100 protein-coding genes, 1 tRNA gene, 2 riboswitches and 1 other annotated feature are annotated in these 89,877 nt (G+C 42.3%); of the genes, 61 read left to right on the top strand and 40 right to left on the bottom strand.

Annotation, left to right across the window (positions count from 1 at the left end; all coding sequences use genetic code 11):
- A partial coding sequence (locus tag Q7P33_RS14895) for a hypothetical protein (RefSeq protein WP_303871517.1) occupies positions 1-389 on the top strand: 389 nt, incomplete at its 5' end.
- Between the two features lie 160 nt (positions 390-549).
- Here the strand turns inward: Q7P33_RS14895 and Q7P33_RS14890 are convergent.
- The 3 genes from Q7P33_RS14890 to Q7P33_RS14880 all read right to left on the bottom strand — a co-directional run bounded on the left by Q7P33_RS14890 (position 550) and on the right by Q7P33_RS14880 (position 3,718).
- Positions 550-1,119 carry a biotin transporter BioY gene (locus Q7P33_RS14890; protein WP_303871516.1) on the bottom strand — a complete coding sequence of 190 codons (570 nt, stop codon included), beginning with the start codon at positions 1,117-1,119 and terminating at the stop codon, positions 550-552.
- Between the two features lie 9 nt (positions 1,120-1,128).
- On the bottom strand, positions 1,129-2,109 hold the full coding sequence (locus Q7P33_RS14885) for a biotin--[acetyl-CoA-carboxylase] ligase (protein ID WP_303871514.1): 981 nt from the start codon (positions 2,107-2,109) through the stop codon (positions 1,129-1,131).
- A gap of 100 nt (positions 2,110-2,209) precedes the next feature.
- The gene (locus Q7P33_RS14880; protein ID WP_303871512.1) at positions 2,210-3,718 is read right to left on the bottom strand and encodes a Sapep family Mn(2+)-dependent dipeptidase; all 1,509 of its coding nucleotides are present in this window, start codon (positions 3,716-3,718) and stop codon (positions 2,210-2,212) included.
- A gap of 109 nt (positions 3,719-3,827) precedes the next feature.
- Here Q7P33_RS14880 and Q7P33_RS14875 point away from each other — a divergent pair, with 109 nt between their 5' ends.
- Positions 3,828-4,457, top strand: a complete 630-nt coding sequence (locus Q7P33_RS14875) for a DUF975 family protein (RefSeq protein WP_303871511.1) — start codon at positions 3,828-3,830, stop codon at positions 4,455-4,457.
- Positions 4,458-4,503: 46 nt separating this feature from the next.
- Here the strand turns inward: Q7P33_RS14875 and ribE are convergent, their stop codons facing one another.
- The 4 genes from ribE to ribD form a co-directional block, all read right to left on the bottom strand.
- The gene (gene ribE, locus Q7P33_RS14870; protein WP_303871509.1) at positions 4,504-4,971 is read right to left on the bottom strand and encodes a 6,7-dimethyl-8-ribityllumazine synthase; all 468 of its coding nucleotides are present in this window, start codon (positions 4,969-4,971) and stop codon (positions 4,504-4,506) included.
- 119 nt (positions 4,972-5,090) lie between these two features.
- Entirely contained in the window at positions 5,091-6,293 is a 1,203-nt protein-coding gene (locus Q7P33_RS14865) for a bifunctional 3,4-dihydroxy-2-butanone-4-phosphate synthase/GTP cyclohydrolase II (protein ID WP_303871508.1), read from the bottom strand.
- A gap of 28 nt (positions 6,294-6,321) precedes the next feature.
- Positions 6,322-6,984 (bottom strand): riboflavin synthase, encoded by a 663-nt coding sequence (locus Q7P33_RS14860; RefSeq protein WP_303871506.1) that lies wholly within the window; start codon positions 6,982-6,984, stop codon positions 6,322-6,324.
- A gap of 3 nt (positions 6,985-6,987) precedes the next feature.
- Positions 6,988-8,076: a bifunctional diaminohydroxyphosphoribosylaminopyrimidine deaminase/5-amino-6-(5-phosphoribosylamino)uracil reductase RibD gene (ribD, locus tag Q7P33_RS14855; RefSeq protein WP_303871504.1), complete on the bottom strand. Its 1,089-nt coding sequence runs from the start codon at positions 8,074-8,076 to the stop codon at positions 6,988-6,990.
- 140 nt (positions 8,077-8,216) lie between these two features.
- Positions 8,217-8,332, bottom strand: a riboswitch (FMN riboswitch).
- Positions 8,333-8,497: 165 nt separating this feature from the next.
- On the opposite strand from ribD, the gene Q7P33_RS14850 reads away from it, so the two are divergent.
- Complete coding sequence (locus Q7P33_RS14850; protein ID WP_303871502.1) at positions 8,498-11,335, top strand: EAL domain-containing protein; 2,838 nt, start codon at positions 8,498-8,500, stop codon at positions 11,333-11,335.
- Positions 11,336-11,402: 67 nt separating this feature from the next.
- Here the strand turns inward: Q7P33_RS14850 and Q7P33_RS14845 are convergent, their stop codons facing one another.
- The 5 genes from Q7P33_RS14845 to Q7P33_RS14825 all read right to left on the bottom strand — a co-directional run bounded on the left by Q7P33_RS14845 (position 11,403) and on the right by Q7P33_RS14825 (position 14,703).
- A complete protein-coding gene (locus Q7P33_RS14845) occupies positions 11,403-11,987 on the bottom strand; it encodes a thiamine phosphate synthase (RefSeq protein ID WP_303871501.1) in 585 nt (194 codons plus the stop codon).
- A gap of 74 nt (positions 11,988-12,061) precedes the next feature.
- A complete protein-coding gene (gene thiH, locus Q7P33_RS14840) occupies positions 12,062-13,216 on the bottom strand; it encodes a 2-iminoacetate synthase ThiH (RefSeq protein ID WP_303871500.1) in 1,155 nt (384 codons plus the stop codon).
- 1 nt (position 13,217) lies between these two features.
- Positions 13,218-13,982: a thiazole synthase gene (locus Q7P33_RS14835; protein ID WP_303871498.1), complete on the bottom strand. Its 765-nt coding sequence runs from the start codon at positions 13,980-13,982 to the stop codon at positions 13,218-13,220.
- Between the two features lie 81 nt (positions 13,983-14,063).
- Positions 14,064-14,258 carry a sulfur carrier protein ThiS gene (thiS, locus tag Q7P33_RS14830; protein WP_303871497.1) on the bottom strand — a complete coding sequence of 65 codons (195 nt, stop codon included), beginning with the start codon at positions 14,256-14,258 and terminating at the stop codon, positions 14,064-14,066.
- A 160-nt stretch (positions 14,259-14,418) separates the two neighbouring features.
- Entirely contained in the window at positions 14,419-14,703 is a 285-nt protein-coding gene (locus tag Q7P33_RS14825) for a hypothetical protein (protein ID WP_303871495.1), read from the bottom strand.
- A 230-nt stretch (positions 14,704-14,933) separates the two neighbouring features.
- Here Q7P33_RS14825 and Q7P33_RS14820 point away from each other — a divergent pair, with 230 nt between their 5' ends.
- Positions 14,934-15,737 carry an HAD-IIA family hydrolase gene (locus Q7P33_RS14820; protein WP_303871493.1) on the top strand — a complete coding sequence of 268 codons (804 nt, stop codon included), beginning with the start codon at positions 14,934-14,936 and terminating at the stop codon, positions 15,735-15,737.
- Between the two features lie 96 nt (positions 15,738-15,833).
- Here Q7P33_RS14820 and Q7P33_RS14815 read toward each other — a convergent pair whose 3' ends face one another.
- The 21 genes from Q7P33_RS14815 to dnaA form a co-directional block, all read right to left on the bottom strand.
- Complete coding sequence (locus Q7P33_RS14815; protein ID WP_303871491.1) at positions 15,834-16,586, bottom strand: TMEM165/GDT1 family protein; 753 nt, start codon at positions 16,584-16,586, stop codon at positions 15,834-15,836.
- A gap of 341 nt (positions 16,587-16,927) precedes the next feature.
- Positions 16,928-17,248: an ATP-binding cassette domain-containing protein gene (locus Q7P33_RS14810; RefSeq protein WP_303871490.1), complete on the bottom strand. Its 321-nt coding sequence runs from the start codon at positions 17,246-17,248 to the stop codon at positions 16,928-16,930.
- Between the two features lie 6 nt (positions 17,249-17,254).
- A riboswitch (cobalamin riboswitch) is annotated at positions 17,255-17,396 on the bottom strand.
- Between the two features lie 187 nt (positions 17,397-17,583).
- Positions 17,584-17,922, bottom strand: a complete 339-nt coding sequence (locus Q7P33_RS14805; RefSeq protein WP_303871488.1) for a metal-sensing transcriptional repressor — start codon at positions 17,920-17,922, stop codon at positions 17,584-17,586.
- A gap of 90 nt (positions 17,923-18,012) precedes the next feature.
- A complete protein-coding gene (locus Q7P33_RS14800; RefSeq protein WP_303871487.1) occupies positions 18,013-18,768 on the bottom strand; it encodes an ABC transporter ATP-binding protein in 756 nt (251 codons plus the stop codon).
- 3 nt (positions 18,769-18,771) lie between these two features.
- Positions 18,772-19,554 carry an ABC transporter ATP-binding protein gene (locus tag Q7P33_RS14795; protein ID WP_303871486.1) on the bottom strand — a complete coding sequence of 261 codons (783 nt, stop codon included), beginning with the start codon at positions 19,552-19,554 and terminating at the stop codon, positions 18,772-18,774.
- Positions 19,555-19,580: 26 nt separating this feature from the next.
- Complete coding sequence (locus tag Q7P33_RS14790) at positions 19,581-21,137, bottom strand: ABC transporter substrate-binding protein (RefSeq protein WP_303871485.1); 1,557 nt, start codon at positions 21,135-21,137, stop codon at positions 19,581-19,583.
- A complete protein-coding gene (gene nikC, locus Q7P33_RS14785; RefSeq protein ID WP_303871484.1) occupies positions 21,134-22,015 on the bottom strand; it encodes a nickel transporter permease in 882 nt (293 codons plus the stop codon). The genes Q7P33_RS14790 and nikC overlap by 4 nt, the downstream gene beginning before the upstream one ends.
- Entirely contained in the window at positions 22,015-22,953 is a 939-nt protein-coding gene (gene nikB, locus Q7P33_RS14780) for a nickel ABC transporter permease (RefSeq protein ID WP_303871483.1), read from the bottom strand. The genes nikC and nikB overlap by 1 nt, the downstream gene beginning before the upstream one ends.
- A gap of 114 nt (positions 22,954-23,067) precedes the next feature.
- The gene (locus tag Q7P33_RS14775; RefSeq protein ID WP_303871482.1) at positions 23,068-24,009 is read right to left on the bottom strand and encodes a LysR family transcriptional regulator; all 942 of its coding nucleotides are present in this window, start codon (positions 24,007-24,009) and stop codon (positions 23,068-23,070) included.
- A gap of 82 nt (positions 24,010-24,091) precedes the next feature.
- Positions 24,092-25,072 (bottom strand): M14 family metallopeptidase, encoded by a 981-nt coding sequence (locus tag Q7P33_RS14770; protein WP_303871481.1) that lies wholly within the window; start codon positions 25,070-25,072, stop codon positions 24,092-24,094.
- A gap of 126 nt (positions 25,073-25,198) precedes the next feature.
- On the bottom strand, positions 25,199-25,960 hold the full coding sequence (locus Q7P33_RS14765) for a class I SAM-dependent methyltransferase (protein ID WP_369693319.1): 762 nt from the start codon (positions 25,958-25,960) through the stop codon (positions 25,199-25,201).
- A 310-nt stretch (positions 25,961-26,270) separates the two neighbouring features.
- Positions 26,271-26,555 (bottom strand): PTS sugar transporter subunit IIB, encoded by a 285-nt coding sequence (locus tag Q7P33_RS14760; RefSeq protein WP_070370641.1) that lies wholly within the window; start codon positions 26,553-26,555, stop codon positions 26,271-26,273.
- A 27-nt stretch (positions 26,556-26,582) separates the two neighbouring features.
- The gene (rpe, locus tag Q7P33_RS14755; protein ID WP_303871468.1) at positions 26,583-27,233 is read right to left on the bottom strand and encodes a ribulose-phosphate 3-epimerase; all 651 of its coding nucleotides are present in this window, start codon (positions 27,231-27,233) and stop codon (positions 26,583-26,585) included.
- 57 nt (positions 27,234-27,290) lie between these two features.
- Positions 27,291-27,743, bottom strand: a complete 453-nt coding sequence (locus tag Q7P33_RS14750) for a PTS sugar transporter subunit IIA (RefSeq protein WP_303871467.1) — start codon at positions 27,741-27,743, stop codon at positions 27,291-27,293.
- Positions 27,743-27,886, bottom strand: a complete 144-nt coding sequence (locus tag Q7P33_RS14745; RefSeq protein ID WP_303871466.1) for a hypothetical protein — start codon at positions 27,884-27,886, stop codon at positions 27,743-27,745. The genes Q7P33_RS14750 and Q7P33_RS14745 overlap by 1 nt, the downstream gene beginning before the upstream one ends.
- Positions 27,887-27,962: 76 nt before the next feature.
- A complete protein-coding gene (gene gyrA / locus Q7P33_RS14740) occupies positions 27,963-30,464 on the bottom strand; it encodes a DNA gyrase subunit A (RefSeq protein WP_303871465.1) in 2,502 nt (833 codons plus the stop codon).
- Positions 30,465-30,484: 20 nt separating this feature from the next.
- Entirely contained in the window at positions 30,485-32,401 is a 1,917-nt protein-coding gene (gyrB, locus tag Q7P33_RS14735) for a DNA topoisomerase (ATP-hydrolyzing) subunit B (protein WP_303871463.1), read from the bottom strand.
- Positions 32,402-32,417: 16 nt separating this feature from the next.
- Entirely contained in the window at positions 32,418-33,539 is a 1,122-nt protein-coding gene (recF, locus tag Q7P33_RS14730; RefSeq protein ID WP_303871461.1) for a DNA replication/repair protein RecF, read from the bottom strand.
- On the bottom strand, positions 33,521-33,760 hold the full coding sequence (locus Q7P33_RS14725) for an RNA-binding S4 domain-containing protein (RefSeq protein ID WP_303871459.1): 240 nt from the start codon (positions 33,758-33,760) through the stop codon (positions 33,521-33,523). Before Q7P33_RS14725 ends, recF begins: the two co-directional genes overlap by 19 nt.
- Positions 33,761-33,981: 221 nt before the next feature.
- On the bottom strand, positions 33,982-35,094 hold the full coding sequence (gene dnaN, locus Q7P33_RS14720; protein WP_303871458.1) for a DNA polymerase III subunit beta: 1,113 nt from the start codon (positions 35,092-35,094) through the stop codon (positions 33,982-33,984).
- Between the two features lie 194 nt (positions 35,095-35,288).
- Positions 35,289-36,644 (bottom strand): chromosomal replication initiator protein DnaA, encoded by a 1,356-nt coding sequence (dnaA, locus tag Q7P33_RS14715; protein ID WP_303871457.1) that lies wholly within the window; start codon positions 36,642-36,644, stop codon positions 35,289-35,291.
- A 463-nt stretch (positions 36,645-37,107) separates the two neighbouring features.
- On the opposite strand from dnaA, the gene rpmH reads away from it, so the two are divergent.
- From rpmH to metG, 25 genes are all read left to right on the top strand, one after another.
- Positions 37,108-37,242: a 50S ribosomal protein L34 gene (gene rpmH, locus Q7P33_RS14710; protein ID WP_041669680.1), complete on the top strand. Its 135-nt coding sequence runs from the start codon at positions 37,108-37,110 to the stop codon at positions 37,240-37,242.
- Between the two features lie 61 nt (positions 37,243-37,303).
- Positions 37,304-37,645 (top strand): ribonuclease P protein component, encoded by a 342-nt coding sequence (gene rnpA, locus Q7P33_RS14705; protein WP_303871454.1) that lies wholly within the window; start codon positions 37,304-37,306, stop codon positions 37,643-37,645.
- A gap of 1 nt (position 37,646) precedes the next feature.
- Positions 37,647-37,859, top strand: coding sequence for a membrane protein insertion efficiency factor YidD (gene yidD / locus Q7P33_RS14700; protein ID WP_303871452.1), 213 nt, complete (start codon positions 37,647-37,649; stop codon positions 37,857-37,859).
- Between the two features lie 33 nt (positions 37,860-37,892).
- Complete coding sequence (locus Q7P33_RS14695) at positions 37,893-38,855, top strand: YidC/Oxa1 family membrane protein insertase (RefSeq protein WP_303871450.1); 963 nt, start codon at positions 37,893-37,895, stop codon at positions 38,853-38,855.
- A 32-nt stretch (positions 38,856-38,887) separates the two neighbouring features.
- Complete coding sequence (gene jag, locus Q7P33_RS14690; protein WP_303871449.1) at positions 38,888-39,517, top strand: RNA-binding cell elongation regulator Jag/EloR; 630 nt, start codon at positions 38,888-38,890, stop codon at positions 39,515-39,517.
- A 131-nt stretch (positions 39,518-39,648) separates the two neighbouring features.
- Entirely contained in the window at positions 39,649-41,028 is a 1,380-nt protein-coding gene (gene mnmE / locus Q7P33_RS14685; RefSeq protein WP_303871447.1) for a tRNA uridine-5-carboxymethylaminomethyl(34) synthesis GTPase MnmE, read from the top strand.
- A gap of 9 nt (positions 41,029-41,037) precedes the next feature.
- Entirely contained in the window at positions 41,038-42,939 is a 1,902-nt protein-coding gene (mnmG, locus tag Q7P33_RS14680; protein ID WP_303871445.1) for a tRNA uridine-5-carboxymethylaminomethyl(34) synthesis enzyme MnmG, read from the top strand.
- Positions 42,932-43,660 carry a 16S rRNA (guanine(527)-N(7))-methyltransferase RsmG gene (rsmG, locus tag Q7P33_RS14675; protein ID WP_303871443.1) on the top strand — a complete coding sequence of 243 codons (729 nt, stop codon included), beginning with the start codon at positions 42,932-42,934 and terminating at the stop codon, positions 43,658-43,660. Before mnmG ends, rsmG begins: the two co-directional genes overlap by 8 nt.
- 222 nt (positions 43,661-43,882) lie before the next feature.
- Positions 43,883-44,647, top strand: coding sequence for a ParA family protein (locus Q7P33_RS14670; protein ID WP_303871441.1), 765 nt, complete (start codon positions 43,883-43,885; stop codon positions 44,645-44,647).
- Positions 44,648-44,649: 2 nt separating this feature from the next.
- Positions 44,650-45,546: a ParB/RepB/Spo0J family partition protein gene (locus Q7P33_RS14665; RefSeq protein ID WP_303871440.1), complete on the top strand. Its 897-nt coding sequence runs from the start codon at positions 44,650-44,652 to the stop codon at positions 45,544-45,546.
- Positions 45,547-45,590: 44 nt separating this feature from the next.
- A complete protein-coding gene (locus Q7P33_RS14660; protein ID WP_303871438.1) occupies positions 45,591-46,667 on the top strand; it encodes a hypothetical protein in 1,077 nt (358 codons plus the stop codon).
- Positions 46,664-47,317 carry a CvpA family protein gene (locus Q7P33_RS14655; protein WP_303871436.1) on the top strand — a complete coding sequence of 218 codons (654 nt, stop codon included), beginning with the start codon at positions 46,664-46,666 and terminating at the stop codon, positions 47,315-47,317. Before Q7P33_RS14660 ends, Q7P33_RS14655 begins: the two co-directional genes overlap by 4 nt.
- 9 nt (positions 47,318-47,326) lie before the next feature.
- Positions 47,327-48,223, top strand: coding sequence for a mechanosensitive ion channel family protein (locus Q7P33_RS14650; RefSeq protein ID WP_303871435.1), 897 nt, complete (start codon positions 47,327-47,329; stop codon positions 48,221-48,223).
- The gene (locus Q7P33_RS14645) at positions 48,213-48,419 is read left to right on the top strand and encodes a DUF951 domain-containing protein (protein WP_070370660.1); all 207 of its coding nucleotides are present in this window, start codon (positions 48,213-48,215) and stop codon (positions 48,417-48,419) included. The genes Q7P33_RS14650 and Q7P33_RS14645 overlap by 11 nt, the downstream gene beginning before the upstream one ends.
- Positions 48,416-49,048, top strand: coding sequence for a stage II sporulation protein M (locus Q7P33_RS14640; RefSeq protein WP_303871434.1), 633 nt, complete (start codon positions 48,416-48,418; stop codon positions 49,046-49,048). Before Q7P33_RS14645 ends, Q7P33_RS14640 begins: the two co-directional genes overlap by 4 nt.
- A 113-nt stretch (positions 49,049-49,161) precedes the next feature.
- The gene (gene rpsF / locus Q7P33_RS14635) at positions 49,162-49,449 is read left to right on the top strand and encodes a 30S ribosomal protein S6 (protein ID WP_070370662.1); all 288 of its coding nucleotides are present in this window, start codon (positions 49,162-49,164) and stop codon (positions 49,447-49,449) included.
- 11 nt (positions 49,450-49,460) lie between these two features.
- A complete protein-coding gene (locus Q7P33_RS14630) occupies positions 49,461-49,898 on the top strand; it encodes a single-stranded DNA-binding protein (protein ID WP_303871433.1) in 438 nt (145 codons plus the stop codon).
- Between the two features lie 18 nt (positions 49,899-49,916).
- Positions 49,917-50,144, top strand: coding sequence for a 30S ribosomal protein S18 (gene rpsR / locus Q7P33_RS14625; RefSeq protein ID WP_070370664.1), 228 nt, complete (start codon positions 49,917-49,919; stop codon positions 50,142-50,144).
- 270 nt (positions 50,145-50,414) lie between these two features.
- On the top strand, positions 50,415-51,368 hold the full coding sequence (locus Q7P33_RS14620) for a YybS family protein (protein ID WP_303871432.1): 954 nt from the start codon (positions 50,415-50,417) through the stop codon (positions 51,366-51,368).
- Positions 51,365-53,338: a DHH family phosphoesterase gene (locus Q7P33_RS14615; RefSeq protein WP_303871430.1), complete on the top strand. Its 1,974-nt coding sequence runs from the start codon at positions 51,365-51,367 to the stop codon at positions 53,336-53,338. The genes Q7P33_RS14620 and Q7P33_RS14615 overlap by 4 nt, the downstream gene beginning before the upstream one ends.
- Positions 53,335-53,784, top strand: a complete 450-nt coding sequence (gene rplI, locus Q7P33_RS14610) for a 50S ribosomal protein L9 (RefSeq protein WP_303871428.1) — start codon at positions 53,335-53,337, stop codon at positions 53,782-53,784. The genes Q7P33_RS14615 and rplI overlap by 4 nt, the downstream gene beginning before the upstream one ends.
- 14 nt (positions 53,785-53,798) lie before the next feature.
- Entirely contained in the window at positions 53,799-55,154 is a 1,356-nt protein-coding gene (dnaB, locus tag Q7P33_RS14605; RefSeq protein ID WP_303871426.1) for a replicative DNA helicase, read from the top strand.
- Positions 55,155-55,166: 12 nt separating this feature from the next.
- Positions 55,167-56,555, top strand: a complete 1,389-nt coding sequence (locus Q7P33_RS14600) for an NAD(P)/FAD-dependent oxidoreductase (protein ID WP_303871425.1) — start codon at positions 55,167-55,169, stop codon at positions 56,553-56,555.
- Complete coding sequence (gene rsmI / locus Q7P33_RS14595; protein ID WP_303871424.1) at positions 56,556-57,398, top strand: 16S rRNA (cytidine(1402)-2'-O)-methyltransferase; 843 nt, start codon at positions 56,556-56,558, stop codon at positions 57,396-57,398.
- 55 nt (positions 57,399-57,453) lie between these two features.
- Positions 57,454-57,681: a binding site (T-box leader), on the top strand.
- A gap of 65 nt (positions 57,682-57,746) precedes the next feature.
- Positions 57,747-59,690 (top strand): methionine--tRNA ligase, encoded by a 1,944-nt coding sequence (metG, locus tag Q7P33_RS14590; protein ID WP_303871422.1) that lies wholly within the window; start codon positions 57,747-57,749, stop codon positions 59,688-59,690.
- Positions 59,691-59,977: 287 nt separating this feature from the next.
- On the opposite strand, the gene trxA (Q7P33_RS14585) is transcribed toward metG, so the two are convergent.
- Positions 59,978-60,304, bottom strand: coding sequence for a thioredoxin (trxA, locus tag Q7P33_RS14585; RefSeq protein ID WP_070370672.1), 327 nt, complete (start codon positions 60,302-60,304; stop codon positions 59,978-59,980).
- 128 nt (positions 60,305-60,432) lie between these two features.
- On the opposite strand from trxA (Q7P33_RS14585), the gene Q7P33_RS18070 reads away from it, so the two are divergent.
- From Q7P33_RS18070 to Q7P33_RS14515, 13 genes are all read left to right on the top strand, one after another.
- Positions 60,433-62,571, top strand: a complete 2,139-nt coding sequence (locus Q7P33_RS18070) for an aminotransferase class V-fold PLP-dependent enzyme (RefSeq protein ID WP_369693318.1) — start codon at positions 60,433-60,435, stop codon at positions 62,569-62,571.
- A complete protein-coding gene (locus Q7P33_RS14570) occupies positions 62,564-62,875 on the top strand; it encodes a hypothetical protein (RefSeq protein WP_303871421.1) in 312 nt (103 codons plus the stop codon). Before Q7P33_RS18070 ends, Q7P33_RS14570 begins: the two co-directional genes overlap by 8 nt.
- A gap of 23 nt (positions 62,876-62,898) precedes the next feature.
- Positions 62,899-63,885 carry a DNA polymerase III subunit delta' gene (gene holB, locus Q7P33_RS14565; protein ID WP_303871419.1) on the top strand — a complete coding sequence of 329 codons (987 nt, stop codon included), beginning with the start codon at positions 62,899-62,901 and terminating at the stop codon, positions 63,883-63,885.
- Positions 63,886-63,889: 4 nt separating this feature from the next.
- Positions 63,890-64,729 (top strand): stage 0 sporulation family protein, encoded by an 840-nt coding sequence (locus tag Q7P33_RS14560; RefSeq protein ID WP_303871417.1) that lies wholly within the window; start codon positions 63,890-63,892, stop codon positions 64,727-64,729.
- A 69-nt stretch (positions 64,730-64,798) separates the two neighbouring features.
- Positions 64,799-64,966: a 4Fe-4S binding protein gene (locus Q7P33_RS14555; RefSeq protein ID WP_148636984.1), complete on the top strand. Its 168-nt coding sequence runs from the start codon at positions 64,799-64,801 to the stop codon at positions 64,964-64,966.
- A gap of 193 nt (positions 64,967-65,159) precedes the next feature.
- Positions 65,160-65,321 (top strand): rubredoxin, encoded by a 162-nt coding sequence (rd, locus tag Q7P33_RS14550; protein WP_070370677.1) that lies wholly within the window; start codon positions 65,160-65,162, stop codon positions 65,319-65,321.
- An 88-nt stretch (positions 65,322-65,409) separates the two neighbouring features.
- Positions 65,410-65,901, top strand: a complete 492-nt coding sequence (locus Q7P33_RS14545) for a hypothetical protein (protein ID WP_303871415.1) — start codon at positions 65,410-65,412, stop codon at positions 65,899-65,901.
- A gap of 239 nt (positions 65,902-66,140) precedes the next feature.
- A complete protein-coding gene (locus Q7P33_RS14540) occupies positions 66,141-66,701 on the top strand; it encodes a flavodoxin family protein (RefSeq protein WP_303871414.1) in 561 nt (186 codons plus the stop codon).
- 33 nt (positions 66,702-66,734) lie between these two features.
- Complete coding sequence (trxA, locus tag Q7P33_RS14535; RefSeq protein WP_303871413.1) at positions 66,735-67,055, top strand: thioredoxin; 321 nt, start codon at positions 66,735-66,737, stop codon at positions 67,053-67,055.
- A 207-nt stretch (positions 67,056-67,262) separates the two neighbouring features.
- Positions 67,263-69,374, top strand: coding sequence for a YhgE/Pip domain-containing protein (locus Q7P33_RS14530; protein WP_303871411.1), 2,112 nt, complete (start codon positions 67,263-67,265; stop codon positions 69,372-69,374).
- Positions 69,375-69,502: 128 nt separating this feature from the next.
- On the top strand, positions 69,503-70,102 hold the full coding sequence (locus tag Q7P33_RS14525; protein ID WP_303871409.1) for a TetR/AcrR family transcriptional regulator C-terminal domain-containing protein: 600 nt from the start codon (positions 69,503-69,505) through the stop codon (positions 70,100-70,102).
- 57 nt (positions 70,103-70,159) lie between these two features.
- Positions 70,160-71,512 carry a 23S rRNA (uracil(1939)-C(5))-methyltransferase RlmD gene (gene rlmD / locus Q7P33_RS14520; protein ID WP_303871407.1) on the top strand — a complete coding sequence of 451 codons (1,353 nt, stop codon included), beginning with the start codon at positions 70,160-70,162 and terminating at the stop codon, positions 71,510-71,512.
- 2 nt (positions 71,513-71,514) lie between these two features.
- The gene (locus Q7P33_RS14515) at positions 71,515-72,069 is read left to right on the top strand and encodes a hypothetical protein (protein ID WP_303871405.1); all 555 of its coding nucleotides are present in this window, start codon (positions 71,515-71,517) and stop codon (positions 72,067-72,069) included.
- 427 nt (positions 72,070-72,496) lie between these two features.
- Here Q7P33_RS14515 and Q7P33_RS14510 read toward each other — a convergent pair whose 3' ends face one another.
- Positions 72,497-72,694 carry a hypothetical protein gene (locus tag Q7P33_RS14510; protein WP_303871404.1) on the bottom strand — a complete coding sequence of 66 codons (198 nt, stop codon included), beginning with the start codon at positions 72,692-72,694 and terminating at the stop codon, positions 72,497-72,499.
- A gap of 36 nt (positions 72,695-72,730) precedes the next feature.
- Between Q7P33_RS14510 and Q7P33_RS14505 the strand changes: the two genes are divergently transcribed.
- The 3 genes from Q7P33_RS14505 (at position 72,731) to Q7P33_RS14495 (ending at position 74,756) form a co-directional block, all read left to right on the top strand.
- Positions 72,731-73,513, top strand: a complete 783-nt coding sequence (locus Q7P33_RS14505) for a hypothetical protein (protein ID WP_303871403.1) — start codon at positions 72,731-72,733, stop codon at positions 73,511-73,513.
- 276 nt (positions 73,514-73,789) lie between these two features.
- Positions 73,790-73,881, top strand: a tRNA-OTHER gene (locus Q7P33_RS14500).
- A gap of 14 nt (positions 73,882-73,895) precedes the next feature.
- Entirely contained in the window at positions 73,896-74,756 is an 861-nt protein-coding gene (locus Q7P33_RS14495) for a hypothetical protein (RefSeq protein ID WP_303871402.1), read from the top strand.
- 136 nt (positions 74,757-74,892) lie between these two features.
- Here the strand turns inward: Q7P33_RS14495 and Q7P33_RS14490 are convergent, their stop codons facing one another.
- Positions 74,893-75,279 (bottom strand): hypothetical protein, encoded by a 387-nt coding sequence (locus Q7P33_RS14490; protein WP_303871401.1) that lies wholly within the window; start codon positions 75,277-75,279, stop codon positions 74,893-74,895.
- A gap of 109 nt (positions 75,280-75,388) precedes the next feature.
- Here Q7P33_RS14490 and Q7P33_RS14485 point away from each other — a divergent pair, with 109 nt between their 5' ends.
- The 11 genes from Q7P33_RS14485 to Q7P33_RS14435 all read left to right on the top strand — a co-directional run bounded on the left by Q7P33_RS14485 (position 75,389) and on the right by Q7P33_RS14435 (position 83,109).
- Positions 75,389-75,823, top strand: a complete 435-nt coding sequence (locus Q7P33_RS14485) for an HD domain-containing protein (protein WP_070370391.1) — start codon at positions 75,389-75,391, stop codon at positions 75,821-75,823.
- Between the two features lie 269 nt (positions 75,824-76,092).
- The gene (locus tag Q7P33_RS14480; protein WP_303871397.1) at positions 76,093-76,749 is read left to right on the top strand and encodes a Crp/Fnr family transcriptional regulator; all 657 of its coding nucleotides are present in this window, start codon (positions 76,093-76,095) and stop codon (positions 76,747-76,749) included.
- A 197-nt stretch (positions 76,750-76,946) separates the two neighbouring features.
- Positions 76,947-78,101 (top strand): uroporphyrinogen decarboxylase, encoded by a 1,155-nt coding sequence (locus Q7P33_RS14475; RefSeq protein ID WP_369693317.1) that lies wholly within the window; start codon positions 76,947-76,949, stop codon positions 78,099-78,101.
- A gap of 11 nt (positions 78,102-78,112) precedes the next feature.
- Positions 78,113-78,265: a hypothetical protein gene (locus Q7P33_RS14470; RefSeq protein ID WP_303871396.1), complete on the top strand. Its 153-nt coding sequence runs from the start codon at positions 78,113-78,115 to the stop codon at positions 78,263-78,265.
- Positions 78,266-78,337: 72 nt separating this feature from the next.
- A complete protein-coding gene (locus Q7P33_RS14465) occupies positions 78,338-78,967 on the top strand; it encodes a B12-binding domain-containing protein (RefSeq protein ID WP_303871395.1) in 630 nt (209 codons plus the stop codon).
- 9 nt (positions 78,968-78,976) lie between these two features.
- The gene (locus tag Q7P33_RS14460) at positions 78,977-79,783 is read left to right on the top strand and encodes a methyltetrahydrofolate cobalamin methyltransferase (protein ID WP_303871394.1); all 807 of its coding nucleotides are present in this window, start codon (positions 78,977-78,979) and stop codon (positions 79,781-79,783) included.
- 301 nt (positions 79,784-80,084) lie between these two features.
- The gene (locus Q7P33_RS14455; RefSeq protein ID WP_303871392.1) at positions 80,085-80,579 is read left to right on the top strand and encodes a GyrI-like domain-containing protein; all 495 of its coding nucleotides are present in this window, start codon (positions 80,085-80,087) and stop codon (positions 80,577-80,579) included.
- Between the two features lie 187 nt (positions 80,580-80,766).
- A complete protein-coding gene (locus Q7P33_RS14450) occupies positions 80,767-81,084 on the top strand; it encodes a hypothetical protein (RefSeq protein WP_303871390.1) in 318 nt (105 codons plus the stop codon).
- A 407-nt stretch (positions 81,085-81,491) separates the two neighbouring features.
- On the top strand, positions 81,492-81,896 hold the full coding sequence (locus tag Q7P33_RS14445) for a GFA family protein (protein WP_303871387.1): 405 nt from the start codon (positions 81,492-81,494) through the stop codon (positions 81,894-81,896).
- Between the two features lie 99 nt (positions 81,897-81,995).
- Positions 81,996-82,355 carry an N-acetyltransferase gene (locus tag Q7P33_RS14440; RefSeq protein WP_303871386.1) on the top strand — a complete coding sequence of 120 codons (360 nt, stop codon included), beginning with the start codon at positions 81,996-81,998 and terminating at the stop codon, positions 82,353-82,355.
- Positions 82,356-82,491: 136 nt separating this feature from the next.
- Positions 82,492-83,109: a lactate utilization protein gene (locus Q7P33_RS14435; protein ID WP_303871518.1), complete on the top strand. Its 618-nt coding sequence runs from the start codon at positions 82,492-82,494 to the stop codon at positions 83,107-83,109.
- Positions 83,110-83,309: 200 nt separating this feature from the next.
- On the opposite strand, the gene Q7P33_RS14430 is transcribed toward Q7P33_RS14435, so the two are convergent.
- Positions 83,310-83,906 (bottom strand): TetR/AcrR family transcriptional regulator, encoded by a 597-nt coding sequence (locus Q7P33_RS14430; protein WP_303871384.1) that lies wholly within the window; start codon positions 83,904-83,906, stop codon positions 83,310-83,312.
- A gap of 246 nt (positions 83,907-84,152) precedes the next feature.
- On the opposite strand from Q7P33_RS14430, the gene Q7P33_RS14425 reads away from it, so the two are divergent.
- The 4 genes from Q7P33_RS14425 to Q7P33_RS14405 all read left to right on the top strand — a co-directional run bounded on the left by Q7P33_RS14425 (position 84,153) and on the right by Q7P33_RS14405 (position 87,592).
- Complete coding sequence (locus Q7P33_RS14425; RefSeq protein ID WP_303871382.1) at positions 84,153-84,800, top strand: nitroreductase family protein; 648 nt, start codon at positions 84,153-84,155, stop codon at positions 84,798-84,800.
- A 207-nt stretch (positions 84,801-85,007) separates the two neighbouring features.
- The gene (locus tag Q7P33_RS14420; protein WP_303871380.1) at positions 85,008-85,913 is read left to right on the top strand and encodes a GNAT family N-acetyltransferase; all 906 of its coding nucleotides are present in this window, start codon (positions 85,008-85,010) and stop codon (positions 85,911-85,913) included.
- A gap of 740 nt (positions 85,914-86,653) precedes the next feature.
- Positions 86,654-87,127: a GyrI-like domain-containing protein gene (locus Q7P33_RS14410; protein WP_303871379.1), complete on the top strand. Its 474-nt coding sequence runs from the start codon at positions 86,654-86,656 to the stop codon at positions 87,125-87,127.
- 231 nt (positions 87,128-87,358) lie between these two features.
- Positions 87,359-87,592 (top strand): hypothetical protein, encoded by a 234-nt coding sequence (locus Q7P33_RS14405; RefSeq protein WP_303871377.1) that lies wholly within the window; start codon positions 87,359-87,361, stop codon positions 87,590-87,592.
- Positions 87,593-87,606: 14 nt separating this feature from the next.
- Here the strand turns inward: Q7P33_RS14405 and Q7P33_RS14400 are convergent, their stop codons facing one another.
- Positions 87,607-88,203 carry a uracil-DNA glycosylase family protein gene (locus Q7P33_RS14400; RefSeq protein ID WP_303871375.1) on the bottom strand — a complete coding sequence of 199 codons (597 nt, stop codon included), beginning with the start codon at positions 88,201-88,203 and terminating at the stop codon, positions 87,607-87,609.
- A gap of 91 nt (positions 88,204-88,294) precedes the next feature.
- The gene (locus Q7P33_RS14395; RefSeq protein WP_303871373.1) at positions 88,295-89,230 is read right to left on the bottom strand and encodes an alpha/beta fold hydrolase; all 936 of its coding nucleotides are present in this window, start codon (positions 89,228-89,230) and stop codon (positions 88,295-88,297) included.
- A gap of 136 nt (positions 89,231-89,366) precedes the next feature.
- Here Q7P33_RS14395 and Q7P33_RS14390 point away from each other — a divergent pair, with 136 nt between their 5' ends.
- Positions 89,367-89,492 carry a hypothetical protein gene (locus Q7P33_RS14390; protein ID WP_303871371.1) on the top strand — a complete coding sequence of 42 codons (126 nt, stop codon included), beginning with the start codon at positions 89,367-89,369 and terminating at the stop codon, positions 89,490-89,492.
- A gap of 39 nt (positions 89,493-89,531) precedes the next feature.
- Here the strand turns inward: Q7P33_RS14390 and Q7P33_RS14385 are convergent.
- On the bottom strand, positions 89,532-89,877 hold a 346-nt coding region (locus Q7P33_RS14385; protein WP_303871369.1), incomplete at its 5' end, for an HD-GYP domain-containing protein.

The raw sequence follows: 89,877 nt of genomic DNA, 5'->3' as shown, positions 1-89,877 counted from the left end.
GCCGGTTCTTTTTTATTTTTTGTGGCACCTTGTATTTAAGCGCTTACGTTGTAATTACCAATTTGATTGAATATATGATAGATGAATGTGATCGTATGGAAATCAAGTTAAATAATTTAGTTGAAGATGATAAAATAAATAACTCACTTGAGTTATTTCAAATTGAGCAAAGATACCAGTGTTTTGAGCCACTTGCAAGGGAATTATTAAATAAAGTAATAATGTATAATGAATTATATCAAACGGAATTAAGTTCATTACTGGAAAATCCTACATCTATAGATATTAGGACATTAATATTTGGAAAGAAACTTACAGAAGAAGAAATTATTAATGAATCACTAGGAAAATTTAGAATGGATTTACTCGAAGATTTAGGAGTTTTTTAATAAAAATAGTATCACTTTGATTTTTATGATTTTAGTATTTAACGCAACTTTCCCAACCTAATTGAATGAAGTGATTAATTAGGCTGGGATGTTAGAAACTGCTATCTGTTGTAAGTTGTTGTATTCAAAAAACGATCGTACGGATTCCGGAATAAAAATATTATTTTGTGGGCATCCCTCGCCCGATCACTGGTACCAATCGCTTGGCCAACAGCACACTAATGGCAATCTTGATCAGATCGCCTGGCAGGGTCATCACAAAGCCGGTCATCATCAGGGTGGCTGCACCCACTGGGGTGTTGAGGTAGTAATTAGCAATGATATAATACCAGGTTAGCCCTAGCACGTAGATCACAGCAGTTCCGGCCAACGCAGCGATGACCATCGGCAGGGTTTCGTTCGTGGTGTTCTTTTCAGCCAACCAGCCGGTGACAAAGGCCCCCAGGGCAAAGCCGACAATATAGCCAAAGCTTGGTTTTAAGACATACATCAGCCCGCCGCCACCGGAAAATACCGGCAGACCAGCCAGACCGAGAAAAATATATACCAGCACCGCAATCAGCCCACCCCGGGAGCCCAGCAGCAAGCCGGCCAGAATCACAAACAGGGTCTGCAGCGTGAAGGGTATTCCCGGTAAGGGCACTTTAATCATCGCCCCGACCACGATCAAGGCAGAAAACAATCCGCAGAGTACTAACATTCTTATATTAAGGTTGTTTTTTTTAATCATTTTTCCATCCTATTCTAATTTTCTAATACTGATTTCCCCAGAGTTCAGGGTTTCGATCTGTCCAGATTGATTTCTGATTATTAATCCACCTTCGTCACTGATGTCCAAAGCGGTGGCCACTTCCCACTCATTGTTCCGGAAAACCTTAATCTGTTTTCCCAAAACCATCGAGAGATTTTTGTATTCCTCTAAAAAATCCCGATTAGTCAGATCGTCACAGATCGTTAAGACCTCGTTGATAATTTCTGCCGCCAACCGATTACGGGTCAGGGCATCCGGTTTTTCATCAAATAGCGTCCCGACAATGTCTTCCAACTCTTTAGGCAGGGCCGCTTCCGGCTGCTTGAAATTAAGGCCAATGCCGATGATCACAAACTCGAACTGTCCGTTCTCAAAGTTGGTCACCGCCTCGGTAAGAATCCCCACAATTTTCCGGTCGCCCCGGTAAATATCATTGACCCACTTGATCTGGGTATCAATACCCGTCACTTTTTTGATGGCCCGGCATACCCCCACCGATACCCCGGTGGTTAGCAGCACCGCATCCCGGGCAGCAACGTCGGGACGCAACACCAGGCTTAAATAAACCCCGCTTTTGGGCGGTGAATAAAAGGATCGGCCCATCCGGCCCCGCCCCTGGGTTTGCTCTTCAGCGATAATCACCGTTCCCGTTTTTGCCCCTTCCAGTGCCAATTTCTTGGCTTCCTGATTCGTAGAGCCAACGGTTTGATAGACAATCAGTTCAAGCGCCTGATTGGTCGGGGACAGCCAGGGGTGTATCCCTTCTGCTGACATCAGATCCGATTCGCTTTTTAACCGGTAGCCCTTGTTGGTGGTGGATTCAATCGCGTAGCCTTCTTCTTTTAACGCTTTAATGGCCTTCCAGATGGCCGACCGGGAGACGTTCATGGTGCTGGCCAGCACTTCTCCAGATAAATAGTTTTCTCTATTTTCTTCCAAGGTTTTTAATAATTTTTGTTTTGTCGACATTTCTTCACCTCCGCGATTATTCTAAACAATAAAAGAGCTATTGTCAACCATTTTTAAATGAGTGGTTGACAATAGCTCTTGCCGTTGCTGTTTTGCTTATTTACTGAGCCAATACTGCCAGAGCCTTCACAATAATCTCAAAGTTCTTTTCCAGACTCTCAATGCTCCAGAACTCATCGGTTTGATGGCAGGTGTTGACCTCCCCAGGAAAGCCTCCGCCAAATGCCACGGAGTTTTCAAAGGCCCGGGCATAGGTACCGCCGCCAGAGACCATCGGTTCAGCCATATCCCCGGTGCAGTCCTGATAAACTTGCTGCAGGGTGGTTACCAGAAAGCTGTCCTTATCAACATGGAGTGGTTTGACATCATGATCCATTTCCAAACAAAAGCCCAGATCCGCCGTCGCTTTTTTTATCGCCGCAACAATGTCACTGCTTTTTAACGTCACCGGATAGCGAATATCGCAGCGTAGCACCGCCTTACTTTCGTCCACTTGAACAATGGCCGGGTTTAAGGTCAGCGATCCCGATACCGAATCCGATCGATCAATCCCAAACCCGGTTGTGGTAGCCCGCTCCAAGAGCGTAAGGATTGGATGGGTAATCCCTTCTGCAGTCAGTATTGCTGCCAGTTTCAGGATGGCATTGTCCCCTTTTTCCGGCTCCATGGCATGGGCAGATTTTCCTTTGGCTTCAAAGGTCTGACCATTAAAAACCGCTTGGGCCGCATCCGGCACCGAATTGATCTGGCTGCCGCCACTAAAGACAAGCGCTGGGGTCTGGTGATCCAGTTCTTTTTCCAGAATAATATTCATGATGCCTTTTTCGGCAAAGATTACCGGATAACCGGAATCCGGTGAAAATGAATAGGCCGGAACCTCTTCAGTTTGTTTATAGCGGTTCATACACGCCCAATTGCCGCCTTCTTCGTCGCCGCCAATAATCAGCCGTACCCGTTTACCCAGTGGCAAATTAGCCTCTTTCAAGGCTTTCAGGGCATAGAGCGAAACCATCGTCAGACCCTTGTCATCCAGAACCCCCCGGCCATAAATGGTATCGCCGTCAATGGTCAAGTCAAAGGGGGGAACGGTCCAGTCATCCCCTACCGCCACCGTATCGATGTGGGTGGTCACGGCTACCAGTTCCGGCCCTTCACCAAATTCCACATAACCGCAGTAGCCATCGCAGTTTTTAGTACGCATGCCAAAACTTTGTCCCCGTCCAAGGACAAAGTTCAGCGCTTCGTTGATGCCAGATCCCAAGGGGGCTTCGTCGGTTATTTTTCCGGCATCGCCGTTGACCGTCTTAATTTGAAGCAGTGTTTTTAGATCCTGCAATAAGGCCACTGTATCCAATTGTGTTCCTGTTACCACTTTTTTATCAGCCAGATATTCAAAGCGCCTGACGATTTTTCCATCCTTTTCCAGGATTTCATTCCACATTGCTGCCGGACGCACCCACAGAGCACCTTCACCATATAATGGCCGGTAAACCACCATGGCTTCTTGCGTTTCGCTGTGGGTAGCCAGACCAATAACCTCATATTGATTGCCCTTATAATGCCGATAACGACCCAAAAGGATCTTTTTTTCTATCATATCTTTACTCATTTTTTTCTTCCTTCTTTTCATCAGTCATGCTATTATATACAAGGAATCTTAAAAATTTGATATTTTTCTTAAGATTTCTTTCCGAATTATAATCGAAAAGGAGATTATTATGAAAACGAGACAGGAAATTAAAGCCATCGCCAAGCAGAGCTTTTCCGAAAACTACTGGATCTGTGTCGGTGCAACCGTATTGGCTTTTGTCGTGATCGGTGCTGCTTCCGGGGTCACTTCCTTTGTTGGCGGCTTGGGTGGTCTGATTGTCTGGGGACCGATGATGGTTGGTCTGCAATTTTTTTCACTTTGGATTTACCGTGGTGAACTCCCCACACCGACCATTGAAGACATGTTTAAAACCGGCTTTTCGGATTTTGGTCGAAAACTGGGGGGCATGCTATGGATGGAATTATTTATTTTTCTCTGGTCCCTGCTTTTTGTTATCCCTGGCATTATTAAGTCCCTCGCTTATTGTTTTACCCCCTACATTCTAGCAGAATATCCCAACGTTCCCGCCACCGAAGCCGTTAAAATTTCGATGCGGATGACCCAAGGCCACAAAGGCGAAATTTTTATGATGTCCTTAAGCTTTTTTGGCTGGTTTTTACTAAACGGCTTTACCTTTGGTATTCTTGGTATCTTTTATGTTAACCCCTACTTCTTTACCAGCATGGCTGGACAATATGAAGATCTCAAGGAACTGGCGCTTCAAAACGGCGTGGTCAGCCTTGATGAATTAGCTTAATTTTTATTAAAAAACAGGGAGCCCCAAAATCAGCTCCCTGTTTTTTTTAGTTTGTTATTTCGTTAATCAGATTGACCATTTCAATCGCTGTCAGGGCGCAGTCATAGCCTTTATTGCCGGCCTTGGTGCCAGCCCGTTCGATGGCCTGTTCAATGTTTTCGGTGGTCAGCACCCCAAAGATCACCGGTATTTCTGACTGCAGAGAGACATGAGCCACTCCCTTTGACACCTCGCTGCAGACATAATCGTAATGGGTGGTGGCCCCCCGGATCACAGCCCCCAAACAAATGATGGCATCATACTTTCCCAGCTTGGCCATTTTGGCAGCAATCAACGGAATCTCAAAGGCCCCTGGTACCCAGGCCACATCAATGTCTTCTTCCTTCACATCGTGACGCTTCAAGCCATCAATGGCTCCGCCCAGCAGCTTTGATCCAATAAATTCATTGAACCGCGCCACTACTATCCCCACTTTAGTTCCCTTTGATACTAATTTTCCTTCATATACATTCATTTTTTATTCTCCTCTATAAAAATTTTTTTCTGACTTTCAAACCGATAACTTCGTACCGGCAATTTCTGCAGAAGACTACTGATTGACACATACTCGTTACGGTCACTTAACAATACCTTTTAGTTGTAATTAAACAGATGACCCATTTTTTCCTGCTTGGTTTTTAGATAAAACAGATCCTGGCTACAGGCTTCCATTTGAATCGGCACTCGCTCTACCATTTCCAGTCCAAACTCTGACAAACCTTCCATTTTGAGCGGATTGTTGGTCAATAGTCTTAGCTGACTGATCCCCAGATCCCTTAAAATCTGAGCCCCGATGTAGTATTCCCGCAGGTCTTCCGGAAAGCCCAGTTCAATATTGGCCTGAACCGTATCCATCCCCATGTCCTGCAATGCATAGGCTTTTAATTTATTGATCAGCCCGATCCCCCGGCCTTCCTGACGCATGTAGAGCAATACCCCTCGACCTTCTTTTTCGATGGCGGTCATCGCCGCCCCAAACTGATCGCCACAATCACAGCGGATCGAACCAAAGGCGTCGCCGGTTAAACATTCCGAATGAACCCGACACAGCACCGGGCTGTCACCACTTAAATCCCCCTTAACCAGCGCCACATGATGCTCCCCATTTAACCGGTTGACATAACCATAGGCCATAAACTCACCGTATTTGGTAGGCATTTTGGTGATTGTCACACACTCCACTAGTTTTTCGTTTTGTTTGCGGTAGTTTTGCAGATCTTTGATGGTGATAAATTTCAGTTGATGGGTCTGGGCCAATTCGATCAGTTCCGGGGTTCGCATCATCGTGCCATCTTCTTGCATAATTTCGCAGCATAGACCGCATTCTTTCAACCCGGCCAGTTTAACCAGATCGACGGTGGCCTCGGTGTGACCGTTTCGTTCCAATACCCCATTTTCCTTAGCGACCAACGGAAACATATGGCCGGGCCGCCGAAAATCTTCTGGCCGGGCATTCTCGTCGACGCACTTAATGGCAGTAACCGAACGTTCTGCCGCCGAAATGCCAGTCGTGGTATCGACATGGTCGATGGACACAGTAAAGGCGGTGCAATGATTATCAGTATTATCTGCAACCATTTGGGGAATGGCCAATTTTTTAACCAGCTTTTCGCTCATCGGCATACAGATCAGCCCTTTGCCATAGATGGCCATAAAGTTGACGTTTTCGGTGGTGGCAAACTCAGCCGCACAAACAAAGTCTCCCTCGTTTTCCCGATCATCATCATCGGTCACGATAATGATCTTGCCTGCCCGTAAATCATCCAGTGCTTCTTCAATGGTATTAAATTTGAACATAGTAACCTCTCTTAATTTCTTATTATTTCTAAAACCCGGCATCCCTCAGAAAATCGATGGTTAAGCCACTGTTATTTTCTGTACCGGCATCCGTTTCGGACAATGAACGTACTAGCAGTTTTTCGATGTACTTGCCCACCAGATCATTTTCCAAATTGACCGGATCGCCAGGTTTCTTGATACCCAGGATCGTCTGCTTCACCGTATGGGGAATGATGGACACTTTAAAACTGGCAGCGGTCATCCCGACAACCGTTAAACTGATGCCATCAATGGCAATAGACCCTTTTTCGATAATGTAATGGAGTATTTTGGGCGGTGCACCAATCTCAAAGATCACTGCATTATCATCTTTGGTGATTTGCACAATGTGACCGGTTCCATCAATATGACCGGCCACGATATGTCCTCCGAAACGGCCATTGGCGGGCATTGCCCGTTCCAAATTGACGGCTGATCCACCTTTTAGATCGCCCAGATTGCTGCGGTTCAGCGTTTCACTCATGACATCGGCCATCCATTTATTTCCGCTTAACTGGGATACCGTCAGGCACACTCCATTCACCGCCACGCTGTCGCCCAGTTTTAAATCATCCATCGTGACCGCACCCTGAACCCACAGCTGGGAAGATCGTTGTCCCTTAATGACCGCAGTGATTTTGCCAACTTCTTCGATAATGCCTGTAAACATGTCTTACCTCTTCGTGTATTCGAGGCAGATATCGTCCCCGAATATTTTTATTTTTCGGTCCGTGAACTGGAAGGCCTCCGCTGGATCTGCCAGCCCCGGACCTTCCACCGGAGTTTTGGCGGCCGCACCACCAAATATTTTGGGGGCCAGATAAACCTGGAGCTTACTCACAATACCGCTTTTTAAAGCGCTGAAATTCAGAGTGCCGCCCCCTTCCAGCAAAATACTGTCAATCCCTTCCTGCCCTATTTGCACCATCAGATCCCGGAGATCGAGATGCTCCCCGTCTTTTGCTATTTGTAAAACGCTGCAGCCCATAATTTCAAACCGTTTTATTTTTTGCCGATCCTGAGAGCAGGTCGCCAGATAGGTCGGTATTCTCCGGGCCGATGCCACCACCTGCGCCGTCAGCGGGGTGCGCAATTGGGTGTCGCATATTATCCGGCTGGGGTTTCTGCCACCTTCTATCCGGCAGGTCAGTTGCGGATCATCCTGTAAAATGGTGTTGACGCCTACCATGATTCCCATCACTTCATTGCGGGTCTGATGCACCGCCTTCCGGGCCGACTCCCCGGTAATCCATCGGGATTTCCCTGTAGCAGTGGCAATTTTACCATCCAGGGTCATGGCATATTTCATCAGCACATAAGGGGTTTGATTTTTGATGTAGTGAAAAAACATGGCATTTAGCTCCTGACAATCTGCTTCCCGAACTCCGGTTATAACCGTGATGCCATGTTGTCTCAACATTTTGATTCCCTGACCTCCGACTAATGGATTGGGGTCGATGGCGCCGATGACTACCTTACTAATCCCGCTTTCGATAATGGCCTCCGTACAGGGCGGAGTTTTGCCATGATGACAGCAGGGTTCCAGATTCACATAAAGGGTTGCCCCAACCGGTGACGCATTGCAGGTCATCAAGGCATTACGTTCAGCATGAAGCCCACCATATTTTTCGTGATAGCCGCTGCCAATAATCACATCATCTTTAACAATCACTGCGCCCACCAGAGGATTGGGATTCACCCGACCCCGACCTTTTTTAGCCAGGTCGATGGCTATTTCCATATAGTGTTCCTGTTTTTTCACCTGTATTCCTCCCTCAAAACAAAAATGCCCTGAATAAATATCCAGGGCATTTTTGTTCACAGCTTTACTGATTCTCGTATAAAAAAGCTCTGAAATGATTACCATTTCAGAGCTAAATTAACAAAGCAATTATAAAACTTCATTATCTTCTTTCATCCAGACTTTAACTGTCGGCCTCGGAATTTCACCGAATCATACCTTGCGGCTCGTGGGCTATACCACCGGTAGGGAAACTATCCCTGCCCTGAAGACTTCGTATTTAATTGATTAAACTTTAACATAATTGCGATATTTCTGTCAATAGATTAAAATTTATTTTTCTTTCCATCCGTTTTCGTTTATAATAGGAGCATGAAAAAGCATGATAAAACTAACATATTAATGATATTGACTGACCCTTCAGAGAAAGGATGGCCCCATTGTGCACTGGTTTAAAAAAAGCCTGATCAGACGGGTAGGAACCATTGTTATTGGATTTATTTTTGTTGCCTTTGCAGTTTATGGTATTATTTCCATCCAAATGTTAAGTGGTTTTTTTGAAACCAACAGTAAGGAACAGATTTCCAAGGACGCCCAACAAATTGCCACTGAAATTGACAAATTTATCGAGAAGAATATTATTATTGTCGAACAGATGAAAACCAATCAGGATTATCAGGCCATCACAGAAGCGCTCAACACCCGGGAGGAAAAACGTCAGCATCCGCTGTTTAATGTGATAACCCAGGAACTCCAGGCCATTAAGGCTTCCGATCCCAATATTTCGCTGGCTTATATCGGCGTGACCAAGTCCAACGATGTGATTTCTTCAACCCCCGAATTTGATCCCAAACCAGACTATGATTTGAATAAACGACTCTGGTACATGGAAACCTTACAATCCCGGGGAATTACGGTAACTAGTCCCTATATTGACATTGTTACCGAAAAAATGGTGGTTTCCATCACGACCCCGATCCTAAAAAACAATAATGTGATTGGCGCCATGGGCATTGACCTGCAGGTGACAGATATTTCTAAGCTGATGAGTACCTACCAAGTCGGCGAAAACGGTTATACCCTATTAATCAATAAAGACGGCAGTATTTTTTATCATCCTGATGATCCTGAAGTTTTTGCTGCTGGCGGGGCTAATCCCTTTTCCTATCTTGACCTCTATATGAGCCAAATCACCTCCGGCAACAGTGGTGTCATCGAATACCAGCTGGGAAATAATGCCAAATACATCGCCTATGTGCCCACCCAGTCATCCAACTGGATCGTGGTCACGGTCATCCCCCGGTCAGAAGTTTTGGCTCCACTGAACCAGTTTATTTTTAGTCTGATCTTTGTTTCCCTGGTATTGCTGTTTATGATTGCGCTTTTTATCCGGCGGATGACCCGACTCATTTCTGAACCAATTATAACCATTTCCGATGCAGTCAAAACCTTCAGCCAGGGTGATCAGGAAATCAATCTACCAAGTACCCTTTACGACCGGGAAGATGAGCTTGGTATTTTATCCCGGGGGCTCAAGATGATGAGCCACCGGATCATCCAATACATCGAAGAAATTCAAACCAACAATCAGGCGCTAAATCAGGAAATTGACAAACGCCAGGCAGTTCAATCCCAACTGGAAATGATCTTGGAGCTTTTATCCGGTACCGATGAAGGTATTTTTATTTTAAATGAAACATTTTTCTGTATTTATCAAAATACTGCCTTTTCCCGAATAATTGGGATTCCTGAAGCTGAAATCCCGATGTTGAACCTATCTGAAAACAATATCCTGATCAATCAGCCCTTGATTGACAGCCTGGAAATGAATCCGGTCTGGTCTGGCGAAATTGAATATGCTCAAAATTCCACCGAAACGCTGTTTCTGTTTTTGCGGATCAGTAAGGTGAAAAACGGCGGAGCTGATTATTATATCGGCAATATCACCAATCTCACGGCCCATAAGCAAATTGAAAAAGATATTTATTATCTGAAGTATTTTGACCATCTGACCAAGCTTAACAATAAGGTCTTTCTCGATGAATCGGGAATGGAACTGATCAGCGGGGACAGCACCACTGTCGGGAACCATGCCCTGATTTTAATTAATATCGATGATTTCCGAATTATCAATGAGGCCAAAGGTTTTGATTTTGGCAACAAGGTATTAATTGCTCTGGCCAATCGCCTAAAGACTCTGGTCAACGATCAGGATGTGCTGGCTCGTCTGGGGAATGACGAGTTTGGTATTCTAAAAACGCATGTTTCTTCCAATGAAGATTTATATGAATACATCATGGATTTAAGCAAAGAACTGGAAAAACAGATTTCCATTCATGATGAAGAATTGATTGTTGATGTCAGTATCGGAATCAGTCTCTACCCCAACGATGCCAACCACTATGGCAAGCTTCTAAAGACTGCCGCTTCTGCCCTGAATAATGTCAAAGCCAACAAGGGGCGGCGCTTTGAGTTCTACGATAAGGACATCAACAGCCTGTCGATTCAAAAATACGAAATGCAGAACAAACTGCGCAATGCGCTAAGCAATCAGGAATTTGTTCTTTACTACCAACCCCAGGTGGATATGTCCACCAATCAGATTCTCGGCCTGGAGGCTTTAATTCGCTGGAACAGCTCCAATGGGATGGTTCCTCCGGGGATTTTTATTCCCATTGCTGAAGAATCAAATCTGATTATTCCACTGGGTGAATGGGTGCTGGAAACTGCCTGCGAGTTCGGAAAAAAACTCCAATCACTGGGTTATCAAATCCCGATCGCAGTTAATCTTTCGATGCTTCAGTTTAAGGCCCCTTATATCGGGGAACTGATCCAATCCATTTTGACCCGCACCCAGTTACCACCAGAACTGCTGGAACTGGAAATCACCGAGGGTATTCTGATGGATAATGAAGATGAATGTGAAGCCATCCTGAGCGAATTCCATCGGATGGGGATCCAGGTTTCCATCGATGATTTTGGCACCGGTTACTCTTCTCTGAGTTATCTCAAGAAATTTGCCGTGGATAAAATCAAAATCGACCGTTCCTTTATTAAAGGGATTCCCCATTACGATAATGGCACCATTGCTAAAGTAATCATAGAACTGGCCTCAAATTTTAATCTCCAGGTCATTGCCGAAGGAGTGGAAACCCCCGAACAGATTGACTTTCTACTGAAAAATAATTGTCATATTGCTCAGGGCTTTTACTATGCCAAACCGCTTGACGAGGACGGACTACTGACTTTTATGGAAAAAACAAAAAGGGATATGGCTTAGCCTTATCCCTTTTTTTATTTATCTTCGATCCGCTTCAATTGTTGTGGTACTATAAATGAACCACTCATTAAACGATAAATCGTTGCGCCAGGGTTTCGGGATGATCGGTGGTCATCGCTTCACTCATGATACAGACCCCTTTGGCGCCGGCCATCAAGGTAATTTTATAATTGACTTCGCTGATCCCGCCGATGGCAAAAACCGGGATTGCGACAGCATTACAGACCTCTTTAAGAAAAATTAGCCCTCGGGCCGGTAGGCCTTTTTTGCAATCAGTGGGAAAAATATGACCAGCGATTAAATAATCGGCCCCCCAGACTTCGGCTTCCCGGGCCTGTTCCACCGAGTGAACCGAGACCCCGACCTGCTTAAAGTTCCGGATCGCTTCACACTCTCTCCGGATGTCATGAATCGACACCTGTACCGCTTCTACCTTCAATTCCTCAGCAATCTCTAAATTATGATTAATAATCAGTCTAACCCGGTACCGATCACAAATTTCTTTTACGTTGATGGCTAGCTCCCGATAGTCTGGCTCGCTGAGGTCTTTTTCCCGCAGCATAATGGCATGAGGTTGCCCCTTAGCGATTTCTTCAATTCGACTGAGAAAATCATCCTGGCACAGTTTCTGGTTCGTTATACAAATCAGCATACTTGGCTCCTTTATTTTTCTTGTCTATAGTCTATCATATCCCAGCTAAAAAATACCACCCATTTTATGAAGGTTTATACCCGGATATAGTCGCAATAAACCGGCTGGAGGCCACGATTTAAAATCATTTGATGTACCTCGGGAACGCTGCGGGGATCGGATATCTCAAATTGTTCATCGCCCTTTTCCTGCTGCTCATGTCCACCAACCCCGACACTGACACCGGCAGAAATTTTTGTCGCCACCATCCCAACGACATGATCCCGAAAGCCAGGCCGCTCCCGGGTGGAAATGGTGATCCCGGCAAAAGGCATCAGCAGCCGGTAGGCCAGCATCACCTGAAGCAACTGTTTCTCATGAACGTCGTTGGGGTTGTTATCGGCTTTGTTAATAAAGGGGCGGAGCCGGGGTGTGGAAAAGCCGATTTCAGCATGGGGGTATTTTTGCTGAATAAAGTAGGCGTGGACTCCAGTGGCAAAGGCATCCTTCCGGAAGTTACCTAACCCCAGCAAGGCTCCGAAAGAAACACCCCGCATGCCTCCCAGTAAGGCCCGCTCCTGGGCTTCAAAACGATAGGGAAAAACCCGTTTGGGCCCACTTAAATGAACTTGTTCATATCTGCTTAAATCATAGGTTTCCTGATAAACCGAAACAAAATCGGCTCCACAGCTGCGTAGATATGCATATTCATTGGCATTTAGCGGGTAGATTTCAATCCCCACGGTGGTAAAATATTCCGCCGCCAGTTTAACCCCAGCCCCGATATACTCCACCCCGGACTGATGCCGGGATTCGCCGGTTAAGATCAGGATCTCTTTTAATCCGGTTTTGGCGATCGCCTTTAATTCCATCTCCATTTCCGCCAGACTAAGCTTACCCCGGCGGATTTTATTTTTACAATTAAATCCACAGTATACACAATTATTTTCACAATAATTGGCAATGTAAAGCGGGGTAAACAGGCAGATATTGGTACCAAAGTGTTTCTTTGTTTCGATCATCGCTTTTTTGGCCATTTCTTCTAAATATGGCGTCGCTGCCGGTGATAATAAGGCTCCATAATCGGTTATGGACAATCGCTCTTTTTTCAGGGCTTCTTCCACATCGCTGGCGGTAATTTTCTGATCATCATACTTATCCACATTTTTTAAGACTTTATCCCGAATATCGGAGTCTATTTTCTCCATCCCTGGTTGATAGACCATTGGATCAGTGCGTTTTTTTATCATTCTAATCCTCCAAAAATCCCGTTAAGGGGCTGGACGCTTCGCCATGGGTTAAGACCCGGCCGAGACCTGCCAGATAGGCATTTCGGCCCGACGCTATCGCCTGACCAAAGGCTTTGGCCATCAGCGGAATGTTTTTAGCTGTAGCTACCGCAGTATTGCACATCACCGCTGCCACGCCCATTTCCATCGCCTCACAGGCCTGGGACGGCCGTCCGATGCCAGCATCGACAATAATCGGAACGGGGATTTCACTAACTAGTATCTCAATAAAGTCCCGGGTACAAAGCCCCTTGTTGCTGCCAATCGGCGATGCCAGGGGCATCACTGCCGCCGCCCCGGCACTGACTAAATCCCGGGCCACATTTAAGTCCGGATACATATAGGGCATCACCACAAAACCATCTTTGGCCAGAATCTCGGTAGCCTTAATGGTTTCATAATTATCGGGAAACAGATATTTGGAATCCTTGATGACTTCCACCTTGACAAAATTCCCGCAATTGATCTCCCGGGCCAACCGGGCGATTTGGACCGCTTCCTCGGCCGTTCTTGCACCAGAAGTATTGGGTAGCAGCGTAATATCGTTGGGGATATAATCCAGAATATTCTCTTCCCCACCGAGATTCGCCCGCCGCAGGGCCAGTGTCACAATTTCTGCCCCGCCGTTTTCGACTACCGCCTTGACAATTTCCAGTGAAAACTTTCCGGATCCCAGGATAAACCGGGAATTAAATGTGTGTCCGCCAATTATTAATTGATCTGTCATCTTTTCTCCTTTTAATTCTACTTTCAGATTGTAAATCTTTATTTGTTCACGGCTATCTTATCTTTAGTCGGTTCCTTACCATCACCCGCCACCGACGAAACGTACCACTTCCAGGGTATCCGTTTCGCAAAGCAGTACTGCATCATAGCTCGATTTTGGAACGATTTCACCATTTCGGGCGACAGCCAGGGTGGCCACATCAAAACCATTGGTTTCTAAAAACTGTAGCAGACTCTGATTGTTAACCAGGGGCACTTCTTTTCCGTTGATACGCATCTCACTTTTCTCCTTTGCTGTTGCAGACGCAAAAAAAGCACAAAATACGATTACACCCTTTCGGTGGTGTACCCCATTTTGTGCTTCAATTTACTTTTTCTGTTTTGATTTTATTACATCAGCCCACTAAAGTCAAGATCTGTTTTTGAACAGCTTCTGTCTAACGACGGGTATAGGCGTTGTAGGCCGCCATTTTACTCTTATCTTCTTCAATTTCCTGAATTTCTTTTTTTAAGGCTTCCAGCCGAACTGTTAACTCCGCCACTTCCTCTTCATCAACCGGACGATTGGTCACTTCTTTCTTAATACCCAGGGCTAACAGCTGATCATCTTTTTCCTCATACTCTTTACGGAGTAGTTCCAGGTTTGACTCACAACTGATCAGCTGTTTTTTAATCATCCGCATCACCCGCATATCATCATAATTATTTAAGATTGTCTCCATTTTATATCCCTTCGCTTTCCTGGTATCGTATTTTTCTGTTATTTCAGTTTATCACAGCGGATCGTGCAAATACCTATGCGAAGACGAAAAATTTTTGCCATGCTTGTTTTTAATGATCTTTTTACATTTATTTTCAGTTTTTTACATAAAATTGCCAAATTTTTAAGACGAACCCTGTTTTATTGGGGTATAATACTGTAAATAATTGAAAATCAATCGGAGGTAACAAAATGAATGAAGAGTTATTAGCATTAATTAAAGATAAAAAAGGCTTTATTTGCGATATGGATGGTGTCATCTACCATGGTAACAGACTGTTGCCGGGAGTAAAGGAGTTTGTCAACTGGCTTTATGCTGAAGATAAAAACTTCCTCTTTTTAACCAATTCCAGCGAACGTTCACCCATTGAACTAAAAGAAAAACTGGCCCGACTGGGTCTGGAAATTGATGAAAGCCATTTTTATACCAGTGCCCTGGCCACTGCCAAATTCCTTAAGGATCAGTCCCCTGGTTGTTCGGCCTATGTCATTGGTGAACCAGGTCTGGTCAATGCCCTTTATGACGTTGAGATTACCATGAATGACGTTGATCCGGACTATGTCGTTTTTGGCGAAACCCGCTCATATAATTATGACTCCGTGCTGCGGGCAGTCAAATTGATTCAGAAAGGCGCCAAACTGATCGCCACCAATCCAGACTTAACCGGCCCCACCGAAGAAGGCATTGTCCCGGCCTGTCGGGCCCTGGTGGCACCGATTGAACTGGCCACCGGAAAAGAAGCCTATTACGTTGGTAAACCCAATCCCCTGATGATGCGCACCGGGATTAAACGACTGGGGGTGCACAGCGATGATGCCCTGATTATTGGTGACCGCATGGATACCGATATCATCGCCGGGATTGAATCGGGTTTGACGACCTTTCTGGTCCTCAGCGGGGTATCAACCCGGGAAACGGTTAAGCAATTCCCCTACCGTCCCAATTATATCCTCACTGGTATTGATGAGATTGTCGCCGGACTGGGACTTCAGTAAAAATAATCGCGAGTCAGCTTTCGCTCCCGGTATTTGACCTTACGTCATCTAAAAATCAAAAAAGCAGGTAAGACTGCTACCAGTCTTACCTGTTTTTTATTTGTCTTCTTGTTGTTTTTTTATCTGATCCTCTGGACATGGACATGATGGATACGTATCCGAATGCCCTGCTTCCTTTTCCTTTTTAATTAGATAATAGGATGCCCCGGCTGTTAGAATAAGCAAGACCAACATCAAGAGTAGCACTGTTGTCATCCCTAGCTGCAACTGCTGGGTGGCTACCTGATAGGTACCAATAAAACCGAACAGCATAAAAGCTCCGGCGGATACCAGCTTGACCGTCCGCTCGGGTATTTTTTTACAGAGAACCACCCCGATGATAATCCCAATGGCATCGGCAATCAGCATCCCGGTGGTGGTTCCGATCAACACACCAACGGCATTTTCGGGAAATTTGGTGGCCAGAGCAATGGTCGCCAGTTGGGTTTTATCTCCCATTTCGGCAATAAAAAAGGCCACCGCCACGGTAATCACCGGACCAAAGCGGGTGGTTCGATTTTCTTCGCCATCCAGCTTATCCCCCCGAATCGTCCAGAGTCCAAAAAAGATAAAGGACAGTGAGGCTATTCCCTGAATCCAGATCTGGGCGCCATCAAAGCGGGTAATATAATTTCCCACTGCTACCGCCAGGGCGTGGTTGAAGACCGTGGCAATAAAGACCCCCAACATTACCTTTCCGGCCTGATACTTGGTAGCAAAGGCCATCGCCAATAGCTGGGTTTTATCTCCCATTTCGGCCAGTACCACGGCTCCCACCGCTACTAAAAAAGCAATAAATCCTGTGTACATTTGTATTCCTTCCTGTTTTTTAATTTGAAAGCATCCCAAAATAAAAAGACTCCTAGCATAACCCACCACAAAATGGACTATGCTAAAAGTCTCGTTACCGGAAACGGCTACAAAGCCAGGTGACCATCGTCACCAGTATGTTGACTTTGTATAACAACTACTCCCTTTTAACAGTATTATTCTACAACATTACCCTTGCTTTTGTCAATATAAAAACCGGAAAGCCTCTTTACTCCTTCTTTATTACAGACTTTCCGGTTTTCGCTAAACTTCAAACGGAATAACTGATGCCAGCAAAGCTCTGGCATAGTGATTGTTGACCTGGGCCAATTTGCCACTTTCTATTTCTTCAACAATTTGCCCTTGATACAAAAAAAAACAATCTTATCACAAAGATGGGCCACCACCTGAAGATCGTGGGCTACAAAGAGATAGGTGATGTTCATCTCTACCCGCAGTTGATGAAGTAGCTTTAAGATCTGGGCCTGAACCGATACATCCAGTGAACTGATGGCTTCATCTAGCACAATAAAACGAGGCTTTGTGGCAATGGCCCGGACTATACAAACCCGCTGCAGCTGCCCACCGCTGAGTTCATGGGGGTAACGGTTTTTGACCTCCGGCTCCAAGGCCACTTTGATCAGCAGTTGCTCAAGCGTCAACGTTACTCCTACCTTCCCATTTCTGGTAGCATTCCTGGAGGAACTCTTCTTTTACAGCGGCGGGACCGCGGGGGACTTTCACCCCGCTTCCCTTTTCACCGGCCTGTAACCCTTCGTTACTGCCGGCACCTGTTTTATTAATATTTTATTCGTGTCGGTGTTTTAAAAACACTAAAAAACAGAAACAATGCCACAAGCACGTGTCTTTCATTGTTTCTGCTTGCCATTCTAACATGCTTAAATCGCTTGCGCAAGTCTATTTTTGAGAAGTGATATTCTGTTTTGGAATGTCTTTCCATGCCAGTTCCGCTTTACACGGTATCAAACTACAGCCTTTATTTCATAAAGCGGTCAATCGCTTTTCTGAGTTCTTCCAAAGCCTTCTCGTCGTTATTCTCCACCGCATCAACGATGCAATGCTCAATATGATCCTGTAAAATTATTTTGCCGACGTTATTAATCGCTGACTTAACCGCTGAAAGCTGGATCAGCACCTCGGTACAGTCTCTTCCCGATTCGACCATTTTTTTCACCGATTCAAGATGACCCGCAGCTCGGGAAAGGCGATTCAACACTGATTTGGTCTGGGTATGTTCATGATGATGGTGGTGATGATCTCCGCTGTGGCCCGCATCATGTCCGGCATCTTCCCATTCTTCCTGATTTTCATGCATCTCCATTCACCTCATTTTCTATATCTGTTTAATCCATTATAACAGATATAGAAAAAGGACACCAGCCAAGGAAAGATGCCCTTTTATATCTTACAGAATCGAATCGATCAGTTTTTTTGTATATGCTTCCCGGGGACTTGAAATTACCTCGTCCGGGGTACCGGTTTCCACTACCCGACCCTGATGCATCACCAGCACCCGGTCACAGCATTGCTGCACCAAAGCCAGATCATGACAGATCATCAATTGCGACATCCCCTGATCTTCTCGTAATTGTGATAGGAGTGTCATAATCTGAGCCTGGACGGTGACATCCAGAGCGCTGGTAGCTTCATCACAGATGAGCAGTTGGGGTTTTCGGGCAATTGCCCGGGCAATCGAGGCCCGCTGACATTCGCCACCGCTGACCTCACTGGGATAGCGACTGGCAAATTCCGGACCGAGGCCGCAGATTTCCAGATAGTCAATGGCTTTATGCTTCGCCTCCTGACGCCCCATACCCTGATTGATCAGCCCTTCCATGACACTTTCCCCCAGACGAATCCGGGGATTAAAGGAATCCACCGGCATCTGAAAGACCATCTGAACGAGTTGGTAAACCCGTTTGAGTTCTTTTCGCCCGGGGTTTTTAATCACTTTTCCATCCAGAATAATATCACCACCATCCAACGATTCCAGTCCGGTGATCAGCTTGGCGACTGTACTTTTACCACTGCCGCTCTCGCCCACCAGCGCCAGACATTCGCCTTTATCCACATGGAAGCTGATCTCATCAACCGCACAAATGGTGGTTTTTCCTTTGGTATAGGTTTTTTTTAAATTGCTGACTGCTAAAATCCTGTTCATGTCTCACCTTTTTATCCGGGGCATGGCCGCAATCAGCTGGCGGGTGTAATCCTGCTGGGGATGCTCAATCACCTCCCGGGCCTTGCCATATTCAACCAGCTGACCCTTGCACATCACCGCCACGGTATCGGCCATAAATGACACCACCCCAATATTATGGGTCACCACCACAATTCCGGTTCCAAATGCTTCCCGCATTGCCATCATTTCCCGGACCACCTGAGCCTGGACGGTGACGTCCAGCGCCGAGGTCGGTTCATCGGCAAAAAGCAACTCGGGTTCCAACAGCATCGCCATGACAATGCCGACCCGCTGATTCATTCCTCCGGATAATTCAAAGGGATAACTCTTTAAAATCCGCTCCGCGTCGCTTAAATGAACCTTCTCAAACAAAGCTGTGGCTTTTTCCTGAACCAGCTGGCGGTCACAAAGGCCATGCTCGGCCATGGTTTCATAAAGTTGCTCACCAATAGTTCTTATAGGGCACAGGGCACTGCCACAGTTCTGAAAAATCATCCCCATTTCCGGCCCCCGCAGCATCCGCAAGGCTTCGTCTTCAAGATCAAGAACCGGTTGGCCCTTGTAGCGGATCTCGCCCCGATTGACTAAACCATCCGGGCCCAGTAGACCCATAGCGGCCCTGATCAGGGTGCTTTTGCCACTGCCGGACTCGCCGACAATCCCGAGGATCTCACCTGGTTGCATGGTTAAGTTGATCCCCCGAACCATCGGCTCGCCGTTGTAGGATATTTCGACATTTTGAAATTCCAGTAATGGTTGTTGCATAAACCCTTCCTTCTGATCGGGACGATTTATTCGTTGATATCCAGATCGGCTGTGATTTCATAATAATCCGATGGATGCGCAGTAAAGCCAGTAACACTCTTTTTCATCACAAAGGACATTTTTAAATGCGAGGCATAGATATAGGCATTGTCGTCAAGAACTTGCTGCGCAATTGAAACCGCCAGATCACTCCGTTTTTCGGTGTCAAATTCACTTCGCAGTTGCGCAACCAGGGCTTCTACCTTGTCGCTATGGTAGTGTCCGCGGTTGTAGTCAGAATTATCAACCACATGGGTGGTGAAATAATATTGGGGATCTCCGGTGGGCGCAGTTACAAAGGCGTTGGCAAAGACATCGTAGTCACCGGCTTTCAGGAAATCCTTGTAGGAATCGGTGGCATTGACCTGTACATCAATCCCGGCTTGTTTATAGGTCGCCTGAACTGATTCGGCCAGCAACGGCAGCTCCTGACGGGAAGTGTAGGTCAACCATTTGATCGATAATTTCTGACCATCTTTTTCGCGGATACCATCGCCATCAGAATCAACCCAACCTGCTGCTTCCAGCACTTTTTTGGCGCCGTCAATGTCATAAGCGGTATCTTTAACCGCGTCGCCGCCAAATGTAAAGTTAGCTGGGAAAGGACCGTCCGCCGGCGTTCCGTTGCCCTTTAACAGCACCGTGGTAAACCCATCCTTATCCATACTCATGGCCATGGCTTTACGAACAGCATCGTCTTTAATCACCGCTGAATTATAGTTTAAAGCAGCCTGATAAACCCGGGAAGTATTGGTAGAGCTGATGGTGTAGTCATCATTGTTTTGAAACAGTTCCAGACTGGCATAGGGCAGACCCTGAGCCGCATCAATTTCGCCACTTTGCAGGGCCATGGTTAAGGTATCACCATCAACAATACTCTTGATATTTACCTTCCCAACCTTTGGTTTTCCACCCCAATAGTCATTGTTTGCTTCCAGATTGATTTCGGTCTCAGTGATATTTTTGGCTACATAAGGCCCTGTTCCAACGACATTTTTATCAGCGGTTACCCCAGCCTCCATATCGATGATGCAGCCATACGGGTCACAGAGGTAATTTACCAATGCTGGCACCTTATTATCTGATACGATCGTGATGCTTTGTCCATCAGCGGTGATTGACTTAATCTGCAAGTCTTTTGGGGCCCGATCATGAACCGCAATCAGGTTATCAAAACACTCTTTAACGGCTTCCCCGGTCATTTTCTTGCCATTGGAGAAGGTAACGTCATCCCGTAAATTGATTTTAACGGTATAGTCATCAATCTGTTCATAATCTTTGGCCAGCCAGGGCTCCAGCTCCATCTTTTCATTAAATTTAAAGAGCGTCTCACCGACCCCATAACGAAGGGTTGACCAACCGATGTAGGATTCATGAGGATTCATTCCCACATTTGAATTGCCGACACTATAGGCTACGGTTCCATAATTAAATACCTTTTCTTCTGCACTTTTGGTGCTGGTTGAACTGGCACAGCCGGTTAGCATCCCGCCGATCAATGTGGTGGTCAACAACACTGCCAGAATTTTGTTTTTTACTTTCATTTCTTCTCCTTTTTTCTCTTATTCGTCTTGGGATCCAGTACATCTCTGACCGTATCCCCCAGTAAATTAAATAATGTTACTGATATAAAAATAGCACAACCGGGTGCTAGAATTACCCATGGCGATGTCTGCAGCATGCTACGCCCTTCGCTCATCATTGAACCCCATTCGGCAATTGGAGGCATCGCCCCCAGTCCCAGAAAAGACAATCCTGCCAGTTCCATCATCATGGTGCCAATATCAAGGGTGGAGGTTACCAGAATCGGGCCAATAATATTGGGCAAAATATGTTTAAAAACAATCTTGATCGAGCCGGAACCACTAAGCCTGGCGGCGGCAATATAGGGCATATTTTTAATACCCAGCACCTGTCCTCTGGACAACCGGGCAAATTTAGGCCAGGAAATACAGGCCAGCGCCACCACTGCATTGATCAGCCCACCACCTAAAATACCGGCCACGGCTATCGCAAAAACCATTCCTGGAAACGCCAGAAAGACATCCGAAACCCGCATAATCAAGGAATCAATTTTGCCACCCTGATACCCGCAGAATAGCCCCACCAAAGTACCAAATCCAGTAATGATTCCTACCAGCAACAGTGCCGAGTAAATGGTGGTTTGTCCCCCCATTATCACCCGGGACAACATATCCCGGCCATAGCGATCCGTTCCCAGCAGATGCTCCGGACTGGGCGGCTGTAGGGCCTGAGTCAAATCCTGAGCATAGGGATCATAGGGAACAATCTGGGGTGCCAGGGCTGCCACCAGCAATAGAATTATCACCAAAGTCAGAAAAAGATAGAATTTCGTCATCGTTTGATCTTTTTTTATTTTCCGGGTTCTGATCCGGACCGCTGTACGCTCTGTTACTTCCATCAGCCCTCCTGTTCCAATCGAATCCGGGGATCCAGATAATGATAAATGATATCGGTCACCAGATTTACGCCCACATAAATAATGGCCATCCAGATGACATAGGCCTGAATCATCGGGTAATCCCGCATCATAATCGAATCTACCGCCAATTTTCCGACCCCATCCCACATAAAAATCGATTCAACAATTGCGGTACCACCCAACAACGAACCGATCGACAACGCCAGCAGGGTGATAATGGTCAGCATCGCTGTCTTTAAAACACTGGCAAAAAGCATCACTGGCTCCCTGATCCCCCTGGCCCGAGCCCCGATGACATAGTCCTTATTGAGTTCTTCCAGGACGGTTGTTCGAACCTGTCGGGTGTATTTGGCTGACATCGCAATTGCCAGGGTAAGAGTCGGCAAAACGATGCTCTTCCAACCGCCATTGCCCATAACCGGAAACAGCTTTAGCTGTAGGGCAAGAAAATAGATCAGCAGTAGCGAGACAAAAAAACCCGGTAAGGCATTGCCGATAAAACTGAAAAAGCGGATCAGATAATCGGTGAAGCAATTATGCCGAACGGCCGATAAAACACCAAAGGGAATCGAAATCAGTACAGTAAGTAAAATTGAGGTCAGTGTCAGATAAATCGTCGCTGGCAATTTTGACACAAAGGTTTCAAAAACCGGTTTATTTGATATATAGGAAACACCCATATCACCGGTTAATACCCCGCCAAGCCAGTTGGTATACTGGATAATAAAGGGCTGATCGAGCCCCAGTTCATGCCGTTTCTCGGCCTTGACTTCTTCGGATACGCCACCACTGGCATTATCGTAAAGCGCATCCACGGCATCCCCGGCGGCTGACTGCATCAGGGTGAAGGATAACAGGGTGATGCCCAGAATAATTGGGATTAATTGTAATAGACGTTTTCCAACATATTTTTTCATTAATGCAAAACCTTTCTCGCATTAGCGCATTTACCGGTAAGATTTTATCACTTAGAAAATGGCGTTACAACCTCCATGGGGGGTTATTTCGCCATTCCAATTTAGCATACCTTCTTATTCCATTTGGCCTTTATCGGGATCCCCCAATTCCAGATTTACCATCATAAATTCCAGAAACCGCTTTCCCCAGTCACTGTATTCGTCGTGCCGCCTGTGGATATAGCCAAACATCACCACATTTTCCTCTTCGAATAGGGGAATACCGTTGAGCTCCTTCTCATCCACATCATCGGTAAGATACCCACTGCCGATATTCGCCAGATCAGTGGTCTGCAGCAGCTGCATCATCACACAGTCACTGTTGGTCACCACCACACTCTCCAGGGCGGACATATCTTTTCCATGCGGATTGGTTATTTTCCAGTAATTGTTAAGATCAAATTCGTCTTCATAGCACTGCACCAGCTTTAGTTTCTTCAGTTCTGCTTCACTGATCTCACGGGCCTGATAGAGCGGATGTTTCTGCCCCAGATACAATACCACCTGAGTTTTTTTAAGCTCCACAAATTCCAGATGGTTTCTGGTCAAGATGTACTGAAAAGCGGTATTCTGACTGTCCATCACATAGACAAAGCCCAGCTCGTCCTGATAACCGGCTACCCGCTTGATGATTTCTGCCACCGAGGCCGTATAAAGCTCAAAATGCAATTGTTTGACGTGAAAACGATTATAAAAATCCGCAAATACCTTAGCCATCCAGGCACTGGGATTACTGGCGATCTGCAATTGCTCAATCCGATCCGTCTGGGAAAACGAAGCCAGCATCTCGATATTGTCAATGGCTTTGCAGGCATACTCATAGACGTGTTTGCCCCGGGACGACAACAGAATCCCCCGACTTTTACGATGAAAGAGGCTAAATCCGAGATGCTCTTCTAGCGCCTTGATCGCCTTGCTGACATTGGGTTGGGTCGTATAGAGGATTTCGGCAGCTTTGCTGAATGATCCCACATCGGCACAGACCACAAAATATTTCAGTTGCTTAAGTTCAATCATATCACACACCTTTTTGAATCGATTATCCTTCATAAAAAACCATCCGTCCGCTAAAATCAATTGTCGTTACGTTTAACTTTTTTTATTTCTCGTTGCTATTAACCCCATTATTTTTTATTTTTCCATAAGCAATCATCGGACTCTTTTTTAAAATGGTCAGCGAACTGACCTGATAAAGCACGATCCCATCATATTTAGCGATACAGGTTTGCAGCACCTTTCCAAAATAATCTTTTATCACACCCAGGTTATCGCCTTTTAAAAACGGCTCACCGGCTTTTTTATTGGGGTACCAGCATCCAGTGACTTCGGCCTCTTCATAAACAACGTCCACCACCTCCTGCTGTTTACCTGCAGACAATCGCATCGGCTCAGCCAAAACCTTTAAATAGCGCAAGACATTTTTAACATCTTCCTGATAGTTTTTAATCTCATCTTCCGACCAGCGGGCTTCGCCGCCCCGTTCAATCAGAATACCGGGAATCCCCATCGAACCGGCATAATTATAGGCGCCGCTGGTGGCCAGATACGATTTAACCCGATAGCGCACTAGTACCGCCAATGCCATGGCCTCGGACTCACTGACGACCGCCTCTTTGGCTGCACCAACATAATAAACGTAAGGAGTCAGCGACTCATAACCATCCCCGGCATGAAGGTCAATAAAGCGATCAGCCTTTTTAAAAAACATTTCTGTTAAATAAGCCGCCAGCTTATCCCCGGTTGTACCGTCCGGATTACCCGGAAAAATCCGGTTGAGGTTTTTTCCATCCTCGGCCACCACACTCATCGTGCGGTTTTCAAATCCGCTGATATTGACCGGATGAATGATGATCAAGCAACCGGCTACTGCTTCTGGGATGATTTCCTGAGCCAGACGAATCGCCGTTTCAATGCCGGTGTATTCGGCGTTATGGACTCCGCCGGTAATCAATACTGTTTTTCCGGAATTTTGTCCATTAATAATAGTCACCGGCAATTTAAGCTCCGTTTTGGGAACCGCCACATAACCAGAAACTTTTGTTCCTTTTTTTGCCACCAGATTATCAATTACTATTTCCACTGGTTTTTCTCCTTTTGCCAAATAAAAGAATTTTATAAACTTTTTTTGTTTTAAACGATCTAATCTAAAACGAGGCAGTAATTCCTTTCTGGGAATTACTGCCTCACCAGTTTATTTTAGCATTATTTATTTTTCTGCAAAAATCATAAACATCGGGGTGGACGCATAATTTATCTGTTCTTCCTGATCCCAGACTACAGCCCCAATCCCCTGCTCAACCGTCACCTTATTAAAACCGGTATTAATCAGAACTGCGGCATCCCACTGGGGCCGCATGGTTCGGCTGAGCGGCAGATTTTTGGCAATTTCTTCCATCGCTGTGGTATCGGTATGTACATAGTGATCATTGACGCCCTCTAGTTCTGAGTTAACCCGATCCTGAAAATATTCGGTTCTTTTTTCTTCATCATAAAGATGGAGATACCAGTTGGCGTCAAAATTCAGAATTCGTCCGCCGGGAGCCAGTACCCGGTGCCATTCTTTATAGGCTTCGTCGGGACGTTCCAGATTCCATGTCAGGTTTCTTGTTACAATCAAATCAAAACTGTTGTCTTCAAAAATCAAGTGATGGGCATCCATCTGCATGAATTTAATTTGATTTCGATAATGACCGGCATTTTGTTTGGCCTTATGGAGCATGGCATCGGTGTAGTCAACCGCTGTTACATCATAGCCGCAGGAAGCCATGGTAATGGCAAAAAAACCCGGGCCAGTGCCAATATCTAAAACTTTCAGCTTGCGGCCAATCACTGCTGGCTTATGACGATTGATCAGTTCTTTCCAGACATCCATTTTGTAGCTGTTCAGCTCCGCCACATTGACCTCTGAATACCCTTCCGAGCGTTTATCCCAATAATTTTCCACTTTTTCAAGAATTTTTTCCATCATTTTCCCCTTTTTTCCTGTTACAACTAAAAAAAGCCATAAAGAAATAAACTGATCTTCTGATCAAATTAAGTCTTCATGACTTCCTTGTATATACGTGTATTTAATTTAGCCGTATTTTCTCATAATCTCTTGTATCTGTCAAGGACAATTCTTTATTTGTCCAAAACCAATAAAAAAAAGCCATGAAAGTTAATCACACGTAACCTTCATGGCTTTTTCTATTGATGTTCAGATCAATAAAAATGTTATCCTCTTCGTTTTTAGATCCAACCAAAAATATTATACGTTAAATTATTATCAATTGTCAATTCTATTTTTTTAATATCTCAATCAATTGATCAATAGTACTCTGTAAATTAATTCCCGTTAAAAAAGCCCGGCCATTAATCACTGGAATATCGATATCCCCTTCCAATTGACAGGTACAGACAATCGCATCCGGATGCAATTCCTGATACTTTGTAAAGGCATCAACCGCTTTGGCTTGAACGGTTTGACATTCGATGCCATTTTCCTGAGCGATTTGTTCAATTTTTTTGGCAACCACGGTTGATGTTGCCAGGGCCGTTCCACACGCCACTAAAACAAGTTTCATTTTACTTCCCTCTTTCAATTTTAGAATTTATCCTTGAATAATTTTTCTAAATTGTTCCATATTCTCTTTCATATCGCCTTTAAATAAACACGATCCGGAAACAATGACATCAGCTCCCGCTGTTACCACCTCTTTTAAGGTATCAAAGTTAATCCCGCCGTCAACCTGAAGTTTTATATCCCGTTCACCAATCATTTTACGACAGGCTTTTATTTTTTCGGTACTTTCAGGGATATAGCTTTGTCCACCAAAACCTGGATGAACACACATAATCAGAACCATCCCGAGTTGATCCAGATATGGTTTGATCACACTTATCTCGGTATCGGGCGACACTACCAATCCCGGTTTGACACCCTTACGAATAATGGCATCAATACACGCTTGAATATCACCATCGGATTCCACGTGAACGGTAATGATATCTGCTCCAGCATCAGCAAAACGGTCAATATACTTAAGTGGTTCGCTAATCATCAAATGGACATCAAAAGGAATGTCTACCGTCTTTCGCAGCTGCGCCACCTGATCCGGGCCGATAGTAATATTAGGGACAAAATGACCATCCATAATATCTACATGAAGATAGTCTGCGCCACTCTTCTCAACTTCTTTAAGATCCCGTTCCAGATTGGTAAAATCTGCACTGAGCATCGATGGTGCTATTTTTATATTCATTTAATTTCTCTTTCTCTGTTTGGTTATTTTTCACAATTAATCTTCACACAACATCTTTTATAAAAATGTTTTTACTAAATTGTAGATATCAAGTGGTTCTTTTGCATCCCTGATTTTTTTAAGCATTTTTTCATTTTGAATGATCGTAATAATTGTCTGTAGAATCCGCAGTTGTTTTTCAGGATTACTGATGGCCAATAAAAAAACAATCTGAACCGGGATGCTTTCTTTCGGATTACCCATACCTGCAAAAACAATCGTGTTTTTAAGTGTCAAAATCGAAATGCCTTCTTTTAAAACATATTTTGCTTCAGTATGAGGTAATGCGACGCCGATTTTTGTTGGTAATCCCGTTGGAAAAATCCGTTCTCTTTCGATTGCGGCATCGATGAATTCCTCCGTAATACAGTCCTTTTCCAGGAGTGGTTTGGCTGCTAAAGCAATGGCATCAAATTGATCCTTAACCAGACAATTAACCTGAATGCGATCGACTTGGATTAATGAGCCCATTATTCTTTTTCAACTGGCACGGTTTTTTTTTCTTTATTCAAAATGGTTTTCACCGTTGTTTTCTCCTTTTTTTGATCTATTTTATCATGCCAAAACCGTTTTGTCACTTTTTTAGATCCATTAACACCGGACAACGTTTGCAACTTTTTAACCTCAGATTCTTTTAAAAAAAGACACCCTGTTTACTTAAATTAATAGGAAAACAGGGTGTTGAGTGATTTATTCTTTTTCAGTTGAATCGACAAGTGTCATCTGGTTTTCACCATCTTCTTCAAAATCATCAACCGGATCTTCCTTGTAGACTTTTGAAATCGTCGCAATGGATTCATCTGGATTTAATTTCATCAGACGAACCCCCTGAGTATTTCTGCCAACGGCACTGATGTCATTACCTTCCAGCTTAATCACGACGCCCTGATTATTAATCATCATAATCTCGCCATCCCGACTGATCACGCAGAAGCCCACCAGTTCCCCGGTTTTTTTGGTGACCTTGTAGGTTTGAACACCTTTGCCGCCCCGTTTCTGAGGACGATACAAATCTGATGCACTCAGCTTGCCATAGCCGTTTTCACTGACACAAAGAACAAAGAGTTCTTCTTTTACAATATCCATACCAACCACCACATCGTCTTCCCGGAGTTCAATCCCTCGAACCCCAATGGAGGTTCGACTGATTGGTCGCACTTCTTCGGAATTAAAGCGAATGGCATAACCACATTGCGTTCCCATGACAATTTCTTCATCCTGCTCTACCAGACGAACATTAATCAGCTCATCTCCTTCGCGCAGGTTAATGGCAATGATCCCATTTTTACGGGAGGTGTCATATTCAGTCAGATCGGTTTTCTTTATGATCCCTTGTTTGGTAGCCATTATCAGATATTTATCAGCGGTAAACTCTTTCACCGGAATCATCGTCGCAATCTGCTCGCCTTCTTCTAATGGCAGCAGGTTGACAATGGCAGTGCCTCGGGCGGTTCTACCACCTTCAGGAATTTCAAAAGCTTTTAAACGATAGACCTTACCCAGATTGGTAAAGAACATTAGATAATGATGGGTGGTGGTCGTAAAGAGATGTTCGACAAAATCATTTTCCCGGGTACTCAGCGCCGTGATCCCTTTACCACCCCGTTTTTGTGACCGGTAATTATCGGCCGTAATGCGCTTCACGTAACCGATATGGGTCATGGTGATAACTACTTCTTCTTCTTTGATTAAATCTTCAATTTCAAAATCTTCGACGTCAATATCAAAGGATGTCCGTCGTTTGTCGCCATATTTTTCTTTGATTTCGATCAGTTCTTCTTTGATGATATTAAGAACCAATTGACCATCCGCCAAAATGGCTTTTAATTTGGCAATGGTTAGCATAATTTCTTTATATTCTTCTTCAATTTTTTCTCGTTCCAGACCAGTTAAACGCTGGAGACGCATGTCCAGAATCGCCTGAGCCTGAATTTCCGAAAGCTTAAACCGCTCAATCAATTGCTCTTTGGCAGCTTTACCATCGGCGGCAGCCCGGATTAATTTAATCACCTCATCAATATGATCCAACGCAATTTTTAAACCTTCCAGAATATGAGCCCGGGCTTCGGCTTTTTTGAGTTCAAAGATCGTTCGTCTGGTAATAATTTCTTTCTGATGTTCGACATAGTGAAAGAGGATCTCTTTTAGATTCAGCACCTTCGGCTCATTATTGACCAACGCCAGCATAATCACGCCAAAGGTTTCCTGGAGTTGGGTATGTTTGTATAATTGATTTAAAATGATCGTTTCGTTGGCGTCCCGTTTTAAATCAATGATGATTGACATCCCTTTTTTAAGATCAGACTCATCTCTTAAATCGGAAATCCCTTCGATTTTTTTCTCTTTAACCAACTCGGCAATTTTTTCTACCAGCTTGGATTTATTGACCATATAAGGAATTTCGGTAATGATAATCTGTTTCTTACCTTTTTTAGTGGTAACAACGTCGACCTTGCCACGTACTTTGATTCGGCCGCGACCGGTACGATAAGCGCTTTTAATCCCAGATTTTCCAAGGACAATTCCGGCAGTGGGAAAATCGGGCCCTTTGACATATTTCATCAGCTCGTCAATACTAATATCCGGGTCATCAATAAAGGCCACGGTACCATCGATGATTTCACCCAGATTATGGGGTGGAATATTGGTGGCCATCCCGACGGCAATCCCGGAGGAACCATTAACCAGTAGATTAGGAAACTTTGAGGGTAAAACCATCGGTTCTTTTTCTGATTCATCAAAGTTAGGACCAAAATCCACCGTTTCTTTGTTGATATCCCGCAGCATTTCCACCGTAATTTTGCCCATTTTGGCTTCAGTATAACGCATTGCTGCCGGGCTGTCACCATCAACTGAACCAAAGTTTCCCTGACCATTGACCAGCAAATAGCGAGTCGACCAATCCTGGGCCATCCGCACCATCGCATCATAAACCGATGAATCCCCATGGGGGTGATACTTACCTAAAACATCCCCGACAATACGGGCTGATTTTCGAAAGGGTTTGTCCGGTGTCAGGCCAAGCTCACTCATGGCAAAAATAATCCGGCGATGTACTGGTTTTAAGCCATCGCGAACATCCGGTAAGGCTCGACCTATGATGACACTCATGGCGTAGTCAATATAGGAAGTTTTCATTTCTTCTTCAATATTAATCGATTTTACCCGATCAAATTCAATTATTTCTTGCATTTAACAGTACTCCTTCTTGACTAGATGTCCAAATTCTTAACTTTTTTTGCATTCCGTTCGATAAACTCTTTACGGGGCTGAACCTTATCACCCATCAAAATGGTGAAAATTTCATCAGCATAGGAGGCTTCCTCAATATTAACCTGAAGCAGGGTTCGTACGCTGGGATCCATCGTCGTTTCCCATAGTTGGTGAGCATCCATTTCCCCAAGACCTTTGTAACGTTGCAAACCAATCCGCGAACGATCTTCCACACCTTCGAGTTTCTTCTCCAGATCCCGATCCGTATAGGCATAATCCACCTGTTTCCCCCGGGTAATCTTGTACAGTGGCGGCTGAGCAATATAAACATAACCAGCTTCGATCAGACCTGGCATATAACGGTAAAAGAAGGTTAATAGCAGTGTCCGGATGTGGGCCCCATCGACATCGGCATCGGTCATAATGATGATTTTATGATAACGGGCCTTCTCAACATTAAATTCATCTCCAACCCCGGTGCCAAAGGCAATAATCATTGATTTTAAAGAATCGGTGGTTAAAATCCGATCAAGGCGGGCTTTTTCAACATTTAGAATTTTACCACGCAGCGGCAATATCGCCTGGGTTTTGGAGTCCCGTCCGGATTTGGCCGAACCACCGGCCGAGTCCCCTTCAACAATATATATTTCTGAAAGGGCCGGATCTTTTTCCCGGCAATCCGCCAGTTTCCCGGGTAGGGCAGTGGAATCCAGAGCACTTTTTCGCCGGGTGAATTCCCGGGCTTTTTTAGCGGCTTCCCGAGCTCGAGCGGCCGAGAGAGTTTTTTCGATAATGCTTTTGGCAATTCCAGGGTTTTCTTCCATTAGTGCCGACAACTGATCGCCAACAATGGTTTCTACAATTCCCTTCACTTCGGTATTTCCCAATTTTGATTTAGTCTGACCCTCAAATTGCGGATCCAGTAACTTGATGCTGACAATGGCCGTTAAACCCTCTCTCGCATCTTCACCGGTTAGATTTTTGTCATTCCCTTTTAAAAAACCATTTTTTCGGGCATAGGTGTTGACCGTTCGGGTCAGGGCACTTTTAAAGCCATTGAGATGAGTACCGCCTTCTGGGGTATTAATATTATTGGCATAGGAAAAAATATTTTCCGAATAACCGGTGGTATATTGAAAGGCAATTTCCAGGGCATAATCATCCTGCTCTTTTTCAAAATAGGTGATCTTATCATACAGCGGATCTTTATTGCGATTCATATATTCAACATAGGAATATATCCCACCGGAATAACAATAATTTTCTTTCCGTTTGGGTGACTCTTTTTCATTGATTAACGTGATCGATACGCCCTTATTAAGAAACGCCAGTTCTCTTAAACGATGTTCCAGAATATCAAAATCATAGACGGTTTCATCAAAGATATCTTTATCCGGCTTAAAATAAACGGTTGTACCGGTGCGATTGGTGGTACCAGTCACGGTCAGGTCACAGGTTGGTTTCCCTTTTTCATAGCTTTGAAAAAAGATCTGACCTTTTTGTTTGACTTCAATGGTCAATTTTTCCGATAGCGCATTAACGACGGAGACCCCGACCCCATGCAGACCGCCAGAGACTTTATAGCCGCCACCGCCAAATTTTCCTCCGGCATGAAGAACCGTCAAGGCCAACTCGACCCCCGTTTTACCCTGGGCGTGGTTCATACCGGTGGGAATCCCCCGACCATCATCGACAACGGTAATGGAGTCATCCGGATGGATGGTGACACTGATATTTTTACAATAACCGGCCAGGGCTTCATCAATACTGTTATCGACCACCTCATAGACTAAATGGTGTAAGCCCCGTGATCCGGTACTGCCGATATACATCCCTGGTCTTTTCTGAACAGCTTCCAAGCCTTCAAGGACTTGGATTTGATCAGCGGTATAGTTATCTGCTTTGTTTTCTGGCATGTTTTCCTCCTGGTTTTTATGGTTTATAGATTTTTTTTAGCTGGGCCTGGCCCTTTACAATCTCGATGATGTGTTGGTTTTCTGGTCGTACATCACCTTCATTTACAATATCTTCAGTACAGGTGATAAAGGCCTGGGTTTTATTTAAAAGTGAGAGAATATTTTTGCGACGATGTTCATCCAATTCTGAAAAGATATCATCTAAAAGAACCACCGGATATTCCCCGGTATTGTCATAGTATATCTCAATTTGGGATAGCTTAAGGGAAATGGCGGCAGAACGTTGCTGGCCCTGTGACCCAAAGCGTCTGGCATCTTTACCATTGATTTGAATCAGCATGTCGTCCACGTGTGGTCCATAAATAGTAGCCCCCCGTGAAATTTCTTCTTCCCGGCTGGATGCTAATCTTTTTTTATAAAGATTTTTTATTTCTGACAGTTCTTCCAGAGAATCAATAATATTATTCAGATAGGATAATGAAAGTGTTTCTTTTCCATGACTGAGTACTTGATGAAGATTATTTGCTTCCCGATTGAGCCGATGAAGATAACGAATCCGATGATTCATTAACCTTACTCCAGTTTGCATCAGTTGTTCATCCCAAACATCGAGGGTAGTTACCAAGCTAGGCTCATAATGAATATTTTTTAATAACGAATTTCGCTGATTCAGTATTTTTTCATAATCTCTTAAAATATAATGATATTCTGGCCGGAAACCGGATATTTCCTGATTAAGAAACCGCCGTCTTTTATCCGGTCCTTCTTTGACAATTTTTAAATCATCCGGTTCAAAAAGAATGGTATTAAAAATCCCATTGATCTTATCTCTTTTCTTTATCTTGCCATCCAGTAAAAATTGCCTTTTTCCCTGGTGACTCTTAGCCGAAAGGGTATGTTTGACCTCTTTACTGACAACCCGGGCATTCATAAAAAAATCATCATGATCCCATTGGGCAAGTTCTGCCACATTTGAAGCACGATGACTGTAACCCCGGGATAAAAAAAACATAGCTTCAATAAGATTTGTTTTTCCCTGGGCATTTTCGCCCATAATAATATTGATTCCTCGCTTTGGAATAATTAATTCATTTTCATAATTACGATAATGAATCAGTTTTAATTCTTCGATAAACATGGTTTTCCGATCCCTTTTACCTGCAGGGTATCATAATCTTTTATTTCGACCAGGTCACCATCTCGGATCTTTTTATTTCGCTGGGTACACAATTCCCCGTTCACCCAAATCAGGCCGTCTAAAATCATCAATTTGACATCACTGCCATTACCGACAATGCCAGCATATTTGATCAGTTGATCAATTTTTATGAACTCCGTGTTAATTTCAATTATTTGCATATATTTCCCCGCCCATTACATTTTTGACAAAAATGAAAGAGCATTACACGAATCCCCTTTATTTATACCAAAATTGATTAAATTTTTATATGTTTATCTATGAACCAAGCTATTATAACATAAAAATAAAAAATAGTCTAAAAATTCAATGAATCATTTACATAATTCTGATTTTTTAAACTACTTTTAATACTACTATTTATTTTTATCGCATTGATTATTTAATTCTCTTCTGCAATCCGAACCGGAAGAATCAAATAAATAAAGTCATTCCCTGTCATCGGCAATAAAACCCCCGGACCAACCGAAGTGGTCATATCAATCATCAGTTCTTCACCTTCAATTACCCGTAACGCTTCGATGAGAAATTTTGAGTTAAATGCAATTTTTAAAGATTCTCCCCGATTTTCGATGGGAATCACTTCAAACACATCACCGATTTCTGCATTAGAGGTTAAAATCAGCTGATCCTGATTAAAATCCATTTTGATTAAATTGTTTTTACCTTCCCGAGCGAGTAGCGCTGCCCGTTCACTGCTTTCCAATAATAACCGGCGATTGACTTTAACCTGGGTCGTTTTTTCGCCAGGAATAATTTGCTTGTAATTAATAAAGTCCCCTTCTAGCAGTCGGGAGGTAAACTGAGTATTGTCCATTTCAAAAAATATCTGATTTTTTGAAAATTTAACAATGACATCGCCACTATAATTGACCAGAACCTTATTGATTTCAGAAAGCGATTTAGACGGTATAATGACACTAAGGTCTTCTGCCACCGGATTTTTTATTTTACCGGCTCTGAGTGCCAAACGATAGCCATCAAGAGCAATCAAATGGATGTCATCGTCATGCAGTTCTATTTTCACACCGGTTAAAACTGGAATATTTTCATTGGTGGCCACCGAAAACAATGTACCTTTGATCAGCTCTTTTAAAACACCTGCATCAATGGTAAAAATATGGTCATCGATCACTTCGGGAAATTCCGGGAATTCTTCATTTGACAATCCTTTAAGGGTAAAGTTTGATAAGAGGCACTCTATTTTTATCTGATGGTGCTCATCACTTTCAAAAAAAATATCAGAACCGGACATTTTACGAATCAATTCACTAATGATGTTGGCGGTCAAAACAATTTCGCCGCTTTTTTCCACTTCAGCCGGAATAGTGACTTCAACACCAATTTCCATATCGGTGCTTCTTAATAATAATTTATTATCAGAGGCACTAAAAAGAATTCCCTCCAATATTTTCATGGTTGTTTTTGATGAAACTGCCTTTTGAGCAATGGATATCGCAGCTATTAAATTTTCTTTTGAACAATTGAATTTCATAAATAATCCCTCCTATTTTTTTTAAAACCCTTTTATATATTAATAATATTAAATAAAATAATAGTATTAGTAGTAGGGGGTGTGGATTTTGTTAATAACTCGGCAAATCGGTTGACCATACAAAAAATCAACGAAAATAACAGGGGATAACTTGTGGATAACCTCGTTATTGATCCGACAGAGCCTGTGGGTTGTTAATTACCATTTATTTCCCGTTCAATTCGCAGAATCAGGTTTTTAAAATCCGTGTTGGTATCCATTTCTTCAGCGATTTTTTGACAGGCATGAATCACCGTGGAATGATCCCGGCCGCCGAATTCCTCGCCAATTCGCGGGAGTGAAAGATCGGTAATTTCCCGGGTAATGTACATGGCAACCTGCCGGGGTAATGCAATCGAGCGGGTTCTTTTTTTTGAATTCATGTCTTCAACCGTAATATTAAAGTATTTGGCGGTGACCTCTTTAATGTACTCGCCAGTGATAACAATATCTTCTTTTTTTCTAAAGATATCTTTGAGGGCATTTTTGGCTGATTCTAAATTAATCGGTACCTTATGAAGTTTGGAATAGGCAAAGACGGTTGTTAAAGCGCCTTCAAGTTCCCGGATATTGGAATGGATGCTGTCGGCAATAAAACTTAAAACCTCATTGGGGATCTCGTCATTGAATGATTCGGCTTTTTTTCGGATGATCGCAATTCGGGTTTCAAAATTGGGGGCATAAATATCGGTGATCAGACCGCTTTCGAAACGGGAACGGAGCCGTTCTTCAAGGGTTGGTATTTCTTTTGGTGGTCGGTCACTGCTGATGACAATCTGTTTATTTTCCTGATGCAGGGTATTGAAGGTATGAAAGAATTCTTCCTGGGTTCCTTCTTTTTTGGCTAAAAATTGGATATCATCAATTAACAAAATATCGGCACTACGGTATTTGTTGCGAAAAGAAATATTGGTCTTATTCTGAATCGCATCGATAAAGTCGTTGGTAAATTTCTCACAGGATACATAAACAACCTTTTTATGGGGGGCATAAGATAAAATATAATGTCCAATTGCTTGCATCAGGTGGGTTTTTCCCAAACCAACACCACCATAAATAAAGAGTGGATTATAACGTTCTGAAGGTGCTTCGGAAACAGCGACGCAGGCGGCATGAGCAAAACGGTTGTTTTCGCCGATGACAAAACTGTCGAAGGTATATTTCGGATTCATAGAGTTATTCTGGTAATTGGATATTTTTTCGTCGACAGCGGTGATGGATATCTGGTGTGAAGCATCATTTTGCGGGATCATCGCATCTTCTTCTTTTAAAACGATCTTAACCTGACCGGTTTTTCCGGTAACTTCAGCCAGGGCATTGGTTATTAACGGAATATGCCGGCTTTCCAGAATTCCTTTTTCGAATTCATTTTCCGATAAAAAATAATAGGTGTTATTAACATAGTTTATGGGCTTTATTTTTAAGAACCAGGTGTTAAAACTGGTTGGACTAATATCCGGTTTGATAATTTCCAGTGCGGCATCCCATATTTTTTTAAAGGAAGTGTCCATTAAATGAACCTCCAATTTCTAATAAATTTAAGTCGTGTCATTGTGGATAAAATTTTAAATTATGCACAGAGAATTCATTTTAATGTGAATAGCCAAATAAATCAAGCAAAATATACGAAAAATTGTTGATAACTTAAAAAAAACATACCAACACGAAAAGACGAAAAAAAACGGATAATTAAAAAATATTGACAAGTTATCCCCAAATAATCCACACAATCTTGAAATTTGTGGATTATTTGGATAAAATTTAAAAACTTATCCACATTTACGTTGATAAACCTAGTATAACAAATTGCTTTGAGGCATTCAATATAATTAAAATAAACATAATACTTGCGAAAACGCTTCAGATTTGATAATATAACTTGACATAAAATAAGCGAGATTATATAATTCTAGGGTAAAAGTCTTATTAGCTTATAAACAAATGAATATAAAGTATTAGTCAGGGGGTGTCGAAGTGAAAAGAACTTATCAACCAAAAGTTAGACAGCGTAAGAAAGAACATGGTTTCAGAAAAAGAATGTCTGCAAAAAGCGGTCGACTTATTTTGAAGAAAAGAAGACAAAAAGGAAGAGAAAAATTATCAGCATAATCCTTTGTAGACCGTTTTTCAAAAGCGGTCTTTTGTTTAATAAAAATTAAGGAGAATTCCTTTGGTAAAAATAAAATCCCTAAATAAGGAAAATGAATTTAAACGTGTTTTTAAAGTTGGGGATGTTTTCGGAAACAAAGTCTTTGTGATCTATTATCTTAAGAATGAAGAGAATTTTAATCGTTTGGGGATAATCGTCAGTAAAAAAGTTTCTAAAAAAGCTGTGATTAGAAATAAGGTAAAAAGACGAATAAAAGAGGCATACCGTCTTAATGAAGATTCTTTTTCAAAAGGTTATGATATTATTCTGATTGCTAAGGAATCCATTAAAGAAGTGCCGTACAGTAGTTTAGAAAAATCGTTAAACCATTTGTTTTATAAGAAGAATCTCATGAGGCCATAGAATGTTCAAGAAATTCCTGGTTTTAATTATTAGAGGTTATCAGAAATTTATTTCACCTCTTTTAGGAAATAATTGTCGTTTCAGTCCCACGTGTTCAGAGTATTTTATTTTGGCTGTTGAAAAATACGGTGTCATAAAAGGAAGCTATATGGGTGGGAAACGCATTCTCAGATGCCATCCTTTTAATCCCGGGGGATATGATCCCCTTCCTTAGAATGTTAGGGAGAAAAACTTAAGGAGTTAATGAATGGAGTTTTTATACCAGATCTTTGGTTGGATGTTATTCCAGATTTATGGAATTGTTCATAATTATGGATTATCAATCATTATTTTTACAATATTTATGAAGGTATTATTATTACCGCTAAATATTAAACAAACGAAATCCATGAAGGATATGCAACGCCTTCAGCCGGAATTACAAAAACTTAACAAAAAGTACAAGAATAACAAAGAAAAATTAAATGAAGAGACACTAAAACTCTACAAAACTTTTAAGGTTAATCCTGCCGGAGGCTGTTTACCAATCTTATTGCAGTTTCCTATCCTTATTGGACTCTATCAAACCCTGTTACATCCGGAAACCTGGGTATTCGTCAATGGAACCATTACTGACGTGGATATGTCCTTTTTATGGATGCAAAGCTTAAGCGTGCCTGATCCGATTTATGTTTTACCGATCCTGGCAGCGCTCTTTACATTTATCACTCAGAAATTTACGATGGCAGCGCAACCGGCTACGAATCCGGATGATCCCAATGCCAAAACCCAAAAAATTATGCTTTATGCCATGCCGATTATGATTGGATACATCTCAATTTCCATGCCGGCAGGGGTGGCGCTTTACTGGGTTGTCCAGAATGTCTTTACCTTTGTACAACAGTTTATTATGATGCGTATTCCAGAACCAGATTATACGATTGAAGAAGCGGAACGTCGGGTTCGTGAGGCTGAAGAAGAACGCAAAGCGGAATTAGCAGCCAGACGAGCGGCGGCCAACCCCAATGCGCCTAAAAGCAGTAAAAAAGATCAGACAGATGGGCCAAAAAAACCATTGACCCGGCCAGCTTCCAATAAAAAAATTCAAAGTTCAAAAACACATCAATCAGCCGAGCAGCAGCGTAAAAAACCATCAGTTGAAATTCCCGAGCGCGATGAAGCCCAGGAAGAAGCCTATCAAAAAGCCAAGGAACGTTATGATAACAAATAAAAAATGATGACTGAAAGCTAAGGAGAGGGAAAATGAATAAGACAGTAACGGGCACTGGTAAAACCGTAGAAGATGCGATTAACCATGGTTTGCAACAGCTTGGTGTGACTAAAGAACAAGTTGAAACAAACGTATTGCAATTGCCGGACAGTGGTTTAATGAAAATATTTGGGAAAAAAGAAGCCATTGTTGAGGTCTCACTGATAAACAATCCTGAACAGCGGGCCCTAGATTTTTTAAATGATGTCCTCGATGCCATGAAAATTAATTGTAAAATCAATACCCGTCTTGAGGATAAAGTATTATTCATTGATCTGGAAGGGAAAGACATGGGTGTCTTAATTGGACGCCGTGGTCAAACCCTGGATTCATTTCAATACTTAGTTAGTTTGGTTATCAATCGACAACATGAAGAATACGTTCGGGTTATTTTAGACACTGAGAACTATCGGGCGAAGCGGGAAAAAACCCTTGAAGATCTTGGGGAAAAAATGGCGAATAAAGCAGTTTATTATCAAAAAAAAATGCTGCTGGAACCAATGAATCCTTCAGAACGAAGGGTTATTCACGCAAAGCTCCAAAATCACGATAAGGTTTTTACCTTCAGTGAGGGAGAAGAACCCTATCGTCGGGTTGTTATTCAATTAAAAGATAAAAACTAAAAAAAGGCACTTTACAAATTAGCTTAAGCGTTAATTGTAAGGTGCCTTTTTATTTGGATCATACTTGTAAACATCAGGATTTTATTATATTATTAGAGATTAGGAAACAATTATTGAAACAGGAGAATAAATTGGAAGCCTTATTACAAAATGAAGATACCATTGCTGCGGTAGCTACCGGAATGGGTGGTGCGGGAATTGGTATTATCCGAATCAGCGGACCCGATGCCGTTGAACTGGGAAATAAACTGTTTGTCAATCCGCGGGGAAAAAACCTGTTGACAACCAACAGCCATGAATTGGTTTATGGACGGATTGTCGATCCAGCTACCAAAAAAGATATTGATGAGGTGCTGGTCTCAAAAATGCTGACACCCCATTCCTATACCGCTGAAGATGTTGTTGAGATAAATTGTCATGGGGGAATTGTCCCTATGCGGAAAATTCTAAAACTGGTTATTGCCTGTGGAGCCCGACTGGCTGAACCGGGAGAATTTACCAAGCGGGCTTTTTTAAATGGGAGATTAGATTTAACTCAGGCAGAAGCGGTTATTGATATTATCAATGCAAAAACTGAAAAAAGTCTGGAATATTCAGTGGCTCAGTTGGAAGGACGACTGTCTCACAAGCTGGAAGAATTGGATAATATTTTGGTGGAAATTCTTTCGCATATGGAAGTTAATATTGATTATCCCGAATACGATATTGAAGAAATATCATATGATTTTGTAAACAGCCAGATTTTAGAGTTGTTAAATAAAATCAAAGACATTCTGACTGTGGCTGAAACCGGTAAAATTTACCGGGAAGGGATAACAACTGCGATTCTTGGTGAACCAAATGTGGGAAAATCATCCCTACTAAACACCTTGTTAATGGAAAACAAAGCTATTGTTACTGATATACCTGGCACTACCCGGGATACCATTGAAGAATATCTTAATATTGAGGGGATTCCCTTTAAGATTATTGATACTGCTGGAATCAGAGAAACCGATAATCTGGTGGAAAAAATCGGCGTTGAAAAATCAAAGGCGCTTTTAAACCAAACCAATCTGGTAATTTTTATGCGGGATATCTCTAAAGAAATGTCTGCTGGAGAAAAGGAACTCATTGAATTGCTTAAAAATCGCAAAACCATTTATATTGCCAATAAGACCGATGTGATCAGTGGAATGGATGTTGAGATTCCAGAGCCATGGATACCAATGTCCCTATTGGAAGATCAGGGAATCGAAACCTTGCGACAAAAAATGATTGAAATGGTTTTTGAAGGAACGGTCAGTCAGGAAGCGGACTATCTGATTACCAATACCCGACACATTCAGTTACTGGAAACAACAAAAACCAGTCTGGAAAATGCTATTAACACCATGGCTAGTCAAATGCCGCTGGAACTTGTCAGTATTGACGTGATGGAAGCTTTAGAAGCGCTTCGCGGTATTACCGGAAAAGCCATTGGGATGGATATTATCGATCAGATTTTTAAAAATTTTTGCATTGGAAAGTAGAGGAAAAAAATGACATATCCAGGAGGAGACTACGACATTATTGTCATCGGTGCTGGCCATGCCGGTTCTGAGGCAGCGCTGGCCAGTGCCCGAATTGGTTTTAAAACATTACTATTAACCATCAATCTGGATTCGGTGGCAATGATGCCGTGCAATCCATCCATCGGTGGTACCGGAAAAGGACATCTGGTTCGGGAAATTGATGCGCTTGGCGGTGAAATGGGAAAAAACATTGATGCAACGATGATACAGTGTAAGATGTTAAATACGGCAAAAGGTCCGGCGGTACATTCGCTACGGGCTCAGGCCGACAAAAAAGCCTATCAATTCAGAATGAAAGAAGTGATTGAGAATCAGGAGAATCTGTTATTAAAACAGCAGGAAGCGACTGAAATAATTGTCGAAGATGGCAAGATCACCGGCGTAATGGTTACGACTGGGGCAGTTTACAATTGTAAGGCAGCAATTATCTGTAGTGGTACGTATTTAAAAGGCCGGATTATTATCGGTAATGTTCAATATGATGGCGGGCCCAACGGATTATTTCCAGCCATGTATTTATCAGAAAGTCTTGAAAAAAATGGTATAGAGTTGCAACGCTTTAAAACCGGAACCCCCGCCCGGGTTGATGCCAAAACCCTGGATTATTCAAAAATGATTATTCAGGAGGGGGATGATCAAATTGTACCATTTTCATTTGAAACCGACTCAATTGAAATTGATCAGGTACCCTGTTACCTGACGTATACCAACCCGCAAACGCACCAGATTATCAACGCGAACATTGAACGCTCACCGCTTTATACCGGCGAAGTTGTGGGAATTGGCCCTCGTTACTGCCCATCCATAGAGACCAAGGTGATGCGATTTCACGACAAGGAACGCCATCAGATCTTTATGGAACCGGAAGGATTAAATACCAATGAAATCTATGTCCAGGGGATGTCCTCCTGTTTGCCAGAGGATGTTCAGATTGCCTTATATCGAACGGTGCCGGGAATGGAGAACGTCGAGTTTATGCGATCGGCCTATGCTATCGAATATGACTGTATCCATCCAACAAGACTAAAGGCTTCACTGGAGTCCAAGGCAGTAACCGGTTTATTTTTTGCCGGACAGATCAATGGCACCTCTGGCTATGAAGAAGCAGGAGCCCAGGGATTGGTTGCCGGTATTAACGCAGCACTTTATTTACGGGGTGAACAACCGGTGATCATCGATCGATCAGAAGGTTACATAGGAGTACTCATTGATGATATCATTACAAAAGGGATTGATGAGCCATACCGTATGATGACTTCCCGGGCTGAATACCGGCTCTTGTTACGACAGGATAACGCTGATTTACGGTTAACTGAAATCGGTCATCGGGTCGGGCTGATCAATGATCAACGGTATCAGAAGTTTCTGGCAAAGAAAGAACAGATTAAACAAGAGATTTCTCGACTTAATCAGGTTATTGTTAAGCCCAATCCGGAAAACAATGAGGTGCTAAAATCATTTGGCAGTTCGGAGATTCAGCATGGATTATCCATTGGTGAACTGATTCGACGGCCTGAAGTCAAGTACCATCAAACTGCGGTTTTTGATCCGGAACGACCGGTTTTGCATTGGAGTGTGGTCGAGCAGGTGGAGGTTCAGATTAAGTATGAGGGTTATATTAAAAAGCAACTTCAACAAGTTGAGCAGTTCAAAAAGCTTGAACACAAACTGATTCCGATCGATCTTGATTATCCCCAAATTGGCGGACTGCGAATTGAAGCAGCGGAAAAACTTAAAGAAATTAAACCATTATCAATTGGCCAGGCATCCCGGATTTCTGGAGTATCGCCGGCAGATATTTCGGTTTTATTAATTGCATTGGAGCAACGACGACGAAGTGGAGACCTGAAAGGAACAGATAATGAATAAGCGTATAGAAAAATTAATATACCTGGGTAAATTAGCCGAAATAGTGATTAATGAAACGCAGGCCGAAAAACTGATTGCTTATATGGATCTGCTCCTGGAACGAAATAAACACATCAATCTGACCCGGATTGTAGATGAAGATGAATTTATCAAGCTTCATCTACTTGATTCTCTAACGCTCCTTAAACTGATAAAAAACCCGCAGACAAAGATTTTAGATGTCGGAACCGGGGGCGGTTTTCCGGGTATTCCACTGGCGATCATGCTGGAAGAGGCTGATGTTACGTTAATGGATTCGACTAAAAAGAAGCTCAGTGTCGTCCAGTCCATCGCTTCTGAGTTAGGGATAAGTAATATTAAAACCCTTCATGGTAGAGCTGAAGAATTAGGGCAAGATCATCAGCATCGGGAAAAATATGACGTTGTCACCTCTCGGGCGGTGGCAAATTTGACACTGCTATCCGAGTATTGTTTGCCTCTGACAAAGGTTGGCGGACAGTTTTTATCGATGAAAGGAAGAGATTATCAGGAAGAGTTAAATGCAGCTCAAATACCGATTGATGTTTTAGGTGGGAAAATCGCAGCAATCGAAAAAGGTTTATTACTGCAAAGTGAGTACGTTCATGTTATAATAAATGTAAAAAAAATCAAACCAACCCCAAATAATTTCCCGAGGATCCATGGCAAGATAAAAAAAGACGCATTTCCAATATCAAAATAATAGTACAAGCATAAATAAAGGGTTATATGATAGTATTTGAGCTGGTTTTTCGCAGATGTTTCACGTGAAACATCTGTGAAAAACCATGAGGCACAGATTGTTTTAATGATCACATGTTTCACGTGAAACATTGCTGGTAGTCAGAAACATCAGGATAGCAAATCAAAGATCAGTAAACAAGGCTGTAAAAGCGATTGAGTGATTTAATTTAAGGAGTAAAGTATGGCAAAAATCGTGGCAGTATTTAATCAAAAAGGTGGGGTTGGTAAAACGACCACAAATATCAATTTAACCACTGCCCTCAGTTTAGAAGGATACCGAGTGCTGGTTATTGATATTGATCCACAGGGAAATACCAGCAGTGGGTTTGGAATTGAAAAGAATAATCTGGAAAAAAGTGTCTATAATGGGATTATCCATGGTGATAATTTCAAAGAAATTATTCTGACAACTTCTTACGAGAATCTTCATATCCTGCCATCTCATCCCGATTTAGCTGGAGCAGAAATTGAACTGACAAATATGCCACAACGAGAATTGCGCCTTAAAAATAGCATCGAAAATATTAAATCATTTTACGATTATATCTTTATCGACTGTCCACCCTCACTTGGCTTATTAACAATTAATGCCCTGGCGGTGACAAATACGGTGTTAATTCCCATCCAATGTGAGTTTTATGCCTTGGAAGGCGTGAGTCAACTGATGAATACCATCAGTCTGGTAAAACAGGGACTAAACCCTCATTTGGAAATTGAAGGTGTCCTGATGACCATGTTTGATAGCCGAACAAACTTATCAAATCAGGTTGTCGATGAAGTCGTGGATTATTTTAAAGAAAAAGTTTATGACACCATGATTCCCCGCAATGTCCGCCTGGCCGAAGCCCCCAGTTATGGGCAGACTATTTTTGAATACGCCAGTGGATCAAAGGGAGCAAAAGCATATTTGGCTCTTTCAAAAGAGTTTGTACAAAGACAGGAGTAGTTATGGGAAAAAACACAGGTTTAGGTAAAGGTCTTAGAGCGTTATTTCCCGATGATGCAGTGGTTCCTTCGCAAGAAGATGAAGTGCTGGAGGTTGACGTTGAAAAGTTGGTTTTCTATGTCAGAACAAATAATGTTCGGCCCAATCCAAAACAACCGCGAAAAAGCTTTGACCGAGTTAAGTTAGAAGAGTTAGGCGCATCAATAAAAGAACATGGTATTCTTCAACCGTTGGTTGTTAAACCAGAAACGAAAGGGTATACCATTATTGCTGGAGAAAGACGTTGGCGAGCCGCCAATATGATTGGGCTTAAAGAGGTGCCCGTCATTGTTAAAGATCTGCCGCCAGAAGAGGTTCTGGAGATAGCCATCATTGAAAATGTTCAGCGGGAAAACCTCAATAGCATTGAAGAAGCGCTGGCCTTTGAAGCTTTAATGGAGAACTTTAATCTGACACAGGGAGAAATTGGTATTCGGATTGGGAAAAGTCGAACTGCCATTGCCAACACCCTCAGGTTATTGAAACTGCCACAAAGTATACAAGAACTATTGGCTCAGGAAAAAATTACATCTGGACATGCCCGGGCGATTCTAATTCTGGAAGATCCTGAAAAAATGGAAGTCTTTGCAAGTGAGATCATTGAAAAAGGAATGAGTGTCAGAGAAGCAGAGAATTGCATAAAAAAAATGCAGAGTGAAGGTCTGGTAAAGCCTCTCCAGCAAAAAAAAGAGACAAATAATGGATATATAGCAGAAATTCAGGAAGCTTTGGAAAGAAAATTTGAAACCAAAGTTCATTTAAGTAATCGTGGAAAAAAAGGGAAGCTAGAATTTGTCTATTCATCGCTGGAAGAATTGGATCGTCTACTCGAGCGATTGGGATATGAAAAAGAAAACTAGAATCAGTCGAATTGTGACAATTCAATTATGAAATGGAGAAAATAATGAATCAAATCAAAAGAAAGAGACGACTGTCAGCATTGGAAGCAGCAGTATTGGGAAATATCCTGTATATTGTGATTGTACTGGTATTTAAAAACATATTTGATCTGACCCGAACAAGTGGTTTTGACTATCTGTTTAATGGCATCCAATTAATAACGATTGGTGCGTTCTGGATCATCCTATTTACTGTCTGCTTTAAAAATATCAGTGGCAATGAAAAGCCAAAAACGCTGAGGTATGTTGTCTATAGTCTGATTCCCATAATCGTTCTAACCGGGACATTGACAGTGGTGTCCACCATGTTTCCGGGTCAGGATACAAACAGTATCTGGAATCAGTTTGCTTTTATTGCAGCACCCACTATATTTTGGTACCTGCCCTTTGGGTTAATTTATCAATTAGTTGGCAGTGAACTGTCTATCTTTCTGTTATTTGGAATAGCTCTGTTAGTTACCATTGTTTTTCAGGTGATCGGGATTGTACTCGGCCGAATGTTGGGCCGAAAGTATTGGGAAGAAACCAAAGCCGAAGATCAGCGGGATCTGGAGTATGATCTCGAAACGAAAAAAGACAAGAAAAAAAACCGCCGAAAATCACGCACACCGAAACGGGAAAGTATCGGTATGGAAGGGCTTTCCAATGAACAAATCAACGAAGGTTTCACGCCCAGAGAGACAGAAATCATGACAGAAGTAATTATTGACGATACCTATGTAGCTGCCGAGCGAGGGAATGTTAAAAAACCCCGCTATAAGAAATCAGAAACGGGACTGTTTGAAACCAGTGAGCTCATTATCGAAGAAAAGCCGTTTCGTTCAGAAAAAGTTCAGCCTTCCAATGAGAGCGAAATAAAGCCAGCGGCAATGCCGGAAATCACAGCCGACGCGGAGTTTAGTAATGAACAGTCACAACCGTCTGAGGATTGGAACCTTTCGCAACCCATCGAGCTGGAGAATCTCAATAAAGGGTTGAATCAGCATGAAGAATCGGATGATAAATCCTTCTTGATGGAAACCAGTGCCGTGCGGATTATCAATGAAGAGGATATTGAAGCATACTATAGGAATAAAAAATGAGTATTTCAACGCTAACATCACTTGATTTAATATGTATCCTGATTTGCGTACTTTCAGGAATAATAGGATTCAAACGAGGTGCAATAAATACCCTGATTAGTTTCGGGGGATTTATTGCATCTTTTGTAATCGCCTGGTTTTTTTCACCACTATTGGCAGATTGGTTGATTCAGTCGGGTATGCTAAATAATCTTTTTGCAACAATTAACATTGATGCTATTTCCCAGTCGCTGATGGATTTGAGTACCCAACAGAGTGGTTTAACCAATGCCCTTCTCGGTGAAGCTGTTATGAGTAATGGTCAATCCATCTTGGATCAGGGTATTACCGTAATGACAGAAGTGATCAAGCATGGTATTGCCAACAGTATCAGTTTTGGTATTCTTGTTATGGGGGTTTCGGTGTTGTGCTGGTTGCTGCAAATCATCTTTTTAGGAATCTCAAAAATTCCTGTCATTGGAACAATTAATCGTCTTGTAGGGGCATTAATCGGAATGGTTTTAGGAGCCGCCATCATCGCAGTGATGCTTTGGGTATTTTCTGCGATTAATCTTGCCACGGGAGGTGTATCCAATTTGCCCACCGTTGAAGCGAGCAGTTTATTATCAACTTGGATACCAATTGGGCTTAACGCTATCGGAATTCAATAGGAGTCAATTATGGAATATTTAACAACAAGTTTTTCAACGTATCTCAGTCAATTTGATTTTTCACATTTACTGCAAAAGTGTATGGTTTCAGGGATCGTTCTAATTGTGGTTGTGATCAGTTTAAAAATTACCTTTGGTGTTGTCGACCGAATTTTTGATGGTGAAAAAGCAGGACTTGAACCCCGGGACGCTCGCCGAATTGTTACCTTGAATCATGTGACAAAGACCGCCACCAGAGCAAGTATCTGGACGTTGGCGGGTTTGATTATTCTGGGTCAATTCATTAATGTGGGTTCATTGTTGGCGGTAGCTGGAGTTGGAACTCTGGCCATTGGTTTTGGGGCTCAGGGGATTGTGGAAGATGTGATGAGTGGCTTTGTAATTGTCTTTGAGAATCAATTTAGTGTTGGTGATTATGTGATCATTGATGAAACGCATTATGGTATCGTTGAATCGATTGGGATGCGCACAACCAGCGTTCGGGAATTTAATGGGGGACTTTTTATCATTCATAATGGCAAAATCGATCGTCTCATCAATTATTCCAAAGGACATATGAAGGCAATTGTTGAGGTCAGCATTGCCTACGAAGAAAACGTCGAAAAGGTCATAACAATCCTCGAAGAAATCTGCACAGATCTATATGAAAACCATGAAGAGTTATTTAAAATTCGTCCTGAAGTTCAGGGAGTCACCCGGCTTGATCCGTCAGCTGTTGTTATCCGAGTTGTATGTGAAGAAGATGCGGCATCAAAATTTGCGGCAGAAAATTTACTGCGGCAACGAATCAAAACGGTATTTGATGAAAAAGGAATTGAAATTCCATATAATAAAACCGTGATATATAATCAAAATTCGGTCAGACCGATGGACAAAAAAGAAGCAGAGGTGAAATATGGAAACTAAAGTTTATTCTTTAGGGGATCGGGTAGAAATGAAAAAAAAGCATCCCTGCGGAAGCTTTCAATGGGAAATTATCCGGGTTGGGGCTGATATTAAAATAAAATGTCTGGGTTGCGGCCATATTGTTATGCTTCAGCGGTCTAAATTCAATAAACAGATAAAGAAAATTCTGAGCGGTGAAAGCAAGGGAGAAGTATGAAAGAATTTTTTATGACCCAATGGAATGGAGCAGAAACCTATTTTGAAAAACATTTAAAACCAACGTTCTTTTTTTGTCTGACATTTTTTGTGGTTATGAGTGTTTTAAATACCCTGCTTTTTCTGAGTGACCCGGGTTTGAGTCAGAGTTATTTTAATGAGTTGCAGGCGTTGTTTAACCAGAAAGAATTTTTAGATGGCACCGGTGTCGATCTATGGCTGGGTATTTTTTTAAATAATGTAATTGCCAGTGGAATCAGCAGTCTTTTAGGGGTTGTTCCATTTTTATTTTTGCCAATGTTTTCGCTGGCTTCCAATGCGATTATTATTGGTTTGATTGGTGCAGTGTATCAAACCAATGGCATTGGCTGGTTTGCTTTTCTGGTGGGGGTTTTGCCCCATGGTATGATTGAGATTCCAGCGCTGGTTCTAGGGGTAACGCTGGGTGTACATCTCTGTTTGCAATTATCAAAAACAATTTTGAGAAGAAGCCTGAAGGGTGAGCTAAAACAGGCGGCGATTGGATGTTTGCGAATTTATTTATTGTGGCTGATTCCACTTTTCTTCTTAGCTTCTTTTATAGAAACATTTATGACGCCAATTCTTTTCAATGCGGTTGTACCTGTCTGATATAAAAAAATACAAGAAAATCCTTGCATGAATTGTAAGATATGATATAATTAAAAGCTGTAATCCTTGCTCGCTGGAAAAGTGAGCCATAGTCCATGAGGAGGTGAAATGGAATGAGAAAGTATGAAACACTATTTGTTTTAAAACCGGATCTTGAGAAAGAAGCGATTGAAGAACTCGTTGGCAAAGTAAAGGCTGTTATTGAAGCGGCTGGAGAAATTGAAAAAGTCGACGAATGGGGCAAACGAAAATTAGCCTACGAAATCGATAAAAAGTATCAAGAAGGCTTCTATGTTTTAATTGACTTCAAAGCTGATAATTCAGTACTTGATGCATTGGATCATTTATACAAAATTAACGAACAGTTTATTCGAAGCATCGTTATTAAAAAAGAGAAATAGGGGGCAATTCTGTGAATAAAGTAATTCTCGTAGGAAGACTAACCCGTGATCCTGAGGTGAAAAACACAACAACGGGCAGAGCAGTCGCTTCATTTACCTTAGCGGTGGATCGTCGTTTTAAAAACAAAGATGGTCAAAAAGAAGCAGATTTTGTGCCAATCGTTGTATGGGGAAAACAGGCAGAAATTGCAGGACAATATTTGTCAAAGGGTAGCCAAATTGGTGTATCAGGACGACTACAGGTAAGAAGTTACGACGCACAGGATGGTCAACGACGTTATGTGACGGAAGTTGTTGCCGATGAGATTAGTTTTCTCTCATCTGGCCGGAGAGATTCGAATGCCGGATTCCAGCAAACTTCAGCGCCACAATCCAATAATAATATGTCAGTAATGGGATTGGATGAAGATTTTCATCTGATGGCCGATGATGACGATATACCTTTTTAAGATAGGAGGAAAAATACAATGCCAAAACCATTTAAAAAGCGAAGAAAAGTTTGTGAGTTTTGCGAACGAAAAGTAGAAAATGTTGACTATAAAGATGTAGTAACGTTAAAAAAATTCGTTTCCGAACGTGGGAAAATTCTACCAAGACGAGCAACCGGCACCTGTGCTAAACATCAGAGAAAGGTAACTGAAGCCATTAAACGTGCGCGAAATGTTGCCCTATTACCATATAGCTCAAACAATTAAAAACGCAAAGCTGTTTGTTTCAGGAAGGATCTGGAGCGAACAGCTTTTTCTTTTTCACCAATGAGCGAAGTAAATTCTTGAGCGAAGTTCCTGTTAAAACGCACCAGGCAAATGATTCTGCCGGGAAGGTTTGGAAGAATTGTGGGAGAAATTAAAAATCAGAGCAAACAAAAATAATAGGCATTTTCCGTTAATATGATATAATGGTTCAGTAACTTTTTATACATGAGTGGGATAGGGTAATACGTAAGTTACCAATTTGGAGGATTAATGAAAACACGTGGAATAACAGAAGGTGCCATGTTTTGTGCTCTGGGAGTCATTCTTACCTTAGTTAGCTATTACTTGCCTTTTTTTGTGCTGTTGGTATTTTTTATACCGGTACCGATGGTGGTATTGGGAAAACGCCAGGGTCTGAAGGTGAGTATCCTTTCCAGCATTGCAGCCACGATTCTAATTGGTCTTTTTTTGGGACCGCTCAATGCGATTTCTTTTGGGGCCCTGATGCTTTTTGTGGGCTGCAGTCTGGGATTTGCCTATAATCGGGATTATTCACCGGTTCTGAAAGTGGCCATCGGAATTATTGGTTTTGCAATTTTGCTGATTGCGGTGGTGGCCAGCTATGAATGGGTGATGGGGATTGGTTTTACCAGCCTGCTGTTACAGACCCTGGAACAGAGTACCAGTGAGGTGATGACGTTTTATCAAATCGCCAATATTATGGATGCCGAACAGCTGGCAATGGCCAAAACGGCCATGGATAAAAACATTGAAATGATGAAGCTGGCATTACCCAGTGCTTTTCTGTTACTGCCAGTTGTATTTGGGATGGTCAATGTGATCGTTTCAGATATGATTTTAAAGCGGATCGGCTATCCGGTTAAAACCTTTAGACCTTTAAGTCAATGGGAAATGCCAGCAACCCTTAAATATTTTTTGATGGTACTGATCCTCGGTGATTTTATCATCAGTATGTTTCAGATTACCACGATTCCGCAGATTTATATTGTCACGGTGATGAATTTTGTCAATATTATTTTCCTCATTATGGGACTATCATTGATTTTAAACTATCTGGAATACAAGCAATTAACGAATAAGGGGCTAAAAGTGCTGGTAGTCATCTTAAGCTTATTGCTTAGCTCACTGGTAACCATTTTGGGGATCGCTGATACGTACATCGGAATTCGTCGGATTTTTCGAAGGGAGTCCCAGATCAAATGAAAGAGTCAAAAAAAGATATTGTCCGATTTGCGTTAGCGGCTCAGTTGATTGTCTCTCTGGTACTTGGTTTTTTTAATATCTTCCTGGGAATTGGCGGGGTTATTATCTTTGTGATTTTGATCATGTATTACACCAAAAACACCACCATTGATGAGATCAAAATCGATAAAGCCATTGATGAAATCTACAGTGATCTCGATAAGATTAATCAGGAACGGATGTATGAAATGCCGATTGCCATGGCGATTGTCGATAATGAAGGCATCATTTATTGGTATAATCAGGCATTTGGAAAGGCCTTTAAAAAAGAAAAAGAAGGCTTGTTCAAAAAAAGTATCATTAAAGAATTAGATTTCAATCTGATCGAGGCCATCAAAGCAGAGGAATTTACCTTCCATTATGAAGAACGGGACTATGGTGTGGTTACGAATGCTTTTTCTGACAAAATTCATAGTTTTGAACTGTTGCATTTTTTTGATGTCACCGAACAAAGTAAGCAGCGGCAGCTGTACCGGAAAAACTCGCCGCTGTTCTGCTACATCGTCATTGACAATTATGATGATATCATTGAGCAGATTCCCAGTCATAAGCGCTCGGCGATACTTGGAAAGGTTGATCTGAAGCTTAACGAATGGGCGAAACAGCTGGGCAGTGTGATCATTGAGTATGAAAGTGACCGTTATCTGATGATTTTTGAGCGGGGAAAAATCTGTGCTCTGCAAAAAGAGAATTTTAAAATCCTTGATGAAGTTCGAGAAATTGAAAATGATGAAAAAGTACCGATCACCCTCAGTATTGGTATTGGTATCTCTGAAAATATTCTGGGGATTATCGAATCTCAGGAATTGTCCCATTCAGCCTTGGATATTGCCCTGGCTCGGGGTGGTGATCAGGCCGTGGTGCGGCAAGATGAAAAAATGTCCTTTTACGGGGGCAAGAGCGAAGCCACCGAAAAAAGAACCAAGGTTAAGGCCCGGGTTAAGGCTTACGGTCTGAAAGAGCTAATCAAAGAGTCGGATCACGTTCTGATGATGGGTCATCAGAATCCCGATATGGACTGTCTGGGGTCGGCGGTCGGGTTGCTGGGAGCCTGTAAATCCCTTGGTAAAGAAGGAAAAATCGTGATTCGGGAGATAAATTATTCGATCAAATCACTGTTTGATTATCTGTTGGAAAATGAAGCCTATCAGGATGCCTTTATTACCCCCAAAGAAGCCGAAAGCTATGCCACTAAAAACACACTTTTGATTATTTTAGATACCCAAACCGTCAATTATCTGGAAATGCCGTCCCTGGTGGATCAGATCCCTAAAATAGTGGTTATCGATCATCATCGGCGGTCTGGAAAAGCCATTAATGAAACGCTGTTGACCTATACTGAAGCCTATGCTTCATCCACCTGCGAACTGGTGACTGAGTTGCTGCAGTATTTTGATGAGAAGAGCCAGCTCAATGTCATTGAAGCCAACGCTTTAATGGCGGGGATGTGTATGGATACCAAGATGTTTACCTTAAAAACGGGGGTGCGAACCTTTGAAGCCGCCTCTTACTTAAGGCGAAAGGGCGCCGATACCCTGATCAGTAAAATTTTGCTGCAGGATGATCTGAATACCTATACGGCCAAATCAGATGCAGTCAAGAATGCTAAAATCTATTTTGATAACATTGCGATCTCAACCTTTGAGAACAATACCGATTATGGTAAGGTGATTGCCGCCCAGGCGGCGGATGAATTGTTAAATATTAAGGGAATCGTGGCTTCCTTTATCATTCTTAAAAATGAAGAGGGGCTGGCTATCAGTGCCCGCTCCATGGGCGAAGTCAATGTTCAGGTAATCTTAGAAAAATTGGGTGGTGGTGGCCATTTGGCCATTGCCGGAGCACAGTTTCCCGGTGAAAAAAATATCGAAACCGGGGTCGAACTATTGCTCACTGCCATTAAAAAATACAAGAAGGAGAATGGATCATGAAAGTAGTCTTATTGGAAAATGTAAAAAATGTTGGAAATAAAGGTGATATTGTCGAAGTGAAGGATGGTTATGGCCGGAACTTTTTGATTAAAACCGGTAAGGGTGTCATTGGCAATAAAGAAAATATTGCTATGGCTGAGACGAACAAAGCCGAAGAAGCACAAAAAGTCGCAGCCGAACGACAGGCCGCCGTTGAGCTAGCTAAAACCATTGATGAAACGGAAATTACGATTACCGAACGGGCTGGCGAAGACGGCAAATTGTTTGGGTCGGTTACCAGTAAAGACATTGCTGAAGCTCTCGAAAAACAAAAAGGCATCAAGGTTGATAAGCGCAAAGTCGAACTGGAAATGCCATTGCGCAATGTGGGTCGGGCGGAGGTTAAGATTAAAACCTATCAGGGCGTAATCGGAAAACTGACCGTACTCATCAAAGGCGAAGCCTAGGAGATTAAGCGGTGATGAATCCCAAAGTCCCGCCCCATAATATTGAAGCAGAGCAGTCTGTGCTAGGTGCCATCCTGATGGATGAGTCCAATATTGCCCGGGCTGAGGAGCTGTTATCCCCCCAGGATTTTTATCGGGGCGGTCATAAAGAAATCTATGAAGCGATGCTTGATCTTCACAATGAACGAAAACCCATTGATACGGTCACGCTGATCAACGCTCTGAGAAACCGGGGGGTGCTGGAAAAAATCGGTGGGATTGGCTATCTCAGTGAGCTGATCGAGATGGTGCCGATTCACCGGAATTATCTGGAATACTGCCAAATCGTTCATGAGAAGGCGGTGATAAGAAATCTAATTCATACGGCCACTCAGATTCTCGAAGACAGTTATGGCCAGTATGATAATATCGGGGATGTCATTGATCGGGCCGAACAGGAAATTTTTAAGGTTTCCCAGGGCCGGCGAACGGGCGATTTTCAGAGTATTCAGGAAACCCTCGCCACCACCCTGGCCCAGATTGAAGCCATCGAAAGTAAAAAAGGCAAGCTCACCGGAATTGAAACCGGTTTTACCGAACTTAATCATATTACCTCCGGCTTACAGCCCTCGGATCTGATCATTGTGGCGGCCCGACCATCAATGGGAAAAACCGCCTTTGCCTTGAACATTGCTCAAAATGCTGCCATTAAAGACAATCGCTCAGTGGCGATTTTTAGTCTGGAGATGTCCAAGGAACAGCTCGTACAGCGTATGCTTTGCGCAGCCTCATTAGTGGACAGCAATAACGTCCGTACCGGGAATCTCAGTAAGGAAGACTGGGAGCGAATGGTGGTTGGTTACAACACCCTCTACGGCGCCAGTATTTTTATCGATGATACCCCGGGAATCACGGTTTCGGAAGTCCGTTCCAAATGTCGGCGGCTAAAAACTGAAAAATCCCTGGATCTGATTGTGATTGACTACCTGCAGCTCATGAGCGGCGGTGGACGAACTGAAAACCGGCAAAACGAAATTTCTGAAATGTCCCGGGGTCTTAAAGCCCTGGCCCGGGAAATGGAAGCGCCGGTGATTGCTTTATCACAGCTTAGCCGAGCCCCGGATGCTCGAACCGATCACCATCCGGTCATGTCGGATTTGCGAGAGTCCGGTTCGATTGAGCAGGATGCCGATGTCATCATGCTGTTATACCGGGAATTCTATTACGATAAAAACCCAGAATTAAAAAACTTATCTGAGGTCATCATTGCCAAGCAACGTAACGGTCCTACCGGAACCGTGCGTCTGGCATGGATACCTGAATATACAAAATTCAACGATCTGGCTGTGGGTTATAATGAAGATGACTATGGCCCGGATGCGTTTGCTTAAAGGAAGAAGAACATGAAATATGATGTAATCATCATTGGGGCTGGCCCCGGTGGTATTTTTGCAGCCATGGAACTGGCCAAAAAGAACAAAGAACTTAAAATATTAATGCTGGAAAAAGGCAATTCAATTGAAAAACGGATTTGTCCCAAGCGTCAGACCAATGTCTGCATTGGCTGCAAACCCTGTAATATTACTACCGGATTTGCCGGTGCCGGTGCTTACTCGGATGGCAAGCTATCGCTTTCACCCGATGTCGGCGGTGAGCTGCCGGAATACATTGGCTATAACACCACAGTTGATCTGATTAAATATGTCGATGATTTGTATATTGAATTTGGTGCCGACAAACGGGTTCATGGTGTTGATGATCCGGATAAGATCCGGGATATTCGGACCAAGGCAATCCAGAGCAATTTAAAACTGATTGAATGCCCGGTTCGTCACATGGGCACCGAGGTCGGTTATACCATTTATCAGCGGATTCAAAATTACTTAATCAATGATTTGGGCATCGACATTAAGTTTAGAACTCCGGTGCAAAGCCTGGTGGTTGAGAATAATTCCGTCGTTGGCGTGGTTGCCAAAGGTGAAACCTATCGGGCGGATAAGGTACTGGTGGCCGTGGGCCGGGATGGCTCGGAATGGTTTACCTCGATGTGTGAAGAATACAAGGTGGAAACCAAGGTCGGAAAAATCGATATCGGCGTTCGTTTGGAAACCCGCAACGAAGTGATGCAAGAAATCAATGACGCCCTTTATGAAGGTAAACTGGTTTATTATACCCCCACCTTTGATGACAGCGTCCGAACCTTCTGTTCCAACCCCGGGGGCGTCGTATCGACTGAATATTACGATAACCAATTGGCGGTGGTCAATGGCCACAGCTATAAATCCGATAACTTAAAAACCCACAACACCAATTTTGCCTTGCTTGTTTCTAAAAGCTTTACCGAACCCTTTAAAGAAGCGGTTGCCTATGGCAAGCATATTGCCGGGTTGGGCAATATGCTCACTGGCAACAAGATCATGGTGCAGCGCTATGGCGATTTCTTAAGAGGCCGCCGAACCACCGAAGAACGGCTGATGCGCAATAACATTCGGCCAACCTTAATTGATGCAGTGCCTGGTGATTTGTGTTTGGTGCTGCCTTACCGGATTATGAAGGACATCGTGGAAATGATTCAGGCCCTGGATCATGTTTCACCCGGTCTCGCCAGTGACGAAACCTTACTTTATGGGGTCGAGGTCAAATTCTATTCCAACAAGGTGACGGTGGATAGAAACTTCCAGTCCAGCATTAAGAATCTCTATGTACTGGGGGATGGCGCCGGGGTAACCCGGGGGTTAATGCAGGCCTCCGCCAATGGAGTCTATGTGGCCCGAAACCTTTATAACGAATAGATGTCCGGAAAACTTTATATAGTCGGTACGCCAATCGGCAATCTGGATGACATGAGTATCAGGGGATTGCGGGTTTTACAGGAGGTTGATCTGATTGCCGCCGAAGATACCCGGCACTCGATTAAGCTGCTCAATCATTTTGAGATTTCTAAAAAAATGGTAGCTTATCATCAGCATAACGAACAAAAGTCGTGTGAAGGTCTGATTGAACTGCTGAAACAGGGTCAAAATATCGCCCTGATTTCTGATGCCGGAATGCCACTGATCTCCGATCCGGGATCCGTGCTGGTTAAAGGCTGTGTCGCCAATGCGATTGATCTGGAGGTGGTGCCCGGTCCCAATGCCGGTCTTTGTGGATTGGTATTGTCAGGACTGGATACCCGTTCCTTTTTATTTCTCGGCTTTTTAGGCAAAGACAATAAGGCGGTCAAAGAAGGGGTCAACCGAATTACCGCATCGGCGGATACGGTGGTGCTTTATGAGTCACCCCACCGCTTGCCTAAAACCCTGGAAATTTTGGATCAACATGGCCTGGGGCATCGGCAGATGAGTATCTCCCGGGAGCTTACCAAACGCTATGAGGAAACCCGCTACGGCACCATCGCAGAGCATCGGGACTATTATCAGCTAAATCCCCCCCGGGGCGAGTACGTTATCTGTATTGAAGGCCGAACCGCCGATGAAGGCCAGGGGGCGGCTTCTCTGGAACTGGAAAGCCTGAGCCTCGAAGACCATCTGGCTCATTATCTGAAGTCCGGCCTGCCGGAAAAAGAAGCGATGAAAGCAGTGGCCAAAGATCGTAATATTTCCAGGCGGGATGTTTATAACGCGGTTAAGCGATAAAGCCCTTGAAAAAATCTGGAATTAAAGTATAATAGGGATAGCAATTAAAAAATTTAAAATTACGATGAAGAGAAGAGTAGATGTGGATACTGTGGAGAGAGAGCCGGGATGGTGAAAGCCGGTGACAGAAAAAGCATTGAAGATGGCCTCGGAGTAAGTTTGGGTGAATCGTTTAGCCCAAACCGCTTGACGCGATAAAACTGAAAGTTTGATAAACTTATGAAGGCATTATTTGTGAGAATAATGTGAACTAAGGTGGTAACGCGAACCCTTCGCCCTTAACTGGATGGAGGGTTTTTTTGCGGATTTTAGCATCTCGAAAATAAAGAAACAAAATAAGGAGAAATTATGTCAGAAAAAACATTTTATATCACCACCCCCATTTACTATCCCAGCGGGAACCTGCACATCGGACATACCTACACCACGGTGGCGGCCGATACAATTACCCGGTTTAAAAAACTGCAGGGCTATGATACTTACTTTTTAACCGGTACCGATGAGCACGGTCAAAAAATAGAAAAAGTGGCGGCTGAAGCTGGCGTTGCGCCCCAGGCCTATGTCGATGGGATTGTCACCGGCATCAAAAGCCTTTGGGACACCATGAACATCAACTACGATCAGTTTATCCGGACCACGGATCCTGAACATGAAAAAACGATTCAGAGGATTTTCAAAAAGCTCTATGATCAGGGCGATATTTATAAGTCCAATTACGAAGGCTGGTACTGTACCCCCTGTGAATCCTTCTGGACCGAAAGTCAGCTAGTTGAAGGCAACTGTCCTGATTGTGGACGACCGGTGGAAAAAGCTTCGGAAGAAGCGTACTTCTTTAAAATGTCCAAATATGCCGATGATTTGCTCAAACATATTGAAGAACACCCCCATTTTATTCAGCCAGAATCCCGCAAAAATGAAATGATCAATAATTTCATTAAACCCGGGCTGCAGGATTTGTGCGTTTCCCGAACCTCTTTCACCTGGGGGGTACCGGTTGACTTTGATCCTGGTCATGTGGTTTATGTCTGGATTGATGCCCTGCCCAACTACATTTCGGCCCTGGGTTACCTCAATGACAAACCAGATCTGATGGAAAAATACTGGCCGGCCGATGTCCACTTGGTCGGCAAAGATATCATTCGATTCCATACCATTTATTGGCCGATTATTCTGATGGCGTTAAAATTACCGCTGCCCAAACAGGTTTATGGTCACGGCTGGATTTTATTAAAAGGCGGAAAAATGTCAAAATCGGTGGGGAATGTGGTTGATCCCGTGGTTTTAGTCGACAAGTATGGGGTTGATGCCTTGCGCTACCATGTGTTGCGGGAAATGAGCTATGGTTCGGACGGTGTTTATAATGAAGATCTGCTAGTCAGTCACATCAATTCCGACCTGGCCAATGATCTTGGTAATCTGCTCAGCCGAACCCTGGCGATGACCGATAAATACTTTGGTGGTGTGATTCCAACAGAGCGTGAGACGGAAGATATTGACACAGATCTGATTGCACTGGCTGAAAAAACGCCCGGGGTTGTCAGTGACTACATGGATAAGCTGGACTTTAGCCGGGCCCTCGAAGAAATCTGGAAGCTGGTTTCCCGTTCCAATAAGTATATTGATGAAACCCAACCCTGGGTACTCGGCAAAAGCCCGGAAAAACAGGCTCGTCTGGCCCAGGTAATGTATAACCTGACCGAGTCCTTGCGGATCGTCACGGTGCTGATTTCGGCGGCAATGCCGGAAACCGCCCGAAAAATCGGTGAACAGCTAAACTGTCCGGCGGCATGTTTAACCTGGGACAGTATCCAGCATTTTGGCGGCTATCCAGAAGGGCTCAAAATCGAGCGCTGTGACGCCCTGTTCCCGCGCATTGAGCTGGAAAAGAAAGCGGAACAGCCGGTTAAAGAAGCGAAAGCCGAAAAAGCTAAAAAAGAAAATGAGAGTAAAACGCCGGAAGAATTGCCGGAAGGCCTGATCACCATTGACGATTTTGCCAAGGTGCAACTGCGGGTGGCTGAGGTAGTCGCCTGTGAACCCCATCCCGATGCCGACCGCTTGCTGGTTTTACAGCTGCAAGTCGGCCAGGAAAAACGGCAGGTAGTTTCTGGGATTGCCAAATACTACGCCCCAGCAGACCTGGTTGGTAAAACTGTCATTCTGGTGGCCAACTTAAAACCGGTCAACCTCCGGGGACTGGAATCCAACGGTATGATTCTGGCCGCCACCAAGGGCAAGAAATTATCTCTGGTCACCGTCGATGGCATTCCCTCCGGCGGAAAAGTATCGTAATTTATACAAAAAAATTCAGGTAATTTAAAATAGAACAATGATTGCTTTGCTGTCAGTTTCACAAACAACCAGAAAAAATCGCTGGACGAATTTCTTCGAGGTCGCAGGCAGTCGCCAACTACAAGCAAGCTTGTGATTGCGACTGCCTTTGCGGATGTTGTAATGTGCAGTCGAACAGTGTAAAAACTGTTTTGTGTAAACGGACAGTGAAGCGCATGGTAGTTTAGAAATAATAAAAAAAGTCTAAACAGAATTTTTTTCTGTTTAGACTTTTTAAAAGTCCCGAATTAGAGACTTTTTATCATCTCGATGTATTCATTTTTTTCTCGAACACCGACAAAGCGGTTAACCGCTTCACCGTTCTTAAAGAAAACCACGGTGGGGATACTCATCACCCGAAACTGTTGGGCCAGGGCCTGGTTGTCATCCACATTGATTTTACAAACCTTCATACCAGCTTCAAGCTCCTGAGATATTTCATCAATTGTTGGCGACAGGGCTTTACACGGGCCACACCATTCTGCCCAAAAATCCACCATGACAGCTCCATCATAGGATAAAATTTCAGTTTCGAAATTTTCCATATTGATTGTTATAACTTTTTCACTGGACATTATTCTCTTCACCTCTTTAACATATTTGCTCAATCATTATATAATAATTCATAAGAAGTTAAAAGGATAAAAGTTAAATTTCTCCGTTTAAAGGAGGGGGATTGTGTTAAAATAGAGGCATGGAAAAAATGAATAGAAAAAAGAGTATCATCAAAAGTGAACTCGAAAAGCTTAACAAAAACAATAAGCACCGGTTTCACATGCCCGGACATAAGGGCCGGGGTGATGCCTTTGCCTTATATGATTATGATATTACCGAAATTCCCGGTGCGGATAATCTTCATGATGCCCAGGGGATCATTGCTGCAGCCCAGAAAAAACTGGCAACGATCTATCACAGCGATGAAGCGGCGATTCTGGTCAACGGCACTACTACGGGTATTCACAGTGCCATCCTGGGCAGCTGTGCTCCGGGTGAGCAGCTGCTGGTGCCCACCAACTGTCATCGGGCCGTTTTTGGGGCCCTGGGGCTAGGGCGCATTGAAGGGGTTTTTATCACCCCGGAGATTGACCTAAACTTGGGCTTTGCCCACTCAATCAGTGTGGCTGCGGTTCGTCAGGCTCTGGCCAAAAACCCCCACAGTAAGGGGATGATTTTGACCAATCCCAGCTATTATGGTACCATCAGTGACCTAAAAACAATTGCCGGAATCCTTCATGAACAGGAGAAATTTTTAATTGTTGATGAAGCCCACGGCGCTCATTTGTGCTTTAGTGAAAAACTGCCGCCAGACGCTATTTCAGCCGGTGCCGATGTGGTGATTCAGAGTACCCATAAAATTCTGGGATCATTGACCCAAAGCTCGCTGCTTCATTTTCAGGGCAACCGCGTCAATCGTCAGAAGATCAAAGCCTATCTTAGCCTGCTACAAAGCTCGTCACCCAGCTATCCGCTGATGATCTCGGTGGAAGAGGCGGTGGATGCGGCCGAGGAAAAGGGCGAAGCCATATTTAATGGAATTGTGGCTGCGCATCAGGAATTTTGTCAGCAGCAGAATGGTCAGGAGCCGATTGTTCTGTATGGCGGAGAAACCGCAGCACAGGATTATGATCGCAGTAAGTGGCTGTTTTCGACCCGGGGCATCACCGGAGCGGAAGTGGAAGCCCGGCTGTTAGCCGATTACGGCATTCAATGCGAAATGTCGGCAGATAATCATCTGTTGGCGATGACCGGGATGGGCACCACCCGGGCTGATTTAGTAAGCTTAATGCAAGCTATCTGTGCTATAAATAAAACCATCCGGCTCGATTTAACGGTCGAAAAAGAGCCTCAGTCCCCCCGACGGTGGCGGGAGCAGATCGATTTTACGGCTGCTGTCCAAACAGAGATACCACTGTGGGAAGCCCTTGCCTGGGAAGAACGCTGTCAAATACCGCTGGAACAGGCCATTGGGCAACTGGTTGGGGATTTTATTATTCCCTATCCGCCGGGGATTCCGGTTTTGTTGCCGGGCAGCCGGATCACCGCTGAAATGGTAGGATATCTAAACGACCTGCTGGATCACCAGGTGGCGGTGGTGGGAATCGATGTAAACAGAGCCGTCACAATTATCAAAAAGGAGCCGGTAATCATGGAAAAGAATCATCAGGGAAAACTGATCGTCATCGAAGGAGTAGATGGTAGCGGGAAACAGACCCAAACCCAACTGCTCTATGACCGGCTGGTAGAAACCGGGGAAAAAGTCAAAAAAATCGCCTATCCCCGCTATAACAAAAAATCATCAGCGATGGTAAAATTATATCTGGAAGGGGCTTTCGGGAAAGATCCCGGGAGCATCAGCCCCTATATCGCGTCAACCTTCTACGCCGCCGACCGTTATGCCTCCTATAAGGAAGATTACGAGGACTTTCTTAAACAGGGGGGATTGGTACTGGTCGATCGCTATACCACCTCTAATATGGTTCATCAGGCGGGAAAAATAAAGGATCCGGACGAACGGAAACGTTTTCTTGACTGGCTTTGGGATTTTGAATTCAATCTCTATGGTCTGCCGATTCCGGATCTGGTCTTTTTTCTTAACATTCCCCCAGAGATCAATGAGCGGTTAATTAAAAACCGTAACAATAAAATAACCGGAAAACAGGAAAAAGATATTCATGAAAGCAGCCCCCAACATCTTAGGGATTCTTACTGCAGTGCCTTGGCGCTGGTGGCAGAATATGGCTGGACGGAAATCAATTGTGTTACGGATAACCAATTGCGCAGTATAAAAAGTATCCATCAGGAAATCTGGGAACGCATAAAGGAGCATAAATCAAATGATTGAAGATCAGTATACCTATTTAACCATGGCCGACTCCGACATGGATTTTATTCTGCTTAAGAATTATTTAAATGCCCACGGGATTGAGGTCATTACCAGAGAAAAAGGTTTTGGCGGACCAATTCGCAGCATCTTTATGGGAAATTTTACGCCCGCACACATTGAGGTTTTTGTTAAAGACAGCGATTTTGAAGCGGCCCTTGATCTCCTGGATTATGAAGAATTCAGTGCCGAACTGGATAAAGAATTGGGACTGGATCGTGATGATTGGGATAACGGAGATGAGAAAAAGAAAAAACCCCATTAATAACTGTCTGTGAGAGGAAAACTATGTTTGAAATGATTCAGGGTCATCAAACCATTATCAATCATCTTGCCAACGAAATAGGTTCCCAGCAGGTAAGCCACGCTTACCTTTTTTCAGGAATCGATGGGATTGGAAAAAAGAAAACCGCCCGGGAGTTTGCCAAGGCCCTTTTATGTCAGGATCGGATCAACCCAGGCTGTGGCCAGTGTCCGGGTTGTCTTCAAATTGAGCATGAGAACTATCCCGATGTCAGAATAATTGGGCCCAAAGCGGGAGTCGATAGCATCAAGATCAGTCAGGTGCGGGAAATGATCAGTGAGCTGGCAATTAAACCCTATTCGGGAGACTGGCGTATTAATATCATTGATGGGGCAGAAAAGATGACACCAGAGGCCCAGAACAGTTTACTGAAGTCTTTGGAAGAGCCGCTTAGCTATAATATTTTTATTCTGGTCACCAGCCACCCCCAGTCGATCTTACCGACGATTCGCTCCCGCTGTCAAAGCTATCATTTTCAGCCGTTGAGCATGGTCGAAATGGAGGCTGTTGTTTTTGGGCAAGGCGAATTTGAAAAACAAGCGGTGATCGAAGCCGTCCGGGCCGCTGGGGGATCCCCGGGGATGGCCTTATACCTGCTCAATAACAGTGAGATTCAAAAAGAAAGAACCCACTTTCTGCGGGAACTGTACAGCCTGTTAAAAGGCGATGAGATAAAGATTTTTACGCTGGCCGAAGCGCTGTCCAAGGATAAAGCCACCAGCCAGGAGATGCTGGAGTTTTTTATTCACTGGTTTTATGAGGTCAATCTCCTTCTGGAAGGTCATCCATTGCCGCAGCAGGGAGAACCGAATCCGGCGCATCGGGCCTATTATCAATTGCTGGAAAATGAAAAAAATCAGGCCATCATTAAAACTTTGTTTGAAATGATGGCGACGATACAATATAATGTTAACTTAAGATTACAATGGGAAAAGTGTTTCATTAAGATAATGAAAATTCAGAAAGGATAAGCCAATGGGAAAATCAGTCGTCGGTGTACGATTTAAAAAGGTGGGCAAAATATATTATTTTGATCCCCTGAATATTGAGTTTGATCAGTTTGATCCGGTTATTGTCGAAACCGTCAGAGGCATTGAGTATGGTGAAATTGCGTTGACTGCCAGAGATGTGGATGAAGCAGAAATAGTGGCTCCGGTAAAACCGGTGATCCGTAAAGCGACCGAAACAGATACCATAGAGTTTAATAAACTCAAGCAAAATGAACAGGATGCCAAAGCAATTTTTATTGCCAAGGCCAAAAAGCACAAGCTGGAAATGAAACTGATCGATGTGGAGTATACCTTTGATCAGAAAAAGGCGATTTTTTATTTTACTGCCGAAGGCCGGGTCGATTTTCGTGAGCTGGTCAAAGATCTGGCATCGATCTTTAAGGTTCGGATTGAACTGCGGCAAATCGGGGTGCGGGATGAGGCCAAATTGTTCAAAGGACTGGGTGTTTGCGGACGGACGACCTGCTGTGCCCAGTGGCTGGGGGATTTTACCCCAGTATCGATAAAAATGGCCAAGGAACAGAATCTATCCCTTAATTCAACGAAGATTTCCGGGATCTGCGGGCGGCTTTTATGTTGCCTGACCTATGAGCAGGAATTTTATGAAGAGGTTTCTAAAAAGCTGCCAAAGGTGGGACAACGTGTCATCACCGCCGATGGTGAAGGGGAAGTCTTTAAGTTAAGCATTCTGGAAGAAACCGTTTTCGTTAAAATTCAGGTGAATAAGGACGAAACCGAGGTAAAAAAATATCTTCTGGAAGAAATTGAAGTAAAAAAATTCGAAAAAGTCAAAAAAGATAAATAATCATCTTGATTTCACTTCAAAAAAGGATATAATAAAGATGTTGTTAATGCTAAAAGGAGGGTTTTTTAGATGGCTTACAAAATTACAGATGAATGTATTGCTTGTGGCTCTTGCATGGACGAATGTCCAGTAGAAGCAATTTCTGAAGGCGATATCTATGTTATCGATGCAGCTACATGTACTGACTGCGGTTCTTGCGCAGAACAATGTCCAGTAGAAGCAATTGTTCAGGACTAGTTAGAAGTATGAAAAAAAGGCACCTTCCAGAGTATTCTGGGAGGTGCCTTTAACGTGGAATAACTAGAGCAGTAATTTTTTATTAAATAATTTAAATGATATGATTTAAAAGAGTGTTAAATAATAAAATATATGGGTAAATATCTACTCGAGAAATAAAATCAATGACAGATTAAGATCTGGAGGAGGAAAAATGCAAAAATATGTATGTGATATTTGCGGGTATATTTATGATCCTGAGGTAGGGGATCCTGACAGCGGCGTTGCACCGGGAACAGCCTTTGAAGATATCCCCGAAGATTGGGTTTGTCCGTTGTGCGGCGTTTCAAAAGAAGATTTTTCACCAGAAGACTAGAAAAGTGCAGTCAAAAAAGAGCCAAAGCTCTTTTTTTTATGGGATCAATGGGTTATAATGAAAATGACTACGAAAACATGGAGGACATATGGCAGTTAAAGCACGGGAAACCCTTGAAAGCAAACAAATCAGCATCACAACCCTGGGGATATTAATGGTGGTGGTGGTTGGATATACGCTTCTATACAATCAGTTTGCCAATACCCTGGAAGATTATCGGTTAAAAACAATTGTTGGTGTAATTAGTCTGGTGATTATGATGGGGGGCTTTTTAATTTCATTGCGCTATATTACAACCATCTATGAGATGATTATTACCCATGACCAATTTACCATCGACCGTAAAATATTTTTTTGGAAAAAAACGGTACTGGAAATAAAAATAGACGACATAATAAAAATTGTGCCACTTGAAGAAGCTAAAAAGATCGAAGGACAAATGCGTAACTACACCCTGACAAATATGGACGGAAAACGAAAATATGTGATCCAATATGAGCAACAGGGAAAAATTTGCTGTGCCAAGATCCAATGTACCGGGAAATTTCATGAAACCTTAAAAAAACAGGTCAAAATATAATAGTTTTAAGGAAACCTTAAGGGAAATAGGGTATTATTTGGACATAACAAGTTACCCTCTTTCAAAGTTTTTAGAAAAAACCGAACGCTTTTCACACGGCTTCGGTTTTTTTCTTTTTTGGATAAAAAAATTTGCGATTCAGAAGAAATTTTATCAGGCAATTAGATGTTGTTAATGCGGTAATAAATCGGGTATAATACTCCTAAATAACTAAAGGATCCATCAGGAAAGGAAAATCTATGGAAATCGTAGCAATTATGGGAAGCCACCGGAATGGTCAGAATACGCAGAAGGCCATCGACTTTTTTATTAATAAAATTGAAGTTGAACACGAATTCTTTGAATATAATGTCAATCAGATCGATGTTCATGCATGTACTGCCTGTGATTATTGTATTCCGCATCAGGGGAAATGTGTCATTGAGGATGATATGACCCAAATTTATCAGAAAATGGAAAGCTGTGATTTGCTGATCGTGGCCAGTCCGGTTTATTTCAGTGCTTTTCCCTCAAAAATTAAAGCGCTGATTGATCGAACTCAGATGATTTATAACCTTAAGGATAAATCGAACATCAAAAAGAAAAAAATTCTGATTATTGGAGTCGGTGGAGCACCGCATTATCCGAGACAGTTTCAGGCCATGGATAATACCCTGGAGTGGTACAAAAAAACCCTGAGCTGTGATGAGATCGGCTTCGTTCAATTTTCCCATACCGATGAGCTGCCAGCGCTGGATAATCAAAAGTGCCTGGACGAGCTGGCAGAAATTGCAAGTAAAATCAATACGCCGATGGCATAACTTTATAAAAATCAAGAAATAAGGAGAAATAAAATGGCAAAGATAATCGATCAAACCGAATTTGATACTCTGGTTTTAAAAGGCGAAGGTGTGGTCCTGGTAGATTTTTTTGCGACCTGGTGTGGGCCCTGTAAAGCGTTGGCACCGATTTTAGAAGAGGTGGCCGAGGAGTTAAAAGACAAGGTGGGCATTTATAAGGTCGACATCGATCAGACCCAGAGCCTGGCCCAGCAATACAGGGTAATGAGCGTGCCAACCATGAAGATTTTTAAACGTGGCGAGGTGGTAGAAACCATCGTTGGGCTTCAGTCAAAAGGGGTTTTACTGGAAAAGCTGAATTACTATACCGGTTAGGAAACAATAAGCCGGATGACAAGGATCACTTCATTAAGAAGTGATTCTTTTTTTGTAGATAAAAACCTTAAAAAAAATAAGGAGACCGTTTTCATTTTTAGACAAATCGGCCGATTTGTCGGGATTTCTGACAAGTTTGAAGAATCGTATAATTACAAGCGGTCAACCCAGTGCTATACTCCTTTAAGCAAGTGAAAGGAGTATAAAATGAATAAAAAAATAGTGAATAAAGCCAATACGGTTCGATTGATTGTCATTATCGGTGTTATTATTATACCACTTATGTATAGCTTTTTCTATCTCAGCGCCTTCTGGGATCCCTACTCAAAACTCGATAATCTGCCGGTGGCACTGGTCAATAACGATACGGGCGCGACCATCAATAATCAGCAGCGCAATCTGGGGGAAGAGTTTATTGATGAACTGATTAAGGACGGCACCTTCAAGTATGTGATTACCGACGAAGCCACCGGAAAAGCCGGTACCGAAACCGATGATTACTATGCAATGATCGTGGTGCCAAAGAATTTCTCAAACAATATTGCTTCGGCGGCGACGGTTAACAAGCAGACTGCCAGCATTATTTTTTCGCCCAACGAAAAACGAAATTATCTGGCCAGCCAGATCCTCGGAAAAGCTGAGATGCAAATGGAAACCAGCTTAAGAGAAAGCATCTCCGGCGAGATCGTTAACAATCTGACCGATCAGGTGGCCAAGGTGCCCGGTCAGTTGAGTACTTTGAATGATGGCTTAACCCAGCTTTCCAGCGGCTCAGCGCAACTTTTGAGCGGCTCTCAGACCTTAGCGAATGGTACCTATTCGCTGGCCGCTGGTTCCCAGGAATTGGCCGCTGGCTCAGAAACCCTGGCTTCCGGTACCCAGGCCCTTGCTGCTGGCAGCCAGACCCTGGCCAGCGGAACGCAAACTCTGGCCGCTGGAACCGAGCAATTTGCCGCAAAATTTTCGGATTTTAACGATGGCATCAGCACCTTAAAAAGTGGTTCGGCCCAAGTGAGTAATGGGGCAGAAAGTTTGGCCGCTGGAACCGAGCAGCTCAATCTGGGGATTCAAGCCTATACTGCCGGGGTCGATACCCTGATTGGCAACGTCAATCAGACCTCGGCCTTTATCTCGGCCTTTGTCGGTGAGCATCCGGAGCTGATGGAGGATCCCCAGTTTGCCGCCTTTATTGAGAATATGGCCTCCAGTGACAACGCCGATAGCATTGCCCAACTGGAAGCTGCGGGCAGTCAACTAAGCGGCGCATCCGATGCCATTGCCGCCGGAACCCAGGCATTGGCCGCTGGAACCAGCAACCTGGATGATGGGATTGCTACGGTTAGTAGCGCCGCCGGTCAATTAAATAATGCTGCCGACAGCATCTCATCTGGAGCCAGTGCCGTTTCAGACGGCGCTTCATCACTGACAAATGGCGCAACGGCTTTGTCAAACGGGGCCACGACGTTGACCAATGGGGTGTATACCCTGGCTGATGGGGCCAACACCCTGGCTAGTGGTGCCACGACCCTGGTCGATGGTCAGCAGCAACTTAACAACGGAATTACCACCGCTCAGAACGGTGTTACCACTGCTGTCAATGATGCCAATGCCGACACGGTCAAATTAAATGGTTTGGGCACCTATGTCAGCGAGCCGGTTACGGTGGACGATGCGGTCATTGACCCGATTGCCAATTATGGCACCTACTTTTCGCCCTACTTTATGTCGCTGTCACTCTGGGTTGGCGGTCTGATTATCTTCTTCGGAATTTATTTTGATGCCGATCAGAAATTCAAAATCCTGTCCCGGGAGAGCGGCAATAAGACCGCCCGCAGCTTTATTTATCTGCTGTTGGGGCTGGCTCAGGCAATTCTTTTGGGCAGCATCATTAAATACGCCCTGGGGCTGGAAATTGCCCATACCGGACTGTACTTTGTTTCGGTTTGTCTGGTCTCGATGACCTTCCTGGCGATTGTCCAGTTCTGTATTATCCATATGGGTGACGCCGGAAAATTTGTGGCGCTGACGCTGCTGATTTTACAGCTGACCTCTTGTGGTGGCACCTTCCCGATTGAAACGGTACCGAAGTTCTTCCAGATGCTGTACCCCTTTATGCCGATGACCTATTCGGTGGTGGTGTTTAAGGATACCATTACCGGTGCCATCTCCGGCGACTTCTGGCACAGCTTCCTGATTCTGGTGATTTACCTGGTGGTTTTCTTTGCCGCTACGATCTTCCTGACCATGATTAAGAAAAAGAAGGCAGATAAAGAGGATGTCACCGCCATCGCCGAACTGAACTCGGATCACTTATTTTAAAATGACCAAGATTAAAAGAACGCTGCATAGCTCTATGCGGGGTTCTTTTTATTTGGGTCGATTACTTTGAAATAAGAAGCGGAAATGATATAATTATCTTCAAAAAAAGATCACGAGGAGTAGTCCGCATGTCCGATGCATCAATAACTAAAAAAGCGATCGCCAAAAGCTTTAAACATATTTTAAAAAATAAAAACTTTGAAAAAATCACCATTGCTGAAATTACCGCCGATTGCGGTCTGAACCGCCAGACCTTTTATTATCATTTTCACGATAAATATGATCTGATCAACTGGATCGTTTATCAGGAGGCGATTTTAGTCATCCGAACAGATCTGACCATCGAAAACTGGGACAGCAAGGTGCTGGCGCTGTTAACGACCATGAAAAAGGATGGCCATTTTTATCAAACCACCTTAAAAGACATCAACGGTACCGAATTTCAGAATTATCTGTTTACCGTCACCAAGGAAATATTTATGGAAATGATTGAACACCTGTCTCGTGATCGTAAAATGAACCCGGATGTTGCTCCGGTGATGACGCCCCAGAAGAAAACTTTTACCGCCGAATTTTTGTCCTATGGGGTGGTGGGGATGATTATCGATTGGGCCCAAAACGGGATGAAGCAATCACCCGAGGAAATCACCATCAGCATTAAAGAGATTATCAACGGGGCCCGGATGTTTGCCGTTTCCCGTTATTTTCAGGAACTGACCAAAGCGTAACAGTGAAGACCGGCTGGATCAGCAGCCACACATAATGAAAAATTTAAGGAGTCCAAATTGAAGAAGAATGAAACTATTGAGTTAACGATAGAAGGGTTTAATTTCCCCGGAAAATCCTGGGGAATGCATGGCGAAAAAAAAGTTGTCATGAAAAACGGCCTGCCCGGTCAACGCGTTTTGGTAAATATTGCCAAGAAACGAAAAAAATATGAGGGCCGCATCATGGAAGTGCTGGAAAAAGCCCCCAATGAAATTGATGCCGTCTGCGATGTGTTTGATAAATGCGGGGGCTGTACCTACCAGAACCTGCCCTATGACGAACAGTTAAAGCTTAAAGAAAGCTATGTCTTAAACCTGCTGGAGCAGGCTGGGATAGCGGGCTTTACCTATGAGGGGATTGTTCCCAGCCCCGAGGTTTTCGGTTACCGCAACAAGATGGAGTATTCCTTTGGGGATAATGAAAAGGATGGCCCGCTGATGCTGGGGCTGCACGAACAGGGAAGCTTTTATAATATTGTCAAAACCGATAGCTGCCAGATTACCGATGCCGATTTTAATATAATCCAAACAGCCGTGCTGGACTATTTTACCCGAACCGGGGACAGTTATTTTCATAAACGCAGTCACGAAGGCTTTTTACGGCATCTGGTGGTGCGCAAGGGAAAACATACCGGTGATTTGCTGATCAATCTGGCCACCACCACCCAGGGAACCCTGGACGAAGCGGCTTTTGTCAACTGCCTGCTGGAGCTGCCGCTGTCCGGCCAAATCCGGGGGATTCTGCATACCCAAAACGATGGGGTTGCCGATGTGGTCAAAGCCGAAACCGCCAAAACTCTGTATGGTGAAGATAAAATTGAGGATAGGATTTTGGGACTGACCTTTGAAATTAGCAGTTTTTCCTTTTTCCAGACCAACACCTTAGGGGCCGAAAAGCTCTATTCGGTCGTTCGGGATTTTGTCGGACAGGAACAGAACGAAGTCATTTATGATTTATACTGCGGCACCGGTACCATTGCCCAGGTACTGGCACCCGTTTCTAAAAAGGTGGTCGGCATCGAGTTGGTGGCCGAAGCAGTCGAAGCCGCTAAAGCCAACGCCACCAAGAACGGCCTTGATAACTGTCAGTTTATCGCCGGCGACGTGATGGTGGAGGTGGCCAATCTTCATGATCCGGCCGATGTGATCATTCTGGACCCGCCCCGGGATGGCATTCACCCCAAAGCGATCTTTAAAATTCTTGATTTCAAACCCAAGACTTTTGTCTACGTGTCCTGCAAGGCAACATCGCTGGCCCGGGATCTGCCATTTTTTGTGGCAGCGGGGTATGAAGTGAAGAAGGTGAAATGTGTGGATATGTTTCCGCATACCGGGCACGTGGAGACGGTGGTGTTGGTAACGAGGGTGTAAAAATGGTTAAAGATCATTTAGGAAAGAGTTATCAGGGCGTTAAAGAAATGTGTTCAGCATACAATATCAGTTATGCTGTCTTTCTTGATCGAAGAAGTCTAGGGTGGTCTTTAGAGGATTGTTTAACGGTTCGGGTAGTAGACCATAAAGGCAGAGGCTATAAATCAGAAGAAGAGATGTGTAAGTATTGGGGCGTTAAATATTATGTGTTTAAAGATAGACTTTCTGAAAATTGGACATTGGAAGAGGCGTTAGAAAGTAAACAACCGGATAGCATTAAGGATCACCTAGGCAGGGGTTTTAAAACAAAGTCTGAAATGTGTAACTATTGGGGTGTTAAGGAGTACGTTTTTAATGATCGGATAAAAGATGGCTGGACATTGGAAGAAGCCTTAGAAGGTAAAAATCCGAATATGGTAGTTGATCATTTGGGTAGGAAGTTTGACACCGAGAAAGATATGTGCGCTTATTGGGGAATCAAAAGCTATATTTTTAAAGATCGAATAAAAGAGGGCTGGAGTTTGGAAGAAGCGTTAACGATACCGTATAAGTTGTAGTAGATAAGCGTTGGATTGATAGCTACAGTGTAAATTTTCACATTGTTTCGGACTGAATTTAATCGATTTTTATGCAATAGCTGAATAAAGCCAGAGAAAAGGGTGGCTTTGAGTTGTGTGCTTGCTGCCCGATGGGAAATCACATTCATCTGCTGATCAAAGAAGGGGGGAGAACTGGGAACTAGTATCAAACGGATGACCGTTGACTATGTGCAATTGCACAATAACAAATACGGCCGCACCGGGCACCTCTTTCAGAATCGTTTAAACAGCGAAGTGGTGGAACAGTTACGATCAGATCAGGCAGGCCTATCAGGGAAAGGCAACAGCACTTGATAGTGGGATAATCAAAAACTATTTTCTGACAGAAGCAGATTTTATTCGATTTTTTGAGTATGAAAATCAGGACGAATGTCTGGATACCCGCTCAAAAACCAGATGAACCGATGAACGAATGACGAATCTGCTTAGCCAGAACCCCGAACACCGGGATCTGGGAGAAGTATCGGTAGATAAGCGAAATCAGCTGATACGACAGATTCAGCTGAGTGTTGGGATTGGGCAAGATGATGGTGAAGCGGGCAGTAAAATGATAAATATGACAGACGAAACGTCCTCTTGTCATATAGAATCACATAAAAGATTTGGAGTGCTTAGATAAATGGATATAAAAGAATTTTATTTTCAAAATATAAAAGAAGAAGAATATCATTATCGTTTTTATGATTCAATTAAGAATGTCAATGAGATATACAGTGTTTTTAGTGAATATGAGGAAGTAGATGATTGCAAATTTGAAGTGTATGATACAGAGGAAGCGATAACAAAATTTAGAGAATTATGCCAGCCAGATGTAGACTTTTCTAATAGTGAAAATAAGTGTTGGTTTAATCTAATAACGTATTATTTATATAAAATGGGATATGAGATAAAAGAATTCCCAAGATTGTTAGCGAGACCACCTATAGATCCCAGTAACTTTACTTATGGAGAAATAAGAAACAGAATTATTACTCAGGGAGAAGATGATAATGGAACTGTTAGATATGCAGTTAGAAGAAAATTAGTTGCAGGTTTAACCTTTGAGCAAAACTCAAGCCATATTGATATAGATCATTTAATAAATCAAAAGTTTGTTGAGATATCAAATCGGCAAGCATCTTTTAATAATATGAGCACTGATGAAAAACTTGCAGAGATAGCAAACTTGATAGAAAACTTATTAAAGAAAAATGGAAAGTTTATCACGCCTGATTATCCTATGGTTTGTTTTGATTATATTTCTAACGATAAAGTGACAAGCTATAGAAAGAAAATGCATTGCTTTAGGCATGCGACAAACGAAGCAATAGCAGAAAGAAAAACCTATACGGAAGAGCAAAAGAATTTTTTGGTTGATTACGGATTGACTATTGTTAAAGTAACACATTCCTTAATGAAATAAAAATAGTCTGTATAGAACAGAGTATTATTAAGTTTTTAAAATCAAATAAAACTGAACTAGTTCATGGCAGGGTAAATATTATTACCCCATATAGGATGTGCACAACTATAGTCTTTTGTGCGCAAAGATGACGTAACCATTAGCTAAGCGTGGATATTGTAAAGTGGGATCATGACCTACTGCCATACTTTTAGTATGTTAATTTTAATATACCAGTATGATAAAAATGATGTTACCTAACTTTGTGAACAGATTTGTTAGGAGAAAGTGTAATATGCCTCATTGGGCAAACTGGATAAGCCGACCACCTTTATAGATTTTATCCTTTAAAGTGGTAGACATAAGTTCGATTCTTATATGAGGCACCAAAACGAAGGTTAGTATGAAATCAAAAAATTTAAAACTATTTAAAAGAGAAATAGGTCAAGCGAACCATTATTTAATAACAATATTAGTTGGATTAGATGGAGTTAAAGCTGGAGTCATTGAAAAAAATGAAGAATTTAGTACTTCTTGGAACCCAAAAGACAAAGTTGCTTCTACCAATCGAAGTCGTGAGTTTTCAATAAAATCTGTGTTGTCATGGACAGTAGATAACTTAGACATGTATTTTAGGATGAGCTATGAAGAACCAAAACTGATAAACAATATTTCGTTGCAAAAAGAGATAGATAAAAACAATCAAAGTGTTTACCACTCATTTTTGAGTTTTGGAAAAGCTTATGAATTTGATCAAATTAATTCCTCGATTGTTGATTTAATGATTTGCTGGAGAAATAGATTGGTTCATTATAAGGCCGAAAATAAACCTTTAGCTGAGGTCATAAATTTATTAAAACGTGATAGAAATAAAATTATGGAAAGACATAACGGAATGGATATTTTATTAACTCTAGAACGATTTGAAAAAAAGCAAACACCCACTTTTAAGGAAATCGCATCGATGATCAAAGCTATGATTGAGTATGTATATCAACTTGATAAGCAGCTAATTGAGGATATAGATTTATTGGCTTATAGTGACATAATTATTATTAAGTATATAAGAGAAAATGTTGATAAAAGACTTCAAAACATATATAAGAAACCAGAAAAAAGCAGAGAAAAAGTAATTTGGAATATTTTATCTGAGTACGGCCTCAAAGAAGATATGGATATAAATTTGAAGAATTTCGTATTGGATTTATCAAAAATATCATATAGTTCAGCTAAAAGTAAGTATAATAATGGGTCCTTCATATAAAATAAAATCTTCGCGAAAAAGCTGTGAGGTCTGAAATGACACGTATGACGTGGGCATGACATGGGGACGTTTCGCTTGTCATATCCGTTAAGCTGTGATATACCTGAAAAAATCAGGAGAGGGTAATTCGCTACATTCACCGGAATCCCTTAAAACCGGAATGATTGCCTGACTGGAAGAATAACCATGGAGCAGTTATGATAAAGTTATCCAGGGCTATCAGGGAAATTCGACTGCACTTGATGTTGAGATCATCAAAGACTATTTCCCAACGGGGGCAGGTTTTATTCGTTTTTCGGAGAAAGAAAATCAGGATGAATGTCTCGAAATCAATCAAAAATCTAGATGGAGTGATGCACAGCTTACCGATATCCTGAGACAGAACAGCAAATATCAGAATCTGGGCGAATTGTCTGCTGAAAAGCGAAACCAGTTGATCCGACAGATTCAGCAGGAAACGGACAGCAGTATCCGTCAATTGAGTCGGGTGCGGGGTCTGGGTAAGATGATAGTGAACAGGCATTGAAGCGGCAAACATGACAAATGAAACGTCCCCTCGTCATTTATAGCATAAAGTTTTTGATAACCAGTTGTATGTGCCGTAAGCAATAGCGGCGGAATGGAGGTTTAAAATGTTAAATAAAGCAATCGAAATTGCTGCAATTGCTCATACTGGGCAAGTTGATAAAGCCGGAGCACCCTATATATTACACCCACTCCGAGTGATGCTTTCAAGAGATAATGATCTTGAACGAATATGTGCAGTATTGCATGATGTCGTAGAAGATTCGGAGTTTTCCTTTGAAGATTTACGGAAACAGAGGTTTTCAGAAGAAGTCATTGAGGTATTGGATTGCCTGACTAAGCGCGATGGAGAATGCTATGATGCATTTATTGGCAGAGTAATAGAAAATGAAACGGCCTGTCGGGTGAAACTGGCAGATATCGCTGATAATATGGATTTAACACGTATTGAAAAGCCAACCGAGAAAGACCAGGAACGGATTAAAAAATATGAAAAAGCGGTTGAAACTATTTTAGCAGCGTTATCATCAGAGATTGAATAAATATGTTACGGGGATGATTCGGTAATTGAAAACGTCCCCTTGTCATTCGGGATGTTGGCGGTTAAACAGTTACAGTTTTTTATCCAGACAAACATGTCAATGGTAAGTGTTATAACCGCATTCTTAAGATCTGATAATTTTCTTGAAATTTTTGTTTCCAGGTAATATAGTATGACTGTGTAAATGTATATTTTAAATGGAAGGGAATAACAGAAAGTTGTGAAAAGTTTCGGATTGGGACAATTCAATTTCAAGTGGTGTGGTTTATAATGGAGTTGCAATATTATTTCGCTGGTGATTTTGGGGAATTTGAAAATTATTTTTCAAATATCGAACATCAAAAACGAAAATACAAAAAAAGCGATTCAATCAACGCCATTGGTGAACCAATGGATGAATTGTTTTATATTTTAAATGGAACCATGGCGGTTTCATATTTGCATAAATCAGGGCACATCAAGGCGTTTTCATTTTACGGTAAAGGTTATCTGGCACCGCTCTATTTTCCAAAGGATATAGAGACAATGCATGCTACTGCATTTACAGCTGTCTCCGATCTGGAGGTTTACGCATTTAAGCGCTTATCGTTTAAGCAACATTTAGATGAGAATCCAAAACTTAATGATGCCATGTACTGGGGTTACATCAACCTGGTGTCATTATTGATTCAGGATAATGCAAATCAGCTTTTTTGTTCGGGAATGGAAAAAATTTGTAATTTTTTTTATATCTATTTAGAAAATATGAAAGAAAAGGATAATACAATTTATTTAACGCAAAATGAGATTATGGAGTTTGTGGGCATGAACCTGGCTAACGTTTCTAAATACTTGAAAATATTGCGTGATGAAGGTGCGATAAGAACACAACGAAACAAGATAATTGTAGAAAATTTACAAAAGTTAAAGATTCATTGCACGTTTTAAATGGTTTAAACTAAATAAAAAAACAAATTTACGAAAAAAAGCTTCGAAGTACCTTTTAAAAGGTACTTCGAAGCTTTTTAATTTGTTATGATGAGTGCATCGATGAAAACGTTGAACAATCAACAAAAGCCCAGTAAACATGTTTATACTATTCAAATTTGATATGAGCTAGATTAAAAAATTAAGAAGTGAGGATCATGATGGAATTAAGTAAAGAGACGTTGCAAACAAATAAGCTATTTGAAGATTTATATGATGGAAAACAACCACGACGGATACCTATTGTATCGACAGCAGACAATGCATTTTGTCTAGAGTATGCTGGATTTAATTTAAAAACGGAACAATATAGTGTTGATGAAAACCTGGAAGCGATTAGAAAAGCCACTGCTGATTTTGACTGTGATGCAGTTTTTGCCCTGTACGCCCGGTTTCCACACCTCTACAAAATTTTAGGATCAACTAATTTTGTGCCGGGAGCCGATGGATTTCTACAGCATCCAGAGGTGTGCGGATTGGAGGTAGATGAATATGATGAATTTATTGAAGATCCTCTGAAAACAATATGGGATAAGGTGCTGCCGCGTATTCATAAAGAAATCGGAAAAGGTGGTTTTGAAGGGCAAAAAGCAGTTTCAAAAGCCTATCATTCTTTTTATGAAACTATGGGGAAAATTGGCATGGCATCAATGCAGATGGCCAACGAACTGGGCAGATCAACATATTCTTTTGTTGGTGCTATCTCATCCACACCTTTTGATGTACTATCCGATCAGCTGCGATCTTTTACCGGCATCAGTGCGGATGTAAGACGACGTCCAGAAAAAGTGGAAGCGGCGGCGGCGGCCTTACTACCGCTGGCATTAAAGGCAGGGATACTGCCACATTCAAATCATTATAATCGCACCTTTATTCCCCTGCACATGGGACCGTATCTGCGGGAAAAAGATTTTGCAAGACTCTATTGGCCTTCATTTAAGGCTTATGTCGAGGGATTAGACAAAGCTGGCGTTGGTGCAAATATATTTGTTGAACAGGATTGGATGCGATATCTTGATTATTTGAATGAGTTGCCGCAAAATACAACATTTATGTTTGAGTATGGCGATCCGGCAGTTATTAAAGAAAAATTAGGCACGCGACATATTCTGACAGGTTTATATCCACTGGGGATTCTTAAAACACACACCAAGCAGGAATGTATTGATCAAGCGAAATTTCTTATCGATAAATTAGCTCCGGGTGGACGATATGCCTTTGGTTTTGACAAGTGCCTCTTACGATTAAACGATGTCAATGTCGATAATTTAAAAGCAGTACTGAGTTTTGTAAAAGAGTATGGAAAATATTAAGGAGAAGCGCCATGAATGAAAAATTGAAATCAGAATATTATCGTGACCTGCCAGAAACACTTGAAAAATATGAAGTCTTTGAGGAAGCCATTCCTTATGCGGCAGAAAGCCTCCAGGGGCTTGAAGAAATGTTTATCGGATTCACCATGTATTTAATTGTATGATTTTTTGAACAATAAGAATCAATAATTGAATAAAAAAATAGTGAAGATTAGTGTAAAATAAAGGAGTATAAAATGTTGGACTATAAACTATTAACGCAGACCTTGGGTGATTTGGAAGAAGAACAGGTCATTGAACTGTTGAAGGAATTTGTGACTACTGACCCATCAGAAGCGGAAGCATTGGAAGCGGTGGGCGCCTGTCAGGCAGGAATGGGAATTGTTGGTGATTTGTTCGAAAAGGGTGAATATTTTGTTGGTGATCTTATTTTTGCTGGAGAGCTCTTAACCGAAGCAATAAATGTTTTAAAGCCGGTGCTGGGTGCTGGAACATCATCGGCACTGGGCACCATACTACTGGGAACCGTGCATGGGGATCTCCATGATATTGGGAAAAACATCTTTAGAAGCATGTCGGAGGCAGCTGGTTTCGAAGTGGTTGACATTGGTATCGATGTGGCAGCCGAAGAATTTGTCGCAAAAGCAAAAGAGCTTAATTCTCAGATTATCGGCATGAGTGGGGTTCTGACACTGGCTATTGATTCGATGAAAGATACTGTTGAAGCGCTACGATTAGAAGGTGTTGATTCTAAAATTATTATTGGTGGCAATCCGGTAACTAAAGAGGCCTGCGATTTGATTGGTGCAGATGCGTTTACAGTCAATGCTGCTGAGGGTGTAAAAATCTGTCAAAACTGGGTATAGGAGTCACTGATGATTATTATCGGAGAGAAAATAAACGGAACCATACCAGGAGTAAAGGCAGCGATTGAAAAAAGAGATTCTGCATTTATCGTCGATCGTGCCGTTAAACAGGTGCAGGCTGGAGCAGATTTTATTGATATCTGTGCCAGCACCGCACCGGAACACGAAATTGAAACATTGAAATGGCTGATCAAAGTAGTTCAAGATGTTACAGATACACCGTTATCGATCGACAGCCCTAATCCTCGGGTCATTGAAGCGGTCTTCAAGTATGTCAACAAGCCTGGAATAATCAATTCTATCTCGGAAGAAGGAGATAAGTGTGAAGTGCTGCTACCTTTGATGGCCGGTAATTCCTGGGAGGTAATTGGTTTGACCTGCGACAACAACGGGATTCCGAGCGATTTACAGACGAAGCTGAAAATAACAGAAAAGATGGTGGAAAAAGCGGATCGATATGGAGTGACTCCAGATCGGATTCACATTGATCCATGCGTGATGGCTTTATCAACCGAGAATAGTTCAATGCTTAATTTTTGCGAAGAAATCAAGACAATTAAAGCACGTTTTTCTGATATTCATGTAACAGGAGCGATCAGTAATATTTCTTTTGGCTTACCGGTTCGGTCTTTACTTAACAAAACCTGTATGGCTTTTGCCATTCAGGCCGGGATGGATTCAGCCGTTATGGACCCCATGAACAAGGATATGATGGGAACTATTTTTGCAACATATGCATTGATAGGGAAAGATAAACACTGTCGTAAATATAGCAAGGCATTCAGGGCAGGGCAGATTGGCTCAATTGTAAAATAAGTAGCGCTAATCAAAATAAAGTCGAACAAATTTAGCATTTTTTAAATTTAACTGAGAAACTAAAACGAAATGCGTTGCTGTTTCTGAAAAATAGAGGCTAACAGAAATATGAATCAGACATCTGAGATAATAGCAATGCAAACTGACAAAAATCGGACTGGAAAGGTGCATCTCACAATGAATAAGCTAAAACAATTTATCAAAACAGATAACGAAAGACACAGGAAAGACACAACAAAAGAAACGTCCCCTAATCATTCTGATCCTGACTATCGCCAGGTGTGGCTTCAGCGCTTATACTTTGGGGCCAAACGTAGCGACTGTTACAGTACCTCGCGTTAAAAAGGCAGAACCGGTCAAGCACTGTTTAGCATATCATGATAGGCTGGGAACGGAATCCGGTGCAGATCCCCTGGATACCCTTTGGCGGGTTTTTCATCGGCAGAAGGGGGCAGTATTGGGGCTTTCCGATGATGTCGAAGAAATTGGGGTGACCTATCCTTGTTCAGAGGAGGACTACTTTTGTTATTTTGCCGGCGGAACAACCCAAGCGGCTGTAATTCCCGTCAATATCAGCAGTTGGGATCTGCCGCAAGGAGAATACATTGTTTGCAGTTTTGAAGCCGAAAACTTCAAAGAGCTTGTGATGGACGCTTTATACAAGGCGCAGCAATACCTGTATCAGGTTTGGCTGCCAAATAAAAATTTGTCGACTGATTACTTTTGTGCGGAGCGTTATTCAAGCCATTCACCCGAAACGACAAGCATGGAGGTCTGGCTAAAGCCGACCAATTAGATTTCAGGTTATCACAGAATAATGATCGAATTGTGAGAAAACATGTTAATTGATGATCGTTCATAAGACGAAATAATTCGGACGGTTCTCTCACAATTCTCTAAAAAAAATTGAGGAGATGCGATAACAGATTTCAAAAATTCAGCCATCTAGAGCCGCAAATAACGTTCACGAAACAGGCTTAACTATGCGTATCGAAGCATACGATGTTGATGGAAAAGAACTGAATATACTTATTGCCGGAGATCGGCGATATGATTATATTGAGCAAGCTCAGTTAGAAAATATAGATATATTGGTAGCCAGTCATCACGGAGGTGCGTTTTGTTGGTCAAAAAGAGGAATTTTACCAACTGCTAAAAATGAGGAGACTTCTATCATTATATATAGCTGTGGTAGAGGTAACACGCATAAACATCCTTCGAAAGTTTCAGAGTATTATGTTGCAGAGATTGGAAGCAAGCACACTTCACCTGCCAAAATAGTGATTTTGAAATTTCTATAGCTTTTTTATGATCCATATGTCATAGGGCGGCTTAGTTTGTCATACTAGCAAAAAGGTGGAATATTTATAAAAATACTAGTGGGGTCAATTTTGTATATGAAACGTCCCCTTGTCATGCCTAAGTTGTAGTAGATAAGGGTTGGATTACAGCGACGGTGTAAAGAACCTAGATGAAGATGCGAAGGAATATTACTAAATTAGCACCCACATTGAGACTGCAAAACCAAAAATGGGGGAATAGGAAATGATTATTTACGTCGTTTACACTGAGTTTGCTATTTTATATAAAGGTTTATGTGATAACGCATATATTTTATTAAATAATTTAACATAAGAAAAACTACTAAACCCTTGAAATATCTGTGACTGGAATGAATCAATAAATTATTAAGAAGGGAGAGTTGATTATGAAATATTTAGGATCATGCCTTTGTGGTGAAGTTACTTTCGAAATAGAAGGAGACTTTGATAATTTTTATCTTTGTCATTGTCGGCGATGTCGCAAAGATACAGGTTCAGCTCATGCAGCCAATCTATTTTCTTCTACAGCCAAGTTAAGATGGTTATCCGGTCAGGAAAAATCAAAAACCTTTAATTTTCGTGGAGAGGGGCACATAAAGAGTTTTTGTACTAATTGTGGATCAGCGTTGCCAAATATACAAATGGATGGAAAATTGCTGGTTGTTCCTGCAGGAAGTATTGACAGTGATATAAATATTAAGCCGCAAGGTCATATCTATTATGCAAGTAAAGCAAACTGGGATACCGAACTTGAGAATGTACCAAAATTTGAAGAACTACCAAATGGATAAAAAGAATCATTATTCTTTATCATCGTATTTGTATTTTGACAAAGATTATAAAGAAATCATTGCGAAGCGAGACTGTTAAATAATTATGAAATTCAGCCATTGACCCAAACACTGGAAGAAGTATTGCTGGAGTTTGAAAAAGGAACATTCTATCAAGCCGTAAATAAAAAAAATGAACTGATTGGATCGGTCAGAGGTTTTGTTGACAATGATACGCTCTATATCGGCAAATTGATTATACATCCCGATTATCAGGGAAATGGCATCGGCACAGCACTGCTGAAAGAAATTGAAAAAGACAACTCAGGACTACGACAAGAACTGTTTACCAGTGATCAAAGTCTTAGAAATTTAAGACTTTATAAACGCCTCGGCTTTGTCCAATTCAAAATCAAACCGCTGTCAAAAGATCTGAATCTGGTATTTATGGAGAAAAAACCGGGATTGCTCAAGACATGATATGGGGAGGATTCGGTAATTGCATAACAGCGTTCCATTGACATCCCTCTCATCCCCTTTGTCATAGGGAACGGGTAAGATGATATGGAGTGAGATCAAAAACAATAGCGTGGTAGATAACCACCAGGGAGAAATGATGAAGGATATTATCACAGAGACAATCGACAATTTATGCAGAAATAATATGATCGGATATTATGTGGAAACCCTCCCACAATTATATGAGCTGATTCGGAAATTGATGCCAGAGGGGCAGACTGTGGGCTGTGGCGATTCTGTTACGTTAGAGCAGACCGGCGTATTCGAATATGTGAGAAATCATTCTTATACGTTTCTGGATAAATACCGGCAAGGCTTGAGCCGCAAGGAAAAGCGAGAGATTTATCTTCAAAACTTTCGTGCGGATACCTTTTTAACAGGAATTAACGCTGTGACTACAGATGGAAAACTATTTAACATCGATGGAAACGGAAGCCGTGTCGCACCCATCATTTATGGACCGAAGCAGGTGATTGCAGTTGTGGGAACGAACAAAATTGTAAAATCGGTTGAGGATGCTATTTTGCGTACCCGTCAGATTGCCGCGCCGCTGGATGCAAAGCGATGTGGAAAGGAAACGCCATGCACGAAACTTGGCAAATGTATAGACTGTCACCATTCCCAACGTATTTGCAATGATTTTGTACTGATAACAGGTCAATTTGAAAAGGAACGAATCAAAGTTATATTTATTGAAGGAGATTACGGGTATTAATCTTTGCTGTCACAGGTATGACAAGGGGACGCTTCGAGAATTCCCCTTGTCATTCTTTCTGGGGTTCAAAATCTGGAGGGAAAGATACCATGATACTTAAACTTACCTCAATTCTCAACAAAATTTGGTAGAATCTTGACATAGGTTAGATATAAAAACAGTATTACCTTTATCAGTGTTGTATCCACTGTTTATAATACTCAATTCATGACGGTTAATAATTCTTTAAATCCATTCATGACTAAAGGCATGTTTTGTTTAACAAATGATTCTGCAGGGATATGACGCCCTTCATTGTTCCAGTCATAAGCTGCCCCATACATCCCCCAGCTTAACATAATAGACGCTGTATTCAACAATAATTGTTCGTTTGAATTTAAAATCTTATCTTTAGTTAGAAAAGCATTCAATGTTGTTTTCGTAATCTCTTTTATTTTGGATTCAAATTGAGTGCCAAGAGTTTTATAACTTCTTTGGCACAAAGTACTCAAATCTTTGTGAAAATCACATACTGCTAAAAATATGCTCTGAATAGTCTCTTCATTTAGAATTTCATGTCCATCTATTCTTCGGAGTAGTATGGTCATAAAAGATTCCGTTATTTTAGACTCAAGGATATCAAATTTGTCCACAAAATGCGCATAAAAGGTAGCTCGGTTAACTGTAGCTCTTTCTGCAATGTCTTTAACAGTGATATCATTAAATTCATTCTCTCGCATTAATGAAGTAAAAGCGTCTTGTATGAGTTGACGCGTCCGTTTCACGCGAGGATCTAGTTCGTTTTTTTTTATTGCCATGTCGTTACCTCCTATTATAAACAACATTAACGCATTTGTGTTGGCTATACCACAGACTATCTATATTGATGGTTGTGTCCGTCTTATAGTTATTATAACATAGAAGTGCAACACGTGTTTGAAAAATAACAAATGTTGCATAAGACTTTAAGTACGGATGAATTTTTCTGGATTTAACATGGTCTATTGTAACAAAAATGCCAAATGTCACGTTGAAAAATGAAGGTTTAAAAGGAGGAAAAATATATGATCGATTCACTGTTAGCTCAATCATCGGATAATCAATTGTTTTCTAATGTCGTAAGGGAACGTCATTCCATCCGCAGTTATAATCCTGAAATCAAGGTTACTAAAGAGGAATTGATCGAAATATTACAACAAGCTACACTGGCTCCCTCAGGCGGCAATCTACAGTCATGGCGGTTTCTTATTATCGATACGCCTGAATTAAAACAAAAGCTGCTTCCAATCGCATACAACCAAAAACAAGTGGTTGAAGCTTCTGCTGTCATTGTCGTTCTTGGTGACTTGGAATGCTTCAAAATGGCTGATAAAATTTATGGCAAAGCAGTAGATGCAGGATTTCTCTCTGCCGATATGGCAAAATCTTTTATCAAACGCTATACCGACTTGTATTCTAACATGTCATTGGAAGAAATCCGACAAACCGTATGTATTGACTGCGGACTGGTATCAATGCAGCTAATGCTTACTGCTCGTAGTAAGGGCTACGATACGGTACCAATGGCAGGATATGACAAAGAAAAGTTTTCGAAGGCTTTTAACATTTTTGACCGATATTTTCCTGTTTTGCTAATTGCACTAGGCAAAGCAACGACATCTGGGCATCCAACTGTGAGGCTCCCAATCCAAGATGTAGTTTTTTCAGAATAGACTTTTTCCTCTGAAAGTATTATACCCTGCAAATAATTTGATTTACCTGTGTTTGCTTTGCTTGCTTATTCAGCACACAGCCTAGATATATCTAAACTTATCTTGAGGCATGAAGCTCTTTTTTTGAATTGACTTCTTGAATGGGCTTGACTAAAAGCTTCGAGCAAGGCATAATAGTTGATAGTATCAACTAAATGGGGAAAGGGTATGAACAAAGAAGAAATAGTTAGAAAAGAGTTAAGGCTAATTGTGAGGGAATTAGGTTTATTAAATTACAATTGCTTGAATTCGGGCTTGACATTGGCGCAATCGCACATATTAAACTACTTAAAGCAAAACGGAAAGACTACTTTAAATGAATTATTAATCAATTTGGGCATCGATAAGGCTTCACTTAGTAGAATAGTTAGTAATTTGCAAGCTAGTAATTATTTAGAATTGAAAAGGTCCGAAAATGATAAGAGAATGAAAGATATTTACCTTTTGCCATTAGGTTTGACAGCTATTAACGATGGGGAGTTTAAAGCAAATGTATTTATGAATGAAATTTTAGAACGAGGAGATAGCGAGGACATAGATAATATTGTTAGGGCATTTAAAGCATTTCGTATTCTTGCATTAAAAAACCATCTTGAAAAGAATGATTCTAGAATCTTGATTGAGAAAATTTCAGAAAATTATATGGATGAAGCAATAAAATTAGCAACAGAAGTATTTACTAACGAACAAGGTATTCCTACAGAATTGGTTCCATTAAATCTCAATTTAAAGCCAATCTGGTGGGGTGCAAGAGTAGGAGAAGATATTATAGGGGTGGCAGCTGCCTGGAAAAAAAATGATAAATGGCGATGGGGAAGGTTCGCTGTTGATAAAGGTTTACGAGGTATAGGCATTGGTGAAAAAATAGCTATCTATTCATTAAAAAAAATTTTCAATGGATATACAGATGAGTTATATATTGATGCGAGAGATGTAACTGTGAATATGTTATTGAAATTTGGAGGCAAAGTTATTGGAGAAACAGAAGAGTTTTATGGTGAAGCTATAACGCCTATATTATTAAAAAAAGAGTCGTTTGAAAAATATTTGAATCAAAGCTATCACATGAAGTAAGTAGAATAGTTTGAACAATAATGGATAAAAGCTCATGACGCGGCATGACACAGGTCCCGAAATGTCCCCTCGTCATTTAGTATGGAGGTCTGGCTAAAGCTGACCATTTAGATTTCAGGTTATCACAGAATAATGATCGAATTGTGAGAAAACATGTTAATTGAAGATCGTTCATAAGACGAAATAATTCGGACGGTTCTCTCACAATTCTCTAAAAAATTGAGGAGATGCGATAACAGATATCTGTAACATTTTATCGCACAGTACCCTTTTGCAATGTCCTTTTGACAAGTTGATTCTCAGGTTTAACCGCTAAAACAGTATAAATAGCAGCGTTAATTTTGGTCTTCTTCACAATTTCAAAGCCAGACGTTAACAATAGTTTCTCAAGTTCCTCGGATTTAATACGAATGGATATGGGCGGGCCTTCGATAATCAAGTCGTCCTTTTCATATTCCAGACATAATAGGTGACCGCCGACTGATAGCATTTTAAATATTTTGCTGAGCGCTGTCGTCAGTGACGAAGAGCGTACTTTTAATTCTAATCGGAATTGCCGTCGATCAAGGCCATATCGACAGCTTGGGTCAGAAGGTTCTGACGTTTTTTCCAGATTATAAGGTTAAAGACAACGGCTCCTTTGTCATACGAGCGAATAGATCGACCGCCAAAATAGGCATAGTTGGACTGCGATTTGGATGACAAACAAATTAGAATTTACCGACAAGGAGGGGAGTACGATGCAAATACGTTTTATAGACAAAGCTGATTTTCAAATATGCGGCTTTTCCGTTGAAACCTCGCTGGAGGAAAGCAATCAGGACGTTGAAGCTTTGTATAGCGACTATTTCGAAAGTGGTAAAGTTTCGATGATTAATAATGTGGCGAAAAGTAGAACAGAAGAGTATTATGGTCTAATGTGGTATCTAGAAGGTCATGAACGATACCACTATCTTTTGGGAAAAGAAACGGACAGCCTTTCTGCAACTTCCATTAAAGCAGAATTAAAAGAAATACCTGCTGCGCTTTATGCGGTTGCATCTTTTGAAAAGGATTATGATGCTGTAAAAGCATGGACGGATTTTTTCTTTGAAGCGATACCACAAGCAGGTTATGCGCTAGATTATAAACATGGTTTTTTCTTTGAGTATTATCCTGATGGCGTAAATGGGAGCTATGAACTTTGGTCGCCGGTGGTGAAAAATGAGGAATAAACGATTGAGTTTGAATTATAAATCTCAATAAGATATGCCCGATTCACAGCTTTAACGGCTTTTAGACGGGGCTGTTTTAGTTGGCTGAATACTGACAAAATCACAAAAATCCGATTTTTTGAACAAGGAAACCTGGCCAAGTGTATGGTTAATCGCCCTAAAACCAGATGGTCAGATGAATAACTGACAGTTCTGGTAAACTAAAACCCCGAATACCGGAATCTGGAAAAATTGCCAGTTGATGAGCGAAATCAGCTGATCCGACAGATTCAGCGGGAAACAGGTGACAGTATCCATCAATTGAGCCGGGTGTTGGGAAGGGATAAGATGATATGGAGTGAGATCAAAAATAATAACGTGGTAGATAACCACCAGGGAGAAACGATGAAGGCTATTATTAAAGAGACAATCAACAAGTTATTCAGAAATAATATGATCGGATATTATGTGGAAACCCTCCCATAATTATAGGAACTGATTCAAAAATTGATGATGCGGACCATTTTGGCAATATCCTCAGAAGCCATTGCAAACTTTGACTTCTCAATAAGAATATTTTTGCCTGTCATAATATAAGACGGCATCACCCGAATATTCCCATAATAGATTTCGCTATTTCGCAACTTGTAGGTGGCAACCGCCGGAATGACATTTTTCTTGGTTGTCTTTTTGGCCAACATGTTAAACGTTTTTTTGGCAACGTCGCCCATGAGCATAATTACTTTGACATTTGGGAATAAGGAAAGCTCTTTTTCCAGGTAGGGTAAGCTATTTTCGATACTGTTTTTTTCAATTGTGTAATCCGACTTAGGTGTTTTGACTGCATTTGTAATATAGACACCCATGTGCAAGATATCCTGGATATCCTTGATTGGCATTCCAGACTTTTGAAAAAGCGGTATCGTTGTTGTCAAGTAATCGGCATCACGCTGTCCGTAAAAATCTTGAGAGGGGTCGGCTGGAACGACCTCGTTTATCATGATTGTCTTGATTTTCAGGGGATCAAGCTCGATATCATTTAACTGGATATTTTTTGCAACGCCAACTGCTTTTTCTAATTCGGCTCTCACATTCATTTTTAATACTCCTCTGTAGCCATCTAATGGCGGTTTTGTGTTTGGCTGTTTAAACAGATGCACTTTTTTGAATAACAACGTAGAGATCTGTTTATTGGTGCGTCTTATCGAGAAACGCTTTTACCGCCGTATTGACCTGTTCAGGGCGTTCAAGCGGCAGGATATGCCCTGCGTTCGGAATGACTTCCAACTCGGCTTTTGTGCCACTGTCGGTAACCCGTTTTACCGCGTTGGCAATCTCAAACTGCTTCACCAGAACACTGTCCGCTCCTCTTAACCAGAGTGTCGGACATTTAATCAACGGAAGCCGGTCAAGAAGGGTCCACTTTAATCGGAACGGTCCGATGCAGCTCAACTGCCAGTCGTCCATGTCATTTTCGCCATAGTTATATTTACCCTTTATCTCATCCTCAAGAATTGAAGTTAACCGGTCCGGATCCGTTGGTTTTGAACCGCCCACATAAATAGACTCCAGCAATTTTCTCATCGCCGCATGGTCTTTCTTAATATACTTTCGGTTAAGTATCCTAAGCATACCGGGTATCTTTATGTAAAGCCATACAATAAATTGCGAATCGACCGTTTCGCTCAAGCCGCCCGGCTCGAACAGAACCATTGATTTGACCTTTTCCGGATGTATCGATGCGTATTCGATGCTGAGGCTGCCACCCATGGAAAGACCGACAAGACTGAAGTTTTCAAGTCCCAACTGGTTAACTGTATGGTGCAGAATGTCCATCAGCCTGGCGCGATCCAGATAACCTTCCCACGGCCTTGATTTTCCGTGTCGCGGCGAATCCAGTGCGAATACGTGATAATCTCTGCTTAAATATGGAAACAGCTGATCCCAGATAAATCGTGATTCATCGTACATTGCACCATGCAACAGCACCACGATAAGTTTGCTCGTTTCGCCTGCTTCATAGACCGACATGGGCCCGCCACACACAGTTAGGTCATGATGCTTCATCCCCGGCACATTCTCAATGCCATTCAATATTTTTTTCGCATCAATCATATCATTCATTTGGTCCACCAGCCTTTCTGTTTTTTTTAATCACAGTTTCAGTTACTTTCTTTAAGCAGTATCTCTAGAATGTCAATCCACGACTCAAAGCCTTTTTCAAGTTCTTCTGGATGAGCGTAATATTTTTCTGGATGATGTGGATCGATCAATTTTTATGGAAAAGCTCACAAGAGCCAGAGAAAACGGCGGCTTTGAGTTGTATGCCTATTCAAAGCCGGGTATTGGACTGGGCAAGATGATGGTGAAACGGGCAGTAGAGTAAAGAAGATGACAAACGAAACGTCCCCTTGTCATTCCCTTGTCATTCTTTCTGGGGTTCAAAATCTGGATTTAAAATATTATCGTTGATCATTTCCAGCATTACATCAACAAGCATGGGGTCAAACTGCGTTCCCCGACCATTCTTAAGTTCATAAATTATATAATCTCTGGTTTGTCGTTCGCGGTATGGTCTGGTGCTGTTCATAGCATCAACGGCGTCGGCTATTCCAATAATTCGTGCCTCAATAGGGATCTTTTCTCCAATCAAACCATAGGCATATCCAGTCCCATCAAAGCGCTCGTGATGATAAAGAGCTCCTTCTGAAACCTTTGTCAAAATCGGTGTTAAAATACCCATAATAAACGGTTGAAAATTCCCCAAAAAC

Source organism: Acetobacterium wieringae (assembly GCF_026646375.1).
Lineage (GTDB): Bacteria > Bacillota > Clostridia > Eubacteriales > Eubacteriaceae > Acetobacterium > Acetobacterium wieringae_A.
Note: the sequence above shows the minus strand (reverse complement) of the source record. Positions and strands in the feature narration are given on the sequence as shown.

Coding starts and splice junctions, on each gene's coding strand:
- Q7P33_RS14890 (WP_303871516.1), bottom strand. CDS start 1,119: ATGATTAAAAAAAACAACCTTAATATAAGAATGTTAGTACTCTGCGGA.
- Q7P33_RS14885 (WP_303871514.1), bottom strand. CDS start 2,109: ATGTCGACAAAACAAAAATTATTAAAAACCTTGGAAGAAAATAGAGAA.
- Q7P33_RS14880 (WP_303871512.1), bottom strand. CDS start 3,718: ATGAGTAAAGATATGATAGAAAAAAAGATCCTTTTGGGTCGTTATCGG.
- Q7P33_RS14875 (WP_303871511.1), top strand. CDS start 3,828: ATGAAAACGAGACAGGAAATTAAAGCCATCGCCAAGCAGAGCTTTTCC.
- ribE (WP_303871509.1), bottom strand. CDS start 4,971: ATGAATGTATATGAAGGAAAATTAGTATCAAAGGGAACTAAAGTGGGG.
- Q7P33_RS14865 (WP_303871508.1), bottom strand. CDS start 6,293: ATGTTCAAATTTAATACCATTGAAGAAGCACTGGATGATTTACGGGCA.
- Q7P33_RS14860 (WP_303871506.1), bottom strand. CDS start 6,984: ATGTTTACAGGCATTATCGAAGAAGTTGGCAAAATCACTGCGGTCATT.
- Q7P33_RS14845 (WP_303871501.1), bottom strand. CDS start 11,987: ATGCTGATTTGTATAACGAACCAGAAACTGTGCCAGGATGATTTTCTC.
- thiH (WP_303871500.1), bottom strand. CDS start 13,216: ATGATAAAAAAACGCACTGATCCAATGGTCTATCAACCAGGGATGGAG.
- Q7P33_RS14835 (WP_303871498.1), bottom strand. CDS start 13,982: ATGACAGATCAATTAATAATTGGCGGACACACATTTAATTCCCGGTTT.
- thiS (WP_303871497.1), bottom strand. CDS start 14,258: ATGCGTATCAACGGAAAAGAAGTGCCCCTGGTTAACAATCAGAGTCTG.
- Q7P33_RS14825 (WP_303871495.1), bottom strand. CDS start 14,703: ATGGAGACAATCTTAAATAATTATGATGATATGCGGGTGATGCGGATG.
- Q7P33_RS14820 (WP_303871493.1), top strand. CDS start 14,934: ATGAATGAAGAGTTATTAGCATTAATTAAAGATAAAAAAGGCTTTATT.
- Q7P33_RS14815 (WP_303871491.1), bottom strand. CDS start 16,586: ATGTACACAGGATTTATTGCTTTTTTAGTAGCGGTGGGAGCCGTGGTA.
- Q7P33_RS14805 (WP_303871488.1), bottom strand. CDS start 17,922: ATGCATGAAAATCAGGAAGAATGGGAAGATGCCGGACATGATGCGGGC.
- Q7P33_RS14800 (WP_303871487.1), bottom strand. CDS start 18,768: ATGAACAGGATTTTAGCAGTCAGCAATTTAAAAAAAACCTATACCAAA.
- Q7P33_RS14795 (WP_303871486.1), bottom strand. CDS start 19,554: ATGCAACAACCATTACTGGAATTTCAAAATGTCGAAATATCCTACAAC.
- Q7P33_RS14790 (WP_303871485.1), bottom strand. CDS start 21,137: ATGAAAGTAAAAAACAAAATTCTGGCAGTGTTGTTGACCACCACATTG.
- nikC (WP_303871484.1), bottom strand. CDS start 22,015: ATGGAAGTAACAGAGCGTACAGCGGTCCGGATCAGAACCCGGAAAATA.
- nikB (WP_303871483.1), bottom strand. CDS start 22,953: ATGAAAAAATATGTTGGAAAACGTCTATTACAATTAATCCCAATTATT.
- Q7P33_RS14775 (WP_303871482.1), bottom strand. CDS start 24,009: ATGATTGAACTTAAGCAACTGAAATATTTTGTGGTCTGTGCCGATGTG.
- Q7P33_RS14765 (WP_369693319.1), bottom strand. CDS start 25,960: ATGATGGAAAAAATTCTTGAAAAAGTGGAAAATTATTGGGATAAACGC.
- Q7P33_RS14760 (WP_070370641.1), bottom strand. CDS start 26,555: ATGAAACTTGTTTTAGTGGCGTGTGGAACGGCCCTGGCAACATCAACC.
- rpe (WP_303871468.1), bottom strand. CDS start 27,233: ATGAATATAAAAATAGCACCATCGATGCTCAGTGCAGATTTTACCAAT.
- Q7P33_RS14750 (WP_303871467.1), bottom strand. CDS start 27,743: ATGGGCTCATTAATCCAAGTCGATCGCATTCAGGTTAATTGTCTGGTT.
- gyrA (WP_303871465.1), bottom strand. CDS start 30,464: ATGCAAGAAATAATTGAATTTGATCGGGTAAAATCGATTAATATTGAA.
- gyrB (WP_303871463.1), bottom strand. CDS start 32,401: ATGCCAGAAAACAAAGCAGATAACTATACCGCTGATCAAATCCAAGTC.
- recF (WP_303871461.1), bottom strand. CDS start 33,539: ATGTTTATCGAAGAATTAAAACTGATTCATTATCGTAATTATGAAAAT.
- Q7P33_RS14725 (WP_303871459.1), bottom strand. CDS start 33,760: ATGCAAATAATTGAAATTAACACGGAGTTCATAAAAATTGATCAACTG.
- dnaN (WP_303871458.1), bottom strand. CDS start 35,094: ATGAAATTCAATTGTTCAAAAGAAAATTTAATAGCTGCGATATCCATT.
- dnaA (WP_303871457.1), bottom strand. CDS start 36,644: ATGGACACTTCCTTTAAAAAAATATGGGATGCCGCACTGGAAATTATC.
- yidD (WP_303871452.1), top strand. CDS start 37,647: ATGTTCAAGAAATTCCTGGTTTTAATTATTAGAGGTTATCAGAAATTT.
- Q7P33_RS14695 (WP_303871450.1), top strand. CDS start 37,893: ATGGAGTTTTTATACCAGATCTTTGGTTGGATGTTATTCCAGATTTAT.
- jag (WP_303871449.1), top strand. CDS start 38,888: ATGAATAAGACAGTAACGGGCACTGGTAAAACCGTAGAAGATGCGATT.
- mnmG (WP_303871445.1), top strand. CDS start 41,038: ATGACATATCCAGGAGGAGACTACGACATTATTGTCATCGGTGCTGGC.
- rsmG (WP_303871443.1), top strand. CDS start 42,932: ATGAATAAGCGTATAGAAAAATTAATATACCTGGGTAAATTAGCCGAA.
- Q7P33_RS14670 (WP_303871441.1), top strand. CDS start 43,883: ATGGCAAAAATCGTGGCAGTATTTAATCAAAAAGGTGGGGTTGGTAAA.
- Q7P33_RS14665 (WP_303871440.1), top strand. CDS start 44,650: ATGGGAAAAAACACAGGTTTAGGTAAAGGTCTTAGAGCGTTATTTCCC.
- Q7P33_RS14660 (WP_303871438.1), top strand. CDS start 45,591: ATGAATCAAATCAAAAGAAAGAGACGACTGTCAGCATTGGAAGCAGCA.
- Q7P33_RS14655 (WP_303871436.1), top strand. CDS start 46,664: ATGAGTATTTCAACGCTAACATCACTTGATTTAATATGTATCCTGATT.
- Q7P33_RS14650 (WP_303871435.1), top strand. CDS start 47,327: ATGGAATATTTAACAACAAGTTTTTCAACGTATCTCAGTCAATTTGAT.
- Q7P33_RS14645 (WP_070370660.1), top strand. CDS start 48,213: ATGGAAACTAAAGTTTATTCTTTAGGGGATCGGGTAGAAATGAAAAAA.
- Q7P33_RS14640 (WP_303871434.1), top strand. CDS start 48,416: ATGAAAGAATTTTTTATGACCCAATGGAATGGAGCAGAAACCTATTTT.
- rpsF (WP_070370662.1), top strand. CDS start 49,162: ATGAGAAAGTATGAAACACTATTTGTTTTAAAACCGGATCTTGAGAAA.
- rpsR (WP_070370664.1), top strand. CDS start 49,917: ATGCCAAAACCATTTAAAAAGCGAAGAAAAGTTTGTGAGTTTTGCGAA.
- Q7P33_RS14620 (WP_303871432.1), top strand. CDS start 50,415: ATGAAAACACGTGGAATAACAGAAGGTGCCATGTTTTGTGCTCTGGGA.
- Q7P33_RS14615 (WP_303871430.1), top strand. CDS start 51,365: ATGAAAGAGTCAAAAAAAGATATTGTCCGATTTGCGTTAGCGGCTCAG.
- rplI (WP_303871428.1), top strand. CDS start 53,335: ATGAAAGTAGTCTTATTGGAAAATGTAAAAAATGTTGGAAATAAAGGT.
- dnaB (WP_303871426.1), top strand. CDS start 53,799: ATGAATCCCAAAGTCCCGCCCCATAATATTGAAGCAGAGCAGTCTGTG.
- Q7P33_RS14600 (WP_303871425.1), top strand. CDS start 55,167: ATGAAATATGATGTAATCATCATTGGGGCTGGCCCCGGTGGTATTTTT.
- rsmI (WP_303871424.1), top strand. CDS start 56,556: ATGTCCGGAAAACTTTATATAGTCGGTACGCCAATCGGCAATCTGGAT.
- metG (WP_303871422.1), top strand. CDS start 57,747: ATGTCAGAAAAAACATTTTATATCACCACCCCCATTTACTATCCCAGC.
- trxA (WP_070370672.1), bottom strand. CDS start 60,304: ATGTCCAGTGAAAAAGTTATAACAATCAATATGGAAAATTTCGAAACT.
- Q7P33_RS18070 (WP_369693318.1), top strand. CDS start 60,433: ATGAATAGAAAAAAGAGTATCATCAAAAGTGAACTCGAAAAGCTTAAC.
- Q7P33_RS14570 (WP_303871421.1), top strand. CDS start 62,564: ATGATTGAAGATCAGTATACCTATTTAACCATGGCCGACTCCGACATG.
- holB (WP_303871419.1), top strand. CDS start 62,899: ATGTTTGAAATGATTCAGGGTCATCAAACCATTATCAATCATCTTGCC.
- Q7P33_RS14560 (WP_303871417.1), top strand. CDS start 63,890: ATGGGAAAATCAGTCGTCGGTGTACGATTTAAAAAGGTGGGCAAAATA.
- Q7P33_RS14555 (WP_148636984.1), top strand. CDS start 64,799: ATGGCTTACAAAATTACAGATGAATGTATTGCTTGTGGCTCTTGCATG.
- rd (WP_070370677.1), top strand. CDS start 65,160: ATGCAAAAATATGTATGTGATATTTGCGGGTATATTTATGATCCTGAG.
- Q7P33_RS14545 (WP_303871415.1), top strand. CDS start 65,410: ATGGCAGTTAAAGCACGGGAAACCCTTGAAAGCAAACAAATCAGCATC.
- Q7P33_RS14540 (WP_303871414.1), top strand. CDS start 66,141: ATGGAAATCGTAGCAATTATGGGAAGCCACCGGAATGGTCAGAATACG.
- trxA (WP_303871413.1), top strand. CDS start 66,735: ATGGCAAAGATAATCGATCAAACCGAATTTGATACTCTGGTTTTAAAA.
- Q7P33_RS14530 (WP_303871411.1), top strand. CDS start 67,263: ATGAATAAAAAAATAGTGAATAAAGCCAATACGGTTCGATTGATTGTC.
- Q7P33_RS14525 (WP_303871409.1), top strand. CDS start 69,503: ATGTCCGATGCATCAATAACTAAAAAAGCGATCGCCAAAAGCTTTAAA.
- Q7P33_RS14515 (WP_303871405.1), top strand. CDS start 71,515: ATGGTTAAAGATCATTTAGGAAAGAGTTATCAGGGCGTTAAAGAAATG.
- Q7P33_RS14510 (WP_303871404.1), bottom strand. CDS start 72,694: ATGACAAGAGGACGTTTCGTCTGTCATATTTATCATTTTACTGCCCGC.
- Q7P33_RS14505 (WP_303871403.1), top strand. CDS start 72,731: ATGGATATAAAAGAATTTTATTTTCAAAATATAAAAGAAGAAGAATAT.
- Q7P33_RS14495 (WP_303871402.1), top strand. CDS start 73,896: ATGAAATCAAAAAATTTAAAACTATTTAAAAGAGAAATAGGTCAAGCG.
- Q7P33_RS14490 (WP_303871401.1), bottom strand. CDS start 75,279: ATGCCTGTTCACTATCATCTTACCCAGACCCCGCACCCGACTCAATTG.
- Q7P33_RS14485 (WP_070370391.1), top strand. CDS start 75,389: ATGTTAAATAAAGCAATCGAAATTGCTGCAATTGCTCATACTGGGCAA.
- Q7P33_RS14480 (WP_303871397.1), top strand. CDS start 76,093: ATGGAGTTGCAATATTATTTCGCTGGTGATTTTGGGGAATTTGAAAAT.
- Q7P33_RS14475 (WP_369693317.1), top strand. CDS start 76,947: ATGATGGAATTAAGTAAAGAGACGTTGCAAACAAATAAGCTATTTGAA.
- Q7P33_RS14470 (WP_303871396.1), top strand. CDS start 78,113: ATGAATGAAAAATTGAAATCAGAATATTATCGTGACCTGCCAGAAACA.
- Q7P33_RS14465 (WP_303871395.1), top strand. CDS start 78,338: ATGTTGGACTATAAACTATTAACGCAGACCTTGGGTGATTTGGAAGAA.
- Q7P33_RS14460 (WP_303871394.1), top strand. CDS start 78,977: ATGATTATTATCGGAGAGAAAATAAACGGAACCATACCAGGAGTAAAG.
- Q7P33_RS14450 (WP_303871390.1), top strand. CDS start 80,767: ATGCGTATCGAAGCATACGATGTTGATGGAAAAGAACTGAATATACTT.
- Q7P33_RS14445 (WP_303871387.1), top strand. CDS start 81,492: ATGAAATATTTAGGATCATGCCTTTGTGGTGAAGTTACTTTCGAAATA.
- Q7P33_RS14435 (WP_303871518.1), top strand. CDS start 82,492: ATGAAGGATATTATCACAGAGACAATCGACAATTTATGCAGAAATAAT.
- Q7P33_RS14430 (WP_303871384.1), bottom strand. CDS start 83,906: ATGGCAATAAAAAAAAACGAACTAGATCCTCGCGTGAAACGGACGCGT.
- Q7P33_RS14425 (WP_303871382.1), top strand. CDS start 84,153: ATGATCGATTCACTGTTAGCTCAATCATCGGATAATCAATTGTTTTCT.
- Q7P33_RS14420 (WP_303871380.1), top strand. CDS start 85,008: ATGAACAAAGAAGAAATAGTTAGAAAAGAGTTAAGGCTAATTGTGAGG.
- Q7P33_RS14410 (WP_303871379.1), top strand. CDS start 86,654: ATGCAAATACGTTTTATAGACAAAGCTGATTTTCAAATATGCGGCTTT.
- Q7P33_RS14400 (WP_303871375.1), bottom strand. CDS start 88,203: ATGAATGTGAGAGCCGAATTAGAAAAAGCAGTTGGCGTTGCAAAAAAT.
- Q7P33_RS14395 (WP_303871373.1), bottom strand. CDS start 89,230: ATGAATGATATGATTGATGCGAAAAAAATATTGAATGGCATTGAGAAT.